The sequence below is a fragment of the Streptomyces sp. NPDC056160 genome (assembly GCF_042268205.1).
Taxonomy (GTDB): Bacteria; Actinomycetota; Actinomycetes; order Streptomycetales; family Streptomycetaceae; genus Streptomyces.
In genome coordinates this window covers 1-109,631 of sequence record NZ_JBHJUW010000009.1, presented here as the reverse complement: position 1 = coordinate 109,631, position 109,631 = coordinate 1, and the positions used below count along the sequence as shown (strand labels likewise).

General features: G+C 72.8%; 101 protein-coding genes and 2 pseudogenes. 43 read left to right on the top strand and 60 right to left on the bottom strand.

The genetic code is table 11. From position 1 onward, the window contains the following. Positions 1 to 45 precede the first annotated feature (45 nt). Both ACFC02_RS05540 and ACFC02_RS05535 read right to left on the bottom strand, forming a co-directional pair. Positions 46 to 1,014 (bottom strand): DeoR/GlpR family DNA-binding transcription regulator, encoded by a 969-nt coding sequence (locus tag ACFC02_RS05540; protein WP_376352541.1) that lies wholly within the window; start codon positions 1,012 to 1,014, stop codon positions 46 to 48. A 190-nt stretch (positions 1,015 to 1,204) separates the two neighbouring features. Beyond that, positions 1,205 to 2,653, bottom strand: a complete 1,449-nt coding sequence (locus ACFC02_RS05535) for an NAD(P)H-quinone dehydrogenase (RefSeq protein ID WP_376352538.1) — start codon at positions 2,651 to 2,653, stop codon at positions 1,205 to 1,207. A 116-nt stretch (positions 2,654 to 2,769) separates the two neighbouring features. Between ACFC02_RS05535 and ACFC02_RS05530 the strand changes: the two genes are divergently transcribed. From ACFC02_RS05530 to ACFC02_RS05520, 3 genes are all read left to right on the top strand, one after another. Then, positions 2,770 to 3,207, top strand: a complete 438-nt coding sequence (locus tag ACFC02_RS05530) for a gamma-glutamylcyclotransferase (protein WP_376352535.1) — start codon at positions 2,770 to 2,772, stop codon at positions 3,205 to 3,207. 104 nt (positions 3,208 to 3,311) lie between these two features. Continuing rightward, positions 3,312 to 4,136, top strand: a complete 825-nt coding sequence (locus ACFC02_RS05525; RefSeq protein WP_376352533.1) for a purine-nucleoside phosphorylase — start codon at positions 3,312 to 3,314, stop codon at positions 4,134 to 4,136. 450 nt (positions 4,137 to 4,586) lie between these two features. Continuing rightward, the gene (locus ACFC02_RS05520; RefSeq protein WP_376352530.1) at positions 4,587 to 6,233 is read left to right on the top strand and encodes a phospho-sugar mutase; all 1,647 of its coding nucleotides are present in this window, start codon (positions 4,587 to 4,589) and stop codon (positions 6,231 to 6,233) included. A gap of 110 nt (positions 6,234 to 6,343) precedes the next feature. Here the strand turns inward: ACFC02_RS05520 and ACFC02_RS05515 are convergent, their stop codons facing one another. After that, positions 6,344 to 7,057, bottom strand: coding sequence for a PH domain-containing protein (locus ACFC02_RS05515; RefSeq protein WP_376352527.1), 714 nt, complete (start codon positions 7,055 to 7,057; stop codon positions 6,344 to 6,346). Positions 7,058 to 7,356: 299 nt separating this feature from the next. On the opposite strand from ACFC02_RS05515, the gene deoC reads away from it, so the two are divergent. Genes deoC through ACFC02_RS05500 form a run of 3 tightly spaced genes read left to right on the top strand, consistent with a single transcriptional unit; the run spans position 7,357 to position 10,656 of the window. Beyond that, a complete protein-coding gene (gene deoC, locus ACFC02_RS05510) occupies positions 7,357 to 8,316 on the top strand; it encodes a deoxyribose-phosphate aldolase (RefSeq protein ID WP_376352575.1) in 960 nt (319 codons plus the stop codon). 5 nt (positions 8,317 to 8,321) lie between these two features. Further along, positions 8,322 to 9,761, top strand: a complete 1,440-nt coding sequence (locus tag ACFC02_RS05505) for an aldehyde dehydrogenase family protein (protein ID WP_376352524.1) — start codon at positions 8,322 to 8,324, stop codon at positions 9,759 to 9,761. Beyond that, a complete protein-coding gene (locus ACFC02_RS05500) occupies positions 9,751 to 10,656 on the top strand; it encodes an aldehyde dehydrogenase family protein (RefSeq protein WP_376352521.1) in 906 nt (301 codons plus the stop codon). The genes ACFC02_RS05505 and ACFC02_RS05500 overlap by 11 nt, the downstream gene beginning before the upstream one ends. 111 nt (positions 10,657 to 10,767) lie before the next feature. Here ACFC02_RS05500 and ACFC02_RS05495 read toward each other — a convergent pair whose 3' ends face one another. Next, a complete protein-coding gene (locus tag ACFC02_RS05495; protein WP_376352518.1) occupies positions 10,768 to 11,181 on the bottom strand; it encodes a hypothetical protein in 414 nt (137 codons plus the stop codon). A 159-nt stretch (positions 11,182 to 11,340) separates the two neighbouring features. Between ACFC02_RS05495 and ACFC02_RS05490 the strand changes: the two genes are divergently transcribed. After that, positions 11,341 to 11,943 carry a uridine kinase gene (locus tag ACFC02_RS05490; protein ID WP_376352572.1) on the top strand — a complete coding sequence of 201 codons (603 nt, stop codon included), beginning with the start codon at positions 11,341 to 11,343 and terminating at the stop codon, positions 11,941 to 11,943. A gap of 181 nt (positions 11,944 to 12,124) precedes the next feature. On the opposite strand, the gene ACFC02_RS05485 is transcribed toward ACFC02_RS05490, so the two are convergent. Further along, entirely contained in the window at positions 12,125 to 12,862 is a 738-nt protein-coding gene (locus ACFC02_RS05485) for a SigE family RNA polymerase sigma factor (protein WP_376352515.1), read from the bottom strand. A 193-nt stretch (positions 12,863 to 13,055) separates the two neighbouring features. Here ACFC02_RS05485 and afsQ1 point away from each other — a divergent pair, with 193 nt between their 5' ends. The 5 genes from afsQ1 to ACFC02_RS05460 all read left to right on the top strand — a co-directional run bounded on the left by afsQ1 (position 13,056) and on the right by ACFC02_RS05460 (position 17,031). Next, entirely contained in the window at positions 13,056 to 13,733 is a 678-nt protein-coding gene (afsQ1, locus tag ACFC02_RS05480) for a two-component system response regulator AfsQ1 (protein WP_360979446.1), read from the top strand. After that, on the top strand, positions 13,730 to 15,388 hold the full coding sequence (locus ACFC02_RS05475; RefSeq protein WP_376352512.1) for an ATP-binding protein: 1,659 nt from the start codon (positions 13,730 to 13,732) through the stop codon (positions 15,386 to 15,388). Before afsQ1 ends, ACFC02_RS05475 begins: the two co-directional genes overlap by 4 nt. Beyond that, positions 15,385 to 16,020 (top strand): hypothetical protein, encoded by a 636-nt coding sequence (locus ACFC02_RS05470; protein WP_376352509.1) that lies wholly within the window; start codon positions 15,385 to 15,387, stop codon positions 16,018 to 16,020. The genes ACFC02_RS05475 and ACFC02_RS05470 overlap by 4 nt, the downstream gene beginning before the upstream one ends. 161 nt (positions 16,021 to 16,181) lie before the next feature. Beyond that, positions 16,182 to 16,763, top strand: coding sequence for a VanZ family protein (locus ACFC02_RS05465; protein ID WP_376352506.1), 582 nt, complete (start codon positions 16,182 to 16,184; stop codon positions 16,761 to 16,763). Between the two features lie 64 nt (positions 16,764 to 16,827). Next, positions 16,828 to 17,031 carry a PspC domain-containing protein gene (locus ACFC02_RS05460; protein ID WP_376352503.1) on the top strand — a complete coding sequence of 68 codons (204 nt, stop codon included), beginning with the start codon at positions 16,828 to 16,830 and terminating at the stop codon, positions 17,029 to 17,031. Between the two features lie 88 nt (positions 17,032 to 17,119). Here ACFC02_RS05460 and ACFC02_RS05455 read toward each other — a convergent pair whose 3' ends face one another. Continuing rightward, a complete protein-coding gene (locus ACFC02_RS05455) occupies positions 17,120 to 17,473 on the bottom strand; it encodes an ATP-binding protein (RefSeq protein WP_376352500.1) in 354 nt (117 codons plus the stop codon). A 137-nt stretch (positions 17,474 to 17,610) separates the two neighbouring features. Further along, complete coding sequence (locus tag ACFC02_RS05450; RefSeq protein ID WP_376352498.1) at positions 17,611 to 18,795, bottom strand: adenosine deaminase; 1,185 nt, start codon at positions 18,793 to 18,795, stop codon at positions 17,611 to 17,613. A gap of 185 nt (positions 18,796 to 18,980) precedes the next feature. Between ACFC02_RS05450 and ACFC02_RS05445 the strand changes: the two genes are divergently transcribed. Continuing rightward, on the top strand, positions 18,981 to 19,739 hold the full coding sequence (locus tag ACFC02_RS05445; protein WP_376352495.1) for an alpha/beta hydrolase: 759 nt from the start codon (positions 18,981 to 18,983) through the stop codon (positions 19,737 to 19,739). Positions 19,740 to 19,797: 58 nt separating this feature from the next. Here the strand turns inward: ACFC02_RS05445 and ACFC02_RS05440 are convergent, their stop codons facing one another. Further along, complete coding sequence (locus ACFC02_RS05440; RefSeq protein ID WP_376352492.1) at positions 19,798 to 20,769, bottom strand: LysR substrate-binding domain-containing protein; 972 nt, start codon at positions 20,767 to 20,769, stop codon at positions 19,798 to 19,800. A 62-nt stretch (positions 20,770 to 20,831) separates the two neighbouring features. Here ACFC02_RS05440 and ACFC02_RS05435 point away from each other — a divergent pair, with 62 nt between their 5' ends. Both ACFC02_RS05435 and ACFC02_RS05430 read left to right on the top strand, forming a co-directional pair. Then, positions 20,832 to 22,163 (top strand): MFS transporter, encoded by a 1,332-nt coding sequence (locus ACFC02_RS05435; protein ID WP_376352489.1) that lies wholly within the window; start codon positions 20,832 to 20,834, stop codon positions 22,161 to 22,163. Positions 22,164 to 22,647: 484 nt separating this feature from the next. Then, positions 22,648 to 23,664 (top strand): sigma-70 family RNA polymerase sigma factor, encoded by a 1,017-nt coding sequence (locus tag ACFC02_RS05430; RefSeq protein ID WP_376352486.1) that lies wholly within the window; start codon positions 22,648 to 22,650, stop codon positions 23,662 to 23,664. On the opposite strand, the gene ACFC02_RS05425 is transcribed toward ACFC02_RS05430, so the two are convergent. Further along, positions 23,548 to 23,934, bottom strand: coding sequence for an STAS domain-containing protein (locus ACFC02_RS05425; RefSeq protein ID WP_376352483.1), 387 nt, complete (start codon positions 23,932 to 23,934; stop codon positions 23,548 to 23,550). The genes ACFC02_RS05430 and ACFC02_RS05425 overlap by 117 nt on opposite strands. An 80-nt stretch (positions 23,935 to 24,014) precedes the next feature. Here ACFC02_RS05425 and ACFC02_RS05420 point away from each other — a divergent pair, with 80 nt between their 5' ends. After that, entirely contained in the window at positions 24,015 to 24,707 is a 693-nt protein-coding gene (locus tag ACFC02_RS05420) for a hypothetical protein (RefSeq protein ID WP_376352480.1), read from the top strand. A 134-nt stretch (positions 24,708 to 24,841) separates the two neighbouring features. Further along, positions 24,842 to 25,762: an AEC family transporter gene (locus tag ACFC02_RS05415; RefSeq protein ID WP_376352477.1), complete on the top strand. Its 921-nt coding sequence runs from the start codon at positions 24,842 to 24,844 to the stop codon at positions 25,760 to 25,762. Between the two features lie 98 nt (positions 25,763 to 25,860). On the opposite strand, the pseudogene ACFC02_RS05410 reads toward ACFC02_RS05415, so the two are convergent. From ACFC02_RS05410 to ACFC02_RS05360, 11 genes and pseudogenes are all read right to left on the bottom strand, one after another. After that, a pseudogene (locus tag ACFC02_RS05410) lies at positions 25,861 to 26,004 on the bottom strand (Uma2 family endonuclease); the annotation flags it as partial. Positions 26,005 to 26,101: 97 nt separating this feature from the next. Continuing rightward, a complete protein-coding gene (locus ACFC02_RS05405; RefSeq protein ID WP_376352475.1) occupies positions 26,102 to 27,385 on the bottom strand; it encodes a thymidine phosphorylase in 1,284 nt (427 codons plus the stop codon). A 106-nt stretch (positions 27,386 to 27,491) separates the two neighbouring features. Further along, positions 27,492 to 27,896 (bottom strand): cytidine deaminase, encoded by a 405-nt coding sequence (locus tag ACFC02_RS05400; protein ID WP_376352472.1) that lies wholly within the window; start codon positions 27,894 to 27,896, stop codon positions 27,492 to 27,494. Beyond that, a complete protein-coding gene (locus ACFC02_RS05395; protein WP_376352469.1) occupies positions 27,893 to 29,179 on the bottom strand; it encodes an ABC transporter permease in 1,287 nt (428 codons plus the stop codon). The genes ACFC02_RS05400 and ACFC02_RS05395 overlap by 4 nt, the downstream gene beginning before the upstream one ends. Further along, positions 29,176 to 30,306, bottom strand: coding sequence for an ABC transporter permease (locus ACFC02_RS05390; RefSeq protein ID WP_376352466.1), 1,131 nt, complete (start codon positions 30,304 to 30,306; stop codon positions 29,176 to 29,178). The genes ACFC02_RS05395 and ACFC02_RS05390 overlap by 4 nt, the downstream gene beginning before the upstream one ends. Then, entirely contained in the window at positions 30,303 to 31,829 is a 1,527-nt protein-coding gene (locus tag ACFC02_RS05385; RefSeq protein WP_376352569.1) for an ABC transporter ATP-binding protein, read from the bottom strand. Before ACFC02_RS05385 ends, ACFC02_RS05390 begins: the two co-directional genes overlap by 4 nt. 208 nt (positions 31,830 to 32,037) lie before the next feature. Further along, a complete protein-coding gene (locus ACFC02_RS05380) occupies positions 32,038 to 33,090 on the bottom strand; it encodes a BMP family protein (RefSeq protein WP_376352464.1) in 1,053 nt (350 codons plus the stop codon). Between the two features lie 367 nt (positions 33,091 to 33,457). After that, a complete protein-coding gene (locus ACFC02_RS05375; RefSeq protein WP_376352566.1) occupies positions 33,458 to 34,720 on the bottom strand; it encodes an amidohydrolase in 1,263 nt (420 codons plus the stop codon). Positions 34,721 to 34,994: 274 nt separating this feature from the next. Next, entirely contained in the window at positions 34,995 to 35,675 is a 681-nt protein-coding gene (locus ACFC02_RS05370) for a hypothetical protein (RefSeq protein WP_376352461.1), read from the bottom strand. Beyond that, a complete protein-coding gene (locus tag ACFC02_RS05365; RefSeq protein WP_376352458.1) occupies positions 35,672 to 36,094 on the bottom strand; it encodes a hypothetical protein in 423 nt (140 codons plus the stop codon). The genes ACFC02_RS05370 and ACFC02_RS05365 overlap by 4 nt, the downstream gene beginning before the upstream one ends. Positions 36,095 to 36,099: 5 nt before the next feature. Continuing rightward, positions 36,100 to 38,547, bottom strand: coding sequence for a glycoside hydrolase domain-containing protein (locus tag ACFC02_RS05360; protein WP_376352455.1), 2,448 nt, complete (start codon positions 38,545 to 38,547; stop codon positions 36,100 to 36,102). A gap of 264 nt (positions 38,548 to 38,811) precedes the next feature. Here ACFC02_RS05360 and ACFC02_RS05355 point away from each other — a divergent pair, with 264 nt between their 5' ends. Beyond that, complete coding sequence (locus ACFC02_RS05355; protein ID WP_376352453.1) at positions 38,812 to 39,576, top strand: BTAD domain-containing putative transcriptional regulator; 765 nt, start codon at positions 38,812 to 38,814, stop codon at positions 39,574 to 39,576. A gap of 25 nt (positions 39,577 to 39,601) precedes the next feature. On the opposite strand, the gene ACFC02_RS05350 is transcribed toward ACFC02_RS05355, so the two are convergent. From ACFC02_RS05350 to ACFC02_RS05335, 4 genes are read right to left on the bottom strand one after another with little or no spacing between them, the layout of a single operon-like run. Next, positions 39,602 to 40,915: a hypothetical protein gene (locus ACFC02_RS05350; protein WP_376352450.1), complete on the bottom strand. Its 1,314-nt coding sequence runs from the start codon at positions 40,913 to 40,915 to the stop codon at positions 39,602 to 39,604. A gap of 43 nt (positions 40,916 to 40,958) precedes the next feature. Further along, entirely contained in the window at positions 40,959 to 41,897 is a 939-nt protein-coding gene (locus ACFC02_RS05345; protein ID WP_360979382.1) for an N-acetylneuraminate synthase family protein, read from the bottom strand. 10 nt (positions 41,898 to 41,907) lie between these two features. Continuing rightward, a complete protein-coding gene (locus ACFC02_RS05340) occupies positions 41,908 to 43,572 on the bottom strand; it encodes a cytidylyltransferase domain-containing protein (RefSeq protein WP_376352446.1) in 1,665 nt (554 codons plus the stop codon). Positions 43,573 to 43,604: 32 nt separating this feature from the next. Next, positions 43,605 to 44,933 (bottom strand): DUF6716 putative glycosyltransferase, encoded by a 1,329-nt coding sequence (locus tag ACFC02_RS05335; protein ID WP_376352444.1) that lies wholly within the window; start codon positions 44,931 to 44,933, stop codon positions 43,605 to 43,607. Positions 44,934 to 45,132: 199 nt separating this feature from the next. Between ACFC02_RS05335 and ACFC02_RS05330 the strand changes: the two genes are divergently transcribed. Both ACFC02_RS05330 and ACFC02_RS05325 read left to right on the top strand, forming a co-directional pair. Then, positions 45,133 to 46,110, top strand: coding sequence for a glycosyltransferase family 2 protein (locus tag ACFC02_RS05330; RefSeq protein ID WP_376352441.1), 978 nt, complete (start codon positions 45,133 to 45,135; stop codon positions 46,108 to 46,110). Further along, the gene (locus ACFC02_RS05325) at positions 46,107 to 47,564 is read left to right on the top strand and encodes a polysialyltransferase family glycosyltransferase (protein WP_376352438.1); all 1,458 of its coding nucleotides are present in this window, start codon (positions 46,107 to 46,109) and stop codon (positions 47,562 to 47,564) included. Before ACFC02_RS05330 ends, ACFC02_RS05325 begins: the two co-directional genes overlap by 4 nt. A 61-nt stretch (positions 47,565 to 47,625) precedes the next feature. Here ACFC02_RS05325 and leuE read toward each other — a convergent pair whose 3' ends face one another. The 3 genes from leuE to ACFC02_RS05310 all read right to left on the bottom strand — a co-directional run bounded on the left by leuE (position 47,626) and on the right by ACFC02_RS05310 (position 50,593). Next, positions 47,626 to 48,279: a leucine efflux protein LeuE gene (gene leuE, locus ACFC02_RS05320; RefSeq protein WP_376352435.1), complete on the bottom strand. Its 654-nt coding sequence runs from the start codon at positions 48,277 to 48,279 to the stop codon at positions 47,626 to 47,628. Positions 48,280 to 48,341: 62 nt separating this feature from the next. Then, a complete protein-coding gene (locus ACFC02_RS05315; protein ID WP_376352564.1) occupies positions 48,342 to 48,914 on the bottom strand; it encodes a Uma2 family endonuclease in 573 nt (190 codons plus the stop codon). A 98-nt stretch (positions 48,915 to 49,012) separates the two neighbouring features. Next, positions 49,013 to 50,593: a methylmalonyl-CoA mutase gene (locus tag ACFC02_RS05310; RefSeq protein WP_376352432.1), complete on the bottom strand. Its 1,581-nt coding sequence runs from the start codon at positions 50,591 to 50,593 to the stop codon at positions 49,013 to 49,015. A 359-nt stretch (positions 50,594 to 50,952) separates the two neighbouring features. Here ACFC02_RS05310 and ACFC02_RS05305 point away from each other — a divergent pair, with 359 nt between their 5' ends. Beyond that, complete coding sequence (locus tag ACFC02_RS05305) at positions 50,953 to 51,912, top strand: L,D-transpeptidase family protein (protein WP_376352561.1); 960 nt, start codon at positions 50,953 to 50,955, stop codon at positions 51,910 to 51,912. A 212-nt stretch (positions 51,913 to 52,124) separates the two neighbouring features. On the opposite strand, the gene ACFC02_RS05300 is transcribed toward ACFC02_RS05305, so the two are convergent. The 3 genes from ACFC02_RS05300 to ACFC02_RS05290 all read right to left on the bottom strand — a co-directional run bounded on the left by ACFC02_RS05300 (position 52,125) and on the right by ACFC02_RS05290 (position 55,897). Next, on the bottom strand, positions 52,125 to 53,357 hold the full coding sequence (locus ACFC02_RS05300; RefSeq protein ID WP_376352429.1) for an extensin: 1,233 nt from the start codon (positions 53,355 to 53,357) through the stop codon (positions 52,125 to 52,127). Next, positions 53,357 to 54,019: an RNA polymerase sigma factor gene (locus tag ACFC02_RS05295; RefSeq protein ID WP_376352558.1), complete on the bottom strand. Its 663-nt coding sequence runs from the start codon at positions 54,017 to 54,019 to the stop codon at positions 53,357 to 53,359. The genes ACFC02_RS05300 and ACFC02_RS05295 overlap by 1 nt, the downstream gene beginning before the upstream one ends. Before the next feature lie 297 nt (positions 54,020 to 54,316). Then, positions 54,317 to 55,897, bottom strand: coding sequence for a glycoside hydrolase family 20 protein (locus ACFC02_RS05290; RefSeq protein WP_376352426.1), 1,581 nt, complete (start codon positions 55,895 to 55,897; stop codon positions 54,317 to 54,319). A gap of 268 nt (positions 55,898 to 56,165) precedes the next feature. On the opposite strand from ACFC02_RS05290, the gene ACFC02_RS05285 reads away from it, so the two are divergent. The 7 genes from ACFC02_RS05285 to ACFC02_RS05255 all read left to right on the top strand — a co-directional run bounded on the left by ACFC02_RS05285 (position 56,166) and on the right by ACFC02_RS05255 (position 61,732). Then, entirely contained in the window at positions 56,166 to 56,684 is a 519-nt protein-coding gene (locus ACFC02_RS05285; RefSeq protein ID WP_376352556.1) for a 2-oxo-4-hydroxy-4-carboxy-5-ureidoimidazoline decarboxylase, read from the top strand. 201 nt (positions 56,685 to 56,885) lie between these two features. Then, entirely contained in the window at positions 56,886 to 57,266 is a 381-nt protein-coding gene (gene sdhC / locus ACFC02_RS05280) for a succinate dehydrogenase, cytochrome b556 subunit (protein WP_360972241.1), read from the top strand. A gap of 5 nt (positions 57,267 to 57,271) precedes the next feature. Beyond that, complete coding sequence (locus ACFC02_RS05275; protein WP_360972239.1) at positions 57,272 to 57,751, top strand: succinate dehydrogenase hydrophobic membrane anchor subunit; 480 nt, start codon at positions 57,272 to 57,274, stop codon at positions 57,749 to 57,751. 24 nt (positions 57,752 to 57,775) lie between these two features. Further along, positions 57,776 to 59,530, top strand: coding sequence for a succinate dehydrogenase flavoprotein subunit (gene sdhA / locus ACFC02_RS05270; protein ID WP_376352423.1), 1,755 nt, complete (start codon positions 57,776 to 57,778; stop codon positions 59,528 to 59,530). Continuing rightward, complete coding sequence (locus tag ACFC02_RS05265; RefSeq protein ID WP_360972235.1) at positions 59,530 to 60,309, top strand: succinate dehydrogenase iron-sulfur subunit; 780 nt, start codon at positions 59,530 to 59,532, stop codon at positions 60,307 to 60,309. The genes sdhA and ACFC02_RS05265 overlap by 1 nt, the downstream gene beginning before the upstream one ends. 149 nt (positions 60,310 to 60,458) lie before the next feature. After that, positions 60,459 to 60,869, top strand: a complete 411-nt coding sequence (locus ACFC02_RS05260) for a VOC family protein (protein WP_360972233.1) — start codon at positions 60,459 to 60,461, stop codon at positions 60,867 to 60,869. 185 nt (positions 60,870 to 61,054) lie between these two features. Next, the gene (locus ACFC02_RS05255) at positions 61,055 to 61,732 is read left to right on the top strand and encodes a TetR/AcrR family transcriptional regulator (RefSeq protein ID WP_376352553.1); all 678 of its coding nucleotides are present in this window, start codon (positions 61,055 to 61,057) and stop codon (positions 61,730 to 61,732) included. A gap of 169 nt (positions 61,733 to 61,901) precedes the next feature. Here the strand turns inward: ACFC02_RS05255 and ACFC02_RS05250 are convergent, their stop codons facing one another. Next, a complete protein-coding gene (locus tag ACFC02_RS05250) occupies positions 61,902 to 63,458 on the bottom strand; it encodes an ABC transporter substrate-binding protein (protein ID WP_376352419.1) in 1,557 nt (518 codons plus the stop codon). A gap of 323 nt (positions 63,459 to 63,781) precedes the next feature. Continuing rightward, the gene (locus tag ACFC02_RS05245) at positions 63,782 to 64,021 is read right to left on the bottom strand and encodes an SCO4848 family membrane protein (RefSeq protein ID WP_037861093.1); all 240 of its coding nucleotides are present in this window, start codon (positions 64,019 to 64,021) and stop codon (positions 63,782 to 63,784) included. Positions 64,022 to 64,124: 103 nt separating this feature from the next. On the opposite strand from ACFC02_RS05245, the gene ACFC02_RS05240 reads away from it, so the two are divergent. After that, positions 64,125 to 65,393 (top strand): D-alanyl-D-alanine carboxypeptidase family protein, encoded by a 1,269-nt coding sequence (locus ACFC02_RS05240; protein ID WP_376352415.1) that lies wholly within the window; start codon positions 64,125 to 64,127, stop codon positions 65,391 to 65,393. Here ACFC02_RS05240 and ACFC02_RS05235 read toward each other — a convergent pair. Then, positions 65,368 to 66,312, bottom strand: a complete 945-nt coding sequence (locus tag ACFC02_RS05235) for a YihY/virulence factor BrkB family protein (protein ID WP_376352412.1) — start codon at positions 66,310 to 66,312, stop codon at positions 65,368 to 65,370. The genes ACFC02_RS05240 and ACFC02_RS05235 overlap by 26 nt on opposite strands. A gap of 137 nt (positions 66,313 to 66,449) precedes the next feature. On the opposite strand from ACFC02_RS05235, the gene ACFC02_RS05230 reads away from it, so the two are divergent. Further along, the gene (locus ACFC02_RS05230; protein WP_376352550.1) at positions 66,450 to 67,238 is read left to right on the top strand and encodes an SDR family NAD(P)-dependent oxidoreductase; all 789 of its coding nucleotides are present in this window, start codon (positions 66,450 to 66,452) and stop codon (positions 67,236 to 67,238) included. A gap of 56 nt (positions 67,239 to 67,294) precedes the next feature. Here the strand turns inward: ACFC02_RS05230 and ACFC02_RS05225 are convergent, their stop codons facing one another. From ACFC02_RS05225 to ACFC02_RS05210, 4 genes are all read right to left on the bottom strand, one after another. Next, on the bottom strand, positions 67,295 to 67,876 hold the full coding sequence (locus ACFC02_RS05225; RefSeq protein WP_376352409.1) for a 2'-5' RNA ligase family protein: 582 nt from the start codon (positions 67,874 to 67,876) through the stop codon (positions 67,295 to 67,297). A gap of 269 nt (positions 67,877 to 68,145) precedes the next feature. After that, a complete protein-coding gene (gene trpS / locus ACFC02_RS05220) occupies positions 68,146 to 69,159 on the bottom strand; it encodes a tryptophan--tRNA ligase (RefSeq protein WP_376352407.1) in 1,014 nt (337 codons plus the stop codon). Between the two features lie 220 nt (positions 69,160 to 69,379). Next, positions 69,380 to 70,825 carry a glycine hydroxymethyltransferase gene (locus tag ACFC02_RS05215; protein WP_376352405.1) on the bottom strand — a complete coding sequence of 482 codons (1,446 nt, stop codon included), beginning with the start codon at positions 70,823 to 70,825 and terminating at the stop codon, positions 69,380 to 69,382. Positions 70,826 to 71,213: 388 nt separating this feature from the next. Beyond that, positions 71,214 to 71,411: a hypothetical protein gene (locus ACFC02_RS05210; RefSeq protein ID WP_376352403.1), complete on the bottom strand. Its 198-nt coding sequence runs from the start codon at positions 71,409 to 71,411 to the stop codon at positions 71,214 to 71,216. Between the two features lie 226 nt (positions 71,412 to 71,637). On the opposite strand from ACFC02_RS05210, the gene ACFC02_RS05205 reads away from it, so the two are divergent. Further along, complete coding sequence (locus tag ACFC02_RS05205) at positions 71,638 to 72,390, top strand: MerR family transcriptional regulator (protein ID WP_376352400.1); 753 nt, start codon at positions 71,638 to 71,640, stop codon at positions 72,388 to 72,390. A gap of 47 nt (positions 72,391 to 72,437) precedes the next feature. On the opposite strand, the gene ACFC02_RS05200 is transcribed toward ACFC02_RS05205, so the two are convergent. Further along, the gene (locus ACFC02_RS05200) at positions 72,438 to 73,661 is read right to left on the bottom strand and encodes a glutathionylspermidine synthase family protein (RefSeq protein WP_376352397.1); all 1,224 of its coding nucleotides are present in this window, start codon (positions 73,659 to 73,661) and stop codon (positions 72,438 to 72,440) included. An 8-nt stretch (positions 73,662 to 73,669) separates the two neighbouring features. Next, positions 73,670 to 74,020, bottom strand: coding sequence for a hypothetical protein (locus ACFC02_RS05195; protein WP_376352394.1), 351 nt, complete (start codon positions 74,018 to 74,020; stop codon positions 73,670 to 73,672). Between the two features lie 200 nt (positions 74,021 to 74,220). On the opposite strand from ACFC02_RS05195, the gene ACFC02_RS05190 reads away from it, so the two are divergent. Beyond that, complete coding sequence (locus ACFC02_RS05190; protein WP_376352547.1) at positions 74,221 to 75,087, top strand: hypothetical protein; 867 nt, start codon at positions 74,221 to 74,223, stop codon at positions 75,085 to 75,087. A gap of 342 nt (positions 75,088 to 75,429) precedes the next feature. Here ACFC02_RS05190 and ACFC02_RS05185 read toward each other — a convergent pair whose 3' ends face one another. Beyond that, the gene (locus tag ACFC02_RS05185; RefSeq protein ID WP_376352391.1) at positions 75,430 to 76,818 is read right to left on the bottom strand and encodes a PLP-dependent aminotransferase family protein; all 1,389 of its coding nucleotides are present in this window, start codon (positions 76,816 to 76,818) and stop codon (positions 75,430 to 75,432) included. A gap of 46 nt (positions 76,819 to 76,864) precedes the next feature. Here ACFC02_RS05185 and ACFC02_RS05180 point away from each other — a divergent pair, with 46 nt between their 5' ends. The 3 genes from ACFC02_RS05180 to ACFC02_RS05170 are packed head-to-tail and all read left to right on the top strand — an operon-like array spanning position 76,865 to position 78,548. Then, the gene (locus ACFC02_RS05180) at positions 76,865 to 77,365 is read left to right on the top strand and encodes a carboxymuconolactone decarboxylase family protein (RefSeq protein ID WP_376352389.1); all 501 of its coding nucleotides are present in this window, start codon (positions 76,865 to 76,867) and stop codon (positions 77,363 to 77,365) included. Beyond that, a complete protein-coding gene (locus tag ACFC02_RS05175) occupies positions 77,362 to 77,805 on the top strand; it encodes a carboxymuconolactone decarboxylase family protein (RefSeq protein ID WP_376352386.1) in 444 nt (147 codons plus the stop codon). Before ACFC02_RS05180 ends, ACFC02_RS05175 begins: the two co-directional genes overlap by 4 nt. Then, entirely contained in the window at positions 77,802 to 78,548 is a 747-nt protein-coding gene (locus tag ACFC02_RS05170) for an isocitrate lyase/phosphoenolpyruvate mutase family protein (RefSeq protein ID WP_376352383.1), read from the top strand. Before ACFC02_RS05175 ends, ACFC02_RS05170 begins: the two co-directional genes overlap by 4 nt. Positions 78,549 to 78,554: 6 nt before the next feature. Here ACFC02_RS05170 and ACFC02_RS05165 read toward each other — a convergent pair whose 3' ends face one another. The 14 genes and pseudogenes from ACFC02_RS05165 to ACFC02_RS05100 all read right to left on the bottom strand — a co-directional run bounded on the left by ACFC02_RS05165 (position 78,555) and on the right by ACFC02_RS05100 (position 95,462). Further along, a complete protein-coding gene (locus ACFC02_RS05165) occupies positions 78,555 to 79,514 on the bottom strand; it encodes an ABC transporter substrate-binding protein (RefSeq protein ID WP_376352380.1) in 960 nt (319 codons plus the stop codon). Beyond that, positions 79,511 to 81,466: an ABC transporter permease gene (locus tag ACFC02_RS05160; protein ID WP_376352377.1), complete on the bottom strand. Its 1,956-nt coding sequence runs from the start codon at positions 81,464 to 81,466 to the stop codon at positions 79,511 to 79,513. Before ACFC02_RS05160 ends, ACFC02_RS05165 begins: the two co-directional genes overlap by 4 nt. Continuing rightward, the gene (locus ACFC02_RS05155; protein WP_376352374.1) at positions 81,466 to 82,590 is read right to left on the bottom strand and encodes a glycine betaine/L-proline ABC transporter ATP-binding protein; all 1,125 of its coding nucleotides are present in this window, start codon (positions 82,588 to 82,590) and stop codon (positions 81,466 to 81,468) included. Before ACFC02_RS05155 ends, ACFC02_RS05160 begins: the two co-directional genes overlap by 1 nt. Next, positions 82,587 to 84,119 carry a GMC family oxidoreductase gene (locus ACFC02_RS05150; protein WP_376352371.1) on the bottom strand — a complete coding sequence of 511 codons (1,533 nt, stop codon included), beginning with the start codon at positions 84,117 to 84,119 and terminating at the stop codon, positions 82,587 to 82,589. The genes ACFC02_RS05155 and ACFC02_RS05150 overlap by 4 nt, the downstream gene beginning before the upstream one ends. A 69-nt stretch (positions 84,120 to 84,188) precedes the next feature. Next, complete coding sequence (locus ACFC02_RS05145) at positions 84,189 to 85,715, bottom strand: aldehyde dehydrogenase family protein (RefSeq protein ID WP_376352368.1); 1,527 nt, start codon at positions 85,713 to 85,715, stop codon at positions 84,189 to 84,191. Positions 85,716 to 85,937: 222 nt separating this feature from the next. Further along, positions 85,938 to 86,669 (bottom strand): hypothetical protein, encoded by a 732-nt coding sequence (locus tag ACFC02_RS05140; RefSeq protein ID WP_376352365.1) that lies wholly within the window; start codon positions 86,667 to 86,669, stop codon positions 85,938 to 85,940. Between the two features lie 537 nt (positions 86,670 to 87,206). Beyond that, on the bottom strand, positions 87,207 to 87,560 hold the full coding sequence (locus ACFC02_RS05135; protein WP_360972201.1) for a hypothetical protein: 354 nt from the start codon (positions 87,558 to 87,560) through the stop codon (positions 87,207 to 87,209). Continuing rightward, positions 87,544 to 89,331, bottom strand: coding sequence for a hypothetical protein (locus ACFC02_RS05130; RefSeq protein ID WP_376352361.1), 1,788 nt, complete (start codon positions 89,329 to 89,331; stop codon positions 87,544 to 87,546). Before ACFC02_RS05130 ends, ACFC02_RS05135 begins: the two co-directional genes overlap by 17 nt. Before the next feature lie 338 nt (positions 89,332 to 89,669). Then, a complete protein-coding gene (locus tag ACFC02_RS05125; RefSeq protein WP_376352358.1) occupies positions 89,670 to 90,659 on the bottom strand; it encodes a malate dehydrogenase in 990 nt (329 codons plus the stop codon). A gap of 423 nt (positions 90,660 to 91,082) precedes the next feature. Continuing rightward, complete coding sequence (locus ACFC02_RS05120; protein ID WP_376352545.1) at positions 91,083 to 92,570, bottom strand: DUF2690 domain-containing protein; 1,488 nt, start codon at positions 92,568 to 92,570, stop codon at positions 91,083 to 91,085. A gap of 147 nt (positions 92,571 to 92,717) precedes the next feature. Then, a pseudogene (locus tag ACFC02_RS05115) lies at positions 92,718 to 93,068 on the bottom strand (helix-turn-helix domain-containing protein); the annotation flags it as partial. A gap of 185 nt (positions 93,069 to 93,253) precedes the next feature. Then, entirely contained in the window at positions 93,254 to 93,766 is a 513-nt protein-coding gene (locus ACFC02_RS05110) for a helix-turn-helix domain-containing protein (protein ID WP_376352355.1), read from the bottom strand. A 285-nt stretch (positions 93,767 to 94,051) separates the two neighbouring features. After that, positions 94,052 to 94,618: a DUF3017 domain-containing protein gene (locus ACFC02_RS05105; protein ID WP_376352352.1), complete on the bottom strand. Its 567-nt coding sequence runs from the start codon at positions 94,616 to 94,618 to the stop codon at positions 94,052 to 94,054. Next, positions 94,608 to 95,462: a bifunctional methylenetetrahydrofolate dehydrogenase/methenyltetrahydrofolate cyclohydrolase gene (locus ACFC02_RS05100; RefSeq protein ID WP_376352349.1), complete on the bottom strand. Its 855-nt coding sequence runs from the start codon at positions 95,460 to 95,462 to the stop codon at positions 94,608 to 94,610. Before ACFC02_RS05100 ends, ACFC02_RS05105 begins: the two co-directional genes overlap by 11 nt. Positions 95,463 to 95,724: 262 nt before the next feature. On the opposite strand from ACFC02_RS05100, the gene ACFC02_RS05095 reads away from it, so the two are divergent. From ACFC02_RS05095 to ACFC02_RS05080, 4 genes are all read left to right on the top strand, one after another. Then, entirely contained in the window at positions 95,725 to 96,288 is a 564-nt protein-coding gene (locus ACFC02_RS05095; RefSeq protein ID WP_376352347.1) for a hypothetical protein, read from the top strand. A 157-nt stretch (positions 96,289 to 96,445) separates the two neighbouring features. Then, positions 96,446 to 97,228: an FHA domain-containing protein gene (locus tag ACFC02_RS05090; RefSeq protein ID WP_376352344.1), complete on the top strand. Its 783-nt coding sequence runs from the start codon at positions 96,446 to 96,448 to the stop codon at positions 97,226 to 97,228. Next, entirely contained in the window at positions 97,225 to 98,970 is a 1,746-nt protein-coding gene (locus ACFC02_RS05085; RefSeq protein ID WP_376352342.1) for a serine/threonine protein kinase, read from the top strand. The genes ACFC02_RS05090 and ACFC02_RS05085 overlap by 4 nt, the downstream gene beginning before the upstream one ends. Positions 98,971 to 99,073: 103 nt before the next feature. After that, a complete protein-coding gene (locus ACFC02_RS05080; RefSeq protein WP_376352339.1) occupies positions 99,074 to 99,538 on the top strand; it encodes a hypothetical protein in 465 nt (154 codons plus the stop codon). Positions 99,539 to 99,607: 69 nt separating this feature from the next. Here ACFC02_RS05080 and ACFC02_RS05075 read toward each other — a convergent pair whose 3' ends face one another. Beyond that, positions 99,608 to 99,814 (bottom strand): DUF397 domain-containing protein, encoded by a 207-nt coding sequence (locus tag ACFC02_RS05075; protein WP_376352336.1) that lies wholly within the window; start codon positions 99,812 to 99,814, stop codon positions 99,608 to 99,610. Continuing rightward, entirely contained in the window at positions 99,768 to 100,646 is an 879-nt protein-coding gene (locus tag ACFC02_RS05070) for a helix-turn-helix domain-containing protein (RefSeq protein WP_376352333.1), read from the bottom strand. Before ACFC02_RS05070 ends, ACFC02_RS05075 begins: the two co-directional genes overlap by 47 nt. Before the next feature lie 118 nt (positions 100,647 to 100,764). Between ACFC02_RS05070 and ACFC02_RS05065 the strand changes: the two genes are divergently transcribed. Both ACFC02_RS05065 and ACFC02_RS05060 read left to right on the top strand, forming a co-directional pair. Next, entirely contained in the window at positions 100,765 to 100,974 is a 210-nt protein-coding gene (locus ACFC02_RS05065) for a hypothetical protein (RefSeq protein WP_376352331.1), read from the top strand. After that, a complete protein-coding gene (locus ACFC02_RS05060; RefSeq protein ID WP_376352328.1) occupies positions 100,971 to 101,342 on the top strand; it encodes an ATP-binding protein in 372 nt (123 codons plus the stop codon). Before ACFC02_RS05065 ends, ACFC02_RS05060 begins: the two co-directional genes overlap by 4 nt. Here ACFC02_RS05060 and ACFC02_RS05055 read toward each other — a convergent pair. From ACFC02_RS05055 to purN, 3 genes are all read right to left on the bottom strand, one after another. Next, complete coding sequence (locus ACFC02_RS05055) at positions 101,335 to 102,807, bottom strand: hypothetical protein (RefSeq protein ID WP_376352326.1); 1,473 nt, start codon at positions 102,805 to 102,807, stop codon at positions 101,335 to 101,337. The genes ACFC02_RS05060 and ACFC02_RS05055 overlap by 8 nt on opposite strands. A 131-nt stretch (positions 102,808 to 102,938) precedes the next feature. Continuing rightward, entirely contained in the window at positions 102,939 to 104,504 is a 1,566-nt protein-coding gene (purH, locus tag ACFC02_RS05050; protein WP_376352324.1) for a bifunctional phosphoribosylaminoimidazolecarboxamide formyltransferase/IMP cyclohydrolase, read from the bottom strand. Continuing rightward, the gene (gene purN, locus ACFC02_RS05045) at positions 104,501 to 105,130 is read right to left on the bottom strand and encodes a phosphoribosylglycinamide formyltransferase (RefSeq protein WP_376352321.1); all 630 of its coding nucleotides are present in this window, start codon (positions 105,128 to 105,130) and stop codon (positions 104,501 to 104,503) included. Before purN ends, purH begins: the two co-directional genes overlap by 4 nt. A 425-nt stretch (positions 105,131 to 105,555) precedes the next feature. Between purN and ACFC02_RS05040 the strand changes: the two genes are divergently transcribed. Beyond that, positions 105,556 to 106,434, top strand: coding sequence for a hypothetical protein (locus tag ACFC02_RS05040; protein ID WP_376352318.1), 879 nt, complete (start codon positions 105,556 to 105,558; stop codon positions 106,432 to 106,434). 72 nt (positions 106,435 to 106,506) lie between these two features. Here the strand turns inward: ACFC02_RS05040 and ACFC02_RS05035 are convergent, their stop codons facing one another. Continuing rightward, a complete protein-coding gene (locus ACFC02_RS05035; RefSeq protein WP_376352315.1) occupies positions 106,507 to 108,291 on the bottom strand; it encodes a DUF6350 family protein in 1,785 nt (594 codons plus the stop codon). A gap of 165 nt (positions 108,292 to 108,456) precedes the next feature. On the opposite strand from ACFC02_RS05035, the gene ACFC02_RS05030 reads away from it, so the two are divergent. After that, positions 108,457 to 109,551, top strand: coding sequence for an RNA polymerase sigma factor (locus ACFC02_RS05030; RefSeq protein WP_376352543.1), 1,095 nt, complete (start codon positions 108,457 to 108,459; stop codon positions 109,549 to 109,551). Positions 109,552 to 109,631: the final 80 nt, after the last annotated feature.

Below are 109,631 nucleotides of genomic sequence, written 5' to 3'. Positions count from 1 at the left end.
GCCGGGCGCCTCGTTCGTGGAGCGAACGGGGCGGCCCGCCGGGCTTCAGCGCCGCCGGAGGTCCGCCACCCGGGCCGCCCGTTCGGCTCCCGCCGTCTGCTCCTGGCCGCCCAGGCCCGTGGAGCGCAGGGCGGCGGCCGGAGTCCCGGCCTGCCCGCGGCGCGGCCCGGGGAGCGGCACGTCCCGGCGGCGCTCACCGCGGGCCGGGGGCTGGTCACCCACCTGGTTCCCCGTCGGACCGGCCACGGCGATCTGGACGCCCTGGTCGGCCAGGGCCTGCAGTTCCGTGCCCGCCCGGTCGTCGTGGGCGGGCGGCTCGTCCGTCACCAGGCGGGTGATGAACTCGGTGGGGACGGTCTGGAACATGGTGTCCGCGCCGAGCTTGGTGTGGTCGGCCAGGACGACGACCTCCGCGGCGGCCTGCACGAGGGCACGGTCGACGGAGGCCGAGAGCATGTTGGAGGTGGACAGCCCGCGCTCGGCCGTCAGGCCGCTTCCCGAGAGGAACGCCCGGGACACCCGCAACCCCTGCAGCGACTGCTCGGCTCCGGACCCGACGAGGGCGTAGTTGGAGCCGCGCAGCGTGCCGCCGGTCATCACGACCTCGACGCGGTTGGCGTGCGCGAGTGCCTGGGCGACCAGCAGGGAGTTGGTGACGACGGTCAGCCCGGGGATCCGGGCGAGCCGGCGGGCCAGCTCCTGCGTGGTCGTACCGGCCCCGACGACGATGGCTTCGCCCTCTTCGACGAGGCCCGCGGCGAGGTCGGCGATGGCCGTCTTCTCCGCCGTCGCGAGGTGCGACTTCTGCGGGAAGCCGGACTCGCGGGTGAACCCGCCCGGCAGTACCGCACCGCCGTGCCGGCGGTCGAGGAGTCCTTCTGCCTCCAGTGCGCGCACGTCCCGCCGTACGGTCACTTCGGAGGTCTGGACGACGCGGGCGAGTTCACGGAGCGACACGGCACCGTTCGCTCGCACCATTTCGAGGATCAGTTGGCGACGTTCAGCAGCGAACACGAAACTGACAGTAACCCCAGCGACCGTCTGCTTTCAGCAGTTTGCGCCGAATAACAGAAGTTGTTCGCATGGTGCGACCGGAAGTGGTATAAGCCCTAGTCCGTTCGACTATGCCGGACGCATGGGCGGCAACTCCCCGTGAACGACGGGGAGTCGGATCCGGCCGGACGGAGTCGCCCCGCTCCCGCCCCTACGCCTCGCCCGACGCCTTGCGCCCGTGCAGCTGCCGGGCCACCTCGGCGATCGACCCCGACAGGGAGGGGTACACGGTGAAGGCGTTCGCGATCTGCTCCACCGTCAGGTTGTTGTCGACGGCGAGCGAGATGGGGTGGATCAGCTCCGAGGCGCGCGGCGCCACGACCACCCCGCCGACCACGATGCCCGTGCCCGGGCGGCAGAAGATCTTGACGAAGCCGTCCCGGATGCCCTGCATCTTGGCGCGCGGGTTGCGCAGCAGCGGGAGCTTCACGCAGCGGGCGTCGATCTTGCCGGCGTCGACGTCGGCCTGGCTGTAGCCGACGGTGGCGATCTCGGGGTCGGTGAAGACGTTGGAGGAGACCGTCTTCAGGTTCAGCGGGGCCACGGCGTCGCCCAGGAAGTGGTACATGGCGATACGGCCCTGCATCGCCGCGACGGACGCCAGCGCGAAGACGCCGGTCACGTCACCGGCCGCGTAGACGCCCGGAGCCGTCGTACGCGAGACCTTGTCGGTCCAGATGTGCCCGGAGTCGCGCAGCCTGACGCCGGCCTCCTCCAGGCCCAGCCCGGCGCTGTTGGGGATGGCGCCGACGGCCATCAGGCAGTGGGAACCGCTGATGACCCGGCCGTCGGCCAGCGTCACCTCCACCCGGTCCCCGACCCGCTTGGCGGCGGCGGCGCGGGAGCGCGCCATGACGTTCATGCCGCGGCGCCGGAAGACGTCCTCCAGGACGGCCGCCGCGTCCGGGTCCTCGCCGGGCAGCACGCGATCGCGCGAGGAGACGAGCGTGACCTTCGACCCGAGCGCCTGGTAGGCGCCCGCGAACTCGGCGCCGGTGACGCCCGAGCCCACCACGATGAGTTCCTCGGGCAGCTCGTCGAGGTCGTAGACCTGGGTCCAGTTGAGGATGCGCTCGCCGTCCGGCAGCGCGTCCGGCACCTCGCGCGGGTGGCCGCCGGTCGCGATCAGCACCGCGTCCGCGGTGAGCGTCTCCTCGCTCCCGTCGGCCGTGGTGACGACGACCTTGCGCGACCCGTCGAGCCCCTGCATGCCCTCCAGGCGCCCGCGCCCGCGCATGACCCGGGCGCCGGCCCGCGTCACGGAGGCGGTGATGTCGTGCGACTGCGCGAGCGCGAGCCGCTTGACCCTCCGGTTGACCTTGCCGAGGTCGACCCCCACCACCCGGGCGGCCTGCTCCAACGGCGGGGTGTCGTCGGCGACGATGATCCCCAGCTCCTCGTACGAGGAGTCGAAGGTGGTCATCACCTCGGCCGTGGCGATGAGGGTCTTCGACGGCACGCAGTCGGTCAGCACCGACGCTCCGCCCAGACCGTCGCAGTCGACGACGGTCACCTCCGCGCCGAGCTGAGCGGCCACCAGCGCCGCTTCGTATCCGCCGGGTCCGCCACCGATGATCACGATCCGAGTCACGTGTTCCATTGTCCCGCACTCCTCAAGTTGCTCCTCCCCGGGGGCACCGGCAGCCCGCCGCCGGGGACGGGAGGCGACTCCTGTCACGGATGAGCCGCCCGCGTCCCTGCCGTACGCTTCGACCCATGTCGCTCTACGCCGCGTACGCCGGCAATCTCGACGCGCGGCTGATGTCCCGCCGCGCCCCGCACTCGCCGCTGCGCGCCACGGGCTGGCTGAACGGCTGGCGGCTGACCTTCGGCGGCGAGCACCTGGGCTGGGAGGGCGCCCTGGCGACCCTGGTCGAGGACCCGATCTCCCAGGTCTTCGTCGCGCTCTACGACATCGCCCCCATGGACGAGGAGTCACTGGACCGCTGGGAGGGCGTCGGCATGGACATCTACCGGCGCATGCGGGTGCGCGTGCACACCCTCGACGGCGAGGAGGCGGCCTGGGTCTACGTCCTCGACGCCTACGAGGGCGGCCTGCCCTCGGCCCGCTACCTGGGCGAACTGGCGGACGCGGCCGAGTCCGCCGGCGCGCCGCACGACTACGTGATGGAGCTGCGCAAACGCCCCTGCTGAGCGCACCGCGCCGGGGCCCTCGTCGGAAACGACAAGACAACGATCGCAATCCCGTGAGCTCCGTCATCTACGCGCGTAGGCGAATTCCGGCTACCCTCGTCCGCGTGAACGCATCTCTTCTTCCGGACGACATCCAGGGCGACCCCTACGCCGCCGCCGACGCCGCCGCCGCGCGCCTGCGGGAACTCACCGGCGCGGAGACCCACGACGTCGCCCTCGTGATGGGCTCCGGCTGGGCACCGGCCGTCGACGCCCTGGGCGCCCCCGACGCCGAGTTCCAGGTCACCGAGCTGCCCGGCTTCCCGCCCCCGGCGGTGGAGGGCCACGGTGGCAGGATCCGCTCGTACAGCACGGGCGCCAAGCGCGCGCTCGTCTTCCTGGGCCGCACCCACTACTACGAGGGTCACGGCGTGGCCGCCGTCGCCCACGGCGTGCGCACCGCCGTCGCGGCCGGCGTCAAGACGATCATCCTCACCAACGGCTGCGGCGGCCTGCGCGAAGGGATGCGCCCCGGCCAGCCGGTCCTGATCGGCGACCACATCAACCTGACCGCCACCTCCCCGATCGTCGGCGCCAACTTCGTCGACCTGACCGACCTCTACTCCCCCCGCCTGCGCGCCCTGTGCAAGGAGGTCGACCCGACCCTGGAGGAGGGCGTCTACGCCCAGTTCCCCGGCCCGCACTACGAGACGCCGGCCGAGATCCGCATGGCCCGCGTCATCGGCGCGGACCTGGTCGGCATGTCCACGGTCCTGGAGGCGATCGCCGCCCGCGAGGCCGGCGCGGAGGTCCTCGGCATCTCCCTGGTGACCAACCTCGCCGCCGGCATGACGGGCGAACCCCTCAACCACGAGGAGGTCCTCCAGGCAGGCCGAGACAGCGCCACCCGCATGGGCTCCCTCCTGGCCCAGGTGCTGGAACGCCTGTAACCCGGCGAAGCCGCCGGCGGGGGGGATCCCGCAGCCGCGCACGGCGCCCCGGAAAAGCACCCGGAAACGGGGACCGAACCGGTAGCGGCGCACGGCAACCCGGAAAGGCGACCGGGGACGGGGAAGGAAGAGGCGGGAAGGAACCGGTGGCCGCGCGCGGCGCCCCGGAAAGGCGACCGCGAACGGGGAACGAACCGTTTGCCGCGTGCGGCGGGAAGGGGACGTGTCGGGGGGGTGTCCGCCCGCAGCGGTTGGCGCGTCAACGCCGGGTACCGCACAAACACCCGATTCCGCGCCGTTCCGAGGACGGACCCCCCGGCGCGGCCCCGCCCCGCTCCCCCACCGCAAGCGCTACGCGCACCCCCACCCCCGTCACAGGCCGCCGCAGGCACCCCGCACCGCACCGCCCCGCACACCCCGCCCCCACCGACAACGAGAGGCTGACCCCACGTGCACGACGACCTCATGGCACGGGCCAAGGCATGGCTCGCCGAGGACCCCGACGCGGACACCCGCGCGGAACTCGCCGCGCTCATCGACGCGGGCGACAAGGCCGAGCTGGAGGCGCGCTTCGCCGGCACCCTCCAGTTCGGCACCGCCGGCCTCCGCGGCGAACTGGGCGCGGGCCCCCTGCGCATGAACCGCTCCGTGGTCATCCGCGCAGCCGCAGGCCTCGCCGCGTACCTGAAGAAGCAAGGCACCCCCCACGGCGACGGCAACGCCGGCCTCGTCGTCATCGGCTACGACGCCCGCCACAAGTCGGCGGACTTCGCCCGCGACACCGCCGCCGTCATGACCGGCGCCGGCCTGCGCGCGGCCGTACTACCGCGCCCTCTGCCCACCCCGGTCCTCGCCTTTGCCATCCGGCACCTGGGCGCGGTCGCCGGCGTGGAGGTCACCGCCAGCCACAACCCGCCCCGCGACAACGGCTACAAGGTGTACCTCGGCGACGGCTCCCAGATCGTCCCGCCCGCCGACGCGGAGATCGCGGCGGAGATCGACGCGATCACGTCCCTCGACGCGGTCCCCCGCCCGGACACCGGCTGGGAGACCCTCGGCGACGACGTCCTGGAGGCGTACCTCGCCCGCACGGACGCCGTCCTCGCCCAGGGCTCCGCGCGCACGGCCCGCACGGTCTACACGGCGATGCACGGCGTCGGCAAGGAGACCCTGCTCGCCGCCTTCGCCCGCGCGGGCTTCCCCGCCCCCGCCCTGGTCGCCGAGCAGGCCGACCCGGACCCGGACTTCCCGACCGTCGCCTTCCCCAACCCGGAGGAGCCCGGCGCGATGGACCTGGCCTTCGCCAAGGCCCGCGAGACCGGCCCGGACCTGATCATCGCCAACGACCCGGACGCGGACCGCTGCGCGGCGGCCGTGAAGGACGGCACGGACTGGCGCATGCTGCGCGGCGACGAGGTGGGCGCGCTGCTCGCCGCCCACCTGGTCGCCCGCGGGGCGCACGGCACGTTCGCGGAGTCGATCGTCTCCTCCTCCCTCCTCGGCCGCATCGCCGAGAAGGCGGGCCTGCCCTACGAGGAGACCCTGACCGGCTTCAAGTGGATCGCCCGCGTCGAGGGCCTGCGCTACGGCTACGAGGAGGCCCTCGGCTACTGCGTGGACCCCCAGGGCGTACGGGACAAGGACGGCATCACCGCGGCCCTGCTGATCACGGAGCTGGCCTCCCAGCTCAAGGAGGAGGGCCGCACCCTCCTGGACCTGCTCGACGCCCTGGCCGTGGAGCACGGCCTGCACGCCACGGACCAGCTCTCGGTCCGCGTCGAGGACCTCTCCCTGATCGCCGACGCGATGCGCCGCCTGCGCGAGCAGCCCCCGACGGAACTGGCGGGACTGCCGATCACCCGCGCGGAGGACCTGACGCGGGGCACGGAGAAGCTGCCCCCGACGGACGGCCTGCGCTACACGCTGGACGGCGCGCGCGTGATCGTCCGCCCGTCGGGCACGGAGCCCAAGCTGAAGTGCTACCTGGAGGTCGTGGTCCCGGTCGGGGACCGTACCGGCCTCCCGGCGGCCCGCGCGAAGGCCGCCGGCCTCCTGGCGCAGATCAAGCACGACCTGTCGACGGCGGCGGGCATCTGACACGCGTGGGCCCCGGGACACCCCGGGGCCCACGCACACCCGCCGAGCCCCGGCCCAGGGCCCCGGCCCCGAGCGCGGCCTCGCTCCCAGAACCCCAGAACCCCAGAACCTCAGCCCACGGCCAGCAGGATCGCCAGGACCACCGCGCCCGCCAGCGCCGGCCCCGCGATCTCGTAGGCCCAGCGGACGCTCACCTCGCCCTGCGCGCTCTCGACGTGCGCCCGGGCCTCCTGGAGTTCGCGCAGGTCGTTCATGAACTGGTCGCCCTCGGCCCGGATGGGCCCGCCGGCGGCCGCCCCGGCCCCGGAGGCGCCCCCCGCGAGGCCGCCGACCCCGCCGACGTTCCCCCGGCCGAAGAGGCCTCCGCGTCCGGTCGCCCCGGGTTCGCCCGCCGCGGCGGCCCGCGTCTCCTGCCGCGCCGCCCGCTTGCGCGCCCGCATCGACACGGGCACCGCCCACAGCTGGTACTTGGCACCGGAGACGGCGACCACCTCGTTGGAGTAGCCGGACCGCAGGCCGGCGACCTGGCTCCAGGGCAGCACGATCACACGGAAGGGGTTGCGGACGCGCAGCCGGTCGTCGTTGACGTACACGGCGGGCCGGAACGTGAAGGCGATCACGAGCGGCACGGTGAGGATCATCCCGGCCAGCGCCAGCCACGGGACCCGCCCGCTGCCGGTGAACATCGCGTCGAAGCCCAGCCACAGGATGATGGCGAGCAGCAGGACGCCGCCCGCGATCGCGCCGGACGACCGGCGGACCCGGTCCTGGAACTCGGGGGCCGGCGGCTGCGGCGCGGGGGACTCGTGCTCGGGCGTCGTCATGGCCCCGATTCTGCCCGAAACCCGCACCCGCCCCTCTCCCGGTACCGCCCCGACGAGACCATCCCACCCGAGCCACCCCACCGGGCCGCCACGTCCCCACCACCGGAGCCACCCACCCCCGGCCGAACCCGCCCACACAACCGGACCAGGCACGACCACACCCACCCACCACCAGGCCCCCACCGCCCCACCTCCCTCCTCCACCCCCCGGTGACCCGCCCCACACCCCCGGAGGCACCCCTTCCGTACCGCCGGGGGTGTACAGCCGCTACGCGCGTAGATATGCTCCTCTGGTGACCATGCCCACTTCTGCACCCTCCGCGCGGCCGCTCTCCGGCGTCACGGCGTCCGACAGCTCGCTGCGCCGCTTCCTGCACGGGCTGCCCGGCGTCGACGCGGTCGGCCTGGAGGCGCGCGCCGCCTCGCTCGGCACCCGTTCCATCAAGACCACCGCGAAGGCGTACGCCATCGACCTCGCCATCTCGATGGTCGACCTGACGACGCTGGAAGGCGCGGACACCCCGGGCAAGGTCCGGGCGCTCGGCGCCAAGGCGGTCCACCCCGACCCGACGGACCGTACGGCCCCCACCACGGCCGCGGTCTGCGTCTACCCGGACATGGTGGCCGCGGCGAAGGAGGCCGTCGCCGGTTCGGGCGTCAAGGTCGCCTCGGTGGCCACCGCCTTCCCCGCGGGCCGCGCCGCCCTCGACGTGAAGCTGGCCGACGTGCGCGAGGCCGTCGCCGCCGGCGCCGACGAGATCGACATGGTCATCGACCGCGGGGCGTTCCTCGCGGGCAGGTACCTGAAGGTGTTCGACGAGATCACCGCCGTGAAGGAGGCGTGCGGGACCGCCGCCCGCCTGAAGGTGATCTTCGAGACCGGCGAGCTGTCGACGTACGACAACATCCGCCGCGCCAGCTGGCTCGGCATGCTCGCCGGGGCGGACTTCATCAAGACCTCCACCGGAAAGGTCGCGGTCAACGCGACCCCCGCCAACACGCTCCTGATGCTGGAGGCCGTACGCGACTTCCGGGCGCAGACCGGCGTGCAGGTGGGCGTGAAACCGGCCGGCGGCATCCGCACCAGCAAGGACGCGATCAAGTTCCTCGTGCTGGTCAACGAGACCGCGGGCGAGGACTGGCTGGACAACCACTGGTTCCGCTTCGGCGCCTCCTCGCTTCTGAACGACCTGCTGATGCAGCGTCAGAAGCTGGCCACCGGCCGCTACTCCGGCCCCGACTACGTGACGGTGGACTGATCCCCATGGCATCCGCATTCGAGTACGCACCCGCGCCCGAGTCCCGCTCGGTCGTCGACATCGCCCCCTCCTACGGCCTGTTCATCGACGGCGAGTTCACGGACGCGGCCGACGGCAAGGTATTCAAGACGGTCAGCCCGTCCACCGAGGAGGTCCTCTCCGAGGTCGCCCAGGCGGGCGAGGCGGACGTCGACCGCGCGGTGCGGGCCGCCCGCAAGGCGTTCGGGAAGTGGTCGGCCCTGCCGGGCTCCGAGCGCGCCAAGTACCTGTTCCGCATCGCCCGGATCATCCAGGAGCGCAGCCGCGAGCTGGCCGTCCTGGAGACGCTGGACAACGGCAAGCCGATCAAGGAGACCCGCGACGCGGACCTCCCCCTGGTGGCCGCGCACTTCTTCTACTACGCGGGCTGGGCCGACAAACTCGACCACGCCGGTTTCGGTGCGGCCCCGAAGCCCCTCGGTGTGGCCGGTCAGGTCATCCCCTGGAACTTCCCCCTGCTGATGCTGGCGTGGAAGATCGCCCCGGCCCTGGCGACCGGCAACACGGTGGTCCTCAAGCCCGCCGAGACGACCCCCCTGTCCGCCCTCTTCTTCGCGGACGTCTGCCGCCAGGCGGGCCTGCCCAAGGGCGTCGTCAACATCCTGCCGGGCTACGGCGACGCGGGCGCCGCGCTCGTCGCGCACCCGGACGTGAACAAGGTCGCCTTCACCGGCTCCACGGCCGTCGGCAAGGAGATCGCGCGCACGGTCGCGGGCACGGGCAAGAAGCTCACCCTGGAACTGGGCGGCAAGGGCGCCAACATCGTCTTCGACGACGCCCCGATCGACCAGGCCGTCGAGGGCATCGTCACCGGCATCTTCTTCAACCAGGGGCAGGTGTGCTGCGCGGGCTCCCGCCTCCTCGTGCAGGAGTCGGTCCACGACGAGGTGCTGGACGCCCTCAAGCGCCGCCTGAGCACCCTCCGCCTGGGCGACCCGCTGGACAAGAACACGGACATCGGCGCGATCAACTCCGCCGAGCAGCTGGCCCGGATCACCGCGCTGGCCGACCGCGGCGAGGCGGAGGGCGCCGAGCGCTGGTCCCCGTCCTGCGAACTGCCCGCCTCCGGCTACTGGTTCGCGCCGACGCTGTTCACCGGCGTCACGCAGGCGCACACCATCGCCCGTGACGAGATCTTCGGCCCGGTACTGTCCGTCCTCACCTTCCGCACGCCGGACGAGGCGGTCGCCAAGGCGAACAACACCCAGTACGGACTGAGCGCGGGCATCTGGACCGAGAAGGGGTCGAGGATCCTCGCCGTCGCGAGCAAGCTCCGCGCGGGCGTGATCTGGTCCAACACGTTCAACAAGTTCGACCCGGCGTCGCCGTTCGGCGGCTACAAGGAGTCGGGCTTCGGCCGCGAGGGCGGCCGCCACGGCCTGGAGGCGTACCTCGATGTCCGATAAGACCGGCAAGACTGAGCGACTCTCCGTCTTCAAGACCTACAAGCTGTACGTCGGCGGGAAGTTCCCGCGTTCCGAGAGCGGCCGGGTGTACGAGGTGAGCGACGCAGAGGGCAACTGGCTGGCGAACGTCCCGCTCGCCTCCCGCAAGGACGCCCGCGACGCGGTCGTGGCCGCGCGCAAGGCGTTCGGTGGCTGGTCGGGCGCGACCGCGTACAACCGCGGCCAGATCCTCTACCGCGTGGCCGAGATGCTGGAGGGCCGCCGCGAGCAGTTCGTGCGCGAGGTCGCCGGCGCGGAGGGCCTGTCCGGGCCGAAGGCGGCGGCGGTCGTGGACGCCACGATCGACCGCTGGGTCTGGTACGCGGGCTGGACCGACAAGATCGCCCAGGTGACCGGCGGCGCCAACCCGGTCGCGGGCCCGTTCTTCAACCTCTCCTCGCCCGAGCCGACCGGCGTCGTGGCCGTCCTGGCCCCGCAGGAGTCGTCGTTCCTGGGCCTGGTCTCGGTGATCGCCCCGGTGATCGCGACCGGCAACACGGCGGTGGTGATCGCCAGCGAGAAGTCCCCGCTCCCCGCCCTCTCCCTGGGCGAGGTGCTGGCCACCTCCGACCTCCCAGGCGGCGTGGTCAACGTCCTCTCCGGCCGTACGGCGGAGATCGCGGCGCCGCTCGCCGCCCACCAGGACGTCAACGCGATCGACCTCGCGGGTGCCGACGAGTCACTGGCGAAGGAGCTGGAGATCGCGGCGGCGGACAACCTCAAGCGCGTCCTGCGTCCACAGCCTGTGGACAACTGGTCGGCGACGCCGGGCACCGACCGCATGACGGCGTTCCTGGAGACGAAGACGGTCTGGCACCCGACCGGGTCGCTGGGCGCCTCCGGTTCGTCGTACTGACGCCACCGGCGCTGCCGTGGCGACAGCCCGCGGCCACACCGACGAGAGCCGCGGCTTCCCTCCGTCCGGGGAAGCCGCGGCTCTCTTGCGCGGGCGGGGACGCCCAGGCGGTCAGCGCACCGCGCCGAGCGCCTGTCCCAGCAGCGGAACGCTCCCCAGCGACGGCGCCTGCGCCACCGGGTGGGTGAGCGTCTGCGAGGTCAGCGGCTTGAAGTCAGCGAGCTGGGTGCCCACCCCGTTGTCCAGCGGGTCGACGCCGGTGCCCGCCAGCGGGTTGGGCTTGAGACCGGCCACCGGACCGGTGACGTAGCCGACGATCCCCGTCATCGCCCGCAGGCCCGCCTGCGGGTCGACCTTGCCGACGGAGCCGGTCTGGTACTCGCCGCCCAGGATCGGGAGGCTCTCCGCCGCGGCGGTCGCCGCGCCCGCGCCCAGGACGGCACCTGCGGCCGTCACGGCGATCAGGGCGCGCCGGACGGTGGGACGGGGAACGGACACGGACGCGTGTCGGGCCTGTCGGGCCATTTCGGTGCCACCTTCTGATGCGCAGAGTAACGAGAACAGCGCACAGGGTAGTTGAGACGCAGCCCACGCACCAAAGCCGACCCGCGGGGTCGGCAGGAGAGCCACCATGCGTCAAACTGGTGTTCCGTGAGCCTTCATCCCCCGTCACCCGCCCGTGTCGTGCTGCTCTGCGGTCCCTCGGGCTCGGGCAAGTCCCTGGTCGCCGCCCGTTCCGGGCTGCCCGTGCTGCGCCTCGACGACTTCTACAAGGAGGGCGACGACCCCACGCTGCCGCTGGTGGCGGGGAGTTCGGACATCGACTGGGACCATCCCGGCTCGTGGGACGCCGACGTCGCCGTGGCGGCGATCTCCCGGCTGTGCGCGACGGGCTCCACGGGCGTACCGGTGTACGACCTCGGACGCAGCGCCCGCACCGGCGAGGAGACGCTGCACATCGGGCGTACGCCGCTGTTCGTCGCGGAGGGGATCTTCGCGGCGGAGATCGTGGAGCGCTGCCGTGAACTGGGCCTGCTGGCCGACGCGCTGTGCCTGACCCGGGGCGCGGTCACCACCTTCCGGCGGCGTTTCCTGCGGGATCTCAAGGAGGGCCGCAAGTCGGTGCCGTTCCTGTTGCGCCGTGGCTGGCGGCTGATGCGGGCCGAGCGGGCGATCGTGAGCCGCCAGGTCTCGCTGGGTGCCCATGCCTGCGGCCGGGACGAGGCGTTGGGCCGGCTGGCGGCAGCGGCGGCGGGCCGGCAGGCGAGGACGCGCACGGCGGTGTAGCGGCGGCCCGCGGCGGCGTCACCGCGCCACGGCCGGCCGGCCGGGCGGGCGCAAGTGAAAGCGGGGCTGGACGGACCCCCCGGCCCTCCAGCCCCGCTCCCCTGTGCTCCCCCGCTTCCCCCGTGACTCCCCCCGTTCCCCCGTGCTTCCCCCGTTTCCCCCAGACCTCCGGCGGTTCGGGTCAGGCGACCAGTTCGCCGAAGGACTCCTCGTGGTCACGGCCGAAGCTGAGGACCTCGTCCTCGCGCAGCCGGCGCAGCGAGCGCCAGATGCTGGACTTCACCGTGCCGACGCTGATGCCGAGGATGTCCGCGATCTCCGGGTCCGTGCGGCCCTCGTAGTAGCGCAGGACCAGCATGGTGCGCTGGAGTTCGGGCAGCCGGGCGAGTGCCTGCCACAGGACCGCGCGCAGCTCGGTGCCGCGCATCGCGTCCGTGTCGCCGGGCGTCTCCGGCAGTTCCTCGGTCGGGTACTCGTTGAGCTTGCGGCGCCGCCAGGCGCTGATGTGCAGGTTGGTCATGGTGCGGCGGAGGTATCCGCCGACGGCCGCCTTGTCACTGATCCGGTCCCACGCCCGGTAGGTCGAGAACAGCGCGCTCTGCAGCAGGTCCTCGGCCTCGAAGCGGTCGCCGGTGAGGTGGTAGGCGGTGGCGTACAGGGAGGCGCGGCGCTCCTGGACGTAGGCGGTGAACTCCGCCTCCGACGGGCTGCGGCGCTCCCCCGAGGCCTCCCCGTACGCGGCTCCCCCGTGCGTTTCCCCCGTGTGCGTGTCGACCACCGTCATGTACGCGGTGTGCTGACGTCCGGTGCCGCGGGCGCATCCCCGCGCTCCCGCCGCGCCGGACTTCTCCGGTCCGCGGGTCACGTCGTGCAGACGCGTGACCACTGCGCTGGTGCTGGTGCTGTGCAGCGTGTTCATCTCGCGCCCCCCGTCGGTGGACCTCTGGTCTTCGGATCATTGCTTGCCGGTGACGAAAAGCTTGCCGGGGGCACTTCATGACCGTGTCCGCCGACTGTCACAGACCTGTCACAGGGCCTCGAGTCGCCGATCCATCCGCGGGGAGCCGTACGGGTGTCGAAACCCCGGCCCCGCATGGGCCAGAATGAGGCTCGTGCCTTCCCTGTTGCTGATCGAGGACGACGACGCCATCCGGACGGCCCTGGAGCTCTCACTGACGCGCCAGGGACACCGGGTGGCCACTGCTGCCAGTGGTGAGGACGGTCTGAAGCTGTTGCGCGAGCAGCGGCCTGACCTGATCGTGCTGGACGTGATGCTGCCCGGCATCGACGGGTTCGAGGTGTGCCGGCGCATCCGGCGCACGGACCAGTTGCCGATCATCCTGCTCACCGCGCGCACCGATGACATCGACGTGGTGGTGGGCCTGGAGTCGGGCGCCGACGACTACGTTGTCAAGCCCGTGCAGGGCCGGGTGCTGGACGCCCGGATCCGGGCGGTGCTGCGGCGCGGCGAGCGGGAGGCGAACGACGCGGCGGCCTTCGGCAGCCTGGTCATCGACCGCTCGGCGATGACGGTGACGAAGAACGGCGAGGACCTGCAGCTCACGCCGACCGAGCTGCGGCTGCTCCTGGAGCTGAGCCGGCGGCCCGGTCAGGCGCTGTCCCGGCAGCAGTTGCTGCGGCTGGTGTGGGAGCACGACTACCTCGGTGACTCGCGGCTCGTGGACGCCTGTGTGCAGCGGCTGCGGGCCAAGGTGGAGGACGTCCCGTCCTCGCCGACGCTGATCCGGACCGTGCGCGGGGTCGGTTACCGCCTGGACGCGCCTCAGTGACCAAAGAGCAAGGGGAGTCCGCCGGCGGGGCCGCGGAACGCAAGGGAGTGCTGTCCCGGTGGCGGTTCACCAGTCTGCGGCTGCGGCTGGTCGTCGTCTTCGCGCTGGTGGCGCTGACGGCCGCGGTGTCGGCGTCCGGGATCGCGTACTGGCTCAACCGCGAGGCGGTGCTGACGCGCGCGCAGGACGCGGTGCTGCGTGACTTCCGGCAGGAGATGCAGAACCGTGCGGGCACGCTGCCGGTGCACCCCGGGCAGGACCAGTTGCAGCGCACCGCCGGGCAGATGGCGGGCAGCAGCCAGCGGTTCAGCGTGCTGCTGGTGGGCCAGGACACGAACGGGCGTGCGGTGTACGCGAGTTCCGGCGGGCTGAGCGGGTTCGCGCTGGAGGACGTGCCGGAGTCGCTGCGGACCGCGGTGAACAAGGAGCAGTCGCTCTCCTCGGGGAACAAGTCGGCGTACCACCTGTACTGGCAGCGGGTGACCGAGCACGGCACGCCGTACCTGGTGGCCGGCACGAAGGTGATCGGGGGCGGCCCGACCGGTTACATGCTCAAGTCGCTGGAGCCGGAGGCGAAGGACCTCAACTCGCTGGCCTGGTCGCTGGGGATCGCGACCGCGCTGGCGCTGGTCGGGGCCGCGCTGCTCGCGCAGGCGGCGGCGACGACCGTGCTGAAGCCGGTGCACCGGCTCGGGGTGGCCGCGCGGCGGCTCGGCGAGGGGCGCCTCGACACCCGGCTGAGGGTGTCCGGCACGGACGAACTCGCCGATCTGTCGCGGACGTTCAACAACGCGGCGGAGGCGCTGGAGAAACGGGTCGCGGACATGGCCGCACGGGACGAGGCGTCCCGGCGCTTCGTGGCGGACATGAGCCATGAGCTGCGGACGCCGCTGACCGCCATCACCGCCGTGACGGAGGTGCTCGAGGACGAGCTGGAGTTCGAGGGCGGCGGCATCGATCCCATGATCGAACCGGCGGTACGGCTGGTGGTGAGCGAGACCCGGCGGCTGAACGACCTGGTCGAGAACCTGATGGAGGTCACCCGCTTCGACGCGGGCACCGCCCGGCTGGTGCTGGACGACGTCGACCTCGCCGACCAGATCACCGCGTGCATCGACGCGCGTGCCTGGCTGGACGCGGTGGAACTGGACGCGGAGCGCGGCCTGCACGCCCGGCTGGACCCGCGCCGCCTCGACGTCATCCTCGCCAACCTGATCGGCAACGCGCTCAAGCACGGTGGTTCGCCGGTGCGGGTGTCGGTGCGCGAGTCGGCCGGGGAGACGGCCCAGGACGCGGAGATCGTCATCCAGGTGCGCGACCACGGTCCCGGCATCCCCGAGGACGTCCTGCCGCACGTCTTCGACCGGTTCTACAAGGCGAGCGCCTCCCGGCCGCGGTCGGAGGGCAGCGGACTGGGTCTGTCCATCGCCCTGAACAACGCCCACATCCACGGCGGTGACATCACCGCGGCCAACTCGCCCGAGGGCGGCGCGGTGTTCACGCTGCGGCTGCCGCGGGACGCCTCCGCGCTCACCGAGGAGCCCGGGGAGGCCGCGGCGGGCGGCGGCGGGGCGCGGGACAACGGCAAGAACAGCACCAGCACGAACGGCGCCGGGCCGGGCACGGCCGACGGCGCGAAGGGGGGTGCCCGGTGAGGGCGCGCGGGACCCGCGGACGCCGGGCGTCCGTCCACCGGCCGCTGCTGGCGCTGCCGGCTCTGGCCCTGCTGCTCGCCGGGTGCGGGATCCGGCCGACCGGGGTGCCCACGGACTTCGGCGGGGCGCCCTCCCGGGTGCCGTGCTCGCTGTCCCAGCCCGAGCCGACCACGCAGGCCTCGCGCGGGGTGCCGGTGCAGGCGTTCCTGCTGTGCGGCTCGTCGCTGGTCACGGTGGACCGCGTGGTGCGGGTGCCGGAGGGCACGGCGGACGCGCGGCGGCGGGTGATCGTGGCCGGCGGCCTGCTGACCCAGCTCGCGGCACCGCCGTCGCCCAGCGAGAAGGCGGCCGGATACACCACGCACGTCCCGGCCGGTCTGACCGTCTCCGGGCCGCGCCCGAAGGACCCCGAGGACAGCCTGCGGCTGAGCACCGCGCCGAGCGGCCTCGACCCGTACGCGCTCGCGCAGATCGTCTGCACCCTGTCCGACTCGGCGGCGGCCGAGGGCGACGGCTCGGTGGTCCTCGGCGGTCCCACCGGCCCCCACCTGCACCGCTACGACTGCACCGACGACCTCCGCTCCCACCCCGGCACGACGAAGCCCCCGTCCGCGGAGGTCACAGGGGCCTGAGGGCCGGGACGAGCGCGGGCACGGAGTGGGGCGGGGCCGCCCCGCTCCGTGCGGCGCCGCGCACGCCCCCGTTCCCGCGCCCCCGTGTGGCATGGGACTCATCGTGGGGTGTGCCGCATTTCGCCGGAACCGTTCGCGGCGGGGGGCGCGTCTAGGGGGGCGTGCAGCTTCAAGGCTCCATCGGCGGCAGCGCCGCGTTCCGCGTCCGCGTGACAGGGGGTGTCCTCCTCGTCGCCCATCTCGCGTTCGTCGCCTGGCTGATGCTGCGGCCGCTCGACGTCCCGTGGGTGATGCCGGCCAATCTGCGGCCGCTCGCCACCATCCGCGCCGACCTCGCGCTCGGCGGTGCCGAGGCGGCCCGGCGCATCGGTGAGGGGCTGGCGCTGCTGGCCCCCCTCGGAGTGCTGCTGCCGCTGGTGCACGGCAGGACCGATTCCTCGCCCGTGCCGTCCTGGGTCCGTACGACCGCCGCCGGCGCCCTGGTGTCGCTCGGCATCGCCCTCCTGCAGACCGGTGTGCCCGGCCGCGTGGTGGACGTCGACACCCTGCTCCTGAACACCCTCGGCGTGGCGCTCGCCCACGTCGCGCTGGTCCCCGCGGCGCGCGCCCGTCTCCGTCGCAGGGCGGAGCGGCGGGGCGTGCCGTCCGTACGCCCGCAGGACGCCCCTCAGGGACGGACCCCGACGATTCCCAGGGTCGGGATCGCCCCTTGGAGCGACGCTTTGCCCCCTTCGTCTCCGTAGCGTGGTCGTCAGACGGGGCCGCCGACGGGGAGGCCCCGCACCGACAGCCCACGGAGGCACCGAGATGAGCGCCCTTTCCCGCCCCACCCACGGCCGCGTGATCGGCGGAGTGTGCGCCGCCCTGGCCCGCCGCTTCGGCACCTCCGCGACGACGATGCGCGTGATCTTCCTGCTCTCCTGCCTGCTGCCCGGCCCGCAGTTCCTGCTCTACATCGCGCTGTGGATCCTGCTGCCCGCCGAGGGCAGGGCGGCGCGCACGGCCTGGTAGCCGCAGCACACGACGCCGCCGGGGCGCACCCTGAAGCAAGGGGTGCGCCCCGGCGGCGTACCGGCACCACTGCCGGCGCGGGTGCGGCTCAGCCCAGCGGCAGGCCGTTCACCGGCAGGCCGTGCGTGGGCAGGCCCTTCACGGGCAGCCCGCCGAGCAGGCCGGCGACGGGGGCGGTCGGGCCGTGCTCCAGCATGTTCTGGGCCACCGGCTGGGCGGCGGCGAGGCCCGTCTCGACGGCCGGCTTGGCCTGGTTGAGCGCCTGGCCGGCACCCGGGAGCGTCTTGGTGACGTTCTCCGTGGGGAGCGCCTTGCTGACGGTGCCGAGCGCCTGGCCGGCGTCCGGGGCGGCCGGCGCGGCGTTCGCGGCACCCGCGCCGGCCGCGGCGAACGCTGCACCGAGGGCGGCGACACCGAGGGTCTTGACGGCAGACTGCTTCATGTAAATGCGTCCTTGACTGGAAGACGGGGGACTGAGCGGTCCTCGACCGTAAACACGGCGAGTGCCGCACCGCAAACATCGAAATGCGGACGGGTTGTGAATCCCGTTCGCGGCACAGCCCCTCCGCATATGCGGGTTCAGTCCTCCAACTCCGTAGAATCGCTGGTGGAAGCGGTCTGCCGGAACAGCCATTCGGATTTCAGGGCCGCGTATCCGGGTTTGAGGACGTCATTGATCATCGCCAGTCGTTCATCGAAAGGAATGAACGCTGATTTCATCGCATTGACGGAGAACCACTGCATGTCGTCGAGCGTGTAACCGAATGCGTCGACAAGGTGCTCGAATTCCCGGCTCATGCTCGTACCGGACATGAGCCGGTTGTCCGTGTTGACCGTGGCGCGGAAGAACAGCCGCCGCAGCAGACCGATCGGGTGCTCCGCATACGAGGCGGCGGCGCCGGTCTGGAGGTTGGAACTGGGGCACAGTTCCAGCGGGATGCGCTTGTCCCGGACGTAGGCGGCCAGGCGTCCGAGTTCGACCGTGCCGTCCTCGCGGACGTGGATGTCGTCGATGATCCGCACCCCGTGTCCCAGCCGGTCGGCGCCGCACCACTGCAGTGCCTGCCAGATGGACGGCAACCCGAAGGCCTCCCCGGCATGGATGGTGAAGTGGTTGTTGGCCCGCTTCAGGAGCTCGAAGGCGTCCAGGTGCCGGGTGGGCGGGTAGCCGGCCTCGGCACCCGCGATGTCGAAGCCGACGACCCCCGCGTCCCGGTACCGGTCGGCGAGTTCGGCGATCTCCAGGGAGCGGGCGGCGTGCCGCATGGCGGTGAGCAGGGCGCCGACGCGGATGCGGCGCCCCTGCGCGAGCGCGGCCCCCTCCCCTTCCCTGAAGCCTTGGTCGACCGCCTCGACGACCTCCTCGAGGCTCAGCCCGCCCTCCAGGTGCTGCTCGGGGGCGTAGCGCACCTCGGCGTAGACGACACCGTCCGCGGCGAGGTCCTCGGCGCACTCGCGGGCGACCCGGACGAGCGCGTCGCGGGTCTGCATCACGCCGACCGTGTGCGAGAAGGTCTCCAGGTACCGCTCCAGGGAGCCGGAGTCCGCGGCCTCGCGGAACCACAGGCCGAGCTTCTCCGGGTCACTGTCGGGCAGTCGGGAGTAGCCGCCGGCGCGGGCCAGTTCCACGACGGTCGCGGGACGCAGCCCGCCGTCGAGGTGGTCGTGCAGCAGAACCTTGGGCGCCCGGCGGATCTGGTCACGGCTCGGGACGCTCCCCCGGTGTGCGGGGGCACTCCCCGGCCGGGCAGGCTGGCTCGTCATTTCCGCACTGTAACGCCTACGCGCGTAGAAAGCGCGGTACCCGGGGCCGTGCGTGCGTGCAGTCGTACGGACCGCCGGGTGTACGCCACTTGGGTGACCGGTACGCGCCCGTGCGCCTTGGTCGATACGTAACGGTGACCGCACGGACGGGTCGCGTACACCAGGCCTTCTGACACTGTTCTGTCATGGCACAGCAAGCGACGCCGGTTCGCACGGCCCGGCTGGGGAGGACGCTCGGCCCGGAGCCGACAGCGGTGAGCGGAGCGGTGCTGCTGCTCCCGGCGGGCCGGGAGGTGTCCGCGCGCGGGCCCTCCGCACTGGCCGCCGCCTCCGTGCGCACGCTCGGGCGCGGACTGGCCCGCGCGGGCCGCGCCGAGGGCCTTGCCACCCACGTGGTGCGCTACCGCTACCGCGGCTGGAACGGCAGCGAGGCCCACCTCGCGCACGACGCCACCTGGGCCGTCGAGGAGACCGTACGGCGCTACGGGGACGTCCCCGTGTGCCTGGCCGGGCTCGACATGGGCGGCCGGGCGGCGCTGCACGCCGCCGGGCACGAGGCCGTCAACTCGGTGGTGGCGATCGCCCCCTGGCTGCCCGAGGACGACGTCGCCGCCTCGCCCGAACCGGTGAAGCAGCTCGCCGGCCGGCAGGTGCTGATCGTGCACGGCACGAACGACGAACGCACCGACCCCGAGCTGTCCTTCCGGTTCGCGGAGCGCGCGAAGAAGGCGAACCGTGACGTCTGCCGCTTCGAAGTCCACGCCGACGGGCACGGGTTGCGCCAGTACCGGGACGAAGTACGCGCGCTCACGGCGAACTTCGTGATGGGCGCGCTGTTCGGCCGTGTGCTGTCGCGGCCGGTGCAGGACGCGCTGGCGGCACCGCCGCCGCTCGGGCTGCGGATGCCGCTCGCGGCGGGGTTCGGCAGGTCGCTGCGGCAGTGACCCGCCGGCAGGGCCTCCCCGCGGCGGCGCACCGGGGCCTCGGCGTCGTCGTCACGGGCTACGGCAGCAGTCTGCCCCGCCGGGAGAGCAGGAACTTCTTGAAGGCCGCCACCGGTGGCGTGTCCGGGTGGCCCTCCAGCCAGGCGACACCGATCTCGCGCACCGCGCGCGGCGCCGTGACCGTCAGTTCGGCCACTCCCGGCCGGGGCACCGCCGGCGGCGGCAGGAGGGCGACCCCGAGCCCGGCCGCCACCAGTCCCCGCAGGGTCTCCGTCTCCTCCCCCTCGAAGGCGATCCGCGGCGTGAAACCCGCCTCCCGGCACAGCGCGTCGGCGATCCGGCGCATGCCGTAGCCGGGCTCCAGGGTCACGAAGGTCTCGTCGGCGGCCTCGGCCAGCCGGACGCGGCGCCGGGTGGCGAGCCGGTGGTCGGCGGGGACGACCAGCCGCAGCTTCTGCTCGTCCAGGCGCCGGGCGACGAGGCCGGGGGCGTCGGGGACCGGTGAGGTGAGGCAGAGGTCGAGTTCGCCCGCGCGCAGCCGCTCCAGCATCGCCTCGCCGTAGTTCTGCACCAGGCTGAAGCGGACGCGGGGATGGTCGGCGCGGAAGGCCTGGAGCAGCCCTGGCACGGTCTCGGCGCCCATGGTGTGCAGGAAGCCGAAGGCGACCTTGCCGGTGGCCGGGTCGGCATCGGCGCGCACCTCCTCGGCGGCGCGTCTGACCTCGGCGAGGGCGCGTTCGACGGAGCCCAGGAAGGTGCGCCCGGCGGGCGTGAGGGACACGGTACGGCCGCGCCTGGCGAACAGATCGACGCCGAGGTCCTGCTCCAGGCGGACCATGGCCCGGGACAGGGTGGACTGCGGGACCCGCATCTCCTGCGCGGCGCGGGTCACGTGCTCGGTGCGGGCGACACCGGCGAAGTACGCGAGCCGGGGCGCGAGCAGCCGCGTGACCTCCTCGCCGCTCCTCGTCATGACTTCTGTGTCACCGGACGGTGACACGCGCCGCTGTGACCTCTGCTGATGCACCATGGGAACGATTATGGCGAGTCCATGCATTGGACGGATGAACGCGGGCTTCCTACCGTCGAAGCATGTCTCCCGCCGATACCGGGGCGTCCACCGTCGTGGGCGCCGCGTCCGCCGCCCCCACCGCCTCTTCCGCCACCCCTCCTGACGCGTCCGCCGCTTCCCCTGGCGCCGACTCCCGGATGGCGCCGGGCGGCCCCGGCTACCGCCGGATGAGCCTCGCCCTCTTCCTCGCCGGGGTCGCCACCTTCGCGCTGCTGTACTCCACGCAGGCACTGCTCCCGCTGATCTCCGGCGAGTTCGGGGTGGCGGCGAGCGAGGCGAGCTGGACGGTGGCGGCGGCGACCGGGGGTCTCGCGCTCTTCGTCCTGCCGATGAGCGCGCTGTCGGAGCGTTTCGGGCGGCGTACGGTGATGACGGCGTCGCTGGCGGTCGCGGTGGCCGTCGGCCTGCTGGTGCCCTTCGCCCCCTCGCTTGGCGCGCTGGTGGCGCTGCGGGCGCTGCAGGGCGCCGCGCTCGCCGGACTGCCGGCCTCGGCGCAGGCGTACCTGGCCGAAGAGGTCCGCCCCAAGGCGCTGGTCACGGCGATCGGCCTGTTCGTGGCGGGCAACAGCGTGGGCGGGATGAGCGGCCGGGTCATCACCGGCTGGGTCGCCCAGGAGTGGGGCTGGCGGGTCGCCGTCGGCATCGTCGGCCTGATCGCGGTGGCGTGCGCGGTGGCCTTCCGCGTGCTGCTGCCGGCGCCGCGCCACTTCACGCCGGGCTCGCTGCGCCCGCGCGTGCTGGCCGGCACGGTCCGCGACCACCTGGCCAACCCGCTGCTGCGCCGTCTGTACGCGATCGGCGCGCTGTTCATGACGGTGTTCGGCGGGGTCTACACGGTGATCGGGTACCGCCTGACCGAGGCGCCGTTCTCCCTCCCGCAGGGCATCATCGGGTCGATCTTCCTGGTGTACCTGGTGGGTACGGTGTCGGCGTCGACGGCCGGCCGCCTGGTGGGCCGGGTGGGCCGCAGGGGCGCGCTGTACCTGGCGGGCGGCACGACGGCGGCGGGGCTGGTGGTGTCCCTGCTGGACTCCGTCGTCCTCGTCCTGCTGGGCCTGGTGCTGATCACGGCGGGCTTCTTCGCCGGCCACGCGGTCGCCTCCTCGGCGGTCAGCAGGACCGCCGCCCACGGCCGCGCGCAGGCCTCCGCCCTCTACCAGTCCGCGTACTACATCGGCTCCAGCGTCGGAAGCACGGTCGGCGCGACGGCCTTCCACGCCCAGGGCTGGGGCGGGACCGTCGGGGTGGGTCTCCTCGCGGTCGCGGGCGTCGTGACGATCACTGTGCTCGGCTCGCGGGCGGCCCGGCGCGCGGGAGCGCGGGACGGGCGCACGGAGCCGGCGGCGGCGTAGACGACCGCGAGGGGCAACGGCGGTCGCGGCGGACGCGATGGCGGTCGCGGCGGACACGCCCGATGGTCGCGACACTCGCGGCGGACGCGGTGGTCGCGAGAGCGACAGACACGGCGGATGCGACGGACGCGGACGGTCGCGAGAGCCGCAGCGGACGCGGCGGATGCGACGGACGCGGACGGTCGCGAGAGCCGCAGCGGACGCGGCGGATGCGACGGACGCGGACGGTCGCGAGAGCCGCAGCGGACACGGCGGATGCGACGGACGCGGACGGTCGCGAGAGCCGCAGCGGACGCGGCGGATGCGTCGGTCGCAGTGGTGGCGACAGACGCGACGGACGCGGTCGTCGAGCGTGCCGGCCATCCTTTGGCCTGCTGTTTCTTCCAGTCCGGGGGCCGTTGTCAGTGGGCTGCGGTAGCTTCCGAAGTGGCTGGGTGCGAGGACGCACCCCGGACATGACGGCCACAGGGGTGGGTGGACGACGATGGGCAACGGCGCGGCGGCGACGGCGGACCTCGACATGCAGCTGGAGAAGTACCGGGTCGAGCTGACCGGTTACTGCTACCGCATGCTCGGTTCGTCCTTCGAGGCGGAGGACGCGGTCCAGGACACGATGGTGCGCGCCTGGCGCAGCCATGACCGCTTCGAGGGCCGTTCGAGCCTGCGCTCCTGGCTGTACCGGATCGCGACCAACGTGTGCCTGGACATGCTGTCGGCGGGCAACAAGCGGGCCAGGCCGATGGACCTGACCGAGTCGACGCCGCTGGCCCGGGCCGCCCTGGCGCCCCGCCCCGACAACACGTGGCTGGAGCCGGTGCCGGACGGCCGGGTGCTGCCAGCCGTCGAGGACCCGGCGGAGGCGGCGGTCGCCAAGGAGTCCGTGCGGCTCGCCTTCATGGCCGCGCTCCAGCAGCTCCCGCCCAAGCAGCGTGCGGTACTGATCCTGCGCGAGGTGCTGGCCTGGAAGGCGAGCGAGGTCGCCGAGCTGCTGGGCACGACGGTCGCCTCGGTCAACAGCGCCCTGCAACGGGCCCGCGCCACGCTCGCCGAGCGCGACGACGCCGGTGCCCGCGCCGCCGTGTCCGACCCGCTGGACGAGGGGCAGCAGAAGCTCCTGGAGCGCTACGTGAAGGCGTTCGAGGGGTACGACATGACGGCGCTGACGGCGCTGCTGCACGAGGACGCGATCATGACGATGCCGCCGTTCGACCTGTGGCTGACGGGTTCGGCGGACATCACCGGCTTCATGACGACGATGGGCGCGGCCTGCGCGAACTCGCGGCTGGTGCCGGTCGAGGCCAACGGCCTGCCCGCCTTCGCCCAGTACAAGCCGGACCCGGACAACGGCGGCTACGCCCCCTGGGCCGTGCAGGTGCTGGAGATCTCAGCGGGCCGGATCGCCGGGTTCCACTGCTTCCTGGACACCCAGCGGTGGTTCCCGCTCTTCGGGCTCCCGCTCCACCTCGAAGGCGAGGCCGACCAGGTTCAGCAGGGCGTGTAGCGCGGGGTCCGGGGCGCGCAGGCGGATTCGTCCGCCTGCCCGCCGGGCGGCGAGCTGGAGCCGCGCCAGCAGGTCGACGGCCGCGAGGCCGGGCGGCCCCAGCCCGCCGACATCACAGACGACGACCGGGGGCGGTCCGGCTTCGAGCAGCGAGCGCACGTCGGCGCAGAGCCCGGCCACCTCGTCACGCGTGACGGGGCCGGGCAGCACGAGCACGGCGGGTGTCCTGGCATCCACGTGCGGTAGACCGGCGGCCCCACCGGAACTCATCGCCCGCGCGAAGAGTGAGTACGCCCTTTGAGTACGCGCGCTCAGGCCGGGACCCGCCGTCCGGCAGCAGCATGTCGCGCATGAGACAAGGTCCGTCCTCCCCACCCGCACACCACCCGCGGCCGACCGGGCTCGGTCACAAGGGCCGCAGGGGCCGCAGGCTCCGGGCGACGTTCTCCGCAGCCCTCATCGTGGCCGCCGCCCTGTCACTGGGAGCGGGCGTGACGGCGCGGCAGTGGTGGGACGGGGAGTCGTACCCGGTCGCCGACCCGTCCGTCACCGCCGACCGGCTGGACGCCCGTACCCGTGAGGTCTACGCGGCCCTCGGCCTGCCGGAGGCCGCACTGGACGACCAGTGGCTGCGCCAGGGCCGCAGGACGGGGGCCGACTGCCCGTACACCGGCCTGAGCCACCTGGCGGACCAGCTGAAGGACACGCCTGTGAGCGTGCCCGGTGTGATCACCGTCAGCAGCGAGTGGGCGCTGAAGGACGTCACACACCGCGCGGGACAGGCGGCGCTGCGGCGGGCCCGTACGGAACTGCGGCGGCAGGACTGGAAGGTCACCGCGTCTACGGCGGTCAACGGGGACGTGTCCCTGCTGGCGACTCCGCCCGGCAGTGACGCGAGCGTGTATGTCCGCACCTACCCCCACGACCGCCTCGCCGTCTCCGCGTCCTCGGGCTGCGCCCGCGTTCCGGAGGGAAGGTCGGTCGGCGAGCGGGGAGCACTCGACCTCCCGCCCCAGCGGCTGCCGGACGGGCTCCGCCGCTGATCCGCCCTGCCCCGGCGGAGATCACATTGACCCGCTCCCTCGCCGCCGCGGAAGGTGGGCGGCATGCGCCGACGATCAGCACCGCCCCTACCGCCCCGGATACCTGACGGCCGCCCGTCCGCCGAGGGGGCCGCGTGCGCGGGGTGCTGACCGGGTTCGCGGTCATCGCGGTCGTCATCGGCGTCGGGTACGTGCTCGGCCGGCGCGGTTCGCTCGGCGACCAGGGCCGGGAGGTGCTGACCCGGCTGGCCTTCCAGGTGGCCACCCCGGCGCTGCTGTTCACGACACTTGCGCGGGCCGACCTGTCGGTGGTGTTCTCCAGCCGGCTCCTCGTGACGGCGATGAGCACGGTGGCGGCGGCGGGCGTCTTCACGACGGTCGGCGTCGTCCGGCGCTGGGGGGTGGGCCGCACCACGATCGGCGCGCTGTGCTCCAGTTACGTCAACTCCGGCAACCTCGGCATCCCCATCGCCGCGTACGTCCTCGGCGACGCCTCGCTGGTGGCGCCGGTCCTGCTGTTCCAGCAGATCGTCGTCACGCCCGTCGCGCTGACGGTGCTCGACCTCGCCGGTGCCGGCGAAAAGGGCCCGCTGTGGCGGCGGCTGCTGACGCCGCTGCGCAATCCGATCGCGGTGGGCGCGCTGAGCGGTGTGGCGGTCTCCGCGAGCGGGGTGCGCGTCCCCGGCCCGGTTCTGGAGCCGCTGAACCTGATCGCCGGCATGTCCGTCCCGGCCGTCCTGCTGGCCTTCGGCATCGCCCTGCGCGGCAGCGCGGCGCCGGGCCGGGGGCGGGACCGCCATCCGGTGCTGCTTTCGGTGGCGCTGAAGTCGGTGGGCCAGCCGGTGGCCGCCTGGGCCCTGGCGGCAGGCGTCTTCGCACTGCACGGCGCCGCCCTGCTGGACGTGGTGGTGACCTCGGCCCTGCCCGCCGCACAGAACCTGTTCACGTACGCCGGCCGCTACCAGGTCGGTGAGGTACTGGCCCGCGAGTCGATCCTGCTGTCGACCGTCCTGGCGGTTCCTGTGCTGGTGGGGGTGGCGGCGGTGCTGGGGTGAGGGGGCGTCAGCCGGCCGGGAACTCGCTGGTGTCGAGGACGAGGCCGAAGGGGGCGGGGAGTTCGACCGGCTCACCGAACTTGGCCGTGACCAGGGGGACGGGGTGCGGGAGCGGGTGACACGGTGATGATCCCCTCGATGATCTCCACCTTGCTGCCCTCGGGCCATTCCATCTCCTCCCAGAACCGGACGAGGTCGTCCCAGCTCTGGTCGGGGTCCTGGCTCACGGTGAGTGCGCTCATGGCGGTTTCTCCCATCGGTGCGTCACCGATCCCAGCATGCCGAACGGGACCGGTGGAGGTCCACCGGTCCCGTTCACCCAGACGGGGAAACCCCAGGTCAGGCGATACGTTCCAGCACGACCGGGGACGCGGTGAAGTCCGTGCCGGACGGCGCGATGTCGTACGAGCCCTCCGTCGCCTGGAGCGCGTACTCGAAGCGTTCGGGGGTGTCCGTGTGCAAGGTCAGCAGGGGCTGGCCCGCGGTGACCGTGTCGCCGGGCTTGGCGTGCAGTTCCACGCCCGCCGCCGCCTGCACCGGGTCCTCCTTGCGGGCGCGGCCCGCGCCGAGGCGCCAGGCGGCGACGCCGATGTCGTAGGCGTCCAGGCGGGTGAGGACGCCGGAGGTGGCGGCCGTGATCACGTGCTGCTCCTTCGAGGTGGGCAGCGGCGCGTCCGGGTCGCCGCCCTGCGCGGCGATCATGCGGCGCCAGACGTCCATCGCCGAGCCGTCCGCCAGCGCCTTGGCCGGGTCGGCGTCCTTGAGACCGGCCGCGTCCAGCATCTCCCGGGCGAGCGCGAGGGTCAGTTCGACGACGTCCGCCGGGCCGCCGCCCGCCAGGACCTCCACCGACTCGCGGATCTCCAGCGCGTTGCCCGCCGTGCGGCCGAGCGGGGTCGACATGTCCGTCAGCAGCGCGACCGTCCGCACGCCGTGGTCGGTGCCGAGGCCGACCATGGTGGACGCCAGTTCCCGCGCGTCCTCGATCGTCTTCATGAAGGCGCCGGAGCCGACCTTGACGTCCAGGACCAGCGAGCCGGTGCCCTCGGCGATCTTCTTCGACATGATGGAGGAGGCGATCAGCGGGATCGCCTCGACGGTGCCGGTCACGTCCCGCAGGGCGTAGAGCTTCTTGTCGGCGGGTGCGAGGCCGTCGCCCGCCGCGCAGATGACGGCGCCCACGCCGTCCAGCACGGACAGCATCTCCTCGTTGGAGAGCAGGGCGCGCCAGCCGGGGATCGACTCCAGCTTGTCCAGGGTGCCGCCGGTGTGGCCGAGGCCCCGGCCCGACAGCTGCGGGACGGCCGCCCCGCAGGCGGCGACCAGCGGGGCCAGCGGCAGGGTGATCTTGTCGCCGACGCCGCCCGTGGAGTGCTTGTCGGCGGTGGGCCGGGTCAGGGAGGAGAAGTCCATGCGCTCACCGGAGGCGATCATCGCGGCGGTCCAGCGGGCGATCTCGCGGCGGTCCATGCCGTTGAGCAGGATGGCCATGGCGAGCGCGGACATCTGCTCGTCGGCGACCTCCCCGCGGGTGTACGCGTCGATGACCCAGTCGATCTGCTCGTCGCTGAGTTCGCCGCGGTCCCGCTTGGTGCGGATGACGGAGATGGCGTCCATGGCCATGGTTGTTCGCTTCCTTCCGGGGTGCGAAGGTCTTACTGGAAAACGGTGCGGCCCCTCCGTGCCACGACGGGGCTCGCCCGGCGGGTTCGAAGGGGCCGCGCCTGTGTCACTTGGCGAGATACTCGGGGCCGAAGGCCTGCGGGAGCATCTGCGCCAGCGGCAGGATCCCGGCCGGGGTCTCCAGCAGCAGGTCGGGGCCGCCGAACTCGTACAGCAGCTGCCGGCAGCGCCCGCACGGCACGAGGATGTCGCCGTTGCCGTCCACGCAGGTGAAGTGGGTCAGCCGGCCGCCGCCGCTGTTCTGGAGCTGCGAGACGAGACCGCACTCGGCGCACAGGCCGATCCCGTAGGAGGCGTTCTCGACGTTGCAGCCGGTGACGGTACGCCCGTCGTCGACCAGGGCGGCGACCCCGACCGGGTAGCCCGAGTAGGGGGCGTAGGCCCGGCTCATCGCCGCCCGCGCCTCCTCGCGCAGGCCCGCCCAGTCGACGGTCGTCGCGTCCTGTGTCACTTGCCCTGTCCCTTCCGGTAGCGCAGTCCGTCGGCCTTGGGCATCCGCAGCCGCTGCGCCGACAACGACAGCACCAGCAGGGTGACGACGTACGGGGTGGCACCGACGAAGTCGCTCGGCACCTCGTCCGTGAACAGGTACCAGAGCAGGACGAGCACGGCCATGACGGCACTGATCACACCTTGCCACAGCGCCTTGCGGTACAGCTTCCAGCCGGCCAGCGCGGCGAGCAGCACGACCAGGAGGAGGAGCAGCGCGTGCACGGTCTCACCGCCGTTGCGCAGTTGCAGCGCGTCGGAGAAGCCGAACAGGCCCGCGCCCATCGCGAGGCCGCCGGGACGCCAGTTGCCGAAGATCATCGCCGCGAGGCCGATGTAGCCGCGCCCGCCGGTCTGGCCTTCCAGGTAGGTGTGCGAGGTGACCAGGGCGAGGAAGGCGCCGCCGAGACCGGCAAGACCGCCCGAGACGGCCACGGCCGCGTACTTGTACGTGTAGACGTTGACGCCGAGGGATTCGGCGGCGACGGGGTTCTCGCCGCAGGAGCGCAGCCGCAGTCCGAACGGTGTGCGCCACAGCAGCCACCAGCTGCCGGCGAACAGCAGCACGGCCAGGATCGTCACCACGGACAGGTTGGTGACCAGGCCACCGATGATGCCGGCGAGGTCGGAGACCAGGAACCAGTGGTGCTTCTCCAGTGACGCGAGGCCGTCGGAGAGGCCGGGCACGGTGACGTGCGGCAGGGCGTCCGCGGGCGGTGACTGCTTGGGGTTGCCGCCCGCGTCGGCGGCCTTGCCGTCGGCGAAGAACAGCTTGGCGAGGTACTGGGTGGCGCCGAGCGCGAGCAGGTTGATGGCGACACCCGAGACGATGTGGTCGACGCCGAAGGTGACGGTCGCCACGGCGTGCACCAAGCCGCCGAGGACACCGAAGCCGATGCCGCACAGCAGCCCGAGCCACGGGTTGGTCTGCCAGCCGATCCAGCCGGCGCCGAAGGTGCCGAGGATCATCATGCCTTCGAGGCCGATGTTGACGACGCCGGACCGCTCGGACCACAGGCCCGCCAGGCCGGCGAGGCCGATCGGGACGGCGAGGCCGAGCGCGGCGCTGACCTGTCCCGCGGAGTCGAGCTGGTCGGCGCCGGTGATCACCCGGACGGCGGCCACGAGCAGCAGGGCGCCGGCGACGAGCATGAGGATCTGGCCGAAGGAGCGGCCCGAACGCCCGGCTGCGGCATCCGCCTTGGGCGCCACGGGCGGCGGCGCGTCAGTCATCGTGGCAGTCATCCCGCCACCTCCTGCTTCGTCTTCGGAGCGATGGCCTGGGCGGCGAGTTCGGCGCCGACCCGCTGCTGCTGGCGCTTGAGGCCGTAGCGGCGGACGACCTCGTAGGCGATCACGACGCACAGGACGATGACGCCCTGGATCACGCCGAGGATCTCCTTGTCGTAGCCCTGGAACTCCAGGTGGTTCGTGGTGCGCTCCAGGAAGCCCCACAGGAGGGCGCCGAGGGCGATGCCGATCGGGTGGTTGCGGCCGAGCAGCGCGATGGCGATGCCGGTGAAGCCGATGCCCGCCGGGAAGTCGTTGCTGAACTGGTGGCTGTCGTTGAGCAGGGTCGGCATGCCGATCAGACCGGCCACCGCACCAGAGATGATCATGCTGGTGGCGACCATCTTCTTCACCGACACACCGCTCGCGGCGGCCGCGCTCTCGGACTGGCCGACGGTGCGCAGGTCGAAGCCGAACCGGGTGCGGCCGAGTACGAACCAGTAGGCGACGCCGACGAGCGCGGCGATGACGATGAAGCCCCACAGCTCACCGGCGGCGCCGGTGTCGAAGCCGAAGAAGTACGACGAGTTCGGCAGCGGCTTGGTGGAGACGAGGGTGCCGCCCTGCTGGAGCTCGCCGAGCTTTCCGGGCTGGAGCAGGTAGGCGATGATCGCGGTGGCGATGGAGTTCAGCATGATGGTCGCGATGACCTCGCTGACACCACGGGTCACCTTCAGGATGCCGGCGATGGCCGCCCACAGGGCGCCGGTCGCCATGGCACAGAGGATGATCAGGGGTACGGCGATCCAGCCGGGCGCGCTCAGCGCGCCGCCGAGGACGGCGGCCACGAACGCGGCGAGCCGGTACTGGCCGTCGACACCGATGTTGAACAGGTTCATCCGGAAGCCGATGGCCACCGCGACGCCCGCCAGGTAGTACGTCGTCGCCTTGTTCAGGATGTAGACCTGGCTGTCGCTCGCCGAGCCGTAGGTGATCATGTCACTGAACGCGTCACCGGGGTTCTTGCCGGTCGCGAGGATCACCAGCGTGGTGACGACGAGCGCGGCGACGACCGCCAGCAACGGTGCCGCGATCCCGAGGAGCAGCCGCTCCTTGTCGATGCGTGAGGTCAGCTTGTTCATCGCTCGTCGTCCTCTGTCTGCTCCAGGTGGCCGGCGGCGGCGCCCGTCATGGCGGAGCCCAGCGCCTCGGGGGTGACCGTGGCGGGGTCGGCGTCGGCGACCAGACGTCCGCGGTACATCACCCGCAGGGTGTCGGAGAGCCCGATCAGCTCGTCCAGGTCCGCGGAGATCAGCAGCACGGCCAGGCCCTCGCGGCGGGCCTCGCGGATCTGGTCCCAGATCTGCGCCTGGGCACCGACGTCCACGCCGCGGGTGGGGTGGGCGGCGATGAGGAACTTCGGGTTGTGGCTCATCTCGCGGCCGACGATCAGCTTCTGCTGGTTGCCGCCGGACAGGGAGGCCGCGGTGACCTCGATGCCGGGGGTGCGGACGTCGTAGGCCTGGACGATCCGCTGGGTGTCGGCGCGGGCGGCCTTGATGTCGAGCAGGGCGCCGCGCGAGTTCGGCTTCTCGGCGACGTGACCGAGGATGCGGTTCTCCCACAGCGGTGCTTCCAGGAGCAGGCCGTGGCGGTGGCGGTCCTCGGGGATGTAGCCGATGCCGGCCTGGCGGCGGCTGCGGGTCGAGGTCTGGGCGATGTCGGCGTCGTCGAGCGTGATGGCACCGGTGTCGGGCTTGCGGATGCCCATGATCGCCTCGACCAGCTCGGACTGGCCGTTGCCCTCGACGCCGGCGATGCCGAGGACCTCGCCCTTGCGGATGGTGAAGGAGACGTCGTCCAGGATGACCCGCTCGACGCCGTCCAGATCGGTCTGGGTCAGACGCAGGCCGTCCACGGTGAGCATGGGGACGTCCGTGACGGTGGACTCCTCGGTCTCCGGCGTGGGCAGTTCGCTGCCGACCATCAGCTCGGCGAGCTGGCGGGGGGTGGTCTCGCGCGGCTCGACCGTGCCGACGGTGGTGCCGCGCCGGATGACGGTGATGTCATCGGCGACGGAGAGCACCTCGCCCAGCTTGTGGGAGATGAAGATGACGGTGAGGCCCTCGGCCTTCAGCTCGCGCAGGTTGTCGAAGAGGGCGTCGACCTCCTGCGGCACGAGCACGGCGGTCGGCTCGTCCAGGATGAGCGTCTTGGCACCGCGGTAGAGGACCTTGAGGATCTCCACGCGCTGGCGGTCGGCGACGCCCAGCTCCTCCACCAGCACGTCCGGGCGGACGTTCAGGCCGTACGCGTCGGAGAGTTCCTTGATCCGGGCGCGGGCCCGGCCGCCGATGCCGTGCAGCTTCTCCGCGCCGAGGACGACGTTCTCCAGGACGGTGAGGTTGTCGGCGAGCATGAAGTGCTGGTGGACCATGCCGATGCCGCGGGCGATGGCGTCGCCGGGATTGCTGAGGACGACCTGTTCACCGTTGACCGTGATGGTGCCCTCGTCCGGCTGCTGCATGCCGTAGAGGATTTTCATCAGGGTCGACTTGCCGGCACCGTTCTCGCCGCACAGTGCGTGGACGGTGCCCGTACGGACCGTGATGTCGATGTCGCGGTTGGCGACGACGCCGGGGAAACGCTTGGTGATGCCGCGCAGTTCGACGGCAGCGGGAGGGCTGGACGCGTTGATGGCGCACTCTCCTCGGGGAAAGGGGCTGCGTGGGGAGGGCAGGCGTCGGCGACGCTAGCGCGGCAACTCGGCGCTACACGCGTAGAGTTGACACATTGTTATGGCCCGGCGCGGGGTGCCGAAGCGGGCACTCCCGCGCCGAGCCGAGATCCGGCGACCGACCGGGACCGTCAGGTCACGGAGTGGTCTTGACCTTGGTCTGGCCGTCGACGATCTTCTTCTTCGCGGCGTCCAGCTTGGGCTGGATGTCGGTGAGGAAGCCGCCGCTGGTGGACAGCGAGACACCTTCCTTGGCGAGGGAGTAGACGCTGTTGCCGGTCACCGGCTTGCCGTCGCGCACCGACTTGATGAGGTCGTAGACACCGACGTCGACGTTCTTGACCACGGAGGTCAGGATCGAGTTCTTGTACTTCGCCAGGCCCGGCACGTTGTACTGGTCGGAGTCCACGCCGATGGCCCAGGCGCCCTTGACGCCGCTGACGGCCTCGATCGCGCCGTTGCCGGAGGAGCCGGCCGCCGTGTAGATGACGTCGGCGCTCTTGTCGAGCATGCCCTGCGCGGCTTCCTTGCCCTTGTCGGGGCTGGCGAAGCCGGAGGTGTCCGAGCCGTGGGAGAGGTACTGGGTGTCGACCTTGATCTTCGGGTTGGTCTCCTTGACGCCCTGGACGAAGCCCGCCTCGAACTTCTTGATCAGCGGGACGTCGACACCGCCGATGAAGCCGACGTGGTCCTTCTTGGTCTTCAGCGCCGCCGCGACACCGGCCAGGTAGGAACCCTGCTCCTCGGTGAAGGTGATGCTGTCGACGTTCTTGCCGTTCACGACCGAGTCCACGATGCCGAAGGTGGTCTTCGGGTACTTCGCGGCGACCTTGGTCAGCGAGGGCGCGTAGGCGTAACCGATGGCGACGATCGGGTTGTAACCCGCGTCCGCCAGGTCCGACAGACGCTGCTCGCGGTCGGCCTCGGTGTCGGAGGTCTTGGCGGTCAGCTCCTTGACGGAACCGCCGAACTCCTTCTCGGCCTTGTCCGCTCCGCGCGCGGCGGAGTCGTTGAAGGACCGGTCACCACGGCCGCCGACGTCGTAGGCGAGACCTATCTTGACACCCTTGCCGCCGCCACCGGAGGACGAGCTGGTGCTGTCGGAGGAGGTGCTGCCACAGGCGGTGGCAGTCAGTGCGAGTGCTGCGGAGGCGATACACGCAGCGGAAAGCTTGGCAACCCGGCGCACGGGAAGGCTCCTTCACCTGACCTGAGCGCCATGTCGGCGCTTGATGGGAGCACCGTTTCGGTGCTCCGGCCGAAGCGCCCTGGCGGCTTCGGCCTCGGCATCGTAACGCGCGTAGATGTCAGAAAAAGACCTCTTCCAAAGCCGTTATCGATTCGAGGCAAACGGCGTCTGAACGCCGGGTCCTGCGGGGACAGGACGGGTGTCCCGGACCTGCGCGGGGGCTCTCACCCGCCCGGCGGGCGGGGTGTCCGCCTGGCCGGAAACCGCCTCTGCCGTCACTGCGGGGCCGACCGCAGGGGCGCCCTTGGGACGCCCCCGCGGCCGCGGGCTGTCACCTGAGGGTGGCGCCCGGTGAGCCGGGCGCCACTCAGTGCCCCGGATGCAGCAGCGCCGCCGCCGTGAAGAGTTCCACGCCCACGCGGATCGCGGACTCGTCGGCGTCGAAGTCGCCCTGGTGCAGGTCGCGCAGGGTGCGTTCGCCGGGGGTGCGGACGCCGAGGCGGGCCATGGCGCCGGGGACCTGTTCCAGGTACCAGGAGAAGTCCTCGCCGCCCAGGCTCTGCTCGGTGCCCTCCACGGAGGCCTCGCCGCGCCGTGCCGTCATGGCCTCGCGCAGCAGTTCGGTCACCACCGGTTCGTTGACGACCGGCGGCACCCCGCGCACGTAGTTGATCTCCGACTTGGCCTTGTGCAGGTTGGCGACCTCGTCGATCGCGGCGACCACGATGTCGGGGGCGTGCCGCCAGGCGTTGATGTCCAGGCAGCGCACGGTGCCGGCCAGCTCGGCGTGCTGCGGGATGACGTTGGGGGCGTGGCCCGACTCGATCCGGCCCCAGGTGATGGCGAGCCCGGCGCGGGTGTCGATCCGGCGGCCGACGAGCGCGGGCACGTCCGTGACGACGCGGGCGGCGGCGGTGACCAGGTCGGTGGTCAGGTGCGGCCGGGCGCTGTGCCCGCCGGGGCCGTCCAGGGAGACCTCCAGGCGGTCGCAGGCGGAGGTGATGGCGCCCTGGCGCAGGCCGATCATCCCGGCGTCGACGCGCGGGTCGCAGTGCACGGCGATGATCCGGCTGACGCCGCTGAGCACGCCGGCCTTGATCGCCTCGGCCGCACCGCCGGGGAGCACCTCCTCGGCGGGCTGGAAGATCAGCCGGACGGGGCGGGGCAGCAGCCCCGCGCGGTGCAGCTCGGCGAGGACGAGGCCGGCGCCGAGCACGACGGTGGTGTGCACGTCGTGGCCGCAGGCATGGGCGCGGTCGGGCACCGTCGAGCGGTAGGGGGACTCGCTCTTGGTGTCCGGGATCGGGAGCGCGTCGATGTCGGCGCGCAGCGCGAGCATGCCGTGGGCGGCGTCCGCCCCGGCGGCGTCATCGCCGATGCCCGCGTCGTCGCCCGCGTCCCTGCCGATGTCACAGACGAGGCCGGTCCCTGAGGGCAGCACGCGGGGCTTCAGGCCCGCCTTCTCGAGCCGCTCCTTGATCGCAGCGGTGGTGCGGAACTCCTGGTTGCCTAGCTCGGGGTGCATGTGCAGGTCGCGACGGAACGCGACGAGCTCGGCGAACAGTGCCTCCGGCAGGGTGCCGGGAAGGGCGGTTTCCGCGGGGTGGTCGGCCTCGGACTCTGGGGACATCAGCTGGTTCACCCTCTGAAGGGTATGACGCCGGGACGGTCAACTGCCCATCGATCAACAAAAGTTCAGCCCGTCAGGGGAAAGAATGACCGGCCGTCGGCGCATAGGTATCGGCTGGGATGGGTACACTCGCCCGTCTTGACCGGCCGGGTGCACGCCTTTTTGTTCTTTCCTCCAGGCATACCACGTACCGTCCGGGTCCCGCCCGAAATGTTCGCCTGCTGGACGTCCGGACGGCCGTGGTGTCCTCCTCGCCGTGCCTGGTCGCGGTCGCCTACGACCGGGCGCGGTGGCTGCGGGCGAACGCCTCCGCCCGGGTACGCCGTCCGGGGTCGAAGGCGTCGGTGGCGCCCGCGCCCTCGTTGCCGGGGCCGGTGTTCCAGCCGTCGACCTTCCGGGCGACGCCCTTCACCTTCGGGTGGCCGGGCGCGTAGGCGATCTCGAAGTGGGACTCCTTGGGGACGGTGAAGTCGCCGCCCCAGGCCACCACCCCGTCCAGCTCGGCGAGGATGTCGCGCACGACGGTCAGCTCCCGCGGGTACAGGCCGCCTGAGACGCCGAGCGGGTACGCGGCGGGTCTGATCACCAGGGCGGTGCCCGAGAGGTGGTTCGACTCGTACGGTTCCCGCACCCGTCGGTCGGTGCGGTGGCCGCGGACGTCCGACTCGCGCAGCTGCTGGATCTCGTAGTGGTACCGGCGGGCGACGTGCAGCAGGATCGTCGCGGCGTCACCGCCGGCGAGGCGGACGGTCCGGCCGCTGCCTTCGATGCCGTGCTCCTGCGCCGCGGCCAGGATCTCCCAGCCGTTGGCGGAGCGGTGCCCGGCCCAGGTGCGGGAGGCGGGGGCGGCGGAGGCGGGGGCCGCCGGGCCGAGGGTGGTGAGGGTGGTGGCGGCGAGGCCGGTGGCCGCGCCCGCGGTGGCGCCGACGAAACGGCGCCTGGTCAGCTCGTTCACGTTGTGCCCTTCTTGGTTCGTCGTTGCAGGACCGCCATCCGCACGGCCACGCCCAGGCAGACCAGCGCCAGCAGCGGCAGGACCACCAGGGCCGGGTTGACCCAGGACGGGACCAGGTCGTGGGTGGCGCTGCACCTGTCGTGCAGGGGGAACCACCGCTCCCCCTCCTGTGCGTGCGCGGCGCGGTACGCGCTGTCGTAGAAGGCGCCGTCGCGGTGGCAGGCCTCCTCGGCGTCCAGCGAGGTGCCCGCCAGTGCGCCGACGAGCCAGGTGACCGCACCGGCCGCCGTGCAGAGCACGGCCGTCCCGGTGAACCAGCCCGCGCTCTTCCAGCGGCCGGTGAACAGGGGTCTGCCCCACAGCCAGAGCACGGGCAGGACCGGTACGGCGAGACACAGGAGGGTGGCGATGGCGTCCATGGCTTCTAGCGGTCGGCTCCGGCGGCCGCCCGCTGCCGGGCGGCCCTGAGGTAGTTCTGGAGGTTCCTGCGGTACGTGGCGGCCAGGGTGTTCTCCAGGCCGGTGAGGGCGAGCATGCGGTCGCTGAAGCCCAGGCAGAACGAGTCGAGCTTGTCGCTGCCGCCGGGCAGGTTGATCAGCACGGAAGGAAGCATGGCACCGGAGGCCATGATCAGTTTCTTGCGGGCCAGGTCGACGGTGAGGTCGTCGGCGGCGGTGAGGATGTTGCGGCAGGACTGGTTGCAGTTGCCCGCGCTCTGCCAGCGGCGGTCGAAGTGGTCGCGGAAGCGGTGCAGGCCGCCGCCGCCGTTGTACTGGGCCCTGACCCATTCGACGACGTTCTGCTTCTTGTCGGCGACGGCCTTGCCCAGCAGGTAGCCGTCGGCGTCCTCGACCATGTCGGTGAAGCCGAAGCTGGAGACGACGGCCGGCTTGGCGAGTTTGGCGTCGCAGAAGGTGTGGCCCGAGGCGTACTGGTCCTCGGAGTTGCGCCAGTCGGCGTAGAAGGTCATGATGTCGCCGCCCCAGCCCGCGATGTCGCCGCCGGTGGCGGACTTCTTGTCGTCGGGGTCGGAGTTGACGAGGAAGCCGTTGGCGGTGGCCATCAGGTGGGTGGCATCGAGGTCGTAGCCGGAGACGGGGTCCTTGAAGGACTGCACCACCGACATGCCCCGGCTGTTGCAGTAGTCGACGAAGCCCGAGTCGTAGCTGCCGGCCAGCCACCACCAGGCCGCGCCCTGGTACTTCTCGTGCCGGATGTACTCCATGACGAGCCGGCTGGGGTCCTTGTCGCCGCCGTAGGCCTGGGCCAGGCCGTACAGCTTCTCCACGTAGGCGATGAAGCCGTCGGCGGGGCCCGCGTTGTCGCCCACGGAGGAGGACCCCGGATCGCCGCCCTTGGCGGTGTCGCGCCAGACGTCGCGGTCCAGGTCGAAGGTGTCGCTGCCGTTGGTGACCTTGAACTCCTTGATCTGGTTCACGCTCCAGTTGTCCGGCAGCGGGAAGCCCAGGTTTCCGGAGAAGCCGTAGGACATGCCGGAGACGAAGGAGTAGCGGGCCAGGGTCCTGCGGGTCACGTTGGTGCAGACGTTGCGTGAGCCGTAGACGCCGTGGAAGTACTTCTTGCCCTGGCTCGCCAGGCCCGCCGCGACCCCGTTGAAGTAGGCGACGATGCCCTGCGGGGAGCCGTCGATCTCGTCCTGCGTGGCGTCGTAGTCGCAGGCGAAGTAGATGGTCGTGCCCCGGTTGAAGCCGTAGCCGGTGGCGAGCTGGTGGGCGTTGAGGGCGTGCTGGTAGCCCGCGGTGTAGGTGAAGTCGGACAACTGGCGGGCGTTGTCCTGGTAGATGGGGTAGACGCGCAGGCCGGCGTCGAAGATGGTCTTCAGCTCGCCGGGCTTGATCTCCTTGTCGAGCGTGGAGCCCGGCGGGTCGTACAGGTAGCGGCCGACGATCCCGTAGCCGTTGTCGTGCAGCCACTTCGCGCGGGAGGCGGTGATCTCGAAGCGCGTGTCGCAGCCGTGCGCCTCGCGGTCGGGGTCGCCCATGGAGACCAGGAGCTGGCACCAGGTCGCGTAGTCGCCCGCGCCGGAGTCGGCGAGCTGGGAGAACCGCTGGAAGATCTGGACGTACTCGGTGGTCTTGGCGTCGTAGGTGTCCTTGAAGCTGGTGCGGACCTCCTGGTCGTCCAGGCCGTGCAGGATGACCGGCTCGTTGAAGACGCAGGCAGCGGTGAACAGCTGCACGAAGATGCCCGAGTCACCCTCGCGGACCGGGTGGGCGCGCAGACCGGCCTGGGTGCCGGGGCCGAAGTTGCCGGTGGGGCTCAGCCCCAGCTCGTACTGGAGGGCGACCATGAGGGCCTTCTGCACGTCCCGGGAGTAGATCCCGTCGCAGGGGCCGATGGAGAAGGCGTCGCGCTGCCAGTAGCGGCTGTTGAGCCACTGCTGGATGCCGCGGATCTTGTCGGTGCCGCCGGCGACGACGACGTAGGCGTCCATGTTGAGGATGCACTTGGCGAGTTTGGCGTCGATGGTGCCGTCGCCCTCGGGGATGCCCATGTTGGAGCGCAGGCTCTTGACGGCCTCCCGGGTGACGCCGGTGAACCAGCCGTAGCTGTCCGGCTCCACCGCCCAGTAGCCCTTGCAGAACAGGCCGTGCTCCAGGATGGCGACGATGTTGCGGTTCTTGTCCCAGCCGAAGCCGATCTCGCCGAGCGCGGCGAACTTGGCCAGGGTGGTCGGGCCGAAGGAGGCGACGACGGGGTCGATGCCCAACTCGTGCTGGAGGCCCATCACGAGGGAGTACATGGTGGACCAGCCGGTCCGGCCGTCCTCGGGACAGCGGACGTAGCCGTTGACGTTGCCGTAGGTGGCGTTGACCCACTGCTGGGCCTCCAGGACCTTGGCGTCTGCCATGGGTGCAGCCTTTCTTCTCACAGGAAGCGGCAGGGGCCACCGGCCGCCGCGCGGCACCCGGGCCGGGCGGCGGCCGTGACCTCGTTGGGACCGTAGGCGGGTCCTCTCTCCGCGGACTCTCCGCCGCCGGGGCCGCGACCGGACCGGCCCGTTGATACGGCTCCCGCAGGGGCCTAGATTGATCTGCCGGGACGCCGCCGCACCTGAACACACCATGAGGTGGGCGGCCCTGACGGGGAGACAGCAGAGGGCGAGGCCACCACCATGGCTGCACGACTGACCATCCGGCTGCTGGGCCAGGTAGCCGCCCACGCCGCCGGGGAGCGGGTCCCGGTCACGGGGCGGCGGCAGCTGAAGTTCCTCGCGGTCCTGGCGCTGGACCCGGGGCGGACCGTGGGCCGGGAGACCCTCATCGAGCAGGCCTGGGACGGTGACCCGCCCAGGACCGTCACCGGGCAGTTGCAGAACAGCGTCTGGATGCTCCGCGGCGTGTTCGAGCAGGCCGGCGTCGGACGCTCCGCGCTGACCTCGCACGGCACCGGCTACCGGCTGCGCGTGGCGCCCGCGTGCGTGGACCTGTTCGCCTTCCGGGACGCGGTCCGTGAGAGCAGGGCGCTGCTGGCGGCGGGCGACGCACCGGCCGCCGCCTCGGGCCTCGACCGGGCGCTCGGCCTGTGGCAGGGGCCCGCGCTGGCCGACCTGGACTCCGACCGGCTGCGGGCGCGCGGGCGGGCCCTGGACCGGGAGCGCACCGCCGCGCTGGAGCTGCGCGCCCAGGCCGACGTGCTGCTGGGCCGGTTCGCGGAGGCCGTCGCGCAACTGGAGGAGCTGATCGCCGCCGACCCGTTGCGGGAGGACCTGCACGCGCTGCTGATGCGCGCCTTCTACGGGGCCGGGCGGCAGGCCGACGCCATCGCCGTGTTCCACCGGGCCAGCAGGGCCCTGCGGGAGGAGATCGGCGTCGCGCCGGGCCGGCTGCTGCGCAGCACGATGCGGGCCGTCCTCGAAGAGGACCTCCAACTGGCCTGAGCAGCCGCTCGGTTCGGCGCGCCGCTCAGTCGGGCAGGACCGCCCCCGCGACCCGCTGCACGTCGCGGGCCGTGCCCGTCACGCCGGACAGGAAGCCCTCGGCGCGCGGCGACGCGGTCGCCGTCAGCCAGCTCGGGTCTATGTCGCAGACGGCGACGCGGACGTCCGTGCCCGCCAGGGCGAGCGGCAGCGTGTGCACGACCGTGGAGGGGAAGCTGACGACCGTACGGCCGATCGGGCCGCGCCGGGCGATCAGTTCGAGCGGCAGTTCGGGGCGGACGACCTCCAGGCCCGTCTCCACCGCCAGCCGGTGCAACTTGTCCGCGCTCTCGCGGCGGTGCGCGAAGTAGCGGGTCGCCCCGTGCGCCGCGGCCAGGGCCCGCACGGCGGCGAGGTAGCGGTCCCCGTCGACCACGCCCGTCTCGACCAGTGACGTGCCCACGAGGTCCGCGCCGCCGGTGAGGCGGGGCGGACCGAACCGGGCGCGGGTCCACACGAAGTGGTTCGCGGTGACGGTGACACCGTCCGGGGCCTCCTCGATCGGCATGGAGGAGAAGACCTCCACCCGCCGCCCGCCGCGCCCGCTGTCCGGCACCAGCCGGCGGCGGGCGGCGGCCGAGACCGGGGCGAACAGCAGGTCCCGCGGGCCGGCCCGGCCGCCCTTGCGGTGCCAGCGCACCAGCCGTTCACCGCGGGCGAGCTGGGCGACGAACTCCATGGTGGCGGTGCCGTCGTCCACGACGACCAGGTCGCGCGCCCGCGTGATCGTCAGTAGCAGCTGCACGTAGCGGGAGAACGGGTCGCCCATCACCACCCGGTCCGCCCGCCGCAACGCCCCCGTCAGCCCGCCGATGGTCTGGAACGGCGCCGTCGCCCCGCCCCGCGCCTCCTCCCAGCGGACCTCGTACCCCTCGTCCCGAGCCAGCTCCGCCATGCGCCGCAGCTGGCCCCGGGTCATCGGGTCGGTCGGGGACAGCACGACGAGGGTGAGCCGGTCACGGGCCCCCGCCCCGGCAGCCTCGGGCGCACCCCCGGCCGTCCCCCGGTCCGCTGAAGGGCCCGTGAGGCCCCCGCCTGCGGTCCGGCCGGTTCCCCCACCGGCATCCGCACCCCTGGCCCCCACGGAGCCCCCACCGGCATCCGCACCCGTGACCCCCTCGGAGCCCCCGCCCGTGCCCGCTGCGGGGCGCCCGCCGGCGGCGAGACCGTGGGCGTGGGCCCACTCCAGGACGTTCAGGAGCTGGACCGGGCTCTCGACGAAGGCGAGGGTGCTGGTGGGGGGCGGGGAACCGGTGGAGGCGGGGCCGGTGGTGCCGGTGGTGCCGGCGCGGGGGCTCATCGGCGTACGACCGTTTCGTCGCGAGGGGGTGAGGGGCTCGGTCTCACACCGCGACCGGTTCGCCCGCCGCCGCGGCGATCTCCGCCTCGGCCACGACACCGGAGACCCGGCGCAGCTTCTTCATCGGGCCCAGCTCGGAGTCGTAGACCTTCTTCACGCCGTCGCCCAGCGACGCCTCGATGGTGCGGATGTCGCGCACGAGGCGCGTGAGGCCCTGCGGCTCTACGGAGGCGGCCTGGTCGGAGCCCCACATCGCGCGGTCCAGGGTGATGTGGCGCTCGACGAAGGCGGCACCGAGGGCGACCGCGGCGAGCGTGGTCTGCAGACCGGTCTCGTGGCCGGAGTAGCCGATCGGGACGTTCGGGAACTCCTTCTCCAGCGTGTTGATCACGCGGAGGTTCAGCTCCTCGGCCTTCGCCGGGTAGGTGGAGGTGGCGTGGCACATGAGGATGTTGTCCGAGCCGAGGACCTCGACCGCGTGGCGGATCTGCTTCGGGGTGGACATGCCGGTGGAGAGGATGACCGAGCGGCCGGTGGCGCGCAGGGCGCGCAGCAGTTCGTCGTCGGTCAGGGAGGCGGAGGCCACCTTGTGGGCGGGGACGTCGAACTTCTCCAGGAAGGCGACGGCCTCGGTGTCCCACGGGGAGGCGAACCAGTCGATGCCCTTCTCCTTGCAGTACGCGTCGATGCGGCGGTACTCGTCCTCTCCGAACTCCACGCGGTGGCGGTAGTCGATGTAGGTCATCCGGCCCCAGGGGGTGTCGCGCTCGATGTCCCACTGGTCGCGGGGGGTGCAGATCTCCGGGGTGCGCTTTTGGAACTTGACCGCGTCGCAGCCGGCTTCGGCGGCCACGTCGATCAGCTTGAAGGCGTTCTCCAGCTCGCCGTTGTGGTTGATGCCGATCTCGCCGCAGATGTAGACGGGCCTGCCGGGGCCGACCTCGCGCGAACCGAAGGTGCGCAGGCGGGAGTTGGTGCTCATGAGGGGTTCCTTACTTGGGGAGGGAATCGAGACAGGGGCCGAGGAGCCAGCCGGCGATCTCGCGGATGGCGCCGTCGCCGCCGGGGACGGTGGTGACCGCGCGGGCGGCGCCGCGGACGGCGTCGTGGGCGCTCGCGACCGCCACGGGCCAGCCGACGAGGGAGAAGCACGGAAGGTCGTTGACGTCGTTGCCGACGTAGAGGACGCGCTCGGGGGCGATGCCCTGCTCGTCGCACCACTGCTTCAGCGCGAGGTCCTTGCGGTCGATGCCGTGCAGCACCGGGAGCCTGAGCTTGCGGGCGCGGGCGGCGACGACCGGGTTCTGCTCCGTGGACAGGATCAGCAGCTTGAGGCCGCTCCTGCGCAGCGCCGCGATGCCGAGGCCGTCGCCGCGGTGCACGGAGACGAACTCCCGTCCGTCGGAGTCGATCAGCACCCGGTCGTCTGTCTGGGTGCCGTCGAAGTCGAGGACCACGGCGTCGATGTCGTCGTGGGCGGGGAGCGCACCGGCGGGGCTCTCACCGCCGGAGGGGAGCCGGGAGTGCGCCGAGTGCGGGAGGTCCGCGTCGAAGAGGGGCGCCAGGGCCCGCGCGCGGGCGAGGTCGTGCGGGTCGTCGATCTCCAGCACCCGCGCCGGGTCGGTGCGGACCAGGTCGGTACGGCCGAAGAAGCGGTGCCGGTGCGTACGGAAGCCGGCCGCGTCCATCGCGTACGCGGCGCCGGTCTCCAGCAGGTCCTGCGGGCGGTCCTGGCGGCGCGGGCGGAAGAACTTGTCGTGGTTGACGCCGTAGCCGCCGGCCGCTTCGGTCTCGGCCGCCGGTGCGGCGACGCCGACGGCGGCGGTCTCGCCGATCGGGGCGGAGGCGGTCACGGCGCCCTCTCCGATCGGGGCCGAGGCGGTCACGGCGCCCTCTCCGATCGGGGCCGAGGCGGTCACGGCGCCCTCGCGCACCGGGGCGGCGACTGCCACAGTGCCTTCACCCTTCGGCGCGGTGGCAGCCACGGCGCCCTCCCCCACCAGGGCGGGAGCGGTCACGGCACCCTCCCCCACCAGGGCAGGAGCAGGCACGGCGCTCTCGTCCCCCGGCGTGGCGGCAGCCGCGGTGGCGGCCACGGTGGTCCCGCCCGCCCGTGCCGCGCCGGCCACCGCGCCCCCCTGGGCGAGCGCGTGCACCGGGTTCGCGGTGTCCACCGCACCCCCCGCGTCCCGCCAGACGAAGCCGTGGAAGGGCGCCACGGTCAGCGCCGTGTCCGCGCCGGCCTCGACGACCGCGCGGGCGACCCCGTCGATGTCCTCGCGGGCCAGGAACGGGCTGGTGCACTGCACCAGCAGCACCGTGTCCACCCGCGCCCCGTGGAGCGCCTCGTGGGCGTCCATCGCGTGCAGGACGGCCGCCTCGGAGGTGGCCGTGTCGCCCGCGATCGCGGCGGGCCGCAGCACGACCTCGGCACCGGCCTCGCGGGCCGCCGCGGCTATCGCCTGGTCGTCGGTGGAGACGACGACGTCCGTCACGAGCCGCGCCGCGCGGCACTCGCGCACCGCCCGGGACACCAGGGGCACGCCTCCCACGGGGGCGAGGTTCTTCGCGGGTACGCCCTTGGAGCCGCCGCGCGCGGGGATCACCGCGAGCACACGGCGGATCGGGGCGCCCTGGCCCGCTTCCGGGTGGGACATGGCTTCTGCTCCTTGACGTGGGGTCGGGCGGCTCACAGCTCCCCCATCCGCCGGATCACGGGCGCCACGCGCTGCACGCCGTGGCGGTAGGCGCCGCGGGCGGCCCGGCGGACGATCTGCCGGAGCGGTCCGGGGTCCCGGTCGGCGACCGGGGCGCCCGGCAGCGGTGCGCCGTCGGGTCCGAGGTGGTGGCGGGCGAGGATGCCCGGCAGGTAGCCGGGCGCGGTCTCGGGCGTGTAGTAGGGGGCGAGCGGGGGCAGTCCCGCGGGGTCCCGGAGCAGCTCGCCGATGCGCTCGCGGGCCCGGTCGAAGGCGGTGTCGTACGAGCCGTCGGCGGCGACGCCCTGCCGGGACACCCACTCCTCGTCGGGCACCGGGCGGTGTCCGGCGTCCAGCTGGTCCCAGGAGGCGAGGCAGCCGGACCCGGCGAAGTGGTGGTTGCCGAGCGCCTCGCGCACGCCCAGGTCGGTGAGGACCACGGTGGGCACCCGGCGGTGCAGTGCCTCCAGGGCGGCGGTGGAACTGACCGTGACCAGCAGGTCGGTGCGGTCGAGCACGTCGCCCATGTGCCCGTAGACCAGGCGCAGGTTGGGCGGCAGCTCGGTCTTCTGCGCCAGCTTCTGGTACGGCAGTTCCTCGATGTGGGTGGTGTGCTCGCCCGGCCTGGAGCGGAGTTTGAGCAGCACCTCGCGGTCGGGGTGCACCCGGGCGTGCCGGATGAGCCGGTTCAGCAGGTACGTACGGTCCCGGCGGCTCTCGGGGACGGAGGGCTGCGCGGCGAACACGACGGTGTACGGGTCGTGCGCGCCGGTGTGTGTGGCGCCGCCGAGGAACGGCAGGGCCACCTCGGTGACCGCGCCGGCGTCGGCGCCCACTCCTTCGTAGACGGCGCGGAAACGTTCCGCGTCCTGGCGGGAGTTGGCGAGGACGAGGTCCGCGCCATGTCGCAGCAGCAGCCCGTCGGCGAGCTTCTCGTAGACGACGCCGACGTAACCGGTGACGACCACGGGCCGCCGGCCGGTGCCCTCCCAGGTCCCCTTCAGCCCGTGCAGCACCGCCTGGACGCCGCCGCCGACGAGGGCGAGGACGAGGACGTCGTAGGGTTCCTCGCCCGCCGTGTCCTCCCCCATGGCGCGCAGGAACTGGACGGCGGTCACCTCGCTGAGCGAGTCCGCGCGGACGCCGACCTCCGTCAGCTGGCGGGCGGTGGGGGTGGCGCGGCCCCGCAGGAGGTAGCCGTCGAGCCGGACCGCGGCACCGGCGGGGGCGACACGCTGCGCGGTGAGCGCGCCCCATTTCCACCGGGTGTCGGAATCCGCGAGGACGGCGACCCGTAGGGACTTCGTTGCACTTGCTGGCACGCCGCAGACGCTAGGAAGGCATTTCTAGGTCCCGCCCAACCGGAATGCAACAAACGGTTAACAGCACACCGCCGAATACGGAACCGGCCTCGGAACGGCCTGCGGGAAAGCCTGGTTCACGGCATCGCCACGTGCCGTTCACTCCCGCTCAAGATCCAGGTAAAGACGGATGCGGGGCCCGCGCCCTAACGTCGCACCCGTGGTCAAGCTCTCCGTCATCGTGCCGTTCTACAACGTGCAGCAATACGCACCCGACGCCTTGAAGAGTCTGCGTGCGAACGCGCGTGACGACTTCGAATTCGTCCTCGTCGACGATTGTTCCCGTGACGGGACCCCGGACATTCTCGCGCGCGCGGAGCGTGAACTGCCGGGCACGGTACTCGTCCGCCGTGAGGAGAACGGAGGGCTGGCGACCGCGCGCAACACCGGGATCGACCGGGCGCGCGGCGAGTACGTGACGTTCCTGGACGGCGACGACTGGCTGGCCCCCGGCTACTACCCGCGGCTGCTGGCGGTGATCGAGGAGCTGGGCTGCGACTTCGTCCGCGCGGACCACGTGCAGTGCACGGGGCGGGCGCGCGGCATCCACCGCGTGCCGCACGGCCGGCGCGGGGTGGTGCTCGACCCGCGGGCGGCGATACTGCCCGCCGACCGTTCCACGTCGGTCGACTACCCCTACGCGTGGGCGGGCATCTACCACCGCCGCCTGCTGGAGCGGGGTCTGCTGCACTTCACGGACGGGCTGCGCACGGCCGAGGACCGGCCGTGGATCTGGAAGCTGCACCGGGAGGCGGAGTCCTTCGCCGTGACCGGCCTGCTGGGCGTCCACTACCGGCGGGGCGTGGCCTCCTCGCTCACCCAGATCGGCGATGTCCGCCAACTGGACTTCATCCGCGCGTTCGACCAGATCGTCGCGGAGACGGCACGGGACCGGGAGGCGGACCTGCTGCTGCCGAAGGCGGTCCGCACCTACTGCGCGATCATCTCCCACCACCTGGCCTCCCTGGGACGGTACGAGCCGGCGGTGGCACGGAGGCTGAAGTCGCTCGGCGCGCGCGCCCTGCGCCGCATGCCGCAGGACGTCCTGGACCGGACGCTGGACTCGATGGACGGCCGGCGCGCCACCCGGCTGCGCCGGCTGCGCCGCCGCCCGGCCGCCGCGGGGGCCGCCGCGTGACCACCCGGATCTTCCTCGCGTCGACGCTGTACGGCACCGCCACGCTGGCCGCCGCCCTCGACTGCGACCTCTTCGGCCCCGCCGACCGCCGCATCCTGGTGGTCTGCAACAACACGGCGACGCCGGAGACCACGCCGCCCCTGGACGAGCTGCCCGGCTTCGCACGGCTGCGGGAGCGGTTCGACGACGTGGTGTCGTGGAACGAGATGATCTCCCCCTGCCACCCGGGCGGCTGGGCCCCGCGCCAGGACGACGTGCCGCTGTGGGAGCGGCACCTGAGGCTGCTGTGGAACCTGGGCGACGACGCCGTCGAACTGGCCGTGGAGTCGATCCAGGTCAATCCGGCGCTCGGCGTCTGCCAGATCTTCACCGGCGCGCCCGTCACCGTCTACGCCGACGGCCTGATGAGCTACGGCCCCACCCGCAACAAGATCGACCCACTGGTGGGCACCCGCATCGACCGCCTGCTCCACCTGGACCTGGTGCCGGGGCTGCGGCCGGTGCTGCTCACCGAGTTCGGGGTGACGCCCGAGATCGTCCCCACGGACGCCTTCGTCAAGGTGCTGGCCGAACTCGCCGACGCCGGCGACGCGTTGCCCGAGCTGCCCGCCGAACCCGCCCTGCTGCTCGGCCAGTACCTCTCCGCGCTGGGCATCCTCACCGCCGAGGAGGAGGAGGCGCTGCACGTGCGGATGCTGCGGGGCGCCGTCGCGCTCGGCCACACCCGCGTGGTCTTCAAGCCCCACCCGTCGGCGCCGGCCCGCTGGTCGCGGGCGCTGGAGCAGGAGGCCGGGCGGCTGAGCGCCGACCTCACGGTGCTCAGCTCCCCCGTCCTCGCCGAGGTGCTGTACCAGCGCATACGCCCCGCCCTGGTGGTCGGCTGCTTCTCCACGGCCCTGTGCACCGCCTCGGCGCTGTACGGACTGCCGGTCGCCCGCACCGGCACCGGCACGCTGCTGGAGCGGCTGACGCCGTACGAGAACAGCAACCGTGTACCGGTGACGATCGTCGACGCACTGCTGCCGGACCTGGCCGACGGGCCGGCGGTGACGGGGCAGCGGCAGGGAGGGGGACAGGGTCAGGAGCATGGCCGTGGGCAGGGGCAGGGGCAGGGGCGGCGGCACGCCCCCGGGGCCGCGGCCGACGGGGCCGCGGCCGACGAGATCCCGGCCGACGGGGCCCCGGCCGCCGACGTCGACGCGCTGACCGAGCTGGTCCGGGCCGTCTCCTACGCGATGCAGCCGAAGCTCTACCCGAACCTGCGCGCGGACGCCGAGCGGTACCTCGCCGCCCACTTCGGCACGGACGCCCGGCGCTACTTCAAGCGCCGCCGGCTGACCGCGCTGGCGCTGCCCGGCGGTGTCCCGCAGCAGCTGGCCTTCATACCGCGCAACGCCGCGGTACGGCGGGTGGCCCGCCGCGCCCGCTCACTGGGGCGGGCGGTGGGCCGCTGACGGGGCTGGACGGCGGCCGCTGCCTGCTGCGTACCGGGGGCCCTGACCGGGCGGACGCCGGCTACGCGCTGGCCAGGGACAGCTTCACCGCGAAGCCCAGGAACAGCGCGCCCGCCGCCGAGGTCGCCCACGCCGACAGGCGCTTGCGGCGGCGGAAGGCGGCGGCCAGCCGGGTGCCGCTGAATATCAGGGCGCTCAGGTAGAGGCAGCTGGCCAGCTGGGCGAAGGCGCCGAGGACGACGAAGGAGAGGGCGGGGTAGGCGTAGCCCGGGTCGACGAACTGCACGAAGAAGGCGATGAAGAACAGGATCGCCTTGGGGTTGACGAGGCTGACGACGAGGGCCCGGCGGAAGGGCCGTTCGTCGGCGGGTCCGGCCGCGGCGGGAGCGGCTTCCGCCGTGCGCTCGCGCCGGGTGCGCCACATGCTCCACGCGGCCCGCAGCATTCCGATCGCCAGCCAGGTGAGGTACCCGGCGCCCGCGTACTTCACGATGCCGAAGAGCAGGGCGTTCCCCTTGAGCAGGGAGGCGACCCCGGCCGCCGACAGGGTCATGAGCACGGTGTCCCCGCACCAGACACCCGCCGCCGCGGAGTAACCGGCCCGCACGCCGCGCCGGGCGGCGACGGACAGCACGTACAGCGAGTTGGGACCGGGGAGCAGGACGATGAGGACGAGCCCTGCCAGGTAGGTGGGGAGATCGATGACGCCGAACATGGCTGGAGTGTCGCACGGGGGTACGGCACTCGGGGAGGTGTTCCGGGTACCGAGACGAGCGGTCAGCCCTCGCCGTCGAGGAGGGTGTCGACGGACAGGTCGAGGCTCACACCGACGGACTCGGGCAGGGGGACGGACTGGCCCCGCTTGAAGCGCTCGGGGGCGGGGTAGGCGCCGTCGACGGGGTCGGTGTAGAGGAGGACCTCGTGATGTCTGCGGTCGGCAATGAGGTAGACGGGCACGCCGGCCCGGGCATAGATGTCCACCTTGGTGGCTGTGTCATTGGTCCAGTTGGACGACGTGACTTCCAAGACCAGACGGAAGACATGTGGCGCATAGCAGTTCTTCTCGACCAACGCGTCCTTGTAGTCGGCGTCAACGAGAGAGAAGTCAGGCACCGCATAGTCGTCAGGTCCTGTCGGCAGCCATAAACCGACGCCTGAGACGTACTTCAGTCCTGCTTTCCTGGCCTGAGCCCTTGAGCACTCTTCGATGAGCCAGGTCAGCGTCTCCTGGTGCGGCCCGTCCGGCGGCGGTGTCACAACAATGCTCCCGTTGAGGATCTCCACCCGGTGACCGGGCAGCTCCTCCCAGAGCCGGTCGGCAGCATCGGCAAGCGACGACTCGTGCAGCATCACAGCCACGGCACCCTCCTTTCGGGAACACCCAACACGAGCCTAACCGGGAGCGGACGTTTTCCGCCCCCGATCACTCGTTCGAGGGAAAGCCCTGCTCAGAACGCATCGCTGGGCACGTAATTCCCCCACACCTCGCGCAGCGCGTTGCACACCTCGCCCACCGTGGCGCGGGCGCGCAGGGCGTCCTTCATCGGGTAGAGGACGTTGTCCTCGCCCTCGGCGGCCTTCTTCAGGGCGGCCAGGGCGGTGTCGACGGCGTGCTGGTCGCGTCCGGCGCGCAGCTTGGCCAGGCGCTCCGCCTGCTGGGCCTCGATGGCGGGGTCGACGCGCAGCGGCTCGTACGGCTCCTCCTCGTCGAGCTGGAAGCGGTTGACGCCCACGACCACCCGCTCGCCGGAGTCGGTCTCCTGCGCGATGCGGTAGGCGCTGCGCTCGATCTCGTTCTTCTGGAAGCCGTGCTCGATCGCGGCGACCGCGCCGCCGAGGTCCTCGACCTTCCGCATCAGCTCCAGGACGGCCGCCTCGACGTCGTCGGTCATCTTCTCGACGACGTAGGAGCCGGCGAAGGGATCGACGGTCGCGGTCACGTCGGTCTCATAGGCGAGGACCTGCTGCGTGCGCAGGGCCAGCCGCGCGCTCTTGTCCGTGGGCAGCGCGATCGCCTCGTCGAAGGAGTTCGTGTGCAGCGACTGCGTGCCGCCGAGCACCGCCGCCAGACCCTGCACCGCCACCCGGACCAGGTTGACCTCCGGCTGCTGCGCGGTCAGCTGGACCCCGGCCGTCTGGGTGTGGAAGCGCAGCATCAGCGACTTGGGATTCTCGGCGCCGAACTCCTCCTTCATCACCCGCGCCCAGATCCGGCGCGCCGCGCGGAACTTGGCGACCTCCTCCAGGACCGTCGTACGGGCCACGAAGAAGAACGACAGGCGGGGCGCGAAGTCGTCCACGTCCATCCCGGCCGCGACCGCCGTGCGCACGTACTCGATGCCGTCCGCCAGCGTGAACGCGATCTCCTGCGCGGGCGAGGCACCCGCCTCCGCCATGTGGTAACCCGAGATCGAGATCGTGTTCCACTTCGGGATCTCGGCCCGGCAGTACTTGAAGATGTCCGCGATCAGCCGCAGCGACGGCTTGGGCGGGAAGATGTACGTACCCCGCGCGATGTACTCCTTCAGCACGTCGTTCTGGATCGTCCCCGTCAGCTTCTCCGCCGGCACACCCTGCTCCTCGGCCACCAGCTGGTAGAGCAGGAGCAGCAGCGCGGCCGGCGCGTTGATCGTCATGGACGTGGAGACCCTGTCCAGCGGGATCCCGCCGAACAGCACCCGCATGTCCTCCACCGAGTCGATCGCCACACCCACCTTCCCGACCTCGCCGTGCGCGATCGGCGCGTCGGAGTCGTGGCCCATCTGCGTCGGCAGGTCGAACGCCACCGACAGCCCCATCGTGCCGTTCGCGATGAGCTGCTTGTACCGGGCGTTGGACTCCGAAGCCGTACCGAAACCCGCGTACTGCCGCATCGTCCACGGACGACCCGTGTACATCGACGGATACACACCCCGCGTGAACGGATACGCACCCGGCTCACCCAGCTTCACCGCCGGGTCCCACCCCTCCAGGGCGTCCGGCCCGTACACCGGCTCGATGGGCAGACCCGACTCGGACTCGCGCGCCATGGTGTGTGCCTCCGCGTTCTTGGTTACTTGCCAGTTACTCGCCGGTACGGCCGACCCTCGCGACGGACTGTAGCGGCGGCCGTGCGCCGGGTGCAGTGGCCCACGCTGGGACCTTGCTCACAGAAGACGTCCCACTCCCTACTGCCGCCTCTGCCTCTGTCCCTGTCTTCTGTCCCTGTCTTCTGTCCCTGTCTTCTGTCCCTGTCTTCTGTCCCTGTCCCTGTCCCTGTCTTCTGTCTTCTGTCTGTTTCCCACCATGCCCCGTGGTTCGCCACCGGTCACGGATGGAAAGACTTCCGGTGGAGTGCCGTAACCACGGCGACGGGCACCGCAACACCGTTGAGACGGCGGGGGGCCGCATGGGCATCGGGGGCACGAGGAGAGCGGTCGTCGGCGTGGCCGCGGCCGTGGCGCTGACGGGGGCGTACGGCTGCACGGTGCAGCCGGCCGGCTCGGGCACCGGTCAGGGCCCGGGCTCCGGTCCGTCCTCCGGTTCCGGCGCGGCCGGACGCCACCGCTCCCCCGTGCACATCGAGGTGCCGACCGCCCGGCCGTCCGGCGGCGGCGAGGGCCACGACGACAGCGGCAAGGGCAGGGGCACGGCCCGGGACGAGCCGCGGGCGTCCCAGGTCCCGGGCGGATCCGGCGGGAGCGCGCGCACGGCCCCGGCCGCTCCGCCCGCCCCCGCCCCCGTCCTGTGGTCGCGGGGTGCCGACGGGCGTGCCGTGCGCGAACTCCAGGCCCGGCTGCGGCAGATCGGCTGGCTGTCCGAGGGGCCGACCGGGACCTACGGCCCCGCGACGGAGCGGGCCGTCCGGGGCTTCCAGGGCAAGCGCGGCCTGCCCGCCACGGGCCGCACCGACACCGTCACCTGGCAGCGGCTGCGCGGGATGACGCACGAGCCGGGCCAGTGGGAGCTGTACCTCATGGGCGGCCAGCCGGCCGGCGCCCCGGACGCGCGGTGTCTGACGGGCCGGGTGGTCTGCATCGACAAGACGACCCGGACCCTGCGCTGGATGGTCGACGGGCGGACCGAGTCGACGATGGCGGTGCGGTTCGGCACGGAGGCCACACCGACCCGTGAGGGTGTGTTCCAGGTCTACTGGAAGTCGCGCCACCATGTGTCGACGATCTACCACTCCGCCATGCCGTTCGCGATGTTCTTCAGTGGCGGACAGGCGGTCCACTACTCCTCGGACTTCGCGGCCCGCGGTTACGCCGGTGGCTCGCACGGCTGCGTCAACGTACGGGACGAGGCGGCGATCGCGCAGTTGTTCGCGCAGGTGAAGGTGGGCGACAAGGTCGTCGTGTACCGGTGAGAGCGGCACCCGTGCCCGGGGAGAAGCGGGGGCGCGGGCGGGACCGGGGGAACGTGTCCCGCCCGCGCCAGATGCACGAGCCGTGGGTACGGGGGGAACCCCGGCTTCGTGCGAGGGCCGATGACCAGTCGGCTCACTCATTACTGCGCCGGGGCGGCCAAAAACGTCACACCTCGCCGGGAGAAAGTTTTCGGCACCCTTAAAACCGCAGGTCAGAGGCTTTCCGACGGGCGAGGCGAGGCCGCCTTGCCGGGGGTCGGCGGAGCGAGTGAGGGGCGGGGCACGACGTCCCTGCGCGGCGGCCCGCCGGCCGGGTGGCCGCCTTCCGCGTGGCCGCCGTCGTCGTCACCGCGCCCGCCCTCGCCGTCGCCGTGCCCCTGACCGCCACCCTTGCCGCCCTTGCCTCCTTTGCCGCCGTTTCCGCTGTCGCCGCCCTTGCCGTCTTTGTCACCCTGGCCGCCTTTGCCGCCCTGACCGTCCTTGTTGCCCTGCCCGTCCTTGCCGTTCCGGTCGGTGTCCTTGTTCCTGCCCTGCCAGGTGCCGTTCCCCTGACCGGAGCCATGGGCCTCGGCCGCCTTCAGCACGCCCTTGCAGTACGTCCAGACCCGTGAGGAGCCGCCGGCCGCTCCGTCCAGCACGTTCTTGCGGCCGGTGCCCAGGTTCTTGCCGTCCCGCAGGTCCTGGCAGGCGGCGACCAGCCGGCCCCAGCGACCGCCCGGGCCGCTCCCGTCGCCGTCCGGTCCGGTCGCGGTGTCGTGGCCGGCGGCGCTGTCTCCGGCGCCGGCGGGGTCCGAGGCGTCGCCCGCGGAGGACCCGAGCGTGGTCCCGCCGGGCGCCGGCGTCCCGGAGCCGCCCGCCCCCTCGCTGCCGTCGCCGCCCCGGGCGAACGGCGGCGACGGTGCGTCCGAGGCGTCCGAGGGCGTCACGGACGTGGCGGGAGCGGGCTCGTCACCGCCGAACGGGCTCGGCAGCACGCCGGTCGTGGCCGCGGCGGCGACCCCGCCGAGCGCGCCCGCGGCCAACGTGGCGGACAGGGCCAGGCGGACGGGCCGGCCCAGGCGCGCACCGGGGCGCCGGGAACGCGCGGTTCCCGCGCCCCGCGCCGGGCCGTGCCCGTGCGCGGCGATCCGGACGAGTCCGGCGTCGGCGGAGCCTGCCGCCGTGTACCGGCCGGGGGCCCCGGCGGAAACGGCCTGTCCGGCGCGGGTGTCGGCCTGGGCGGCGCGTGCCGTGCGGAAGGCGGCGAGGGCGGCTGCCTCACCGGGCAGCTCGGCGGGGGCCGCGGAGGGGTGGGCGGCCGCGGATTCGGCGGAAAGAGCCTTCAGCGCCTCGGCGAGCCGTTCCGCCCGGTCACGGACGGTGACGTCGACGGTGTCCGGCACCTCTCCGCGGAGCAGGCGCTCCGCGGTCTCGCGGTCCAGCCATCGGTACTGCTCGTCGGCCATCACATGTCCTTCTGCGTCCGGGCGCGCATATGCGTCACACCGGCGGACGTCACCGTGTGGCCTCGCGGTTCTCGTGGGAGCGGCATCGCGCCGAGCGCGTCCACGGATTCCGCATCATCACCGAGCAGCTCCGCGAGCCGTTTCAGACCGCGGTGCGCGGCGGTGCGTACGGCGCCGGGCCGTTTGCCGAGCGTCTCGGCGGCGGTCTTGACGTCCAGGCCCACCACCACGCGCAGCACCACGGCCTCGGCCTGGTCCTGGGGAAGCCGGGCGATGAGGGAGAGGGTGCTGCCGGTGGCGAGCGCCTCGATGGCCTCGCCTGCGGTGTCGGAGGCGGCGGCCTTGCCGGCCAGTTCCGTTTCGTCGCCGCCGATGGCGGGGCGGCGGCCGCGCATGCGTATGTGGTCGAGCGCGCGGTTGCGGGCTATCCGGGCGGCCCACCCGCGGAACCGGTCGGCGTCGCCGCTGAAACGCTCCAGGTCGCGGGCGATCTGGAGCCAGGACTCGGACGCCACGTCCTCGGCGTCGCTCTCGCCGACCAGGGTGCGTATGTAGGCGAGCAGCCGCGGGTGCACGGTGCGGTACACAGTCCGGAACGCGGTCTCGTCCCCGGTCTGTGCGGCAAGCACCGCGGCGGTCAGCTCCGCGTCGTCCCCCAGCACCCCGTGGTTCCTCAGTAGATCGAGCAGGATCGTCGCGGCGTCACGGCCGTCGAACGTTGCGGTGATCATGCATCTTCCGCGCCCGGCGCGAAAGGCACGTTACGACCTGAAACCGCCTCTCGTCCATGACCGTACAACGTGCAACCAACCACTCCGACGGTGAGGTGTGACAGAAAACGCACTCATGGCGCTGAAGGAAGTACGGGTCGCCGCGCGGCCCGTGCCGCGCGACGGCCGGGGCCTCTCCTGTGGGGGGTGGCGGCCCCGGTCGTTGCCTCGGCAGGCCGCCCCCCGGCCTCAGCCCAGCCGCCCGGCCAGTGCCTTGAAGTCAGCCCAGGACAGCGCCGGCTTCCCCGGGTCCCACAGTTTCTGCACGGTCGCGCGCAGCGGCATGCGGATCCCGGCGGCCACCTGGTCCTGGGTCTGGGAGTGCGCGAGGTCGCACCAGACGGCGAAGCCGCCGCCCAGGATCTGGGAGTCGTAGCGGGCGGGCACCGCGTCGGTGCCGCGCAGCACGCGCGGGGTCCACTGTTCGTAGATCCGCCGCCCGGTCGGGTAGACGAAGGTCTGGGGCTGGCCCAGGACGTAGTAGAGGTACTCGTCGTTGTAGTTGATCACCTGGCGGCCGGCGGCGAGGTACTCGGCCGGCGGGCGGGCGCCCAGCTCCTTGCCGGTCCAGTAGGCGACCTCGATGTCCTTGTCGGGACTCACGGAGGTGTGCCGGAAGAAGCCGTCGTTCCAGGCGCGCGGGGCGCGGTGGCGGGCGCGGACGGTGGCGGCGCGGTCGTTCAGCCAGCCGGTCGTCAGGTCGGCGACGGTGCCGCCGGGGCCGTAGGCCTTGCGCGCGGCGGCGGCCAGCTGCGGGTAGGACGCCTCGGGGCTGCGGACGGTCAGCGCCTGGTACTCGTCACCGCCGAGGTGCCAGTAGCCGCCGGGGAAGACGCCCGCGAACTCGTTCAGGAGGTCGTCGACGATCCGCGCCGAGCCGCCCTTGGAGATGTCGACCGCGCCCTTGGTCGCCACGCCCTGCGCGTTACGCAGTTGCAGGTCGGGGTGGGCGGCGATCACCGCGCCCAGGTGGCCGGGCGAGTCGATCTCGGGCACGACGGTGATGTGCCGGCTGCCGGCGAGGTCGACGATCCGCTTGACCTGGGCCTTGGTGAGGTGGTCCCCGGAGACGATCTCCGGGTGGGTGTCGGACTGGATGCGGAAGGACTGGTCGTCGGAGAAGTGCAGGCCCAGCTCGTTGTACTTGAGGTCGCCCAGCTCCCGTATTCGGTCCTCTATCCAGTCCGCCGTGAACGGTTTGCGCGCGATGTCCAGCATGAACCCGCGCCGCGGCTTGGCGGGTGCGTCGTCCACGACGCCCTCGGGGGCCGTGCCGCCCGCGTGCACCTCCTGTTTCAGGGTCCGGGTGCCGTAGAAGACACCCGCGTCGCCGCCTCCGCTGATGGTGACGCGTCCGCCGCTCACCGTCATGGAGTACGACTCCGGGTCGCCGCCCCTGCCGCCGCCCAGCGCGAGGCGTACGTCACCGTCGCGGACGTCGTCCCGTAACCCCGCGTACGTCAGGCCCAGCTCGCCGGCCAGCAGTTGCCCCTCGTCGGCGAGGGATGCGTCGCCGACCACCACCCGCCCGCCGCGCGCCGGGCGCCAGCCGGGGCCGCGGGCGGCGGTGTGCGAGCGCACGGCGGGAATGGTCCGCGGCGCCCGGGAGAGCGGGTAGGTCCGGGTCGGGCTGGGGGCGGGCTGCGTCGGGGAGGCCGTGCCCGTCGCCGGGCCCGCCACGTCCGCGGGGCCGCCGTCGTCACCGCCCGAGGCCCACACGCCGAGACCGGCGCCGAGGCCGGCCGTGACGGCGAACACCCCGCCGGCCACTGCCCACCTGCGCCGCGACCCCGCCGGGGCACGGTGTCGCCTGTGCTCACTCACACGGCCAACCTACGGCCTCGTCCCGCGCCGGGTGTCCACGAACCGTTCTCAAACTCTTCCGTCCGAGTGAAATCGGGGCATCGGCCGGACACGTCCCGCCCCCTGCCGATAACGTGGCGACACATCTCACACCATCCCCTGCCGACTCACCCGGAACGCCCGTCAGCGGGCGCGCCGTCTCCCACGCCGAGGACCCACGCTGCCCGCGCAGACCCTGGAGCGCTTCAACACCGCCCCGCCCGACGAGACCCGCCGCGCCCTCCTGGCCTGCCTGCGCAGCCCGCGCTGGGCCCGTCGCGTCGCCGCCCACCGCCCCTACCCGGACCTGCCCGCCCTGCTCGCGGCGGCGGACGAGGCGGCGTACGACCTGGGCATGGCCGATCTCGCCGAGGCCCTGGCGGAAGAACCCCTGCCGGCCCTCCCCGACGGCATATACCTGGCCGCCTCCACGGCCCTGAGCGCCGCTTACGCGGCCTACGAGGCGAAATTCGGACATACATTCGTCATCTGCCTGGACGGCGCCGCCCCGGAGGAGGTCCTGAACCGGGTGCTGGCGGCGATCCGGTCACGATTGACGAACGATCCGGAGGAAGAGCGCGTGGTGACGGCGGAGGAGCTGCGGCACCTGGCCAGGGGGCGGCTGGTGCGCGCCCTCGGGGGTGCGGGGCGGCACCGGTCAGCGGCTGCGCCGTGGGGGACGACCAGCGCCGACGCGCCGGCGGTCGGCGCATGAGCGCCCACGCCCGCCCGGCGGCCCTCCCCGCTCACCCGTCCGTGCTCCTTTGAGTGCCACTTTGATCACACCGGCAGGCCCGCTGTGAGCACCACTCCCCCACGTCGCTACGATGCTGGGGGCCGGTGGACCGTACCCGGCCGGGCCCGACCGACACCGAAGCCGGCGCGGCCCTAGTCCCCGCTCCCGGAGGGTTCTTCCGTGCCGGCTGGAACGCTGTACCGCGGCCGGGAAGGAATGTGGTCCTGGGTGGCTCACCGAGTCACCGGCGTCCTCATCTTCTTCTTCCTGTTCGTTCACGTGCTGGACACCGCACTCGTCCGCGTGTCTCCCGAGGACTACGACAAGGTCGTGTCCACGTACAAGACCCCGATCGTCGCGTGCCTGGAGTACGGCCTCGTCGCCGCCATCCTCTTCCACGCGCTGAACGGTCTCCGTGTCATCGCCGTCGACTTCTGGGCCAAGGGTGCCCGCTACCAGAAGCAGATGCTCTGGACGGTCGTCATCGCCTGGTTCGTGCTCATGCTCGGGGCGATCTACCCCGTCCTGGGTCACGCCTTTCGAGTCGTCTTCGGGAGCTGACGCGTATGTCCACCACTGAAACCACCGCTTCCGGTGTGGGCCCGGTCGAAGGCGCCTCCTACAACGTCGACAACCCGGCTCCGTTCATCGAGGCCCCGCGCAAGCGCACCAAGAAGACCCCGAGGTCGACCCGGGGCAACTTCGAGATGTACGGCTGGCTGTTCATGCGGCTGTCCGGTGTCGTGCTGGTCGTCCTGGTCATCGGCCACCTGCTGATCCAGCTCGTCCTGGACGGCGGTGTCTCCAAGGTCGGCTTCGCCTTCGTCGCGGGCCGCTGGGCCTCGCCCTGGTGGCAGGTCTGGGACCTGCTGATGCTGTGGCTGGCCATGCTGCACGGCTGCAACGGCCTGCGTACCGTCATCAACGACTACGCGGAGCGCGCGAACACGCGGCTGTGGCTGAAGGGCCTGCTCTACACCGCCACGGTGTGGACCATCCTGCTGGGCACGCTGGTGATCTTCACCTTCGACCCGAACATCCGCTAGGCACGGGGCTGAGGTAATCCACTCATGAAGATCCACAAGTACGACACCGTCATCGTCGGCGCCGGCGGCGCCGGTATGCGCGCCGCCATCGAGTCGACCAAGCGCAGCCGCACCGCCGTGCTGACCAAGCTCTACCCGACCCGCTCCCACACGGGCGCCGCGCAGGGCGGCATGGCCGCCGCGCTGGCCAACGTGGAGGAGGACAACTGGGAGTGGCACACCTTCGACACGGTCAAGGGCGGTGACTACCTGGTCGACCAGGACGCCGCCGAGATCCTGGCGAAGGAGGCCATCGACTCCGTCCTCGACCTGGAGAAGATGGGCCTGCCGTTCAACCGGACGCCGAACGGCACGATCGACCAGCGCCGGTTCGGCGGTCACTCCCGCAACCACGGCGAGGCCCCGGTCCGCCGCTCCTGCTACGCGGCCGACCGCACCGGCCACATGATCCTCCAGACGCTGTACCAGAACTGCGTCAAGGAGGGCGTGGAGTTCTTCAACGAGTTCTACGTCCTGGACCAGCTGATCACCGAGGTCGACGGCGTCAAGAAGTCGGCCGGCGTGGTGGCGTACGAGCTGGCGACCGGCGAGATCCACATCTTCCAGGCGAAGTCCGTGATCTACGCCTCCGGCGGCACCGGCAAGTTCTTCAAGGTGACCTCCAACGCGCACACCCTGACCGGTGACGGCCAGGCCGCCGTGTACCGGCGCGGGCTGCCGCTGGAGGACATGGAGTTCTTCCAGTTCCACCCGACCGGCATCTGGCGCATGGGCATCCTGCTCACCGAGGGCGCCCGCGGTGAGGGCGGCATCCTGCGCAACAAGGACGGCGAGCGCTTCATGGAGAAGTACGCGCCCGTCATGAAGGACCTGGCGTCCCGTGACGTCGTCTCCCGCTCCATCTACACGGAGATCCGCGAGGGCCGCGGCTGCGGTCCCGAGGGCGACCACGTCTACCTGGACCTCACCCACCTCCCGCCGGAGCAGCTGGACGCCAAGCTGCCCGACATCACCGAGTTCGCGCGGACCTACCTCGGCATCGAGCCGTACACGGACCCGATCCCGATCCAGCCCACCGCGCACTACGCCATGGGCGGCATCCCGACCAACGTCGAGGGTGAGGTCCTGGCGGACAACACCACCGTCGTCCCGGGCCTGTACGCGGCCGGCGAGGTGGCCTGCGTGTCCGTGCACGGCGCCAACCGGTTGGGCACCAACTCGCTGCTGGACATCAACGTCTTCGGCCGCCGCGCGGGCATCGCCGCCGCGGAGTACGCGCAGAAGGCGGACTTCGTCGAGCTGCCGGCGGACCCGGAGAGCCTCGTCGTCGAGCAGATCGAGCGGCTGCGCTCCTCCACGGGCACCGAGCGCGTGGCCACGATCCGCCGCGAGCTGCAGGAGACCATGGACGCCAACGTCATGGTGTTCCGCACCGAGCAGACGATCAAGACGGCGGTCGAGAAGATCGCCGAACTGCGCGAGCGCTACAAGAACGTGGCGATCCAGGACAAGGGCAAGCGGTTCAACACCGACCTCCTGGAGGCCATCGAGCTGGGCAACCTGCTGGACCTGGCCGAGGTCATGGCGGTCTCCGCCCTGGCCCGCAAGGAGTCCCGCGGCGGTCACTACCGCGAGGACTACCCGAACCGCGACGACGTCAACTTCATGCGCCACACCATGGCGTACCGCGAGGTCGGCGCCGACGGGTCCGAATCCATCCGTCTCGACTACAAGCCGGTCGTCCAGACCCGCTACCAGCCGATGGAGCGTAAGTACTGATGGCAACCCCTGTTCTGGACAAGGCGGACGCGGCCGGGCAGCCCGAGCCGGGATTCGCCGACTCCCCCTACATCACCGTCACCCTGCGGGTCCGCCGGTTCAACCCGGAGGTCTCGGCGGAGTCCACCTGGGAAGACTTCCAGCTGGAGATGGACCCCAAGGAGCGTGTCCTCGACGCGCTGCACAAGGTCAAGTGGGACCACGACGGCACGCTCACCTTCCGCCGCTCCTGCGCCCACGGCATCTGCGGTTCGGACGCGATGCGGATCAACGGCAAGAACCGCCTCGCGTGCAAGACGCTGATCAAGGACATCAACCCCGAGAAGCCGATCACGGTGGAGCCCATCAAGGGCCTCACGGTGCTCAAGGACCTCGTGGTCGACATGGAGCCGTTCTTCCAGGCGTACCGGGACGTGATGCCCTTCCTGATCACGAAGGACACCAACGAGCCCACGCGCGAGCGGCTGCAGTCGGCCGAGGACCGGGCGCGCTTCGACGACACGACGAAGTGCATCCTGTGCGCGGCGTGCACCTCCTCCTGCCCGGTGTTCTGGAACGACGGCCAGTACTTCGGTCCGGCCGCGATCGTGAACGCCCACCGCTTCATCTTCGACAGCCGTGACGAGGCGGGCGAGCAGCGCCTGGAGATCCTCAACGACAAGGACGGCGTGTGGCGTTGCCGCACCACCTTCAACTGCACCGATGCCTGCCCCCGCGGCATCGAGGTGACGAAGGCGATCGCGGAGGTCAAGCGGGCGCTGATCACCCGCCGCTTCTGAGGCCGTCGCCCTCCGGCAGGCCCGGATCAGGGCCCCGTTCCCCCTGGGAGCGGGGCCCTCGGCGTTCCTGCGCCGGGCGGGTGACCTGACGGCCCGTCCCGCGGGGTGTGCGCGGGGGTGCGCGGCAGGGGCGTACCTAACCTGATCACATGTCAGATGACGAGTCGTACGAGCTGCTCGGGTTCGACAACGTGCTGCTGGCCGTGGGCGATCTCGGCGAGGCCGTGGGGTTCTACGAGCGGGCCGGGTTCGCCGTGGCGTTCCGGCTGGACGAGGCGGGGATCGCGCTGCTGAAGGTCGGCGGTGAGACCCCGGGGATCCTGCTGCGCAAGGAGGAGGCGCTCGGGCACCGGCCGCCGCCGTGGCACACCCCGCGCCTGTGGCTGGAGGTCCCGGACGCCCGCGCGGCGGCCCGGGCGCTGGCGGCGGCCGGCATCGAGCCGCTGGACGAGCCGTCCGCCCAGGCCACCGGCTGGACCGTGGAGGTCGCCGACCCCTGGGGCAACGTCCTCGGCCTCACCGACTACACCAAGCGCCCCGAGCTGGGCCGCCGCCCCTGAGCCACCGCCCGCCCGGCCCGCGCGGGGCCACTGGCTAGGCTCTGACCGTGCCCGAGAAGAAGAGTCCCGACAGCAAGAGCGACGGCGGCGGCGCGTCCCCGGCCCAGGCCCCGGAATCCACGCCGGCCCAGGCACCGGACCCCACGCCGGCCGCGGCCCCGAGCAAGTCCGAGCAGACCCGGGCCCTGATCCTGGAGACGGCCATGCGCCTGTTCCAGGAGCGCGGCTACGACAGGACCACCATGCGGGCCATCGCCCAGGAGGCCGGGGTCTCCGTCGGCAACGCGTACTACTACTTCGAAGGCAAGGAGCACCTGATCCAGGGCTTCTACGACCGGATCGCCGCCGAGCACCAGGAGGCGGTGCGGGAGGTCCTGGCCCGGGAGAGCGGCCTGGAGGCGCGTCTGGCGGGCGTACTGAAGGCCTGGCTCGACATCGCCACGCCGTACCACGAGTTCGCCGTCCAGTTCTTCAAGAACGCGGCCGACCCCGACAGTCCGCTCAGCCCCTTCTCCCCCGAGTCGGAGCACGCGCGCGTGGAGGCCGTCAGCGTCCACCGGCAGGTGCTGCACGGGGCGCGCACCAAGGTGCCGGCGGAGCTGCGCGAGGTGCTGCCCGAGCTGATGTGGCTGGCCCAGATGGGCCTCGTCCTGTACTGGGTGTTCGACCGCACGCCGGGCCGCGAGCGCAGCTACCGGCTCGCCGAGCGCGGGGCCCGGCTCACCGCGCGGGGGGTGTCGCTGGCCCGGTTCCGGGCGCTGCGGCCGCTGGTGCACGAGGTGCACGAGCTGTTCACGGACTTCCTGCCGGGGATGACGAAGGCGCTGCCGGACCCGGCCCGCAGGAGCCGCCAGGACGGGTGAGGGGCACCGGCGCGCCCTCGCGGGTGCCGGTACACCTCGGGCGTGCCGGTGCCCCTCGCGGGTGCCGGTGCCCCTCGGGCGTGCCGGTGCCCCTCGCGGGTGCCGGTGCCCCTCGGGCGTGCCGGTGCCCCTCTCCCGTGCCCGGGAGGCGGGCTCTGCGCCCGGTGGCTCAGATCCAGTTGAGCTTCCAGAGCCGGAAGACGCCCGTGCCGTCCGACAGGTACTGGCCGCCGCCGACGTCCTCGCTGGTGACGACGTACTCCTTCTGCTGCCACAGCGGGACCAGCGGCACGTCGTCGGCCACCTTCGCCTGCAGGGAGCGGAAGTCGGACGCCGCCCGGCTGCGGTCGGTGTACTGCCGGCTGTCGGAGACGAGCGCGTCGACGGCCTTGTTGCTGTAGCCGGTGTTCATGCTGCTGCCGGAGCCGACGAGCGGGCCGCCGAAGGTGTCCGGGTCCGGGTAGTCGGCGACCCAGCCGACCGCCCAGGCGTCCATCTTCCCGGCGGTGTACCGCTTCTGGAAGTCGGTCCACTCGTAACCCTTGACGTCGACCTTGAACAGGCCGCTCGACTCCAGCTGCCGCTTGATCTCCGCGGCTTCCTCGGCGCCCTGGCCGCGGCCCTCGCCGTAGCCGTAGGTGAACCGCACCGGGGTCGAGACCCCCGCCTCGGTCAGCAGCTGACGGGCCTTCTTGACGCTCTGTGCCGGGTAGGCGTCGAAGAAGGAGGTGGTGTGTCCGGTGATGCCGGCCGGGACCAGGGAGTACAGCGCGTCCACCGTGCCGTCGTAGACGGAGGTGACCAGCTGCTCGCGGTTGATCAGCCAGGCGAGGGCGCGGCGGACCCGGACGTCGTGCAGCGGGGAGGAGGCGTGCGTGTTGAGGTACAGGTTGCGGGTCTCGGCGCTGTCGGACTCCGACACGCGCTGCGTGGGGTCGCTCGGGTTGAGCGCGGCGAGCAGCTTGGGCGTCAGCGTGCGGGTGGCGGCGTCGACCTGCTTGTCCTGCCAGGCCTTGTCGAGGGCGCTGCCCTCGGTGAAGTAGCGGACCTGGATGGGCCGTCCGGTGCCGCCGATGGCGCCCTTGTAGGAGCCGTTGGGCTTCAGGTCGGCGCTCTTGTCCTTGGTGTATCCGGTCAGGCGGTACGGTCCGGTGCCGTCGGCGTCGGTCCCGGTGCGCAGCGAGTTCAGCGCGTAGCGGGTGTGGTCGACGATGGAACCGGCGCCGGTGGCGACCTTCAGCGGGAAGGTGGTGTCGGGCGTGGAGAGGTGGAAGGTGACGGTCATGCCGTCGGCGTCCACGGAGCCGAGGGTGGAGAACAGGGCCGACGGGCCGACCTTGGAGTCGATCTTCTTGACCCGGTCGAAGGAGTACTTGACGTCTTCGGCGGTCATCGTCCGCCCGCTCGGGAACTTCAGGCCGTCGCGCACCGTGCAGCGGTAGGTGCGCAGTCCGCCGCCCACGAAGCCGCAGTTCTTGGCCGCGTCGGGCACGGGCTGGGTGCCGTCGGGCTCGAAGGTGAGCAGCGACTGGAAGACGTTGCTGTACAGGGCCCAGGAGCCGGCGTCGTAGGCGCCCGCCGGGTCCAGCGCGGTGACGGCGTCCGTCGTGCCCAGGGTGATCGCCTTGTTCTTGTCGCCCTGGGACGGCAGGAGTTGCCAGCCGCCCACACCGACCACCGCCAGGACCAGCAGCGTCAGCAGAATCCGTATGCGAACCGACCGCATCGGTGATGCCCTCCCCAGGCCCTCCAGGCCCTTCGCGAGCCGCTGTGCATATGCCACACCCCTTGGGGCCGCGCACACATAATCACACGACCCTCACGAGGGGGAAGGGGATTCCGGAGGGGACGAAAAGACGTTATGAAGAAGTGTTTTCTCCTTGTTTCACAGGATGTCCTCAGGTGTCCCTCAGCGTGGCGATCAGCGCGCCTTTCGCACCGTTTGGCCGATTTCGCCGACACGGACAGTAATACGTCGCACATTTCGTCGATGACGCACATCACACCCCTACCGGACATCCCGTCAGCCGGGCACCGGTGGCCGGAGCGTTATGACGTCCGGCGCAGTGCACGCAGTCCGCGCAACCCGAGGCCCCCGATGACCGTCCCCAATACGAAGGAGACGACCGCCAGCGTCAGGTGCACCCAGAAGTACGCCGTCGGATGACCGTCGTCGAACGCGAGCCCGCTGCTGTCCTTGACGAGATTCTTGACGAAAGTGACCCAGATGACCCAGCTCCACACCCCGAAGGCGAGCAGGAACCAGGAGACGGGGCGGCTGAGCTTCATACCTTCAGTATCGCTGCCGGGCCTCCGGCTCCGTGGCCGGGGTCGGGCCGGCAGCGGGGCCCGGGGCCCGGCCCCCGTGGACAGGGCAGGTACGTTTCCGACCGTGTCCGCACCCTCCACGACCGTCCGCCGCTCCGTCCTGGTCGCCTCCGCCGCCCTGTTGTCCGCCTCCCTCACCGCGCCCGCCGCCCTCGCCGCGCCGGCCCTGAAGACCGGCTCCCCGGCCGCTCCCCCGGCCCACATGTCCGGCGTGGGCGGCGCCCGGCTCGGGCAGGCGGGGACGCAGGTCAGCCTGACCCCCGGCGTCCCGGTCCTGCCCAAGGACCTCTCCGGGCGCTCCTGGATCGTCGCGGACGCCGAGTCGGGGCAGGTGCTCGCCTCGCACAACGCGCACTGGCGGCTGCCCCCCGCCAGCACCCTGAAGATGCTGTTCGCCGACACGGTCCTGCCCAAGTTCCCGAAGACGCAGAAGCACAAGGTCGCCCCGAGCGACCTGGCCGGCATGGGCGAAGGCTCCAGCCTGGTGGGGATAAAGGAGAACGAGACCTACGCCGTCCACGACCTCTGGCTCGGCGTCTTCCTGCGGTCCGGCAACGACGCCGTGCACGTGCTGTCCGCGATGAACGGCGGCGTCCCCCAGACCGTCAAGGACATGAACGCGCACGCCCAGGACCTCCAGGCGCTCGACACGCACGTGGTGAGCCCGGACGGCTACGACGCGCCCGGCCAGGTGTCGTCGGCGTACGACCTCACCCTGTTCGCCCGCTCCGGGCTGCAGAAGAAGGACTTCCGGGAGTACTGCTCGACCGTGCGGGCCGAGTTCCCCGGGGAGACGAAGAAGGGCAAGAAGGGCAAGACGTCCCGCGGTTCCTTCGAGATACAGAACACCAACCGGCTGCTGAGCGGCGACCCCGGCCTCTCGGTGTACCCGGGCATCGCGGGCGTCAAGAACGGCTACACCACCAACGCGGGCAACACCTTCACCGGCGTCGCCGAACGCAACGGCAAGGTGCTGCTCGTGACGGTGATGAACCCGCAGAAGACGGAGCACGACGAGGTCTACCGGGAGACCGGACGGCTCTTCGACTGGGGCTTCAAGGCGGTCGGCAAGGTGCAGCCGGTGGGCACGCTGGTGGCACCCAGGAGCGCCGCGGCGGGCAACGGGCAGCCGGGCTCGACCCCGGGTCCCGGGCAGGTGGGCGGCCGGACGGCCGGGGCCGGGGCGAGCGCGTCCGCCAAGAGCGGCTCCGGCGGCATGGGTGTCGCCCTGGGGATCGCCGGAGGCGTGCTGGTGCTGCTCGCGGCGGGCGCCTTCCTGGTCAACCGCCGCTGGCCGCTGCCGGAGCTCATGCGGCGCCGCTCGCGCCCCTGAGCCTGCCGTCCGGGCCGTCCCCGCCGCCGTCCCCCTCACCGTCCTTGGGCCGGGCCTCGCTGCCCGCCTCCGCCTTGCTGCCGGTCGCGGTCCAGGACGCGCAGTACAGGACCAGCTTGGACGTGAAGTTGATCCACAGCAGCAGGGCGACGGGGACCCCGAAGGCGCCGTACATGCTCTTGGCCGCCACTCCCTGGATGTAGCCGCTGAGCAGCAGCTTCAGCAGTTCGAAGCCGATCGCGCCGAGCAGGGCGGCGACGAGGAGCCGGCGGCGCGGCGGTTCTACGCCGGGCAGCAGGGTCAGGACGTAGAGCAGCACCAGGAAGTCGGCCAGCACCGCGACGGCGAACGCGATGACGCGCAGCACCACGCTGCCCGCGCCGTCCTCGCCGAGGCCGACCTGCCGCGACGTCCACCCGACGGCGGCCGAGGCGACGGTGGAGACGGCGAGCGTGACGACCACCGCGCCGCCGAACCCGACGAGGATCCCCGCGTCCTGCACCTTGCTCAGGACCGGGTTCTTCTCGGCGTCCGGCAGCTCCCACACCGCGCGCAGGCAGTCGCGCATCTGCCCCACCCAGCCCATGCCGGTGAACAGCAGGGCGGCAGCCGCGATGATCCCTACGGTGCCGGCGTTCTGCGCCAGGGAGGTGATGTGCAGCTGGTCGCCGAGGCCCGGGAACTGCTGGGCGATCTTGCCTTCGAGCGTGTGCTGCTGCTTGGTGCTGAGGGTGGCGGTGCCGATCGCGGCGGCCAGCGTCAGCAGCGGGAACAGCGCGATGAAGCTGACGAACGTCATGGCCGCGGCGAGGCGTGTCCACTTCACCCGGTCCAGGCGCTCGTACGACCGCCACGCGTGCGTCCGCATCAGACGGGCCAGCCACGGGCCGATCACGGGGAGGTTCTTCAGCCAGTCCATGATCGGACTTGTGCCCGCTCAGAGGCCGCGTCAACACCGCGTTTCTACGACAGAACGCCCATAAACGGACGATACAGTCGTCTGCCGTGAAGGATGCCCCGGGTCCGCTGCCCCGCCCGCCCCGTTCGAGCCGTCTCCTGCCGCCCCCGGGCCTGGCCGGCCTCGGCGGCCGTGCCGAGGCCGGGCGGCTCCCCCGCTCCCTGCTCGTGCTCGGCGGCACCTCCGAGATCGCGCTGGCCACCGTCCGCCGGCTCGTCGCGCGCCGCACCCGCACGGTGTGGCTGGCGGGCCGGCCGTCCGCGGCGCTGGAGGAGGCGGCGGCCAGGCTGCGCGCCCTGGGCCCCGAGGTGCGCACCGTCGCCTTCGACGCGCTCGACCCCGGCGCCCACGAGGCCGTGCTCGGCAAGGTCTTCGCGGAGGGCGACATCGACATGGTGCTGCTCGCCTTCGGCGTCCTCGGCGACCAGGCGTACGACGAGCGGGAGCCGCTCAACGCGGTGTACGTCGCCCAGACCAACTACACCGGGGCGGTCTCCGCCGGCCTGGTGACCGCGCGGGCGCTGCAGAACCAGGGGCACGGCTCGCTGGTCGTCCTCTCCTCCGCCTCCGCCGAGCGGGCCCGCCGCACCGACTTCATCTTCGGCTCCAGCAAGGCGGGGCTGGACACCTTCACCGAGGGCCTGGGGCACGCGCTGCACGGGACGGGCGTGCACGTCATGGTCGTACGTCCCGGGTTCGTACGGTCCGGCGCCACCGCGGGCCGTGCGGTGCCGCCGCTGGCGAGCACGCCCGAGGAGGTCGCGACCGCCGTCGAACTGGGCCTGCGGCGACGCTCGGAGACGGTGTGGGTGCCCGGCGTCCTGCGCGTGGTCGCCACGGCGCTGCGGCATCTGCCACCCAGGGTGTACCGACGGCTGCCGCTGTAGGGCCACCGGGCGGGGCAGCCGAAGAGGTCCGACAGGGCCTGGCGGGCGGGCAGGGCCTAGCGGGCGGGCAGGGTGCCGCGGTCCACGGGGGTCGCCTGCGGGGGGACGACCGTACGGCCGCCGAAGGAGAACTCCCGCAGTTTGCGCCACACCCCGTCGGCGCCCTGCTCGTGCAGGGCGAAACCGGTGCACGGCCACTCGGCCTCGTACCCGGCCAGTTCCTCGAAGGCGCGGTCCATCGCCGCGTCGTCGATGCCGTGCGCCACGGTGACGTGCGGGTGGTAGGGGAACTGGAGTTCGCGGGCGACGGGTCCGGAGGCGTCGCGGACCCGCTCCTGCAACCGGCTGCACGCCTCGGCGCCCTCGACGACCCGCAGGTACACCACGGGTGACAGCGGCCGGAAGGTGTCGGTGCCGGACAGGCGCATCGTGAAGGGCCGCCCGGCCGCCGCCACCTCGGTCAGGTGGGCCTCGACGGCCGGCAGCTCGGCGCGGTCCACCTCGGTCGGCGGCAGCAGCGTGACGTGCGTGGGGATACCGTGAGCCGCGGCGTCGCCGAAGCCCGCGCGCCGCTCCTGGAGCAGGCTGCCGTGGGGCTCCGGGACCGCGATCGACACGCCGATCGTTACGGTCCCCACGTCGTCTCCTGTCGTCGTGCCGGTGTCTGCTGTCGAGCAGGCTCGTCTTCTGTTGCGTTCTCGCGTGCGCTCGGGCGTTCCCGCGTGGTCCGTGCGTTCTCGCGCGTTCTTGTGCGGCCTCGCGTCGTCTTGCGCGTTCTCGTGCGTTCCCGGCCGTTTCGTCCCGGCCGTCCGGCTATCGACTGTACGACCACGGACCGGCGATGGGCAGGCTCAGCGGCAGTGATGTGCGGCGCTCTGCCCGTCGCGGGTGCGAGCGGTGGTGCGCCTCAGTGCTTGGCCGGCAGGAAGCCCACCCTGTCGTACGCCTGGGAGAGGGTCTCCGCGGCCACCGCGCGCGCTTTCTCGGCGCCCTTGGCCAGGATGGAGTCCAGCGTCTCCGGGTCGTCCAGGTACTGCTGGGTCTGCTCCCGGAACGGCGTCACGAACTCGACCATGACGTCGGCGAGGTCCGTCTTGAGCGCGCCGTAGCCCTTGCCCTCGTACTTCTGTTCCAGGGTGGCGACGGCGGTGCCGGTGAGGGTCGAGTAGATGGAGAGCAGGTTGCTGACGCCGGGCTTGGTCTCCCGGTCGAAGCGGATCACCGTGTCGGTGTCGGTGACCGCGCTCCTGACCTTCTTCGCGGTGGTCTTCGGGTCGTCCAGCAGGTTGATCAGGCCCTTGGGCGTGGAGGCCGACTTGCTCATCTTGATCGACGGGTCCTGGAGGTCGTAGATCTTCGCCGTCTCCTTGAGGATGTACGCGGAGGGGACGGTGAAGGTCTCGCCGAAGCGGCCGTTGAAACGCTCGGCGAGGTCGCGGGTCAGCTCGACGTGCTGGCGCTGGTCCTCGCCCACCGGGACCTCGTGGGCCTGGTAGAGGAGGATGTCGGCGACCTGGAGGACCGGGTACGTGAACAGGCCGACGGAGGCCCGGTCGGCGCCCTGCCGGGCGGACTTGTCCTTGAACTGGGTCATCCGCGACGCCTCGCCGAAGCCGGTGAGGCAGTTCATGACCCAGGCGAGCTGGGCGTGCTCGGGGACGTGGCTCTGGACGAAGAGCGTGCAGCGCTCCGGGTCGAGGCCGGCGGCCAGCAGCTGGGCGGCGGCGAGCCGGGTGTTGGCGCGCAGCTCGGCCGGGTCCTGCGGGACCGTGATCGCGTGCAGGTCGACGACCATGTAGAAGGCGTCGTGGGACTCCTGCAGGGCCACCCACTGGCGGACGGCGCCGAGGTAGTTGCCGAGGTGGAACGAGCCTGCGGTGGGCTGGATTCCGGAGAGCACGCGAGGTCGGTCGTTGGCCATGCTCACCATTCTCTCAGGAAACGGTGCCCGATCCGGAACGGGCCGGAAACAGGTGGGAACCGGATGGAGAGCCGCAGGCGTCGGTCGCCGCCGATGAGACGGGGAACACAGTGCGTGCGGCGGCCCGGCGTGGGGGCCGGGCCGCCGTGGGAGGGCCGGGACGGGAACCGGCGGGAGCTGACAGCGGCCGACGGGAGCCGGCCGGCCGGTGGGGGCCGGGTCAGCCGAGGTCGATCTCCGGGTAGAGCGGGAAGCCCGCGACGAGGTCCGTGGCCCGGTGGGCAATCTCCTCCGCGATCTTCGGATCGAGGACGTGCTGGGCCTTGGAGGGCGCGCCCTTGGCGGTGGTGCCGGGCTCGGTGGCCGTCAGGACGCGGTCGATCAGTCCGGCGACCTCGTCCATCTCGGCGGTGCCCAGGCCACGGGTGGTCAGGGCCGGCGTGCCGATGCGGACACCGGAGGTGTACCAGGCGCCGTTGGGGTCGGCGGGGATCGCGTTGCGGTTGGTGACGATGCCGGATTCGAGCAGCGCGGCCTCGGCCTGGCGGCCGGTGAGGCCGTAGGAGGAGGCGACGTCGATCAGGTTGAGGTGGTTGTCCGTGCCGCCGGTCACCAGGGTCGCGCCCCGGCGCATCAGGCCCTCGGCCAGGGCGCGGGAGTTGTCGACGATGCGCTGGGCGTAGTCCCGGAAGGAGGGCTGCCGGGCCTCGGCCAGCGCGACGGCCTTGGCGGCCATGACGTGCGGGAGCGGGCCGCCCAGGACCATGGGGCAGCCACGGTCGACCTGGTCCTTGAGGGAGTCGTCGCACAGGACCATGCCGCCGCGCGGGCCGCGCAGGGACTTGTGGGTGGTGGTGGTGACGATCTGGGCGTGCGGGACCGGGTCGAAGTCGCCGGTGAGGACCTTGCCCGCGACCAGGCCGGCGAAGTGGGCCATGTCGACCATGAGCGTGGCGCCGACCTCGTCGGCGATCTCCCGCATGATCCGGAAGTTCACGAGACGGGGGTAGGCGGAGTAGCCGGCCACGATGATGAGCGGCTTGAACTCGCGGGCGGTGGCGCGCAGGGCCTCGTAGTCGAGGAGGCCGGTGGCCGGGTCGGTGCCGTAGGAGCGCTGGTCGAACATCTTGCCGGAGATGTTCGGGCGGAAGCCGTGGGTGAGGTGGCCGCCGGCGTCCAGGGACATGCCGAGCATGCGCTGGTTGCCGAATGCGCGGCGCAGCTCGGCCCAGTCCTCGTCGGAGAGGTCGTTGACCTGGCGGACGCCGGCCTTCTCCAGGGCGGGCAGTTCGACGCGCTGGGCGAGGACGGACCAGAAGGCGACGAGGTTGGCGTCGATGCCGGAGTGCGGCTGGACGTAGGCGTGGCGGGCGCCGAAGAGTTCCCTGGCGTGCTCGGCGGCCAGCGACTCGACGGTGTCGACGTTGCGGCAGCCGGCGTAGAAGCGGCGGCCGATGGTCCCCTCGGCGTACTTGTCGCTGAACCAGTTGCCCATGGCCAGGAGGGTGGCCGGGGAGGCGTAGTTCTCGGAGGCGATCAGCTTGAGCATCTCGCGCTGGTCGGTGACCTCCTGGCCGATGGCGTCGGCGACGCGGGGCTCGACGGCGCGGATCACGTCGAGGGCGGCACGGAAGGCGGTGGACTCGTTGGAGAGGGGCGCAGACATGTCGGGGGACCTCCGGACGTGGCGTTCGGCGTTCACGGTACGGCCCAGGCGCACGGCACACTTTCTGCTCGGGCCGCTTCCCGATGGTCGGTCCCATCTTCGGCCCCCGGCACCACGCCCGGGACCTGCGCGCCAGTCACGGCCCGCAGGTCAGCCTACCGGGCGGCCGGTCCGGGGACGCCGCGACGTCCACCATGCGAGCGGGGGATGCTCTTTAGAGCTGCGAACAAAAGTGGGTTCCGATCAGCGGGCGGTGTCCGGTGCGTGCGATCGCAAGGCGCCGGGAGGTCCTTGTAGCGGAGCTACCAGGGCCTTTCGGCAACGCGGCGAGGGCGCGTGCCGGGCGCCGCCAGCCGGGGCCCACTTTTGTTCGCAGCTCTTATGGATGTCAGGCGTCGGCGGCGCCGACGACGCGCCAGTGGCCGACCTCCTGGTGGGCGGAGTCGTGGACGGTCGAGCCGTCACCGGGTACGAGCGCGTAGTGGTGGAGGTTGCCGCCCCAGTACCGCAGGATGCGGCCCAGTTCGCGCGCCTTGTCCTCGGCCGGCTGCGCGGCGTCCACCGTGACCTCCAGGACGAACTTCATGTCCGTCGCCTCCCCTCGGGTGGGGCCCGGGCGTGCGGGGGCCCGGGCGTGCGGGGGCCCGGGCCTGTGTGACTCTGTGGTCTCCATTGTTTCATTCAAGTGCTTATGGGGACTTTGCTCGCCTTCCCCGCTGCTCGGGCGGGACGAGTGCCCGGAAAGTCTCAACCAGGAGGGCAGGGCCGAGTGGCGGACCGGGCGGAAGACAGGGACCGGGCGGGGGGGCCTGATGCAAGGCCGAGTGGAGGACCGGAGGGAAGGCCGGGTGGAGGGCCGGGTGCGGATCGGCGAACTGGCGCGGTCGGCAGGGGTGTCGGTGCAGCAGGTCCGCAACTACGTCGACAGCGGGCTCCTGCCGCCGGTCGGGCGCGCCGCCTCCGGCTACCGGGTCTTCACCGCCGCGCACGCCGACGCCCTGGCCACGGCCCGTGAGCTGGCCGGCGGTCACGGCTGGCCTACCGCGCGGACGGTCATGTGCGCCGTCCACGCGGGGGACCTGCGGGCGGCACTCGCCGCCGTCGACGCGAGCCATGCCCGGCTGGACCGGGAGCGCGCCGAACTGGCCGCCGTGGGCGAGGCCCTGGCGACCGTCCTGGCGGACGGCTCCTTCGCCCCGTCCGCCGGGGGCCGCCCGCCGCGCATCGGGGAGGCCGCCCGCGCCGTGGGGGTGAAACCGCCGGTGCTGCGCCTGTGGGAGGAGCGGGGGCTGCTGCGGCCGGACCGGGAGCCGGGCACGGGCTACCGCCGCTACCCGGGGCCCGAGCTGCAGGCGGCGCACATGGTGGCGCTGCTGCGCCGGGGCGGGCACCCGCTCGCCGCCGTCGGGACGGTCCTGGCCGAGCTGCGGGCCGCCGGCGATCCCGGGCGGGTGCGCGGTGAACTCGCCGCGCGGGAGGACGAGCTGCACCGCCGCAGCCTGCGGCGGCTCGCGGCGTCCGCCGCCCTGCACGCCTACCTGCGCGGCCTCGGCCACCTCGCCTGACCGCCGGGTCCAGAGCGGGACGCCTCAGGTGAGCGCTCCGGAGACGGTCAGAGGATCACGTGCGGGACGAAACGGGCGTACTCGTCGGTGATCAGGCCGGACGACTCGCGGATGCCGAGCCCGGCGGACTCGTCCTCGACGACCCAGGCGCCGAGGACGACGTGGTTGCCGTCGAAGGCGGGCAGCGGGGCGAGGGCCTGGTAGCAGCAGGCCTCGTCGCGCAGGACCGGAGCGGCGCCCGGCGCGTGCAGGGTCACTCCCGCGCCCTCGCGGCCGAGCAGCGGTTTGGCGACGTAGCCGGCGGAGTCCGCCAGTTCGCGGGGGCCGTCGAGGTAGGCGGGGAGGAGGTTGGGGTGGCCGGGGTACAGCTCCCAGAGGATCGCCAGCAGCGCCTTGTTGCTCAGCAGCATCTTCCAGGCGGGCTCGATCCACAGGGTGGAGCCGGTGCCGCCGCCGTTGTCGAGGGTGTCCAGGACGTGACCGGCGAAGCGGTCGGTGGTCAGCCACTCCCACGGGTAGAGCTTGAAGATGCTGCGGATGAACCGCAGGCCGTTGTCCACGAAGCGGCCGGACAGCGGGTCCCAGCCGATCTCCTCCACGGAGGTCCACTCGGTGGCCAGGCCGGCCTGCTCGGCGGTCTCCTTCAGGTAGGCGACCGTCATCAGGTCCTCGCCGAGTTCGTCCTCGGCGGAGTGCGCGAAGTGCAGCGGGCTGCCCGGCGGCAGCAGGCGGGCCTGTTTCCGCCAGGCGGCGACGAGGCGGTCGTGCAGCGAGTTCCACTGGTCGGCGCCGGGGAAGCGGTCCTCCATCCAGAACCACTGGGGCGAGGCGGCCTCGACCAGGGAGGTGGGCGTGTCCGCGTTGTACTCCAGCAGCTTGGCCGGTCCCGAGCCGTCGTAGCGGAGGTCGAAGCGGCCGTAGACGGAGGGGAGTTCGGCGCGGCGCCGCCAGGCCTCGGCGACGGCGTCGGCGACCCGCGGGTCGGTGATGCCGAGGTCCGCGAAACGGCCGGTGGCGACGATGTGTCCGGCCGCGGCCAGGCACATGCGGTGCAGTTCCTCGACGACGTCCTCCAGCGCCTCCACCTCGGGGAGCGAGAAGACGTAGCAGGCGCTCTCGTCCCAGTAGGGCACCCAGGCGTCGTCGGGGACGGGGGTTCCCGCGGCCCGGGCGGCCTCGAAGTCCGCCGGGAGGGTGAGCGGGTAGATCAGCCCCTGCGCCTCGACGGTCTGCTGCCAGCCGGGCCGGGGTTCGAGGGTGCGGCGCTCCATGTCCGGCCTCAGCCGCCGGACTTGCCGTGGCCGCCGCCGAAGCCGCCGCGGTCGACGCCGCCGTGGCTGCCGCCGGACCCGGAGCCGCCGGAGCCCTTGCGCGGCTTGGTGAACGAGCCGCCCTGGACCCAGCCGCCGCTCTTCTTGCCCCCGTAGTACCAGGCGCCGCCGTAGGAGGACTTGGTGGACTTGCAGTTCTTGTCGGAGACGACCCGGTAGCCCTTGGACAGGGAGTAACTGTCACGGTCGACGCACCGCTTGTCCGGGTCGGAGGAGCAGGAGGTGAGCGCGGCGGCGAGCAGCCCCATGCCACCGAGTACGACCGTGCCCGAACGAAGTCGCCGACGTGTGTCCGCCATGTCCCTGTCTCCCCGTTGTCGTTGCCGCTGCCGCTGCCGCTGCCGCTGCCGTGCGATTGTCCGTGGTGCGGTCGCCCGGCGGCCAGGTTCCGTTGGCCGGTTCCTGACATTCGCGTCGGCCAGCCTAGAGAGCGGTGAGAACACCGGTGCGGGCAGCCCCGCCCCCTCCGCTCGCCTACAGTCACTTCGTGCTCTTTGGAATGGTGTGCGCGCTCGGCGCGGCGGTGTGTTTCGGTACGGCGACGGTGTTCCAGGCGGTCGCCGCCCGGGCAGCGGCCGGTTCGGGCGGCGGAGGGACGGGTGCGGGCGGGGACGCGGCGCTGCTGCTGCGGGCGCTGCGGCAGTGGCGGTACCTGCTGGGCCTGGGCCTGGACGGCCTGGGATTCGTCCTTCAGATCGTGGCCCTGCGGTCCCTGCCGATCTACGCCGTGGGCGCCGCGCTGGCCTCCAGCCTGGCGGTGACGGCGGTGGTGGCGGCCCGGCTGCTGCGGGTGCGGCTGAGCGGCACGGAGTGGGCCGCGGTGGGCGTGGTCTGCGCGGGCCTCGGGATGCTCGGGCTGGCGTCGGGCGCCGAGGGCCACCAGGCCGGTTCGGCCGCCCTGAAGTGGGCGATGCTCGCGGCCGGGCTGGCCGTGCTGGCCCTGGGCGCGGTGGCCGGACGCCTGCCCGAACGGGGGCGGGCGCTGCTGCTCGGCCTGGGTGCGGGCCTCGGTTTCGGCGTGGTCGAGGTGACGGTACGGCTGATCGACTCGCTCGCCCCGTTGACGCTGTTCACCAACCCGGCGACGTACGCCCTCGTCCTGGGCGGCGGCGCCGCGTTCCTGCTGCTCACCTCGGCCCTTCAGCGCGGCTCGGTGACGACGGCCACCGCCGGCCTGGTCATCGGCGAGACGATCGGCCCGGCGGCGGTCGGCGTGGTGTGGCTCGGGGACCGCACCCGGGACGGCCTGGCGTGGCTGGCGGTGCTCGGCTTCGCGGTGGCGGTCGCCGGGGCGCTCGCGCTGGCCCGGTTCGGGGAGGCACCGGTGGAGGAAGCGGCGGAGGAGGAGACCGCCGGGTCGGTCTGAGCCCGCCCGAAGCAGGCTCGTACGGCAGGCGCCCGGGGGCGCCCCTCAGCGGCCTCGCGACGCAGGCGGCCCGAGCCTCGTCACGGGACCGGCGCGCGGGGCGAGGGGCGCGGTATGGCCGGACCAGGCTTGCGGCAGGCGCACGGGCGGCCCGGGCCCGCTCCCGCGCCGGGAGCCCGAGGCGGGGGCCCGCGCCGGGAGCCCGAGGCGGGAGCCCGAGGCGGGGGCCCGGGCCCGCTCGCGTGCCCAGGTGCCCAACGCGGGCGGCCCGCGCACGCTCTCGAGCCGGGCCCCCCACGTGGCACCCAGCCCGCTCGCTCGGCAGCCGGGTCCGCGCAGTGTTCAGGGCAGGGCCCGGCACAGTGCGGCCAGGGCCGCCGGCCAGGCGTGGTCAGGTGGGGTGGCGTAGCCGACGACCAGGGCGTCCACCGCGGGCCCGGTGGCCGCCTCGTGGCGGAAGCGGGTGAGGCCGTAGAGCGCGAGGTCCTGCCAGGCGGCTGCCTGGACCACGGCCTGTTCGGTGCCCGGGGGCAGGCGCAGGACGGCGTGCAGGCCGGCGGCGATGCCCGTGGGGCGGACGGTGGGGGCCTCGGCGGCCAGCGCCTCGACCAGGGCGTCACGGCGGCGGCGGTAGCGCAGGCGGGCGGCGCGCACATGGCGGTCGTAGGCGCCGGAGGTGATGAACTCCGCCAGGGTCAGCTGGTCGAGGACGCCGCAGACCTCGGCCTGGCCCTTGGCGCCGGCCACCGCCTCCGCCAGGGGCGGCGGCAGCACCATCCAGGCCAGGCGCAGACCGGGGGCCAGGGACTTGCTGGCGGTGCCGAGGTAGACGACGTGGTCGGGCAGGAGCCCTTGGAGCGCGCCGACGGGCTGGCGGTCGTAGCGGAACTCGCCGTCGTAGTCGTCCTCCAGGATCAGGCCGCCGGTGCGGCGCGCCCAGTCGGTGACGGCCGCGCGCCGGTCCGGCGGCAGGGCGACGCCCATCGGGAACTGGTGCGAGGGCGTGAGCAGGACCGCCCCGGTGTCCGCGTCCACGCCGGTGACGGTGCCGCGTTCGTCCAAGGGCAGCGGGCGGGTGCGCAGCCCGGCCCGGGTCAGGAGGTCCCAGTGCAGGTCGAGGCCGTAGGACTCGACGGCGACCGTGGTCGTCCCGCGTTCGCGCAGCACCTCGCCGAGGATCCGCAGACCGTGTGCGAACCCCGCGCACACCAGGATGTTCTCCAGTGCGGTCCGCACCCCGCGCACCCGGGCGAGGTAGCCGGCGAGGGCGGTGCGCAGTTCCGGGCGGCCGCGCGGGTCGCCGTAGCCGAGGGCGTGGTGGGGGGCCGCGGTCAGCGCACGGCGCGCGGCCTTGAGCCACTCGGCGCGGGGGAAGGAGGCCAGGTCCGGGCTGCCGGGGCGCAGGTCGTGCAGGGGGCGGTGGGGTGCGCGGCGCGGGCCGGGGGCCCCGGTGGGCGGGGCGGCCGGTGCCCGGTCGGCGACGTGCGTGCCCGACCCCTGGCGGGCGGTGAGCCAGCCCTCGGCGACGAGGTCGGCGTAGGCGTCGGCGACCGTGTTGCGGGCGAGGCCCAGGTCTGCGGCGAGGCTGCGGGAGGAGGGGAGCCGGGTGCCGGGGGCGAGGCGGCCGGTGCGGACGGCTTCGCGCAGGGCGTCGGTCAGCCCGCGGCGCACCCCGCCGCCGGCCGGTTCCAGGTGGAGGTCGATGCCCAGAGTGGCCCACGTTCTCGCCATGGAATGGACCATACTACTGGGACGCTTCCCGCCTAGGGTCGAGGGCATGACCACTGCTGAGGAAACCGTCGAGTACGCCGCCGAACAGGCGCCCCGGATGCCCTGGGCCCGGCACGCCCCCGAGGTCTACAAGGCCATGATCCGCCTGGACACCGCCGCCACGCAGGGGCTGGAGCCCCGGCTGCTGGAGCTGGTGAAGATCCGGGCGTCGCAGATCAACCACTGCGGCTTCTGCCTGGACATGCACACCAAGGACGCGCTCGCGGCGGGCGAGAGCGTCGAGCGGATCGTGCAGCTCAGCGCGTGGGCGGAGTCGCGGCACTTCTACACCGACAAGGAGCTGGCCGCCATCGAGCTGACGGAGGCGGTCACCGTCCTGACCGACGGCTTCGTGCCGGACGCGGTGTACGAGAAGGCCGCCGCGCACTTCGAGGAGGCCGAACTGGCCCAGCTGATCGCCGCGATCGCGGTGATCAACGCCTGGAACCGGTTCGGCGTGACCACCCGCATGGCGCCGGGCCACTACCAGCCGGGGCAGCACAAGTGAACCGTTCCCGCTTCCTGGACCCGCAGGTGTTCCAGGCGATGTCCGCGCTGAGCGCGGCGGCGAAGAAGGGGCTGGGTGACCCGGTCCTCGCCGAACTGGTCATGATCCGGGCCTCGCAGATCAACCACTGCGCCTTCTGCCTGGACATGCACCTGCGGGCCGCCCGGAAGGACGGCGAGTCGGAGGACCGTCTCCAGCTCCTCGACGCCTGGGAGGAGACCGAGGACCTCTACACCGCGCGGGAGCGTGCCGCGCTGGCGCTGACCGAGGCGGTGACCGTCCTCACCGACGGCTTCGTGCCGGACGCGGTGTACGAGGAGGCCGCCGCGCACTTCGAGGAGGCGGAACTCGCCCATCTCATCGCCCTGATCACCGTCATCAACGGCTGGAACCGCCTGATGGTCACCCGCCGCGTACCGCCGGGAGGCCTCGGGTCATGAGCGGTTCCGCCGTCTTCCGCGCCCTGCACCACGGGCGCCCGCCCGGTGATCCGCTGGTCCTGCCGGGCCCCTGGGACGCGGCCAGCGCCCGGGTGTTCGCGCAGGCGGGGTTCCCGGCGCTCGCCACGCCCAGCGCGGGCGTCGCCGCCTCCCTCGGGCACGAGGACGGGTCCACGCCGGTGGAGGAGATGTTCGCCGCCGTGACGCGCATCGCGCGGGCGGTGGACGTCCCGGTGTCGGCCGACGTCGAGGCAGGGTACGGGCTCCCGGCGAGGGAGCTGGTGGAGCGGCTGCTGGAGGCCGGCGCCGTGGGCTGCAACATCGAGGACTCCGACGGGGGTGTCCTCAAGGACCCCGGCGAGCAGGCGGAGTTCCTCGCCGAGGTCCGTGCGGCCGCCGGTGACCGGCTGTTCCTCAACGCCCGCGTCGACACGTTCACGCACGGCGACGGCGATCCCGGACAGGCCGTCCGCCGGGCGGCGTTGTACGTGGCCGCGGGCGCGGACTGCGTGTATCCGATCCGCGCCCCGGTGGAGGTGCTGCCTCTGCTGCGGGCCGGGATCCAGGGCCCGCTGAACGTGCTGGCCCCGCTGGACGGCGGCGGCCCCTCGCCCGCGGAGCTGGGCGGGCTCGGGGCCACCCGGATCACCTTCGGGCCGGGGTTGCAGCGGCGGGCCGCGCAGGCACTGCGGGCGATCGCGGAGGGGCTGACCGGGGCGGCCGGTCAGGCCGGGCTCGGCTGAAGGGGCTCAGGACAGCCACTTCCGCCACACCGCGGGGTGGCTGTCCACCCACTTCTTCGCCGCCTGGTCCGGGGCCGTCTTCTGGTCGGCGATCATCAAGGAGACCTCGTTCTGGTCCTGTGTCGTCCACTTGAACTTCTTCAGGAACGCCGCCGCCCTGCCGCCCGACTTCGAGAATTCGGCGTTGAGGTACTTCTGCAGCGGGGTGCGCGGGTAGGCGCAGGCGACCTTCGCCGCGTCCGCGTCGCAGCCCTCCCGGTACGGCGGCAGCCTCACCTCCGTCATCGGGACCTTCTCGAACAGCCACTGGGGCGCGTACCAGTACGTCAGGAAGGGCTTCTTCTCCTTGGCGAACTGCTTGATCTGGGTGATCTGCGCCGCCTCGGAACCGGCGAAGACGACCTGGTAGTCCAGCTTCAGGTTCTTCACCAGCGCCTTGTCGTTGGTGACGTAGGACGGGGAGCCGTCCAGGAGCTGGCCCTTGCCGCCGCTCTCCGCGGTGCGGAACAGGGGGGCGTACTTGTCCAGGTTGCGCCAGTCGGTGATGTCGGGGTGCTGCTTGGCCAGGTACGTCGGCACGAACCAGCCGATGTGCCCGCTCACGCCCAGGTCGCCGCCGGGCGCGATGGTCCCCTTGTCCTGGACGTACCGCTTCTCCTGCTCCGGGTGGCCCCAGTCCTCCAGGATGGCGTCGACCCGGCCCTGGCTGAGCGCGTCCCAGGCGGGGACCTCGTCGACCTGGACGGTGTCGACGCGGTAGCCCAGCTCGTGTTCGAGCAGGTACTGCGCCACGGCCACGTCGGCCTGGGCGCCGACCCAGGACTGCACGGACAGGGTCACGGTCTTCGCCCCCTGGGCGCCCGCGAACGGCGAGGCCTGCCGGGTCATGTCGGCGGCACCGCAGCCGCAGGTCAGCGCCAGGGCGGCCACGGCGGCGGTGAGGGTGGTACGGCGCACGGTGATCATGCTCCCTCCTTCGTGCGGCGGCCGGTCGGCTGCGTCACCCGGTCGAGCATCAGGCCGAGGCAGACGATGGCGGCGCCCGCGACCAGGCCGGTCGCCAGGTCGCCCTGGGCGAGGCCGTAGACGACCTGGTAGCCGAGCGCGCCGCTGCCGACCAGGCCGCCGATGATGACCACCGCGAGGACGAGGACGACGCCCTGGTTGACGGCGAGGAGCAGCGCCGGGCGGGACAGCGGGAGCTGCACCTGGCGCAGTTGCTGCCCGCTGGTCGCGCCCAGCGAGCGGGCCGCCTCCAGGGCCGCCGGGTCGACCTGGCGCAGGCCCTGCGCGGTGATCCGGACGACGGCGGGCAGGGCGTAGACGACGGCCGCGGCGACGGCGGGCGCGCGGCCCACGCCGAACAGCGCGACGACCGGGATCAGGTACACGAACTGCGGCATCGTCTGGAAGACGTCCAGGACCGGGCGCAGCAGCCGTTCGAAGCGGTCGCTGCGGGCGGCGGCGATACCGGTCGCGAACCCGAGGACGAGGGTGACGGCGACGGCCGCGAGTACCTGGGAGAGCGTGTCCAGGGACGGGTTCCACACGCCGAGCACGCCGATCGCGGCCATGGCGCCCACGGCGGTCAGCGCGGTGCGCCAGGTGCCGATCAGCCAGGACAGGGCGGCCACGGCGAACAGCACCGACCACCAGGGCAGCCACTGGAGTGAGGAGCGGACCGGGTCGAGCACCCAGGTGGTGAAGTGGCCCGCCCAGTCGGCGGTGCCGCCGAGGTAGGGGACGCCGGAGTACAGGTGGGCGGTCATCCAGTCGACGGCCCGGTCGACCGGTGGGGCGATGTCCACGCTCCAGCCGGTGGGCCAGTCGGCGCGGCCCGCGAGACGTGCGGCCAGCGCCACGGCCACGGTGACCGCGGCGGCCGCGGCGGCGGGCAGCCAGGGGCGGGCGGCGGGCCGGTCTTGGCCCGGCCGCTCCCCCGCCGCGGCGGTCACCCGGTCCAGTACGACGGCCAGCAGCACGATGGGGATGCCCGCGGCCAGGGCGGCGCCCACGTCGACGGAGGCGAGCGCCTGGTAGACGCGGTCGCCGAGGCCGCCGGCGCCGATGACCGAGGCGATGACGGCCATGGACAGCGCCATCATGATCGTCTGGTTGAGGCCGAGGAGGAGTTCCCCGCGGGCCAGCGGGAGGCGGGCGGTCAGCAGGCGCTGGCGCGGCGTGGCGCCGAGCGAGTCGACGGCCTCCAGCACCTCGGCGTCGGCGCCGCGCAGGCCGAGCGCGGTGAGGCGGGCCATGGGCGGGGCGGCGTAGACGACCGTGGCGAGGACGGCGGCGGGGACGCCGATGCCGAACACCAGGACGACGGGGAGGAGGTAGGCGAACGCCGGGAGCACCTGCATGGTGTCGAGGACCGGGCGCAGGACGCGGTCCATCCGGGCGGACAGGCCCGCGGCGAGGCCTAGCAGCGCGCCGACGGCCACCGAGGCGAGCACGGCGACCACCATCAGGGCGAGGGTCTGCATGGTCGGCACCCACATGCCGAGCAGGCCGCAGGCGAGGAACGCCACCGCCGTGCCGAACGCGAGGCGGGCACCGGCCGCGCGCCAGGCGACGGCCGCGGCGAGCGCGGTGACGCCTGCCCAGCCCGCGGTGAGGAGGAAGAGGTACACGGCGCGTACGGAGAGGACGACCGCGTTGCTGATGTAGCCGAAGAAGTAGAGGAAGAGGGGGTGGGTGTCGCGGTTGTCGATGATCCAGCCGCTGGCAGCGGTGAGGGGCCGGGTGAGGTCGACGGTGAGCGCGTGGGGCCAGGCCGCGCCGCTCCAGTGGGCCTCGGCCGTCGGGCCGAGGACGGCGGCGAGGGCGGCCAGGAGCACCAGCTTGCGCACGGCACGGTGGCGCAGGACGGCGGGGAGGGTGCGGCGCACGGCGGCCGGTGCGGTGATCGTGGCCATCAGACGGCCTCCGGTCCGGGTGCCGCCGGGGGCGGGGTGGCGCGCCCGTTCCCGTCCGGGGTGACGCCCGCGACCACGTTGAGCAGGGCCTCGGAGTCGACCAGGCCCACGCACCGGCCCTGGTCCATCACCCGGGCCGGGGCGCCGGAACGTGCCACCGCCTCGATGGCCTCGGCGACCGTGGCCTGGGGCGGCACGGCCGGACCGCTGCCCGCCTCCCCGGCCGGGGCCGGGCGCATGGCCCGGCGCACCGTCATCACCTGTTCGCGCGGGACGTCGCGGACGAACTCGCGGACGTAGTCGTCGGCCGGGGAGCCGACGATCTCCTCGGGGGTGCCGAGCTGCACGATGCGGCCGTCGCGCATGAGGGCGATGCGGTCGCCGAGCCGGAGGGCCTCGGTCAGGTCGTGGGTGATGAAGACCATCGTGCGGCCCTCCTCCTGGTGCAGGCGGATCACCTCCTCCTGCATGTCCCGCCGGATGAGCGGGTCCAGCGCGCTGAACGGCTCGTCGAAGAGCAGTACCTCGGGGTCCACGGCGAGCGCTCGGGCCAGGCCGACGCGCTGGCGCTGGCCGCCGGACAGCTGGCCCGGGCGGCGCTGTTCCATGCCCTCCAGGCCGACCTTGGCGACCATCCGGGCGGCCTTCTCGCGGCGTTCGGCCCTGCGTACGCCCTGGATCTCCAGGCCGTAGGCGACGTTGTCGAGGACGGTGCGGTGCGGGAGCAGGCCGAAGTGCTGGAAGACCATCGCGGCGCGGTGCCGGCGCAGGGCGCGCAGCCGGTCGCGGTCCATCGCGCGTACGTCCTCGCCGTCGATGGCGATGGTGCCGGCCGTCGGCTCGATCAGCCGGGTCAGGCAGCGTACGAGCGTGGACTTGCCGGAGCCGGACAGGCCCATGACGACGAAGACCTCGCCCGCCCGCACGTCGAAGCCGACGTCCCGCACGGCGGCCGTGCAGCCGGTGCGGGCGCGCAGTTCGGCGGCGCCGAGGGCGCTGAGTTCGGGGTCCGCCGGGACCTGACCGGCGCGGGGGCCGAAGACCTTCCACAGGCCGTCGACGGAGAAGACGGGCCGGGCGCCGTCACCGGTGGGGGGTTTGCGGGTGGGGACCGTGAGCGTCACGGGCGCTCGCCCCCGATCAGGTCGACGGCCTTCTCCCCGACCATGAGCACCCCGATCATCGGGTTCACGGCGGGCATGGCCGGGAAGACGGAGGCGTCGGCGATCCGGAGGCCGTCCAGGCCGCGGACGCGCAGCTCGGGGTCGACGACGGCGAGGTGGTCGTCGGCGGCGCCGATGCGGCAGGTGCCCGCCGGGTGGTAGACGGTGTGGGCGGCCTTGCGGGCGTACTCGCTCAGTTCGGCGTCGCCCAGCACCTCGGGGCCGGGGCACACCTCGCGCTTGAGCCAGCCGGCCAGCGGCTGCGTCCTCGCGATCTCGCGGGCGATGCGGATGCCGTCGACGAGGGTACGGCCGTCGTAGTCGTCCTCGTCGGTGAAGTAGCGGAAGTCCAGGGCCGGTTTGACGGACGGGTCGGCGCTGGTGAGGTACAGCCTGCCCCGGCTCCTCGGCTTGGGGATGTTCGGGGTCATCGAGACGCCGTGGGCGGGCCGTTCGTAGCCGAGCCGCTCGGGGTTGTCGGTGAACGGGATCTGGTAGAAGTGGAACATCAGGTCCGGGCCCGCGTGGCCCGGGTCGCGGCGCACGAAGAGGCCGGCGTCGGAGTCCATCGCGGAGTTCTCCGGGATGGGGCCCTCGGTCTCCCAGACGATCACCGACTCGGGGTGGTCGAGCAGGTTCTCGCCGACGCCCGGCAGGTCGTGCGCGACGGGTATGCCGAGCGCCTCCAGGTCCGCGCGCGGGCCGATGCCGGAGTGCAGCAGCAGCCGCGGCGAGTCGACGGCACCCGCGCACAGCACGACCTCGCGGCGGGCCCGGACGAGCACTTCCTCGCCGTCCTTGGTGCGCACGTGGACGCCCTGCGCCCGGGTGCCGTCCAGCTCCAGCCGGTACGCCCAGGTCTCCAGCAGGATCGTCAGGTTGGCGCGCTCGTCCATCACCGGGTGCAGGTACGCCACGGAGGCGCTGGAGCGCTTGTTGTCCTCCGGGTGGTAGGCGAGGTCGAAGAAGCCGACGCCCTCGTGGAAGGGCTTCTTGTTGAACCCCTCCACCCGCGGGACGCCGATGGCGGTCCGCGCCGCGTCGACGAAGTCGCGGGCGATGGCGTTGCGGTCCTTCGCGTCGACCGGGACGATGTTGTTCTTCAGGCGGGCGAAGTACGCCTCCATCGGGACCGCGCCCCAGCCCTTGGCGCCGGCCTCCTCCCACTCGTCCCAGTCCGACGGCAGCGGCTTGAAGGCGATGAGGGTGTTGTGGGAGGAGCAGCCGCCGAGCACGCGGGCGCGGCTGTGCCGGATGTGGGAGTTGCCGCGCGGCTGCTCGGTGGTCGGGTAGTCGTAGTCCAGTTCACCGCCGAGCAGGCCCATCCAGCGGCGCAGGGTGAGGACGTCCTCGCGGTCCACGTCGCTGGGGCCGCCCTCGATGACGGCGACGGTGACGCCGGGGTTCTCGGTGAGGCGGGAGGCGATGACGGAACCGGCCGTGCCGCCGCCGATCACGACGTAGTCGAACTCGTGGGTGTCGTCGGGCATGGGGTGGTTACTCCAGGGGGGATGGGGACGGACGAAGACAGCGGGCGCGGGCGCGCGGGCGGGCGGGGGTCAGCCCGCGAACCAGCGCACGGGCCTGGGGGCGAGGTTCTGGTAGACGTGCTTGGTCTCGCGGTACTCGGCGAGCCCGGCGGGGCCGAGTTCGCGGCCGGTGCCGCTCTTGCCGAAGCCGCCCCACTCCGCCTGCGGCAGGTAGGGGTGGAAGTCGTTGATCCACACCGTGCCGTGGCGCAGCCGGCCCGCGACCCGGCGCGCCCGGCCCGCGTCGGCGGTCCAGACGGCACCGGCCAGGCCGTACTCGGTGTCGTTGGCGAGCGCGACCGCCTCCTGCTCGGTGCGGAAGGTCTCCACGGTCAGGACGGGCCCGAAGACCTCCTCCCGGACCACCCGCATCTGGCGGTGGCAGTGGTCCAGGACGGTCGGCTCGTAGAAGAAGCCGGTGGCGGGCCGGTGCGCGGCGGGCTCGGGGCGCTTGCCGCCGCAGCGCACGGTGGCGCCCTCGGCGAGCGCGGAGGCGACGTACGCCTCGGTCTTGGCGCGCTGCTGTTCGGAGACGAGCGGGCCGCACTCGATGCCGGGCTCGGTGCCGCGCCCGAGCCGGATGCGTTGGGCCCGGCGGGCGAGTTCGGCGACGAAGCGGTCGCGGACGGACTCCTCCACGATCAGGCGTGCGCCGGCGGAGCAGACCTGGCCGCTGTGGATGAAGGCCGCGTTGAGGGCCTGGTCGACGGCGGTGTCGAAGCCCTCTTCGGTGGCGCAGGCGTCGGCGAAGACGACGTTGGGGTTCTTGCCGCCGAGTTCGAGCGCGACCTTCTTCACCGTGGGCGCGGCGGCGCGGGCCACCTTCGTGCCGCTGACCAGCCCGCCGGTGAAGGAGACGAGGTCGACGTCGGGGTGCTCGGCGAGGCGGGCGCCGACCGTGCGGCCGGGGCCGGTGACGAGGTTGGCGACACCAGCCGGCAGGCCTGCCTCGGCGAGCAGGCCGATGAGCGCGACCGTCGTCATCGGGGTGATCTCGCTCGGCTTGAGCACGAAGGTGTTGCCCGCCGCGAGCGCCGGTGCGATCTTCCAACTGGCTTGCAGGAGGGGGTAGTTCCAGGGCGTGATCAGCGCGCAGACGCCGACCGGCTCGTGCACGACGACGCTGTGCACGTCGGGCGAGCCCGCGTCCACGACCCGGCCCGGGGCCTCGGCGGCGACGAGATCGGCGAAGTAGCGGAAGGCGTCGGCGACGCAGTCCACGTCGACCCGGCCCTCCTCCAGGGTCTTGCCGGCGTCCCGGCTCTCCAGCAGGCCCAGCTCCTCGCGGTCGCGCACCAGCAGGTCGGCGACGCGGCGCAGCAGGGCGACGCGCTCGGTGACGGGGGTGCGCGGCCAGGCGCCCTCACCGCCGTCGAAGGCCTGCCGGGCGGCGGCGACGGCCCGGTCCGCGTCCCGCTCGTCGCCTTCGGCGACCACGGCGAACACGGTCGCGTCCGCGGGGTCCAGGATGTCGCGCGTGGCGCCGGAGAACGCCTTGCGCCACTCCCCTCCCACGTGGAGGGTGGGGCGCGCGGTGCGCTGCGTGGTGTCCGCCATGATCGGTGATGCCTTCCGTTCCCGTTCGGTCGCCCTGGGTGACGCGGGTGTCACCCACAGGGACCGGGAGCGCCTGCCCCTCCCCTCGGATTGCATGCGCGATCGACCGCCGAACGTGCCCTGCGTCACGGACGTTGGGCATATACGGTGGCAAAAAGGGCGCTTCTGAGGGGCCGGGCGAGCGGGGAACGCCGCGGGGCGGCGCGGACGGCGGGCTTTCGATCAGCTCGTGAAGGTGGACGTGGTGGGGGACGCGGACATGGACGAGGACGTGGAGGAGGGCGCCGGGCAGACGGAGCCGGGCGGGCAGAACCAGCCCAGTGCCGTCGTGAGGACCCGCAGCTCGTCGTCCGTGCCGTCGGCGGCGGGACCGTAGGAGGCGATCGCGTAGATCTTGCCGTCGGCGGACCGGAAGCGTTCGTCGAAGACGTGCCAGGTGCCGATGTCCGGCTCGCCCTTGAGTGAGTCGGCGACGTACTCCATGCGGGAGCCGCTGACCCCGTCGGTGTCCACGTGGTGCAGGGCGAGTTTGTGGAACCCGCGGGGCTTGGGGACCTTGTCGGAGAGGTACTGCCGGAAGGACTCGTCGGGCGAGGACTCCGCCACCTGGTACACCTGGATCCGCCGGTCGCCGGAGCCGCTGCGGTAGTTGACGACGTCCATGCCGAACTGGGAACCGACCGTGCGGCGCCCCCAGCCCTCGGGCACGGCTATCCGGAAGCCCTCGGGGTCGTCGTGGAGGGCGTAGCCGTCGGGCGGCAGCGTCGCGGCCGGGGACGGACTGCCGGTGACGGCCTCGTCGGACACGTCCGGGGAGGGCGGCTGCTCGGAGCGCGGGGCCGGGGCGGCGGACGGGCTCGCGGTCGCCGCGCCCTTGTCGTCGCTCCCGCCGCCGAAGCCCAGCACCGCCACCAGGCTGGCGACGACACCGACCCCGGCCGCTGCGGCCACCACTGTCCGTGCCGTACGGCGGCTGTACCCGCCGAGCGCGCGGGGCGGACCCGGCGCGACCGGCGGAACCGTCACCGTGGGCGGCCCCGCCACGGCTGAGTCACCCGGCGTGAATGCCAGGCCTGGTGCGGGCGCCGGGCCTGGCGTGGGCGCAGGACCTCGTGCGGCCGGGGCGCCTGTGGTGGGCGAAGTGCCTGTCGTCGGCGAGGTGCCCGGCGCCGGCGAGGTGCCTGTCGCGGACGAGGTCGCGGGCGGGGCGTCCGGCGCGGGCGGGGCGCCTGTCGTCGGCGAGGTGCCGGTCGCGAGCGGGGACTCCGGCGCGGGCGGCGGACCCGCCGGGGCCGACGGCCCGGTCCCGGTCCACCAGTCGGCGGGTGCGTCGGGGTGCCGGACCGGGCCGGGCGGGGGCGCCTGCGGCGCTCGGCCCGGCCGGGCGGGCGGGGGCGTGGTCGTTCGGGGCAGGTTTCCTCCGGTGTCCTCCCAGCGCTGGGTCTCCTCGTTCCACTGCCGCCCGCCCCCGTTCGCCACGGTGCGCTCCTCTCACATGCCGATCAGGCCGGCCACCGTCCCGGCCGACGCGAACAGGGTCAGCACCGACTGGGCGTCGGTGAGCAGTTCGCGCAGCCGCTGCCGCCTGCTCTCCCCGGCGGTGCCGGTGCGGGTGATCTCGTCCTCGGTGTCGGCCAGGCTCGCGTCCAGGCTCCGCGTCTGGTCGGTGTCCCGGACGCGGCGCAGGTCGGCGCGGAGTTCCCGGACCGCGGTCAGCAGTTCCTGGGCGGCCGGGTCGGCCGGGGCGGCGTGGTGGTGGCTCTCGGCGTGCGCGTGGCTGCCGATGGCGAAGGTGCTCTGCGAGACGTCACCGATGCTGACGCCGGGCTCATCCGCTGTGGTCATCGTTGCCGGTTCCCTTCTGCGGTGCGGGACCGCCGGTGCTGGAGGAGGCGGAGGAGTTCTCTCCGACGGCGAAGGTGCTGCCCTCGACGCGGCCGATGTGCACGCCCCCGTTGCTGATGTTGTTGATCTGCTGGACGAACTCGCCGGTCTGGTAACCGGCTTCGGCGAGCGCGGCCCGCACCCCGTTCGCCACCCGGTCCTGGATGCTGGTGAGGTAGCGGGAGACGTCCATCTCCTGGAACTGCGAACCGGCCTCGGCCGAACCCAGCTCCCGCACGGACAGCGCGGGCCCGTCCGGCAGCGCGCCCGCGTACCCGCCGGTCAGCAGCCGCCAGCCGTAGACCACGGACCTGCCGAGGACGACCAGGGAGCCGGCCAGCGAGCCCGGCACCCGGGTCGCCGCCCACACCGCCTTGCCCAGCACGTTGTTGTTCCGGAACCGGTGGGCCGTACGGTCGGCTTCCTTGAAGTCCGGGCGCACCGGCAGCAGCACGTGCGGGGCCACCTCCAGCATGAGCATGCCGCCCTGGGTGTGGATGCGCACGAAGACCGTGACGACCAGTTCCTCCTCCCAGCCGCCGACGCGGATGCGCAGGAAGTGGCGGCGCTTCTCGGCGCCCTCCTCGACGGCGTGCGCCCGGTGCTCGTCGAAGGCCTGCGGGTCGTACGGGGCGTCCTCCCGGCGCAGCAGCCCCTCGGCGGGCAGGAACACGCACTCGTCGATCTCCAGCCAGCGCAGCCGGTCGCGCACCCCGGCGCCCGCGTACGCGGCGGGCAGCCGCAGCCGCTCCACCAGCGGCCGGATCTTCTCCAGCACCAGCCGGTTGCTGATCGGCTGCTGCTTCTTGAGCGCGTCGGGCTTCAGCTCTACGGCCAGTACCCAGTCCTGGTGCGCCTCACCGGCACCGCAGAACGGGCGCGCCTCGTGGTACATGATCAGCGGCGCGTGCTGCTCGGTCCTGATGCGCTGCTTGAGCCACTGGAAGCGGTGGCTCTCGCCCCGCTCGGCGGGGTCGTTCGCGGCGTCCGGGAAGCGCTGCGGTGACAGTTCGGCGGCCAGGGCCCGTGCGAACTGGCCGCGCTGCCCGGCCAGGCACAGCGCGATGAGCGCCAGCAGCACCAGGGTGGCCCAGGCCTGCCAGGGCTTGAACACGTCCGTGAGGCCCCTGGCGCCGAGCGCGAGGAGGTCGCTCCAGCCGGGCCGGCCGTAGGGGCCGTAGGAACCGGACGAGCCGGACCAGTCGTAGGAGCCGTAGGAGCCGTAGGAGCGGTACGAGCTGTCGTCGTTCCCGGCGCCGAACGCGGCCAGCACGGTGAACACCAGCAGCAGGGTGAAGGTGATGCGGCCCCACCAGCGCAGGAAGAAGGCGGGCACCACCCGGTACAGGGGCGCCTGCGGGGCTCGGCCCCTGATCCAGCGGCCGATCGCGAGATAGAGGCTGGGGGCCAGGAAAGCGGCCAGCAGGCCCTGGGTCAGCGCCGCTCCCACCAGCCACAGGCCGAGGACCGCCCCGGCCCACTGGATCTCCTGGCGGCGGGCGCGCAGCGCGTGCGCGAGGACGCGGGCCGCGTCGAGACCGAGTGAGGGCGCCACGAACCGCTGCCCGTTGAGGTGCAGTTCGTCGATCACCCGGTGCCGGTACCCGGCATCCAGGTACGTGCCCGCGCACAGCAGCCGGGTGGCCTCACTGGCGTGCGGCGGAGTCGCCGGTGGTGCGGGCGGCGGCGCAGGCGTCGATTGCGGTTGCTGCGGCACATAAGCGGTGCTCACGCGAGTCCCCCGAGGCGTGGAAAAGTCACTGCTCTGCAATGAGTTGATGAGCAATCAGCATAGAGTGACCCGTGCCACAGGGGAAAGCGGAATGCGGGCACGCGGGCCCGCAGGCCTGCGGGCAGCCCGCCCGTGCGCTCGCGCCCCGCGCACCCGCCGGGCACTCGCGCGTCCGCGTCCCCCGCCGCGCGCTCACGCCTCGCGATACCCGCCGTGCACTCGCGCGTGGCCTACCCGCCGTGCACTCGCACCCCGCCTCCCCGCCGTGCGCTCGCGCGTCCGCGCACATGACGGACGCCCGGCATCCCTGCGCGGGATGCCGGGCGTCGCGGGGCTTGTCAGATGAGGCCGAGGCCGCGGACCGCCTCGCGCTCCTCCGACAGCTCCTTGACGGAGGCGTCGATGCGGGCGCGGGAGAAGTCGTTGATCTCCAGGCCCTGGACGATCTCGTACTTGCCGTCCTTGGTGGTGACCGGGAAGGAGGAGATCAGGCCCTCCGGGACGCCGTAGGAGCCGTCCGACGGGATGCCCATGGAGACCCAGTCGCCCTCGGCGGTGCCGTTGACCCACGTGTGGACGTGGTCGATGGCGGCGTTGGCGGCGGAGGCGGCCGACGAGGCGCCGCGGGCCTCGATGATGGCGGCGCCGCGCTTGGCGACGGTCGGGATGAAGTCCTCGGCCAGCCACTTCTCGTCGTTGACGACCTCGGCGGCGTTCTTGCCGGCGACCGTGGCGTGGAAGATGTCCGGGTACTGGGTGGCGGAGTGGTTGCCCCAGATGGTCAGGCGCTTGATGTCGGCGACCGTGGAGCCCGTCTTCTTCGCGAGCTGGGTCAGCGCGCGGTTGTGGTCAAGGCGGGTCATGGCGGTGAAGCGCTCGGCCGGTACGTCCGGGGCGGCGGCCTGGGCGATCAGCGCGTTGGTGTTGGCCGGGTTGCCGACGACCAGGACCCTGACGTCGTCCGCGGCGTGGTCGTTGATGGCCTTGCCCTGCGGCTTGAAGATGCCGCCGTTGGCCTCCAGGAGGTCACCGCGCTCCATGCCCTTGGTACGCGGGCGGGCGCCGACCAGGAGGGCGACGTTGGTGCCGTCGAAGGCGACGTTCGGGTCGTCGCTGATGTCGATGCCCTGGAGCAGCGGGAACGCGCAGTCGTCCAGCTCCATGGCCGTGCCCTCGGCGGCCTTCAGGGCCGGCGTGATCTCCAGGAGGCGAAGCTTGACCGGCACGTCCGCGCCGAGCAGCTGGCCGGAGGCGATGCGGAAGAGCAGGGCGTAACCGATCTGGCCGGCCGCGCCGGTGACGGTGACGTTCACGGGAGTGCGGGTCATGGCGTTCTCCGTATGACAGCTGGCGGTCGGGGCGTCCCTGCCCCGGGGTGCAGGATCCCCGCGTACGGTTGGCGGCCGTACGCCCACCGCGACGATCGATCACGCGTACGGATGATCGATCTCTTGGCGTCAAGAGAGATCCAGCGGTCAGGCTATCGCGCATCGGGCATCCCGCACGGCCGGGCCCCTGTGGCCCGTCCCACAGAGTGAACCGGGACGGGCAGGTGGCGGGCAGGTGGGGACACGGGAGGCGGCCGCCCGTCCGGGAGAGGAGAGACGAAGGCGGCCGCCGGATGGGGGTACCGGAGCACCGGACTCCCGTGGGGGTGAGGTCCACGTGCCCCGAACCGAGCACCCCATGCACACCGGGGCACGTTTCTTCACTTCTTCTCCGCGCCCCGTCCCCGGCGCCCCCTCATAGCACTACTTCGTGCACCCCTGCTGCCCCGACGCCAGCGTCACGCACGCCGTCGCCTGCGCCGCGTCGCGTACGGCCACCATCGGCGTGTACCCGATGGTGTCCCCCGCGGTCGTGACCGTGTCGGTCTCCGTCCGCGCGCCGACCGTGACCTTCACGCGGTCGCCCTGCGCCGCCTGCGTGACACGCCCCCACGCGGCACCGCAGGTCCTGCTGTAGCGGACCTCTACGACGGTCGTGCCGACGGTGACGCTCCGGTCCGTGCTCACCAGTTCGCCACTGCACCCCATGGCCTCGGCGTCCTTGCCGGTGCAGCCGGTCCCGGCGCACTTCACGCCGGGCGGCAGGCTGGGTGCCTTGCTGGCGGAGGGCGAGGGAGACTTGGTCCCGCCCTGCGCCTTCGTCCCCAGGGTGCTGCCCGTGAAGTAGAAGACGACCCCGATCACCGCCAGGGTCGCGACCATGCCGGCGAGGAACATCGCCAGCTGCCGCCGGAATGTTCCGCCGGAGCCGGGCGGGGTGGGGCCGCCGGTACTCGGGCTGGGGTGGGGGGCGGGGCTCGGGCTGGGGTGGGGGGCGGGGCTCGGGCTGGGGTGGGGGGCGGCGCTCGGGGTGGGGTGGGGAGCGGCGCTCGGGGTGGGGTGGGGAGCGGCGCTCGGGGTGGGGTGGGGAGCGGCGGAGGCAGGCGCGGGGGCGGGAGTGCCGGTGCCCGCGTCGGCGCCGGGGGTGAGGACGGTGGCGGGCGTGGCGGCGACGGGAGGCGTGGGACCGGGGAGCGCGGGGGCGGCCGGGGTCCGGGGCTGCGACTGCGGTGCTTCGGCGCCGGGCGCCCGCGCGCCCTCGGGTGCGCGCTTCCCGCCCGCCGGGGACGGCCCCCGGTACCCGGCCAGGCCCCACGAGTTGCCCCTCGGGGACGGAGGGACGGCCGGGCCGGCGCAGGCATCGACACCGTCGCCGTCGCCAGCACCGGCACCGGCACCGGCACCGGCACCGGAGTCGGCAACAGAGTCGGCAACGGAGTCGGCAACGGAGTCCGAACCCGGGTCCGGGCTCGGCCCGCGCCCCGCCCGCTCGCGCGCGTCCGCGTCGGACGCCGTCGGCTGCGGCGGCACCGTCGGGGACACGCCCGCCGGGCCCGCGATGCCCGTGGCGTGTGCTCCGGACGCCATGGCACCGGCCCATCGGGGGCCCTTCGCCCGCTCGGCTGCCCTGCCCGCGCCGGGCGGCCTGCCGTTCACCGTGTTGCCGGGCGCCGTATCGCCTTTCGCCCCGCCGCCGCCCGGCCTGCCGCCGTCCGGCCTACCCCCCTCCGCCTTGACGCCGCTCGCCCTGCCGCCGTCCGGCCTGCTTCCTTCCGGCCGCCCGCCGTCCGGCCTGCTTCCTTCCGGCCGCCCGCCGTCCGGCCTGCCGGCCTTCGCCTTACTGCCGTTCGCCCTGCCGTGGGTCGCCGTACCGCCGGCGGCCCTGCCACCGTCCGGCGAGGCGTCGTTCACCTCGGTTCCGCCCGCCTTGGACCCGTTGACCTGGGACCCGCTCACGTGGGACCCGTTGACCTGGGGCCCGTTGACATCGGCTCCGTTCGCCTCGGCTCCGTTCGCCTTCGTACCGTCGGCCTCTGCCCACGGCGCCGTCGCCCCCGGTGCCGACGCGCCGAACTCCCCCAGTGCGGCGCGGGCCTGGGCGATGCGGATGGCCTCCATCGTCCGGTCGTGGCGCAACTCGGCGCGGCTCCACGCCCGTTCGGCCAGTTCCCACATCGTGGTCAGGTGGACCGGGTTGGTCTCCGTGACCTCGGCGAGGGCGACCACGGCCCCCTTGGGCGCCAGCAGCCGGCCGTTGAGGTAGCGCTCCCAGGACGTCTTGCTGTAGCCGGTGCGGTCGGCGAGCGAGGCGACGCTCAGGCCGCCCCGGTCCACGAGCCGCCGCAACTGGCTCGCGAACTCCTTGACCTGCGGGTCCAGTTCCTCGGGCAAGGCCTTCCAACGAGGCATTGCTGCTCCCCCCTCTTCCCCCCGGTACGTACCGGTACTTCCCCGCGCGTGGTGCCCGTTCGGGCGGGGGCACGCGCCGTCGTGCTGATGGTCCACGCTAACCGCGCCGTAGGACGACCCGGCCCCGGCTTCCTATTTTGTCCACACATCGACATACAACGGCGGAGCGCCCCGCCGGTGTCGCGTCACCCCAGCGCGACGGCGCTCACGACCGCGGTCACCAGCAGCGCGGCGAGCAGGGCGACGGCGTACAGGAGTAGACGTCCGCCGGGGCCGCCCCGCGGCGCTCCGCCCCGTTCCTCGGGCCGGTCCCACCAGGGGACGGTGGGGACCTCCTCGTAGGCCGCCACCGCCTCGCCGTCGGAGCCCTCCGCCCCGTGTCCCGGTACCCGACCCGGTCCCGGCACGGGTGCCGGTGCCGTCCTGGGCCAGACCTTGACTGCCATCTCCCAGCGCACGGTGTGGCGTTCGGCGTCCGCGCCGACCAGGCCCGCGACCCGGCACAGGGCGGCGACCGCCTGCCGGGGCGGGGGCTGGGTGGCGTTGAGGTAGCGCTGCCAGGACGACTTGCTGTACGCGGTGCGCGCACCGAGGGCGACCAGGCTGAGGCCGGTCCCGTCCTTCAGGAGCCGCAGTTGCTCCACGAAGTGCCGTACCTCCGGCGGCAGATCGTCCGGCAACGGCTGCCAGGCGCCCATCGCTCACCTCCCGGCGTCCCACGCCGCCCCTCGCGCTGCTCCGCGCACCGCTCCTCGCCGCGAGTGACGACGAAGGCGCGGCGAACGGTTCCCGCGCTGGTCACGGACATGGTTGTGGCGAAGCGCGGACACCGTGGCGGAACGGTCACTTCCGTGCCACAGCGCACGGACAGGCGTTGAACCACCGTTCCCCGTGCCGCAGGGTTGGTCCCGGCGGCGGCCCGTCCTGACTCGGGGGAGAGGATGGGCCGCCGTCAATCTACTCAGGATGATGTAGGAACCGCGTCAGCGGTTGCGCACCGTGTAGTGCAGTACGTCGTCCAGGAACGGGATCTCCAGCCACGGCTGGGGCTGCGCCATCAGTGCCAGCAGCACGATGACGAGGCCGAGGATCCCGTAGGTGACGATGTCCGTGAAGCGGGAGCGGACCGCGAGCATGCCCACGCGAGGCAGCAGCCAGCGCATCGCGGACCCGCCCAGCAGGCCGGCGCCGATCAGCAGCAGCCCCACCCGGAACGCGTCGAGGGCGGTCACGAGCAGACCGAGCCCGACGACGATCAGCACGGTGAGCAGCGGCCACTGCCGGGCTGGCGCCGGGGCGTCACCGGGAGCGGCCCGCCCGCCGCCCTCGGGGCGTGCGGTGTCCTTCGTGAACAGGGGGAAGCGGCGCGTGCCCCGGCGCGCGCGGCGCTTGTGCCCGGCCCCGGCCCCCGACTCGGCCCCGGAACCAGCCCCGGATCCGGAACCAGCCCCGGACCCCGGCCCGGAGCCCTCCGGCGTCTCACGCCGGGCCTTGCGCCCGGCTCCCTCCCCAGCCGTCTCCCGCACGGCGCCGCCCGCCTCAGCCGACACTGCGCTCCGCCGCCTCGACCACGTTGACCAGCAGCTGGGCCCGGGTCATCGGGCCGACCCCGCCCGGGTTCGGGGAGAGCCAGCCGGCCACCTCGGCGACGTCCGGGTGGACGTCCCCGACGATCTTGCCCTCGTCGTTGCGGGAGACACCGACGTCGAGGACGGCCGCGCCCGGCTTGACGTCCTCGGCGCGGATCAGGTGCGGGGAACCGGCCGCGGCGACGATGATGTCGGCCCGCTTCAGGTGGGCGGACAGGTCACGGGTGCCGGTGTGGCACTGGGTGACCGTGGCGTTCTCGCTGCGGCGGGTGAGCAGCAGCGGCATCGGGCGGCCGATGGTCACACCGCGGCCGACGACCACGACCTCGGCGCCCTTGATCTCCACGCCGTAGCGGCGCAGCAGGGTCAGCACGCCGTTGGGGGTGCAGGGCAGCGGGGCCGGCTCGTTCAGGACGAGGCGGCCGAGGTTCATCGGGTGCAGGCCGTCGGCGTCCTTGTCCGGGTCCATCAGCTCCAGGATGCGGTTCTCGTCGATGCCCTTGGGCAGGGGCAGTTGGACGATGTAGCCGGTGCAGGAGGGGTCCTCGTTCAGCTCGCGGACGGCCGCCTCGATCTCCTCCTGGGAGGCGGTGGCCGGCAGCTCGCGCTGGATGGAGGCGATGCCCACCTGGGCGCAGTCGCGGTGCTTCCCGGCGACGTACTTGCGGCTGCCGGGGTCGTCGCCGACCAGGATCGTGCCGAGTCCGGGCGTGACGCCCTTCTCCTTCAGCGCCGCCACGCGGGCGGTCAGATCGGACTTGATCGCGGCTGCGGTGGCCTTGCCATCGAGAATCTGGGCGGTCATGGTCCCATCCTCGCGGATGACCGGCCCCCTGTTCCAATCAGAGCGGTCCGGCCGCTCCCTGTCGTGCGCATCCATGATCGCGATGTTGCACTTGCACAACACATGACTGATACGACTGGACAAGTAAGCATTCGGTCAAGAACGATGAGCAGCACAGTGCCGCGGGCAGCTCATCGGGGGGATGGACCGCTTTCTGTAGAACTCTCCTCCGTGCGGTGCCGCGCGTCGTCCCCGCACTTGATCCACGGAGGAAACCACCGCCATGAGTTACGGCGACCCGAACAACCCCTACGGCGCCCCGCAGCAGCAGCCCGGTTACGGCCAGCCCCCGCAGGGCCAGGCGCCCGGTTACGGCTACCCGCAGGCCCCGCCCGTCCAGCAGCCCTACGGCGGCGGCGCGCCGCAGACCATGCCGGGCAACGTGAGCGCGGCCCGCGTGATGCTGTGGGTGATCGTCGGCCTCCAGGTGATCGGCGCGGGTATCTTCGCCGTCGCGGCGGCCACCATCAACGCCGCCCAGAAGGACGACAGTCTCAAGGACAACTCCGCCTTCCAGCAGCTCGCCGACTACTCGACCGGCAGGCTGTGGGCGCTGGTGGTCTTCGCGGTCGCGTGGGGTGTGTTCGCGGCCGTGCTGGCCACCAAGTTCACCTCGGGCGGCAACGGCGCCCGGATCACCATCCTGGTCTTCGGCATCATCACCGCGGTGCTCGGCCTGTGGCCGTTCACCATCGTGGGCCTCGTCCACCTGGTCCTCGCCATCCTGATCGCCTGCTTCGTCGGCGGTTCCAAGGGCAAGGCCTGGTTCAACCGGCCGCGTTACTGAGGTCCGGGCCGACCGTCCGACCATCCCACAGGCCGGCACAGGCCACTTCGCGCCATTCACTCCCAGGGCCGTGTCTCACCCCGCGCAAGGGGGGACACGGCCTTGGTGCGTCGCCCTAGTCTGGGGTCCGTAGCCGTCAGGCACGGGGAGACGCACCTTGTACAGCATCATCGTGGTACCTCCGCCGACCACGGAGGACGAGCGAACCGGCAGCCAGTTCCGGCTCGCGCCCGGCGACCGCCTCGCCTTCGGGCGCTCCGCCCCGGACAACGACCTGGTGATCGGGCACGACGGGGTCTCCCGCCGGGCCGGGCAGATCACCGCGCACGGGGCCTTCTGGATACTGAGCAACCTCTCCGCCCACCAGACCTACGTCGTGGAGAACCCGGAGGGGGCGGGCGAGCACATCAAGGTCGGGCCGGGGCGGCTGGACGCCCCCGTCCCCTTCGAGTTCTCCCGGATCGTGCTGCCCGCCGCCGGTGACCTGCTGCCCATCCAGGTGTGGGCGCCCCGGCACGACTACCTGGCCGGTCCGGGCGGCCCGGACGGCGAACCCACCGCGCCCGCGTTCTCCGTCGACCGCGCCAAGCGCTACTTCGCCGTGCTCGCCGCCCTGTGCGAGCCCCGGCTGCGGGGCGACCCGCACGCGCCGCTGCCCACCGTCGACCAGGTCGTGGAGCGGCTGCGGCCCGCCTGGCCCGCCGCGTCCCGTACGTCGGTGCAGTGGAACATCGACTACCTGGCAGTGAAGCTCCGTCTCAAACCCGGCCCCGACACCGCCGAGACGGGCCCGCGGCTCAACGGCAAGAAGGAGTCCCTGGTCTCGCTCGCGCTCCGCTTCGACCTGGTACGCGAGGACGACCTGGTGGTGCTGGCCGCGCCGCCGCGGCGGACGGTGCGCGGCGGGCTGTCGGCCGCTCCCGGCCCGGTGGAGCGGTGAGCGAGCCGTACGCCGTGCCGGTGCCCCACGGCTACCGGGTCGGCGTCTGGGAGGTACGGCGGCCCATCGCCACGGGCGCCTTCGGCAGTGTGTACGAGGCCCGGCGCACCGGGGCGGGAGGCGGCGCCGGAGCGGCCGACGGCGTCCGAGCGGGTGGGGACACAGGAGCGGGAAGCAGCGCCCGAGCGGGTGACGGCGTCGGGGCCGGCGGTGGGCCCGGCGCGGGCGGCGCCCCGCCCTACCTGCCGCGGACGGCCGCGCTGAAGTTCCTGCCCACCGGCACGGGCACCCCGCGTCGCCTCGCCCATCTGCGTGAACTCGTCGAACGCGAGGTGACGCTGCACCGCCGGCTGCGCCGCCCCCGGCTGATCCGGATGTACGAGACCCTCACCGTCGACGACCCGGACCGCCCCGGCCTCGACGGGGCCACCGTCCTCGTCCTGGAGAAGGCGGAGGGTTCCCTGGCCGCCCTGCTCGCCGCCGGGCCCCGCCCCGCCGCGGGCCCCGCCCTGCTCGCCGAGATCTGCGAGGGTCTGGCCCAGTTGCACCGGGCCGGCTGGGTGCACGGTGACCTGAAACCGGCCAACGTGCTGCTGATGCGCGACGGTTCGGCTCGCCTGGCCGACTTCAACATGGCCGCCGAACTCGAAGGCACCCACGCCTACTCCCCCGCCTTCTCCACCCCCGACTACACCCCGCCCGAACTGCTCTGGTCCGAGATCGGCGAACGCGGCCGCCAGGTCCGCCCGTCCGCCGACATCTGGGCCTTCGGCGTCCTCGCCCACCTGACCCTCACCGGCAGCTTCCCGCTGCCCGGCGGCACCCCGACGGCCCGCCGGGACGCCGCCGTCGCCTACGCCCGCGGCACGGACGGGCTGGCCCTGAGCCCCGAACTCCCCTGCGCCTGGCGGGAGATACTGCGCGACTGCCTGACCCGCACGCACGCGGACCGGATCGGCACCGAGGCCCTGCTGCGGCGCGTGGAAGCGGCGGCGGGCACCGCCCGTCGGCCCGGCGCCCTGCGGCTGCGCGTCCGGGGCACGCCTGGCGTACGACGGGGCCCCTGGGGCGTACGGGGCGTTCCGCAGGGCGGCCGTGCCCGGCTGTTCACGGGCGGCGTGCTCGCCACCGCCGCCGTCGCCGCGCTCGGCTACGGCATCGGCGTCCTGGCGAACGACCCGCCGCCCTCCCCCGCGGCCACCGCGACCCGGCCCCAGGACACCGCGGCCCTGCCGGCCGCGGTCGCCCCCGCCACCTACGGCGCCCCCGAACTCCGTACCGACCAGGGCGTCCCGCCCTCCTACCGGCCGCTGATCGTCGACGCCGCGCACGCCTGCCCGAACCCGGACGTCACGCCCGCCCTGATCGCGGCCATGCTGAAGGCGGAGAGCGACTTCGACCCCAACCTGTCCGACCCGGCCAAGGACGAGTACGGCATCGCCCGCTGGACCCCGCGCGTGCTGCGCTGGTGGATCCGGCCCGACGGACAGCCCGCGGCCACGATCCCCCGGCCGCCGTTCCCGGCCGCCGTGTCCATCCCCGCCATGGGCCGCTACCTGTGCTTCATCGCCCCGAACCTGAGACCGGGCCTGCCCGGCGACAAGCGGGTGCTGATCGCCGCCGCCTACCGGACCTCGTTCCGGAAGGTGAACGGCGCGGGCGGAGTTCCCCCGAAGTACCGCGACTACTGCGCCCGCGTCGCCCACTACCTCAAGGAGTACACGCCCCCGGGCCGGAAGTGACCCTGAGACTTCCGAGGTACCCGCGGGACGCGGCCCCTGCCACGGTGGAACCACTCCGCTCCGGCGGAACGACCACCTTCGTCACATGGGGGAACCTGTGAACGTGAAGAAGCCCGCAGCGCTGCTCGCCGCAGCCGCCGCACTGATCGCCGGCACCTCGGTCGCGGCCTCCGCCGCCGATCCGGCCGGCACCCGGGTGACCGGTCTCCAGCAGCAGGCCGAGCAGGTCCTGGCCGGTCATCCCAAGGCCCTGCACGTGTCCGCCGACGCGGTCCGCTACGACGGCCTGACCGTCACCGCCGCGCCCAAGAGCCAGGCCGCCCTGAAGGACCTGGACTGCGCGTACGGCCACCTCTGCATGCTCGTCAACGGCCAGAAGTTCGACTTCTACAAGTGCCAGACGTGGAACCTCAACAACTGGACCGGCAACGGTCCCTTCACCAACAACCAGACGCCGGGCACGGTCGCCAGGTTCTTCAACAAGGACGGCAGCGTCCGCTGGACGTCCACGGCCTACGAGGCCGGTACGGCCACGTGGGACCCGATCTGGTCCCTGCGCCCCTGCTGAGCCGGGCCCGCATGACGGCGGTGGCCTCCGGCCCCTCCTGGGGGAGGGCCGGAGGCCACCGCCATGCGTTCACCGGTTCTTGAGCGCGTCGAGAAACGGTGCCCAGGCGCTCCGCTGGAAGAGGAGGACGGGTCCCGTGGGGTCCTTGGAGTCGCGGACGGGGACAAGCGGCGCAAGGTGGCACGTGATTTCGACGCAGTCACCGCCTGTGCCGTTGCTGTAGCTGGATCTATGCCAGCGGGCCGCACTCAGGTCGGTCGTCTTTGTGGGCTTCATTGCTGTAGTCCTCTGCCGCTGCCTCGATCATGGCCAGGGACGCCCCTGGTGCCAATGCGGCGGCCCTGAGCAGATCGTACGACTCGCGATAGTCCATCACGAGCGCTGGATAGTCGATGACTTGGCCGCTGTGCAGGGATTCCGTGTACACGACCGGGGGCGCATCGGCAAAGGTCATGATCTTGAGCATGCCCATCATGAGCGGATGGCTGCCCGAGGTTTCCGGAACCAGTTGAAGAATCGACCGCGTGGACCGGACCCTCCCCGCGATGTGCATGAGCAGATCTGCCATCCCCGCGGGGGGCAGTACCCGCCGCCGCAGAACCGACTCGTCCATGGTCACCCAGAACTTGGGCGGAGCGGGTTCCGTGAAGACCCGAGCCCGCTTCATGCGGGCAACGACCTTCTCTGTCACCTCCTCCTCGGACGCCCGGGGCATGGCCGCCTGCGTGACAACCGCCGCGTACGCCTCGTTCTGCAACAAGCCGGGTACGAGCGTCGGCGCCCACTCCTCGATGCTCAGTGCACGCTGCTCCATTTCCGCCACGTCCGCGAAATACTCGGCGATGCCCACTTGCCGCGCCCGCGCCACGTCTTCATGACGCCGCTGGAAAAACCCGTCCGTCCCCAACCGCTCGTCCACGTGCCGGGCGAGATCGACCGGCATCCGCCGCTCCCCCCGCTCGATCTGGCTCAGGAACGAGATCCCCCGGAAGCTCCCCTCGGCCAACTGCTCCAGCGTGAGGCCCGCCGACTCCCGCTTGAAGCGCAACTCCGCGCCGTAGAAGGAAGGGACGCTCGTCGACGCGTCGGGGTCCTTGCGAGCAGGCACAACTCATCACCACCGTTTACCAGTTACCGTGCGCAACCCAAACCCCTTTCACGGTACGCCGCCCCACGCCACTGTGTGAGTGCTTCGTCACGCATCGCACACAGAAAGGCGTACGCCCGTGCCGCAACCCCACGTCCAGGAAGCCGAGGCCCACCTGGAGGCACTGCGCGCCGCGCTCGCCGCGCACGGCATCACGCTCCCCTCGCTCGGGCTCGAACCGCCCTCGGTCGCGGGGACGTACGCCTCCCCGCTCATCGCACTCGGGAACTGCAACCTGTCCACCGCCGAGGCCCTGGCCGCCGCGCTGCGCAAGGGAGCGGCGGGGTGAGGCCACCGCTGGCGCTGGATCTGCTCGCGCTGCCCAAGGCCGTGCCGGAGGTGCGGCGGGCGGTGCGCGAGCACCTCGGCGTGCCGTGCCAGGACGTGCAGCTGTGTGTGAGCGAGCTGCTGGCGAACGTGATCCGGCACGTCGGCGAGGGCACCCCCGTGTCCGTACGGATGCACGGCATGGGCAGCGGCCGGGTCCGGGTGGAGGTCACCGACGGGGAGCCGCACGCGTGGCTGGTGGTGCGGCACGCGGACGCGGAGGAGGAGTCCGGGCGCGGTCTCCTGCTCCTCGACTCGGTCGCGCTGCGCTGGGGGGTGCGGCAGGAGCCGTACGGGAAGACCGTCTGGTGCGAGGTGCCCGTCAGCTGATCCGGGGGTCGGCGGCTGAATGGCGTTCGTAGACCGTCACCCGCCGCCCCCGCACCCGTTCGTCGGCGACGACCGTGAAGTGCTCGCGCAGGACGGCCAGTTTGGCGCCGTCCCGCGCCGTCGCCGCCGAACCGGCAGGGGTGGACGCGTCGGTGACCAGCAGGACCCGCCGCTCGGCCAGGGTCAGGGCGCGGATCACGGCCGGGTCCGCCTCCTCGCCGCCGAGCGTCCCGGACTCGGCGGGGCCGCGGACCAGCGCGATGTCCCGCAGGCCGGTGAAGGCGCCGGGCGAGACCAGTGCGGTGTCCCGCCGGAACGCGGGGACGAAGAGGACCGCGTCCCCGTCCCGGTGCAGCCCGCGCACGTGGTCCGACACCGCCAGCACGTCGTCCACCCTGCTGCCCGGCGACCGTACGGCCAGGGACTGCGGCAGCAGCGCGGCCACCGCCGCCGCGAGCGCCACGGGGACCAGCCACGAGACCGCCCTCGGGAACCGCGGTGCCGCCGCCCGCGCCGCCGCGTCGAGGGCGGCGCCGATCAGCAGGGCCGGCCCGAGCTGGCTGAACGCGATGTACCGGTCCAGGAACACCGGCTGAATGAACGAGAGAGCGATCAGGCCGAGTTGGGGCACCGCGAGCAGCGGCAGCCCGACGGCCGCCACCGACAGCCGGCCCGCCCGCGGCCGGTCCGCCAGGGCCGCGAGGCCGCCCACCGCCAGCAGGACGGCGGGGCCGATCATCATGTGCCAGGTCAACGGCGGTATCCAGGCCACCTGGCCGGCCTGGGCCCGGCTGTAGAGGACCAGCGGCAGCACCCCGGCCGCGGCGCACGCCGACGCCCCCGCCCACCGCGCCCACGCGCCACGCCCGGCGCGCGTCCAGAGCAGGGTCACGGCGTGCGCGGGGAGCACCAGCAGGGACAGCCAGTGCAGCAGCCCGGTCACGAGGACCACACCGGCGTAGGCGGCCCACCGCCCCGCCCCGCCGCGTCCCTGGCCCAGCGTGACCAGCAGCAGCGTCGAGACCGCGGCACCGGCGGCGACCAGCGCGTAGGAGCGGCCGTCCTGGAGCTGGAACTGGACCGCCGGGAGCAGCGGGAGGGCCAGCCCGGCCACCAGTCCCGTCCGTACTCCGCGAAGGCGCTGGCCGATGACCGTGACGCAGGCCGCCGCCGCGGCCACGGCCAGCACGGACGGCAGCCTGAGGGTCGTGATGCCGGGCCCGAAGCAGACGAAGAGGCCGTGCATCCACAGGTAGTAGACCCCGTGCACGGCGTCGACGTGCTGGAGGGTGTGCCAGATCTGGCCGGCCGGCCGCTGCGCCACCAGCCAGGTCGCGGCCTCGTCCCGCCACACGCTGTGCCGCCGGGTGAGCCCCCACAGGCCGAGCAGGACGGTCCACACCGCCGGGAGGGACCAGACGGGCAGGCGCGGGCGGGGCCGGTGACCGGCCGGGTGAGAGGTCATGGAGACGGCCGGTCCTCGCAGCGGTGGTCATCCGGATGGGCCGCACAGGCTACGTGCGGCGCCGACCCGGATGACCACCGACCGTAAGGAACCGGCCAAGGGTGTTGCTCAGTTGAAACTGAGGGACGTGCTCAGTGGAAGAAGTGCCGCGTGCCCGTGAAGTACATGGTCACGCCCGCCTTCTTCGCGGCCTCCACCACCTGCTCGTCGCGGATCGAGCCGCCCGGCTGGACGATGGCCTTCACCCCGGCCGCGATCAGGATCTCGGGGCCGTCCGGGAAGGGGAAGAACGCGTCCGAGGCGGCGTAGGAGCCGCGCGCCCGCTCCTCGCCCGCCCGCTCGACCGCCAGCTTGCAGGAGTCGACGCGGTTGACCTGGCCCATGCCGACGCCGACCGAGGCGCCGTCCTTGGCGAGCAGGATCGCGTTGGACTTCACGGCCCGGCACGCCTTCCAGGCGAAGGCGAGCTGGGCCAGTTCACCGGCGGACAGCGCCTCGCCGCTGGCCAGCGTCCAGTTGGCCGGATCGTCACCCTCGGCCTGGAGGCGGTCGGTGACCTGGAGCAGCGCGCCGCCGTCGACCGGCTTGACCTCGGCCGGGTGGGAGGGCGCGCCCGCGGCCTTCAGCACCCGGATGTTCTTCTTCTTGGCGAGGGCCTCCAGCACGCCGTCCTCGTAGTCGGGGGCGACGATGACCTCGGTGAAGATGTCCGCGACCTGCTCGGCCATCTCCTTGCTGACCGGCCGGTTCACGGCGATCACGCCGCCGTAGGCGGAGACCGGGTCGCAGGCGTGCGCCTTGCGGTGCGCCTCGGCGACGTCCGCGCCGACCGCGATGCCGCACGGGTTGGCGTGCTTGATGATGGCCACGCACGGCTCGTCGTGGTCGTACGCGGCACGGCGGGCGGCGTCCGTGTCCGTGTAGTTGTTGTACGACATCTCCTTGCCGTGCAGCTGCTCCGCCTCGGCGAGGCCGGCGCCCGAGCCGTCCACGTAGAGCGCGGCGGGCTGGTGCGGGTTCTCGCCGTAGCGCAGGGTGCTCTTGCGCTCCAGGGTGGCGCCCAGGAAGTCGGGGAAGGCCGAGTCGTCGACGGGCGCGTAGGAGGCGGCGAACCAGCCCGCCACCGCGATGTCGTACGACGCCGTGTGCTGGAAGGCCTCGGCGGCCAGCCGCTTGCGGGTGGCCAGGTCGAAGCCGCCGTCCTGCACGGCGGCGAGGACGTCGGCGTAGCGCTCGGGGCTGGTGACGACCGCGACCGAGGGGTGGTTCTTGGCGGCGGCGCGGACCATGGAGGGTCCGCCGATGTCGATCTGCTCCACGCACTCGTCGGGCGAGGCACCGGAGGCGACCGTCTCGCGGAACGGGTAGAGGTTGACGACGACGAGGTCGAACGGCTCCACGCCCAGCTCGGCCAGCTGCCGCCGGTGGTCCTCCAGGCGCAGGTCGGCGAGGATGCCCGCGTGCACCTTCGGGTGCAGGGTCTTGACCCGGCCGTCCAGGCACTCGGGGAAGCCGGTCAGCTCCTCCACCTTGGTGACGGGCACGCCGGCCGCGGCGATCTTCGCGGCGGTGGAGCCGGTGGAGACGAGTTCGACGCCGGCCTCGTGCAGCCCGCGCGCGAGCTGCTCCAGACCGGTCTTGTCGTAGACGCTGACGAGCGCGCGCCGGATGGGCCGCTTGTTGCTCTCGGCGGTCACTGGATAACTACCTTTCGTCCCTCGATGCGATAGCCGTGGCGGGCGAGCCGGCTCACGACCTCGACGAGCAGCCTTCGCTCGACTTCCTTGATGCGCTCGTGCAGCGCGCTCTCGTCGTCCTCGTCCCGGATCTCGACCACGCCCTGGGCGATGATCGGGCCGGTGTCGACGCCGTCGTCGACGAAGTGGACGGTGCAGCCGGTGACCCTGGCGCCGTACGCGAGCGCGTCACGGACGCCGTGGGCCCCCGGGAAACTGGGCAGCAGTGCGGGGTGCGTGTTCACGAACCGCCCGCCGAACCGCGCGAGGAACTCCTTCCCCACGATCTTCATGAACCCGGCGGACACGACGAGGTCGGGTTCGTGGGCGGCGACGGCCTCGGCGAGCGCCGTGTCCCACTCCTCGCGCGTGCCGTAGTCCCTGACCTTCCGCACGAAGGTCGGCAGCCCGGCGCGCTCGGCGCGCGCCAGCCCCTCGACGCCCTCGCGGTCGGCGCCCACGGCGACGACCTCGGCACCGTAGGCCTCGGCCCCGGACTCGGCGATCGCGTCGAGGAGCGCCTGCAGATTGGTGCCGGATCCGGAGACCAGCACGACGAGGCGCTTGGCCACGGGCTTGGCGGCCACGGTGGGGCCCTTTCTCGGGGAAGCTGTCTTTGTACGGTCGTACGAATGCTTCGCGTCCCCGGATACGGGGAAGCCTACGAAGCAGCCGACCGCCAGCAACGATACCGGCACTCCGGACGGCCCCCATGGGACGGGGGCGTGGCCGGAAGGTAGCGTCTGCACAGACCTGGTACGGGAACGCGCCGGGGACGCCCGGGGAAACCGGGGGAACGCACTCCGCGCTCCGGGCGTTCAAGGGGTGAGGGACCTGTCGGACCGCCCGTCCGATCGCCTTCCGGGCCGCTTGCCGGATCGCTCTCCGGATCGCTTTCCGGATCGCTGTCGGGATGGCTTTCCGGATCGCCTCGCGGATCGGACGACGGGCCCGCCGGGTCCGCCGGACCAGTCGACCAGTCGTGACTCACCAAGGGGAAGACGCTCACTTGATGCCCGACCGCAGCCCGCGACTCCTCACGCTCCCTCCGCTGTCGGTGCAGGGAGGGGAGCGCGGCGCCGTGCTGCTGCGGGAGCGCCCCGCCTCACCGCCCGACGCACCCACGGGCGGGGACGGTGACGGGCGCACCGGCTCCGCAGGCGGCACCGGCTCCACCGGCAGCGCCGGTCAGGACGACAACCCCTTCGCACCGCCCGCCGAGGGCACGCCCGACCGGCCCTGGCAGCCCCGCCACCCCTCGGGGCAGGGCTCCGGCTCATCCGGGCAGGGCCAGGGCCACGGGACCGGCCAGGGAAACGGCCACGGGCAGGGCGGCGGGCAGTCTCCCTGGGGGAGCCAGTGGAGCGACCGCCAGCCCGGCCGCTCCCCCGGCGGCTTCGGTGAGCGGCCCGAGCGGCCCGGCGGTGGCCCCGGACAGCCCGGCGGCGGAGCGAACAGGCCCGGCCCCGGCACGCGCTGGGACCCGGCGGACCCCGCCCAGCGCCGCGCCCGGTTCTCCCTGCTGTCCGGCATGTGGGCCTTCTTCTTCGTGCTCTTCGGCTGGGCGCCCGTCGCACTGCTGCTCGGTGCGCTCGCCCTGTACTGGGGCATCAGCGCGCTGCGCGCCAAGCCCCGCAAGCCCGACCCGAACAGCCCGGCCCCGGCCGCGGCCCCGGCGCCGGAGACCAACCGCCCCCAGGTCACGGCGGCGGTCAGCGGCCTGGTCACCGCGTCCCTGGCACTCGCCCTGGTCGCGGCGGGCTTCGCCGCGCAGTTCGTCTACCAGGACTACTACTCCTGCGTGAACGACGCGCTCACCCACCAGGCCAAGCAGTCCTGCGACCAGCACCTGCCGCGGGAACTGCGCGGCATGCTGGGCACGGACGGCTGAGACGGGCTGAACGCGCCGGGGCACGGGCGCCCTCACGCCCTGGCGCACAACGTCAGTAGCCCCGCGTAGGCGTCAGTCGGTGCGGTCGGGCGGCTGTTCGGTCCGTACGGTCGGCTTGAGCGGGTCGGTGCGTTCGGACGGCTCGGTGCGCTCGTCGGCGGCCTCGAGCACGGGCTCCGGCTCCGGCTCCCGCTCCGGTTCGACGGGGTCCGGCTCGGCGGGGCCGCGGTGGGCGGGTCCCGGTTCCACCGTCACCGGCGAGAGCGAGCCGGTCGGGGCCGGGCCCGGGTCGGCCGTGGCCGGCTCCGGCCCGGGGGAACCAGGACCCCTTTCCCAGGAGGCCGGTTCGAGGGCGGCGGGCGGTTCGAGGGGCAGGACGTCGTACGGTTCGAGGGTGACGTCGTAGCGCGCGGGCAGCCGCCCGGCGGTGTCCGCGAGCCGGGCCGGCCGGGCGCCGCTGCCCCCGCCGCCCTCGCGGGGTTTCCCGATCCGCTGCCCGGCCGCCGCGCCCGCCACGACGACCCGGCCGCCGCGGCAGCGCCAGGCCCGTACCACCACGGCCGTCGGCACGGCCGCCGCCGACGTCCACAGCAGAGCGGCCCCCATGACCTGCCACCCCACCGGCCCGAAGGCGGCGAGGGCGGCGTTCCCCAGCGGGCCGCCCGCCAGTTCGGCGGCCAGCCCGAGTCCGATCGCGCACAGCAGGCACGCCAGCGCCGCCCCGCCCGCCGTCCGCCGCCAGGACCAGGCCCGTACCCCGTCCCGCGCGTCCCGCCGGTTCCGCCCCTCCCGCACCGCCCCCTCCCGCACCGCCGCGCCCGCGACGAACCAGCCGATGGTCACTCCGGCGGCCACGGGCACCGCGGTGGTCACCAGGTGCAGCGGGGAGCCGGGCCCCGCGTCCGGCACCGCCGCGAGCAGCGGGAAGGGCGGGAGCAGCGGGGCCGGTGCGGAGACGAGCGGGTCGACGGTGTGCCCCACGCCGAGCGCGAAGCCGGGGCCGAGGGCGTACGCCGCCGCCCACAGCACCGCGTTCGGCAGCAGCGCCAGGCAGAGCAGCAGCACGGCGAACCGCCCCGACCAGCCCTCCGTGAGCTTCAGGAAGGCGCCCTGGGCGGCTCCGCCGTGCCCCACCAGCGACACGCCGAGCACCAGTGCCCCGCCCCCGACGAACACCACGCCCCCCGCCCCGGCGGCGCGCGCCGAGGCGCCCAGCCGCGCCCGCGGCCCCGGCCCGAGCAGCAGGCGCCGTACGCCGGGTGACAGCGCGCCGAGCGCCCGGTCCAGCGGGGCGCGCGGGCAGCCGTACGCCGCCCAGACGCCACCGGCCGCCGCCACCGCGGCGACGGACGGCACCCACACCACCGTCGAGAACCACGCCGGGTGCAGCGCGCCGCCGGCCGCGTAGACCGCGGCGCCGACGGCGACGGTGAGGTAGCCGAGGAGGACACCGGCCCAGGCGGTGCGCGGGGGGACGAGCGGTCCGCCGTCACCGCCGTCGGTGGCGTCCCGCGCCGCGCGGTGCACCAGCAGGAGGGGCAGCACGGCCAACAGCAGCGGGGTGAGCCCGATCGGCGCGGGCACCGAGGTCAGGGTGTCGGTGCGGACCAGTTCGGCGCCGTGCGCCAGCAGCCACAGGGCAGCGGCCACGTGCAGCGTGCCGCCCGGGCCGCTGTCGGGGTAGGGCGAACTGATCCACAGCACGATGTCGAGCACGGCGAACGAGCCGAGGCCGAGGCCCGCCGCGACGGCACCGCCCAGGAAGCCGGCGCCGAGGCCGGGTGAACGGTCCCGTACCCGGGTGCGCAGACGTGGCAGCGGTGGACGTCGAGGCGTCGTCTGGATCACGCCCGCCATGCTCCCAACGTCACACGCATTCCCGGCGCAACAGGCGAACCTCCGCTGTGTCGCTCAATATACTTTTATGTGCCTTTTCACACGGAGGGACGCACGGTGACGAACAGTCATGCCAACCCACGGCCACCGCACTCGACGGACCGACCCCCCGGCGCGACCCCCGCACTGATCCGCACTCAGGTCGCGGGAAACACCGGCGTGAGCACACGGGAACCCCTGACACCCGCTCAGGCCTTCGACGCGCTCTACGCCTTCTGCTCCCCTGCCCTCGTACGCCAGGCCTACCTGCTGACCGGCCACCGCGAGCGGGCACGCGAAGCCGTCGAGCGCGCCTTCCAACTCGCCTGGCAGCACTGGCCGAAGGTCGCCAACGACCGTGATCCGGCGGGCTGGGTCCGGGCGACGGCGTACGACTGCGCGCTGTCCCCCTGGCACCGCTGCATCCCGCGCAACCGCATTCCCGACCCGCCGCCCGGCCCGGCCGACCGCGCGCTGCAGCACGCCCTGCTGCGCCTCCCGCCGTCCTACCGCCGCACGCTGGTCCTCTACGACGGTGTCGGGCTCGATCTGCCGGAGACCGCGGCGGAGACCGAGGCGAGCACCCCGGCGGCGGCGAACCGGCTGATGCACGCCCGTGAGGCCGTCGCCGCGTGCCTCCCGGAACTCGCGGACCCGGCGGAACTGCACCGGCGCCTGGTCCGGCTCGGCTCGGCCTGGCACCTCGCCGGGGCGGGCGCGGGCTCGGGAGCCACGGGCACGCCCGGGACGGTGGGGGCGGCGGCGGAGACGAGCGCGGCCGCGGGGGTGGCGGTGACCGCCGGGGCTGCGGTGGCCGCTGGGGCGGGGATCGCGGTGGGGACGGGGATCATGGCGAAGGCGAGGGCGGCGGCCGGGGCGCGGGCCGGAGCGGGGGCTGCGGCACGGGCCGGGGCGGGGGCTGCGGGGTCGGCCGCCGTGTCGGTGCCGGCCTCGGCGGCGCCCGCGCCGCCCGCGGCGGTACGGACCGCCGGGGAGCGCAGCACCCGCTTCTGGACGCGGTCCGCCATCGCGTTCACGGTCACCATCATCGGCGCCACCGCGCTCACCCTCCGGACCGCGCCGACGCACTACCTCGCGCCGGTCTCCCCCGGCCACGCGGTGCAGGGCCTGCCCGCCCAGAGCCTGCTCGGGCCCTTGTCGCGACGCGAGCAGAAGCTGCGCGCCGTACTGAAGAAGGAGGTGACGGCGGGACCGGAGCGGCTGGCGCCGGAGGCCAGGTAGGCCATGTGGCCGGCCGGCCGCGGCGAGGGGCGTGTCCGTCCGGACACGGCGGTGGGCCCGCCCCGGCATGTCGCCGGGGC

Bases quoted from the DNA above. Each gene is read 5' to 3' on its own strand.
- ACFC02_RS05210 (WP_376352403.1), bottom strand. From the start codon at position 71,411: ATGAAGTTCGTCCTGGAGGTCACGGTGGACGCCGCGCAGCCGGCCGAG.
- ACFC02_RS05375 (WP_376352566.1), bottom strand. From the start codon at position 34,720: ATGTCCCCAGAGTCCGAGGCCGACCACCCCGCGGAAACCGCCCTTCCC.
- ACFC02_RS05095 (WP_376352347.1), top strand. From the start codon at position 95,725: ATGAGTTACGGCGACCCGAACAACCCCTACGGCGCCCCGCAGCAGCAG.
- ACFC02_RS05100 (WP_376352349.1), bottom strand. From the start codon at position 95,462: ATGACCGCCCAGATTCTCGATGGCAAGGCCACCGCAGCCGCGATCAAG.
- ACFC02_RS05125 (WP_376352358.1), bottom strand. From the start codon at position 90,659: ATGACCCGCACTCCCGTGAACGTCACCGTCACCGGCGCGGCCGGCCAG.
- ACFC02_RS05165 (WP_376352380.1), bottom strand. From the start codon at position 79,514: ATGATCACCGTGCGCCGTACCACCCTCACCGCCGCCGTGGCCGCCCTG.
- ACFC02_RS05275 (WP_360972239.1), top strand. From the start codon at position 57,272: ATGTCCACCACTGAAACCACCGCTTCCGGTGTGGGCCCGGTCGAAGGC.
- ACFC02_RS05460 (WP_376352503.1), top strand. From the start codon at position 16,828: ATGAGCGCCCTTTCCCGCCCCACCCACGGCCGCGTGATCGGCGGAGTG.
- ACFC02_RS05035 (WP_376352315.1), bottom strand. From the start codon at position 108,291: ATGGCGGGCGTGATCCAGACGACGCCTCGACGTCCACCGCTGCCACGT.
- ACFC02_RS05215 (WP_376352405.1), bottom strand. From the start codon at position 70,825: ATGTCTGCGCCCCTCTCCAACGAGTCCACCGCCTTCCGTGCCGCCCTC.
- ACFC02_RS05075 (WP_376352336.1), bottom strand. From the start codon at position 99,814: ATGAAGCCCACAAAGACGACCGACCTGAGTGCGGCCCGCTGGCATAGA.
- ACFC02_RS05315 (WP_376352564.1), bottom strand. From the start codon at position 48,914: ATGCTGCACGAGTCGTCGCTTGCCGATGCTGCCGACCGGCTCTGGGAG.
- deoC (WP_376352575.1), top strand. From the start codon at position 7,357: ATGCCCACTTCTGCACCCTCCGCGCGGCCGCTCTCCGGCGTCACGGCG.
- ACFC02_RS05450 (WP_376352498.1), bottom strand. From the start codon at position 18,795: ATGACGAGCCAGCCTGCCCGGCCGGGGAGTGCCCCCGCACACCGGGGG.
- ACFC02_RS05145 (WP_376352368.1), bottom strand. From the start codon at position 85,715: ATGGCGGACACCACGCAGCGCACCGCGCGCCCCACCCTCCACGTGGGA.
- ACFC02_RS05170 (WP_376352383.1), top strand. From the start codon at position 77,802: ATGAGCGGTTCCGCCGTCTTCCGCGCCCTGCACCACGGGCGCCCGCCC.
- ACFC02_RS05235 (WP_376352412.1), bottom strand. From the start codon at position 66,312: ATGGACTGGCTGAAGAACCTCCCCGTGATCGGCCCGTGGCTGGCCCGT.
- ACFC02_RS05350 (WP_376352450.1), bottom strand. From the start codon at position 40,915: ATGAGCCCCCGCGCCGGCACCACCGGCACCACCGGCCCCGCCTCCACC.
- ACFC02_RS05305 (WP_376352561.1), top strand. From the start codon at position 50,953: ATGGGCATCGGGGGCACGAGGAGAGCGGTCGTCGGCGTGGCCGCGGCC.
- ACFC02_RS05420 (WP_376352480.1), top strand. From the start codon at position 24,015: ATGAGACAAGGTCCGTCCTCCCCACCCGCACACCACCCGCGGCCGACC.
- ACFC02_RS05445 (WP_376352495.1), top strand. From the start codon at position 18,981: ATGGCACAGCAAGCGACGCCGGTTCGCACGGCCCGGCTGGGGAGGACG.
- ACFC02_RS05265 (WP_360972235.1), top strand. From the start codon at position 59,530: ATGGCAACCCCTGTTCTGGACAAGGCGGACGCGGCCGGGCAGCCCGAG.
- ACFC02_RS05135 (WP_360972201.1), bottom strand. From the start codon at position 87,560: ATGACCACAGCGGATGAGCCCGGCGTCAGCATCGGTGACGTCTCGCAG.
- ACFC02_RS05365 (WP_376352458.1), bottom strand. From the start codon at position 36,094: ATGGACGCCATCGCCACCCTCCTGTGTCTCGCCGTACCGGTCCTGCCC.
- ACFC02_RS05455 (WP_376352500.1), bottom strand. From the start codon at position 17,473: ATGAAGCAGTCTGCCGTCAAGACCCTCGGTGTCGCCGCCCTCGGTGCA.
- ACFC02_RS05055 (WP_376352326.1), bottom strand. From the start codon at position 102,807: ATGACCTCTCACCCGGCCGGTCACCGGCCCCGCCCGCGCCTGCCCGTC.
- ACFC02_RS05160 (WP_376352377.1), bottom strand. From the start codon at position 81,466: ATGGCCACGATCACCGCACCGGCCGCCGTGCGCCGCACCCTCCCCGCC.
- ACFC02_RS05185 (WP_376352391.1), bottom strand. From the start codon at position 76,818: ATGGCGAGAACGTGGGCCACTCTGGGCATCGACCTCCACCTGGAACCG.
- ACFC02_RS05500 (WP_376352521.1), top strand. From the start codon at position 9,751: ATGTCCGATAAGACCGGCAAGACTGAGCGACTCTCCGTCTTCAAGACC.
- ACFC02_RS05535 (WP_376352538.1), bottom strand. From the start codon at position 2,653: ATGGAACACGTGACTCGGATCGTGATCATCGGTGGCGGACCCGGCGGA.
- ACFC02_RS05110 (WP_376352355.1), bottom strand. From the start codon at position 93,766: ATGGGCGCCTGGCAGCCGTTGCCGGACGATCTGCCGCCGGAGGTACGG.
- ACFC02_RS05530 (WP_376352535.1), top strand. From the start codon at position 2,770: ATGTCGCTCTACGCCGCGTACGCCGGCAATCTCGACGCGCGGCTGATG.
- leuE (WP_376352435.1), bottom strand. From the start codon at position 48,279: ATGTTCGGCGTCATCGATCTCCCCACCTACCTGGCAGGGCTCGTCCTC.
- ACFC02_RS05300 (WP_376352429.1), bottom strand. From the start codon at position 53,357: ATGGCCGACGAGCAGTACCGATGGCTGGACCGCGAGACCGCGGAGCGC.
- ACFC02_RS05190 (WP_376352547.1), top strand. From the start codon at position 74,221: ATGGTGTGCGCGCTCGGCGCGGCGGTGTGTTTCGGTACGGCGACGGTG.
- ACFC02_RS05485 (WP_376352515.1), bottom strand. From the start codon at position 12,862: ATGAACACGCTGCACAGCACCAGCACCAGCGCAGTGGTCACGCGTCTG.
- ACFC02_RS05245 (WP_037861093.1), bottom strand. From the start codon at position 64,021: ATGAAGCTCAGCCGCCCCGTCTCCTGGTTCCTGCTCGCCTTCGGGGTG.
- ACFC02_RS05495 (WP_376352518.1), bottom strand. From the start codon at position 11,181: ATGGCCCGACAGGCCCGACACGCGTCCGTGTCCGTTCCCCGTCCCACC.
- ACFC02_RS05425 (WP_376352483.1), bottom strand. From the start codon at position 23,934: ATGAGTTCCGGTGGGGCCGCCGGTCTACCGCACGTGGATGCCAGGACA.
- ACFC02_RS05430 (WP_376352486.1), top strand. From the start codon at position 22,648: ATGGGCAACGGCGCGGCGGCGACGGCGGACCTCGACATGCAGCTGGAG.
- ACFC02_RS05200 (WP_376352397.1), bottom strand. From the start codon at position 73,661: ATGGAGCGCCGCACCCTCGAACCCCGGCCCGGCTGGCAGCAGACCGTC.
- ACFC02_RS05205 (WP_376352400.1), top strand. From the start codon at position 71,638: ATGCAAGGCCGAGTGGAGGACCGGAGGGAAGGCCGGGTGGAGGGCCGG.
- ACFC02_RS05515 (WP_376352527.1), bottom strand. From the start codon at position 7,057: ATGACGACGCCCGAGCACGAGTCCCCCGCGCCGCAGCCGCCGGCCCCC.
- ACFC02_RS05355 (WP_376352453.1), top strand. From the start codon at position 38,812: ATGGCTGCACGACTGACCATCCGGCTGCTGGGCCAGGTAGCCGCCCAC.
- ACFC02_RS05040 (WP_376352318.1), top strand. From the start codon at position 105,556: ATGCCCGACCGCAGCCCGCGACTCCTCACGCTCCCTCCGCTGTCGGTG.
- ACFC02_RS05505 (WP_376352524.1), top strand. From the start codon at position 8,322: ATGGCATCCGCATTCGAGTACGCACCCGCGCCCGAGTCCCGCTCGGTC.
- sdhA (WP_376352423.1), top strand. From the start codon at position 57,776: ATGAAGATCCACAAGTACGACACCGTCATCGTCGGCGCCGGCGGCGCC.
- ACFC02_RS05360 (WP_376352455.1), bottom strand. From the start codon at position 38,547: ATGGCAGACGCCAAGGTCCTGGAGGCCCAGCAGTGGGTCAACGCCACC.
- ACFC02_RS05435 (WP_376352489.1), top strand. From the start codon at position 20,832: ATGTCTCCCGCCGATACCGGGGCGTCCACCGTCGTGGGCGCCGCGTCC.
- ACFC02_RS05340 (WP_376352446.1), bottom strand. From the start codon at position 43,572: ATGTCCCACCCGGAAGCGGGCCAGGGCGCCCCGATCCGCCGTGTGCTC.
- ACFC02_RS05260 (WP_360972233.1), top strand. From the start codon at position 60,459: ATGTCAGATGACGAGTCGTACGAGCTGCTCGGGTTCGACAACGTGCTG.
- ACFC02_RS05390 (WP_376352466.1), bottom strand. From the start codon at position 30,306: ATGAACAAGCTGACCTCACGCATCGACAAGGAGCGGCTGCTCCTCGGG.
- ACFC02_RS05395 (WP_376352469.1), bottom strand. From the start codon at position 29,179: ATGACTGCCACGATGACTGACGCGCCGCCGCCCGTGGCGCCCAAGGCG.
- trpS (WP_376352407.1), bottom strand. From the start codon at position 69,159: ATGGCCAACGACCGACCTCGCGTGCTCTCCGGAATCCAGCCCACCGCA.
- ACFC02_RS05180 (WP_376352389.1), top strand. From the start codon at position 76,865: ATGACCACTGCTGAGGAAACCGTCGAGTACGCCGCCGAACAGGCGCCC.
- ACFC02_RS05150 (WP_376352371.1), bottom strand. From the start codon at position 84,119: ATGCCCGACGACACCCACGAGTTCGACTACGTCGTGATCGGCGGCGGC.
- ACFC02_RS05310 (WP_376352432.1), bottom strand. From the start codon at position 50,593: ATGGCGCGCGAGTCCGAGTCGGGTCTGCCCATCGAGCCGGTGTACGGG.
- ACFC02_RS05405 (WP_376352475.1), bottom strand. From the start codon at position 27,385: ATGGCCATGGACGCCATCTCCGTCATCCGCACCAAGCGGGACCGCGGC.
- ACFC02_RS05250 (WP_376352419.1), bottom strand. From the start codon at position 63,458: ATGCGGTCGGTTCGCATACGGATTCTGCTGACGCTGCTGGTCCTGGCG.
- ACFC02_RS05440 (WP_376352492.1), bottom strand. From the start codon at position 20,769: ATGGTGCATCAGCAGAGGTCACAGCGGCGCGTGTCACCGTCCGGTGAC.
- ACFC02_RS05195 (WP_376352394.1), bottom strand. From the start codon at position 74,020: ATGGCGGACACACGTCGGCGACTTCGTTCGGGCACGGTCGTACTCGGT.
- ACFC02_RS05345 (WP_360979382.1), bottom strand. From the start codon at position 41,897: ATGAGCACCAACTCCCGCCTGCGCACCTTCGGTTCGCGCGAGGTCGGC.